Origin of the sequence: Micromonospora sonchi (genome assembly GCF_014646235.1) — a bacterium.
GTDB classification, from domain to species: Bacteria; Actinomycetota; Actinomycetes; order Mycobacteriales; family Micromonosporaceae; genus Micromonospora; species Micromonospora sonchi.
On sequence record NZ_BMNB01000005.1, the window covers coordinates 1 to 112863 of the forward strand.

General features: G+C 72.0%; 104 protein-coding genes, 1 tRNA gene, 6 pseudogenes and 1 riboswitch (1 of these 112 only partly in view). Of the genes and pseudogenes, 65 read left to right on the plus strand and 46 right to left on the minus strand.

Annotated features, from left to right (window positions below):
• A pseudogene (locus tag IEY61_RS06845) lies at positions 1-190 on the plus strand (AAA family ATPase); the annotation flags it as partial.
• A 346-nt stretch (positions 191-536) separates the two neighbouring features.
• A complete protein-coding gene (locus IEY61_RS06850) occupies positions 537-1187 on the plus strand; it encodes a C39 family peptidase (protein ID WP_189041679.1) in 651 nt (216 codons plus the stop codon).
• 137 nt (positions 1188-1324) lie between these two features.
• Here IEY61_RS06850 and IEY61_RS06855 read toward each other — a convergent pair whose 3' ends face one another.
• Positions 1325-2227: an iron-sulfur binding domain-containing protein gene (locus tag IEY61_RS06855; RefSeq protein WP_189041681.1), complete on the minus strand. Its 903-nt coding sequence runs from the start codon at positions 2225-2227 to the stop codon at positions 1325-1327.
• Between the two features lie 96 nt (positions 2228-2323).
• Between IEY61_RS06855 and IEY61_RS06860 the strand changes: the two genes are divergently transcribed.
• The 3 genes from IEY61_RS06860 to IEY61_RS06870 all read left to right on the plus strand — a co-directional run bounded on the left by IEY61_RS06860 (position 2324) and on the right by IEY61_RS06870 (position 4297).
• On the plus strand, positions 2324-2836 hold the full coding sequence (locus IEY61_RS06860) for a glycine cleavage system transcriptional repressor (protein ID WP_189041683.1): 513 nt from the start codon (positions 2324-2326) through the stop codon (positions 2834-2836).
• 23 nt (positions 2837-2859) lie between these two features.
• Positions 2860-3426: a peptide deformylase gene (locus IEY61_RS06865; RefSeq protein ID WP_229705739.1), complete on the plus strand. Its 567-nt coding sequence runs from the start codon at positions 2860-2862 to the stop codon at positions 3424-3426.
• Between the two features lie 139 nt (positions 3427-3565).
• The gene (locus IEY61_RS06870; protein WP_189041687.1) at positions 3566-4297 is read left to right on the plus strand and encodes a hypothetical protein; all 732 of its coding nucleotides are present in this window, start codon (positions 3566-3568) and stop codon (positions 4295-4297) included.
• A 24-nt stretch (positions 4298-4321) separates the two neighbouring features.
• Here IEY61_RS06870 and disA read toward each other — a convergent pair whose 3' ends face one another.
• The 4 genes from disA to IEY61_RS06890 all read right to left on the minus strand — a co-directional run bounded on the left by disA (position 4322) and on the right by IEY61_RS06890 (position 8842).
• Positions 4322-5497, minus strand: coding sequence for a DNA integrity scanning diadenylate cyclase DisA (gene disA, locus IEY61_RS06875; RefSeq protein ID WP_189041689.1), 1176 nt, complete (start codon positions 5495-5497; stop codon positions 4322-4324).
• A gap of 104 nt (positions 5498-5601) precedes the next feature.
• Positions 5602-7053, minus strand: coding sequence for a DNA repair protein RadA (gene radA, locus IEY61_RS06880; protein ID WP_189041691.1), 1452 nt, complete (start codon positions 7051-7053; stop codon positions 5602-5604).
• Between the two features lie 87 nt (positions 7054-7140).
• On the minus strand, positions 7141-7827 hold the full coding sequence (locus tag IEY61_RS06885) for a copper chaperone PCu(A)C (RefSeq protein ID WP_189041693.1): 687 nt from the start codon (positions 7825-7827) through the stop codon (positions 7141-7143).
• A 139-nt stretch (positions 7828-7966) separates the two neighbouring features.
• Positions 7967-8842 (minus strand): UbiA family prenyltransferase, encoded by an 876-nt coding sequence (locus IEY61_RS06890; protein WP_229705740.1) that lies wholly within the window; start codon positions 8840-8842, stop codon positions 7967-7969.
• Here IEY61_RS06890 and IEY61_RS06895 point away from each other — a divergent pair.
• The 4 genes from IEY61_RS06895 to IEY61_RS06910 all read left to right on the plus strand — a co-directional run bounded on the left by IEY61_RS06895 (position 8841) and on the right by IEY61_RS06910 (position 12553).
• A complete protein-coding gene (locus tag IEY61_RS06895; RefSeq protein ID WP_189041697.1) occupies positions 8841-9578 on the plus strand; it encodes a methyltransferase domain-containing protein in 738 nt (245 codons plus the stop codon). The genes IEY61_RS06890 and IEY61_RS06895 overlap by 2 nt on opposite strands.
• A gap of 45 nt (positions 9579-9623) precedes the next feature.
• The gene (locus tag IEY61_RS06900) at positions 9624-10814 is read left to right on the plus strand and encodes an acyl-CoA dehydrogenase family protein (protein ID WP_189041699.1); all 1191 of its coding nucleotides are present in this window, start codon (positions 9624-9626) and stop codon (positions 10812-10814) included.
• Positions 10815-10904: 90 nt separating this feature from the next.
• A complete protein-coding gene (locus IEY61_RS06905; protein ID WP_189041701.1) occupies positions 10905-11954 on the plus strand; it encodes a type III polyketide synthase in 1050 nt (349 codons plus the stop codon).
• A gap of 26 nt (positions 11955-11980) precedes the next feature.
• A complete protein-coding gene (locus IEY61_RS06910; protein WP_189041703.1) occupies positions 11981-12553 on the plus strand; it encodes a hypothetical protein in 573 nt (190 codons plus the stop codon).
• 70 nt (positions 12554-12623) lie between these two features.
• Here IEY61_RS06910 and IEY61_RS06915 read toward each other — a convergent pair whose 3' ends face one another.
• A complete protein-coding gene (locus tag IEY61_RS06915) occupies positions 12624-13301 on the minus strand; it encodes a hypothetical protein (RefSeq protein ID WP_189041705.1) in 678 nt (225 codons plus the stop codon).
• A 419-nt stretch (positions 13302-13720) separates the two neighbouring features.
• Here IEY61_RS06915 and IEY61_RS06920 point away from each other — a divergent pair, with 419 nt between their 5' ends.
• The 4 genes and pseudogenes from IEY61_RS06920 to IEY61_RS31935 all read left to right on the plus strand — a co-directional run.
• A complete protein-coding gene (locus IEY61_RS06920) occupies positions 13721-14206 on the plus strand; it encodes a CarD family transcriptional regulator (protein WP_007073334.1) in 486 nt (161 codons plus the stop codon).
• Positions 14207-14262: 56 nt separating this feature from the next.
• Complete coding sequence (gene ispD / locus IEY61_RS06925; protein ID WP_189041707.1) at positions 14263-14958, plus strand: 2-C-methyl-D-erythritol 4-phosphate cytidylyltransferase; 696 nt, start codon at positions 14263-14265, stop codon at positions 14956-14958.
• Positions 14959-14974: 16 nt separating this feature from the next.
• Positions 14975-15457 carry a 2-C-methyl-D-erythritol 2,4-cyclodiphosphate synthase gene (gene ispF, locus IEY61_RS06930; protein WP_189041709.1) on the plus strand — a complete coding sequence of 161 codons (483 nt, stop codon included), beginning with the start codon at positions 14975-14977 and terminating at the stop codon, positions 15455-15457.
• Positions 15458-15464: 7 nt separating this feature from the next.
• Positions 15465-16100 (plus strand): annotated as a pseudogene (locus IEY61_RS31935) (tetratricopeptide repeat protein); the annotation flags it as partial.
• Between the two features lie 776 nt (positions 16101-16876).
• On the opposite strand, the gene IEY61_RS06940 reads toward IEY61_RS31935, so the two are convergent.
• Entirely contained in the window at positions 16877-18067 is a 1191-nt protein-coding gene (locus tag IEY61_RS06940) for a homogentisate 1,2-dioxygenase (protein ID WP_189041712.1), read from the minus strand.
• Between the two features lie 84 nt (positions 18068-18151).
• Here IEY61_RS06940 and IEY61_RS06945 point away from each other — a divergent pair, with 84 nt between their 5' ends.
• From IEY61_RS06945 to IEY61_RS06965, 5 genes are all read left to right on the plus strand, one after another.
• The gene (locus tag IEY61_RS06945) at positions 18152-19039 is read left to right on the plus strand and encodes a hypothetical protein (protein ID WP_189041714.1); all 888 of its coding nucleotides are present in this window, start codon (positions 18152-18154) and stop codon (positions 19037-19039) included.
• Positions 19036-20232, plus strand: coding sequence for a fumarylacetoacetase (gene fahA / locus IEY61_RS06950; RefSeq protein WP_189041716.1), 1197 nt, complete (start codon positions 19036-19038; stop codon positions 20230-20232). Before IEY61_RS06945 ends, fahA begins: the two co-directional genes overlap by 4 nt.
• A 176-nt stretch (positions 20233-20408) precedes the next feature.
• On the plus strand, positions 20409-20618 hold the full coding sequence (locus IEY61_RS06955) for a DUF397 domain-containing protein (protein ID WP_189041718.1): 210 nt from the start codon (positions 20409-20411) through the stop codon (positions 20616-20618).
• Between the two features lie 87 nt (positions 20619-20705).
• Positions 20706-21170: an SRPBCC family protein gene (locus IEY61_RS06960; RefSeq protein WP_189041720.1), complete on the plus strand. Its 465-nt coding sequence runs from the start codon at positions 20706-20708 to the stop codon at positions 21168-21170.
• A 100-nt stretch (positions 21171-21270) separates the two neighbouring features.
• Positions 21271-22515: an outer membrane protein assembly factor BamB family protein gene (locus tag IEY61_RS06965; RefSeq protein ID WP_189041722.1), complete on the plus strand. Its 1245-nt coding sequence runs from the start codon at positions 21271-21273 to the stop codon at positions 22513-22515.
• 42 nt (positions 22516-22557) lie between these two features.
• Here the strand turns inward: IEY61_RS06965 and hisC are convergent, their stop codons facing one another.
• Genes hisC through hppD form a run of 4 tightly spaced genes read right to left on the minus strand, consistent with a single transcriptional unit; the run spans position 22558 to position 26573 of the window.
• Positions 22558-23661 (minus strand): histidinol-phosphate transaminase, encoded by a 1104-nt coding sequence (gene hisC, locus IEY61_RS06970; RefSeq protein ID WP_189041724.1) that lies wholly within the window; start codon positions 23659-23661, stop codon positions 22558-22560.
• Positions 23658-24554: an RDD family protein gene (locus IEY61_RS06975; RefSeq protein WP_189041726.1), complete on the minus strand. Its 897-nt coding sequence runs from the start codon at positions 24552-24554 to the stop codon at positions 23658-23660. The genes hisC and IEY61_RS06975 overlap by 4 nt, the downstream gene beginning before the upstream one ends.
• A 22-nt stretch (positions 24555-24576) precedes the next feature.
• Complete coding sequence (locus IEY61_RS06980) at positions 24577-25356, minus strand: RDD family protein (protein ID WP_189041728.1); 780 nt, start codon at positions 25354-25356, stop codon at positions 24577-24579.
• 11 nt (positions 25357-25367) lie between these two features.
• A complete protein-coding gene (hppD, locus tag IEY61_RS06985; protein WP_189041730.1) occupies positions 25368-26573 on the minus strand; it encodes a 4-hydroxyphenylpyruvate dioxygenase in 1206 nt (401 codons plus the stop codon).
• A 137-nt stretch (positions 26574-26710) separates the two neighbouring features.
• Between hppD and IEY61_RS06990 the strand changes: the two genes are divergently transcribed.
• On the plus strand, positions 26711-27196 hold the full coding sequence (locus tag IEY61_RS06990) for an Lrp/AsnC family transcriptional regulator (protein ID WP_189041732.1): 486 nt from the start codon (positions 26711-26713) through the stop codon (positions 27194-27196).
• Positions 27197-27313: 117 nt separating this feature from the next.
• On the opposite strand, the gene IEY61_RS06995 is transcribed toward IEY61_RS06990, so the two are convergent.
• A complete protein-coding gene (locus IEY61_RS06995; protein ID WP_189041734.1) occupies positions 27314-28303 on the minus strand; it encodes an ArsR/SmtB family transcription factor in 990 nt (329 codons plus the stop codon).
• Between the two features lie 66 nt (positions 28304-28369).
• On the opposite strand from IEY61_RS06995, the gene IEY61_RS07000 reads away from it, so the two are divergent.
• The 5 genes from IEY61_RS07000 to IEY61_RS07020 all read left to right on the plus strand — a co-directional run bounded on the left by IEY61_RS07000 (position 28370) and on the right by IEY61_RS07020 (position 35126).
• Positions 28370-29644, plus strand: coding sequence for an MFS transporter (locus IEY61_RS07000; protein ID WP_229705741.1), 1275 nt, complete (start codon positions 28370-28372; stop codon positions 29642-29644).
• Between the two features lie 189 nt (positions 29645-29833).
• Entirely contained in the window at positions 29834-31285 is a 1452-nt protein-coding gene (locus tag IEY61_RS07005) for an outer membrane protein assembly factor BamB family protein (RefSeq protein ID WP_189041738.1), read from the plus strand.
• A 167-nt stretch (positions 31286-31452) separates the two neighbouring features.
• Positions 31453-33117, plus strand: coding sequence for a fumarate hydratase (locus tag IEY61_RS07010; RefSeq protein ID WP_189041740.1), 1665 nt, complete (start codon positions 31453-31455; stop codon positions 33115-33117).
• 164 nt (positions 33118-33281) lie between these two features.
• Complete coding sequence (locus IEY61_RS07015) at positions 33282-33500, plus strand: helix-turn-helix domain-containing protein (protein ID WP_189041742.1); 219 nt, start codon at positions 33282-33284, stop codon at positions 33498-33500.
• 216 nt (positions 33501-33716) lie between these two features.
• The gene (locus IEY61_RS07020; RefSeq protein ID WP_189041744.1) at positions 33717-35126 is read left to right on the plus strand and encodes a class II fumarate hydratase; all 1410 of its coding nucleotides are present in this window, start codon (positions 33717-33719) and stop codon (positions 35124-35126) included.
• A gap of 102 nt (positions 35127-35228) precedes the next feature.
• Here the strand turns inward: IEY61_RS07020 and IEY61_RS07025 are convergent, their stop codons facing one another.
• A complete protein-coding gene (locus IEY61_RS07025) occupies positions 35229-35507 on the minus strand; it encodes a hypothetical protein (RefSeq protein ID WP_189041746.1) in 279 nt (92 codons plus the stop codon).
• Positions 35501-35701 carry a hypothetical protein gene (locus IEY61_RS07030; protein ID WP_189041748.1) on the minus strand — a complete coding sequence of 67 codons (201 nt, stop codon included), beginning with the start codon at positions 35699-35701 and terminating at the stop codon, positions 35501-35503. Before IEY61_RS07030 ends, IEY61_RS07025 begins: the two co-directional genes overlap by 7 nt.
• 255 nt (positions 35702-35956) lie before the next feature.
• Between IEY61_RS07030 and IEY61_RS07035 the strand changes: the two genes are divergently transcribed.
• Positions 35957-36769 (plus strand): helix-turn-helix domain-containing protein, encoded by an 813-nt coding sequence (locus IEY61_RS07035; RefSeq protein WP_189041751.1) that lies wholly within the window; start codon positions 35957-35959, stop codon positions 36767-36769.
• Complete coding sequence (locus tag IEY61_RS07040) at positions 36760-36942, plus strand: DUF397 domain-containing protein (protein WP_189041753.1); 183 nt, start codon at positions 36760-36762, stop codon at positions 36940-36942. The genes IEY61_RS07035 and IEY61_RS07040 overlap by 10 nt, the downstream gene beginning before the upstream one ends.
• Positions 36943-36996: 54 nt before the next feature.
• On the opposite strand, the gene IEY61_RS07045 is transcribed toward IEY61_RS07040, so the two are convergent.
• Positions 36997-37542: a CGNR zinc finger domain-containing protein gene (locus IEY61_RS07045; protein ID WP_189041755.1), complete on the minus strand. Its 546-nt coding sequence runs from the start codon at positions 37540-37542 to the stop codon at positions 36997-36999.
• An 85-nt stretch (positions 37543-37627) separates the two neighbouring features.
• Between IEY61_RS07045 and IEY61_RS07050 the strand changes: the two genes are divergently transcribed.
• Positions 37628-38587, plus strand: coding sequence for an EamA family transporter (locus IEY61_RS07050; RefSeq protein WP_189041757.1), 960 nt, complete (start codon positions 37628-37630; stop codon positions 38585-38587).
• Positions 38588-38751: 164 nt separating this feature from the next.
• Entirely contained in the window at positions 38752-40443 is a 1692-nt protein-coding gene (locus tag IEY61_RS07055; protein ID WP_189041759.1) for a S8 family serine peptidase, read from the plus strand.
• 74 nt (positions 40444-40517) lie between these two features.
• Here IEY61_RS07055 and IEY61_RS07060 read toward each other — a convergent pair whose 3' ends face one another.
• Both IEY61_RS07060 and IEY61_RS07065 read right to left on the minus strand, forming a co-directional pair.
• Positions 40518-41507 carry an endonuclease domain-containing protein gene (locus IEY61_RS07060; RefSeq protein WP_189041761.1) on the minus strand — a complete coding sequence of 330 codons (990 nt, stop codon included), beginning with the start codon at positions 41505-41507 and terminating at the stop codon, positions 40518-40520.
• A 258-nt stretch (positions 41508-41765) separates the two neighbouring features.
• Positions 41766-42443, minus strand: coding sequence for an IclR family transcriptional regulator (locus IEY61_RS07065; protein WP_189041764.1), 678 nt, complete (start codon positions 42441-42443; stop codon positions 41766-41768).
• Between the two features lie 63 nt (positions 42444-42506).
• Between IEY61_RS07065 and cysS the strand changes: the two genes are divergently transcribed.
• A complete protein-coding gene (gene cysS / locus IEY61_RS07070) occupies positions 42507-43922 on the plus strand; it encodes a cysteine--tRNA ligase (protein ID WP_189041766.1) in 1416 nt (471 codons plus the stop codon).
• Positions 43922-45043 (plus strand): 23S rRNA (guanosine(2251)-2'-O)-methyltransferase RlmB, encoded by a 1122-nt coding sequence (gene rlmB / locus IEY61_RS07075; RefSeq protein WP_189041768.1) that lies wholly within the window; start codon positions 43922-43924, stop codon positions 45041-45043. The genes cysS and rlmB overlap by 1 nt, the downstream gene beginning before the upstream one ends.
• 61 nt (positions 45044-45104) lie before the next feature.
• On the opposite strand, the gene IEY61_RS07080 is transcribed toward rlmB, so the two are convergent.
• Positions 45105-46196 (minus strand): ABC transporter ATP-binding protein, encoded by a 1092-nt coding sequence (locus tag IEY61_RS07080; protein ID WP_189041770.1) that lies wholly within the window; start codon positions 46194-46196, stop codon positions 45105-45107.
• A 323-nt stretch (positions 46197-46519) separates the two neighbouring features.
• On the opposite strand from IEY61_RS07080, the gene IEY61_RS07085 reads away from it, so the two are divergent.
• Positions 46520-46596, plus strand: a tRNA-Thr gene (locus tag IEY61_RS07085).
• 157 nt (positions 46597-46753) lie between these two features.
• Positions 46754-47524 (plus strand): enoyl-CoA hydratase/isomerase family protein, encoded by a 771-nt coding sequence (locus IEY61_RS07090; protein ID WP_189041771.1) that lies wholly within the window; start codon positions 46754-46756, stop codon positions 47522-47524.
• Positions 47525-47578: 54 nt separating this feature from the next.
• On the opposite strand, the gene IEY61_RS07095 is transcribed toward IEY61_RS07090, so the two are convergent.
• On the minus strand, positions 47579-48139 hold the full coding sequence (locus IEY61_RS07095) for a peroxiredoxin-like family protein (RefSeq protein WP_189041772.1): 561 nt from the start codon (positions 48137-48139) through the stop codon (positions 47579-47581).
• Positions 48140-48199: 60 nt separating this feature from the next.
• Here IEY61_RS07095 and IEY61_RS07100 point away from each other — a divergent pair, with 60 nt between their 5' ends.
• Positions 48200-48835 (plus strand): TetR/AcrR family transcriptional regulator, encoded by a 636-nt coding sequence (locus IEY61_RS07100; protein ID WP_189041773.1) that lies wholly within the window; start codon positions 48200-48202, stop codon positions 48833-48835.
• A 12-nt stretch (positions 48836-48847) separates the two neighbouring features.
• On the opposite strand, the gene IEY61_RS07105 is transcribed toward IEY61_RS07100, so the two are convergent.
• Both IEY61_RS07105 and IEY61_RS07110 read right to left on the minus strand, forming a co-directional pair.
• On the minus strand, positions 48848-50371 hold the full coding sequence (locus IEY61_RS07105) for an FAD-dependent oxidoreductase (protein WP_189041774.1): 1524 nt from the start codon (positions 50369-50371) through the stop codon (positions 48848-48850).
• Between the two features lie 108 nt (positions 50372-50479).
• Positions 50480-50947 (minus strand): MSMEG_6728 family protein, encoded by a 468-nt coding sequence (locus IEY61_RS07110; RefSeq protein ID WP_189041775.1) that lies wholly within the window; start codon positions 50945-50947, stop codon positions 50480-50482.
• A 101-nt stretch (positions 50948-51048) separates the two neighbouring features.
• Here IEY61_RS07110 and IEY61_RS07115 point away from each other — a divergent pair, with 101 nt between their 5' ends.
• Positions 51049-52830 carry a potassium channel protein gene (locus tag IEY61_RS07115; RefSeq protein WP_189041776.1) on the plus strand — a complete coding sequence of 594 codons (1782 nt, stop codon included), beginning with the start codon at positions 51049-51051 and terminating at the stop codon, positions 52828-52830.
• A gap of 142 nt (positions 52831-52972) precedes the next feature.
• On the opposite strand, the gene IEY61_RS07120 is transcribed toward IEY61_RS07115, so the two are convergent.
• Together IEY61_RS07120 and IEY61_RS07125 are read right to left on the minus strand one after the other, a co-directional pair.
• The gene (locus tag IEY61_RS07120; RefSeq protein ID WP_189041777.1) at positions 52973-54205 is read right to left on the minus strand and encodes an APC family permease; all 1233 of its coding nucleotides are present in this window, start codon (positions 54203-54205) and stop codon (positions 52973-52975) included.
• Between the two features lie 9 nt (positions 54206-54214).
• A complete protein-coding gene (locus IEY61_RS07125) occupies positions 54215-54991 on the minus strand; it encodes a phosphatase PAP2 family protein (protein ID WP_229705756.1) in 777 nt (258 codons plus the stop codon).
• A gap of 101 nt (positions 54992-55092) precedes the next feature.
• Between IEY61_RS07125 and IEY61_RS07130 the strand changes: the two genes are divergently transcribed.
• Entirely contained in the window at positions 55093-56301 is a 1209-nt protein-coding gene (locus IEY61_RS07130; RefSeq protein ID WP_189041781.1) for a DUF4032 domain-containing protein, read from the plus strand.
• A 9-nt stretch (positions 56302-56310) separates the two neighbouring features.
• On the opposite strand, the gene nagA is transcribed toward IEY61_RS07130, so the two are convergent.
• The 3 genes from nagA to IEY61_RS07145 are packed head-to-tail and all read right to left on the minus strand — an operon-like array spanning position 56311 to position 59379.
• A complete protein-coding gene (gene nagA, locus IEY61_RS07135) occupies positions 56311-57417 on the minus strand; it encodes an N-acetylglucosamine-6-phosphate deacetylase (RefSeq protein ID WP_189041783.1) in 1107 nt (368 codons plus the stop codon).
• Complete coding sequence (locus IEY61_RS07140; RefSeq protein ID WP_189041784.1) at positions 57414-58406, minus strand: ROK family protein; 993 nt, start codon at positions 58404-58406, stop codon at positions 57414-57416. The genes nagA and IEY61_RS07140 overlap by 4 nt, the downstream gene beginning before the upstream one ends.
• Before the next feature lie 43 nt (positions 58407-58449).
• Positions 58450-59379, minus strand: a complete 930-nt coding sequence (locus IEY61_RS07145; RefSeq protein ID WP_189041785.1) for an SIS domain-containing protein — start codon at positions 59377-59379, stop codon at positions 58450-58452.
• Between the two features lie 195 nt (positions 59380-59574).
• Between IEY61_RS07145 and IEY61_RS07150 the strand changes: the two genes are divergently transcribed.
• The 8 genes from IEY61_RS07150 (at position 59575) to IEY61_RS07185 (ending at position 65771) form a co-directional block, all read left to right on the plus strand.
• Positions 59575-60360, plus strand: coding sequence for a DeoR/GlpR family DNA-binding transcription regulator (locus IEY61_RS07150; RefSeq protein ID WP_189041786.1), 786 nt, complete (start codon positions 59575-59577; stop codon positions 60358-60360).
• A gap of 253 nt (positions 60361-60613) precedes the next feature.
• Entirely contained in the window at positions 60614-61537 is a 924-nt protein-coding gene (locus tag IEY61_RS07155) for an ATP-binding cassette domain-containing protein (protein ID WP_189042071.1), read from the plus strand.
• On the plus strand, positions 61534-62547 hold the full coding sequence (locus IEY61_RS07160; RefSeq protein ID WP_189041787.1) for an ABC transporter permease subunit: 1014 nt from the start codon (positions 61534-61536) through the stop codon (positions 62545-62547). The genes IEY61_RS07155 and IEY61_RS07160 overlap by 4 nt, the downstream gene beginning before the upstream one ends.
• A gap of 225 nt (positions 62548-62772) precedes the next feature.
• Positions 62773-63180 (plus strand): DUF3263 domain-containing protein, encoded by a 408-nt coding sequence (locus IEY61_RS07165; protein ID WP_189041788.1) that lies wholly within the window; start codon positions 62773-62775, stop codon positions 63178-63180.
• A gap of 148 nt (positions 63181-63328) precedes the next feature.
• Entirely contained in the window at positions 63329-64300 is a 972-nt protein-coding gene (locus IEY61_RS07170) for a hypothetical protein (protein WP_189041789.1), read from the plus strand.
• 104 nt (positions 64301-64404) lie between these two features.
• On the plus strand, positions 64405-64914 hold the full coding sequence (locus IEY61_RS07175; RefSeq protein WP_189041790.1) for a GNAT family N-acetyltransferase: 510 nt from the start codon (positions 64405-64407) through the stop codon (positions 64912-64914).
• 218 nt (positions 64915-65132) lie between these two features.
• A complete protein-coding gene (locus IEY61_RS07180) occupies positions 65133-65423 on the plus strand; it encodes a gas vesicle protein (RefSeq protein WP_229705742.1) in 291 nt (96 codons plus the stop codon).
• A gap of 63 nt (positions 65424-65486) precedes the next feature.
• The gene (locus tag IEY61_RS07185; protein WP_189041792.1) at positions 65487-65771 is read left to right on the plus strand and encodes a gas vesicle protein K; all 285 of its coding nucleotides are present in this window, start codon (positions 65487-65489) and stop codon (positions 65769-65771) included.
• A 28-nt stretch (positions 65772-65799) separates the two neighbouring features.
• Here IEY61_RS07185 and IEY61_RS07190 read toward each other — a convergent pair.
• Positions 65800-66012: pseudogene (locus IEY61_RS07190) on the minus strand (hypothetical protein); the annotation flags it as partial.
• Between the two features lie 264 nt (positions 66013-66276).
• On the opposite strand from IEY61_RS07190, the pseudogene IEY61_RS07195 reads away from it, so the two are divergent.
• Positions 66277-66426: pseudogene (locus tag IEY61_RS07195) on the plus strand (GntR family transcriptional regulator); the annotation flags it as partial.
• 567 nt (positions 66427-66993) lie between these two features.
• Here IEY61_RS07195 and IEY61_RS07200 read toward each other — a convergent pair.
• The 8 genes and pseudogenes from IEY61_RS07200 to IEY61_RS07230 form a co-directional block, all read right to left on the minus strand.
• Positions 66994-68553, minus strand: a pseudogene (locus tag IEY61_RS07200) (AAA family ATPase); the annotation flags it as partial.
• Between the two features lie 189 nt (positions 68554-68742).
• A pseudogene (locus IEY61_RS32095) lies at positions 68743-69339 on the minus strand (AAA family ATPase); the annotation flags it as partial.
• Positions 69340-69421: 82 nt separating this feature from the next.
• Entirely contained in the window at positions 69422-69946 is a 525-nt protein-coding gene (locus IEY61_RS07205; protein ID WP_189041798.1) for a hypothetical protein, read from the minus strand.
• A gap of 40 nt (positions 69947-69986) precedes the next feature.
• The gene (locus IEY61_RS07210) at positions 69987-70724 is read right to left on the minus strand and encodes a GTP-binding protein (RefSeq protein WP_189041800.1); all 738 of its coding nucleotides are present in this window, start codon (positions 70722-70724) and stop codon (positions 69987-69989) included.
• Positions 70702-71184, minus strand: a complete 483-nt coding sequence (locus IEY61_RS07215) for a DUF742 domain-containing protein (RefSeq protein ID WP_189041802.1) — start codon at positions 71182-71184, stop codon at positions 70702-70704. The genes IEY61_RS07210 and IEY61_RS07215 overlap by 23 nt, the downstream gene beginning before the upstream one ends.
• The gene (locus tag IEY61_RS07220; RefSeq protein ID WP_189041803.1) at positions 71181-71651 is read right to left on the minus strand and encodes a roadblock/LC7 domain-containing protein; all 471 of its coding nucleotides are present in this window, start codon (positions 71649-71651) and stop codon (positions 71181-71183) included. Before IEY61_RS07220 ends, IEY61_RS07215 begins: the two co-directional genes overlap by 4 nt.
• Positions 71648-74251, minus strand: a complete 2604-nt coding sequence (locus IEY61_RS07225; RefSeq protein WP_189041804.1) for a sensor histidine kinase — start codon at positions 74249-74251, stop codon at positions 71648-71650. Before IEY61_RS07225 ends, IEY61_RS07220 begins: the two co-directional genes overlap by 4 nt.
• Positions 74238-75428, minus strand: coding sequence for a hypothetical protein (locus IEY61_RS07230; protein ID WP_189041805.1), 1191 nt, complete (start codon positions 75426-75428; stop codon positions 74238-74240). The genes IEY61_RS07225 and IEY61_RS07230 overlap by 14 nt, the downstream gene beginning before the upstream one ends.
• A 371-nt stretch (positions 75429-75799) precedes the next feature.
• On the opposite strand from IEY61_RS07230, the gene IEY61_RS07235 reads away from it, so the two are divergent.
• From IEY61_RS07235 to paaN, 6 genes are all read left to right on the plus strand, one after another.
• Entirely contained in the window at positions 75800-78664 is a 2865-nt protein-coding gene (locus tag IEY61_RS07235; protein WP_189041807.1) for an alpha/beta fold hydrolase, read from the plus strand.
• A complete protein-coding gene (locus tag IEY61_RS07240) occupies positions 78661-79665 on the plus strand; it encodes an ABC transporter permease (protein WP_373293107.1) in 1005 nt (334 codons plus the stop codon). The genes IEY61_RS07235 and IEY61_RS07240 overlap by 4 nt, the downstream gene beginning before the upstream one ends.
• A gap of 490 nt (positions 79666-80155) precedes the next feature.
• Complete coding sequence (locus tag IEY61_RS07250) at positions 80156-80605, plus strand: DoxX family protein (RefSeq protein ID WP_189041811.1); 450 nt, start codon at positions 80156-80158, stop codon at positions 80603-80605.
• Positions 80606-80722: 117 nt separating this feature from the next.
• Positions 80723-80858: riboswitch (SAM riboswitch) on the plus strand.
• Positions 80859-80867: 9 nt separating this feature from the next.
• Positions 80868-82154: a threonine synthase gene (thrC, locus tag IEY61_RS07255; protein ID WP_189041813.1), complete on the plus strand. Its 1287-nt coding sequence runs from the start codon at positions 80868-80870 to the stop codon at positions 82152-82154.
• A 271-nt stretch (positions 82155-82425) separates the two neighbouring features.
• Positions 82426-83436 (plus strand): GNAT family N-acetyltransferase, encoded by a 1011-nt coding sequence (locus IEY61_RS07260; protein ID WP_189041815.1) that lies wholly within the window; start codon positions 82426-82428, stop codon positions 83434-83436.
• 52 nt (positions 83437-83488) lie between these two features.
• Positions 83489-85162 (plus strand): phenylacetic acid degradation protein PaaN, encoded by a 1674-nt coding sequence (paaN, locus tag IEY61_RS07265; protein WP_189041818.1) that lies wholly within the window; start codon positions 83489-83491, stop codon positions 85160-85162.
• 49 nt (positions 85163-85211) lie between these two features.
• Here the strand turns inward: paaN and IEY61_RS07270 are convergent, their stop codons facing one another.
• Positions 85212-85742, minus strand: coding sequence for a GNAT family N-acetyltransferase (locus IEY61_RS07270; protein WP_189041820.1), 531 nt, complete (start codon positions 85740-85742; stop codon positions 85212-85214).
• Positions 85743-85979: 237 nt separating this feature from the next.
• Between IEY61_RS07270 and IEY61_RS31085 the strand changes: the two genes are divergently transcribed.
• The 4 genes from IEY61_RS31085 to groL all read left to right on the plus strand — a co-directional run bounded on the left by IEY61_RS31085 (position 85980) and on the right by groL (position 89736).
• Entirely contained in the window at positions 85980-86198 is a 219-nt protein-coding gene (locus tag IEY61_RS31085; RefSeq protein WP_229705743.1) for a hypothetical protein, read from the plus strand.
• Positions 86199-86436: 238 nt separating this feature from the next.
• Positions 86437-86640 (plus strand): cold-shock protein, encoded by a 204-nt coding sequence (locus IEY61_RS07280; RefSeq protein ID WP_111217633.1) that lies wholly within the window; start codon positions 86437-86439, stop codon positions 86638-86640.
• A gap of 363 nt (positions 86641-87003) precedes the next feature.
• Positions 87004-87840, plus strand: a complete 837-nt coding sequence (locus IEY61_RS07285) for a hypothetical protein (RefSeq protein ID WP_189041822.1) — start codon at positions 87004-87006, stop codon at positions 87838-87840.
• Positions 87841-88113: 273 nt separating this feature from the next.
• A complete protein-coding gene (groL, locus tag IEY61_RS07290) occupies positions 88114-89736 on the plus strand; it encodes a chaperonin GroEL (protein WP_189041824.1) in 1623 nt (540 codons plus the stop codon).
• Between the two features lie 54 nt (positions 89737-89790).
• On the opposite strand, the gene IEY61_RS07295 is transcribed toward groL, so the two are convergent.
• Positions 89791-90033 carry a hypothetical protein gene (locus IEY61_RS07295; RefSeq protein ID WP_229705744.1) on the minus strand — a complete coding sequence of 81 codons (243 nt, stop codon included), beginning with the start codon at positions 90031-90033 and terminating at the stop codon, positions 89791-89793.
• A gap of 188 nt (positions 90034-90221) precedes the next feature.
• Positions 90222-92729 carry a S8 family serine peptidase gene (locus IEY61_RS07300; protein WP_189041826.1) on the minus strand — a complete coding sequence of 836 codons (2508 nt, stop codon included), beginning with the start codon at positions 92727-92729 and terminating at the stop codon, positions 90222-90224.
• Positions 92730-92891: 162 nt separating this feature from the next.
• On the opposite strand from IEY61_RS07300, the gene IEY61_RS07305 reads away from it, so the two are divergent.
• Together IEY61_RS07305 and IEY61_RS07310 are read left to right on the plus strand one after the other, a co-directional pair.
• On the plus strand, positions 92892-94709 hold the full coding sequence (locus IEY61_RS07305; protein ID WP_189041828.1) for a glycerol-3-phosphate dehydrogenase/oxidase: 1818 nt from the start codon (positions 92892-92894) through the stop codon (positions 94707-94709).
• An 83-nt stretch (positions 94710-94792) separates the two neighbouring features.
• Positions 94793-95320 carry a hypothetical protein gene (locus IEY61_RS07310; protein ID WP_189042074.1) on the plus strand — a complete coding sequence of 176 codons (528 nt, stop codon included), beginning with the start codon at positions 94793-94795 and terminating at the stop codon, positions 95318-95320.
• A gap of 137 nt (positions 95321-95457) precedes the next feature.
• On the opposite strand, the gene IEY61_RS07315 is transcribed toward IEY61_RS07310, so the two are convergent.
• Positions 95458-96882: an FAD-binding oxidoreductase gene (locus IEY61_RS07315; RefSeq protein WP_189042075.1), complete on the minus strand. Its 1425-nt coding sequence runs from the start codon at positions 96880-96882 to the stop codon at positions 95458-95460.
• Between the two features lie 244 nt (positions 96883-97126).
• Between IEY61_RS07315 and IEY61_RS07320 the strand changes: the two genes are divergently transcribed.
• Both IEY61_RS07320 and IEY61_RS07325 read left to right on the plus strand, forming a co-directional pair.
• Complete coding sequence (locus IEY61_RS07320; RefSeq protein WP_229705757.1) at positions 97127-98293, plus strand: FUSC family protein; 1167 nt, start codon at positions 97127-97129, stop codon at positions 98291-98293.
• Between the two features lie 26 nt (positions 98294-98319).
• Entirely contained in the window at positions 98320-99825 is a 1506-nt protein-coding gene (locus IEY61_RS07325; RefSeq protein WP_189041830.1) for a PrsW family intramembrane metalloprotease, read from the plus strand.
• A 55-nt stretch (positions 99826-99880) separates the two neighbouring features.
• Here IEY61_RS07325 and IEY61_RS07330 read toward each other — a convergent pair whose 3' ends face one another.
• Both IEY61_RS07330 and IEY61_RS07335 read right to left on the minus strand, forming a co-directional pair.
• Positions 99881-100048: a hypothetical protein gene (locus IEY61_RS07330; protein WP_189041832.1), complete on the minus strand. Its 168-nt coding sequence runs from the start codon at positions 100046-100048 to the stop codon at positions 99881-99883.
• Between the two features lie 111 nt (positions 100049-100159).
• Positions 100160-100498, minus strand: coding sequence for a GroES family chaperonin (locus IEY61_RS07335; protein ID WP_189041834.1), 339 nt, complete (start codon positions 100496-100498; stop codon positions 100160-100162).
• Between the two features lie 165 nt (positions 100499-100663).
• On the opposite strand from IEY61_RS07335, the gene IEY61_RS07340 reads away from it, so the two are divergent.
• The gene (locus tag IEY61_RS07340) at positions 100664-101962 is read left to right on the plus strand and encodes an AI-2E family transporter (protein WP_189041836.1); all 1299 of its coding nucleotides are present in this window, start codon (positions 100664-100666) and stop codon (positions 101960-101962) included.
• A 17-nt stretch (positions 101963-101979) separates the two neighbouring features.
• Here the strand turns inward: IEY61_RS07340 and IEY61_RS07345 are convergent, their stop codons facing one another.
• Entirely contained in the window at positions 101980-104163 is a 2184-nt protein-coding gene (locus tag IEY61_RS07345; protein WP_229705745.1) for an ATP-dependent DNA helicase, read from the minus strand.
• 138 nt (positions 104164-104301) lie between these two features.
• On the opposite strand from IEY61_RS07345, the gene IEY61_RS07350 reads away from it, so the two are divergent.
• The 3 genes from IEY61_RS07350 to IEY61_RS07360 all read left to right on the plus strand — a co-directional run bounded on the left by IEY61_RS07350 (position 104302) and on the right by IEY61_RS07360 (position 106651).
• Complete coding sequence (locus tag IEY61_RS07350; protein WP_189041838.1) at positions 104302-104808, plus strand: DUF402 domain-containing protein; 507 nt, start codon at positions 104302-104304, stop codon at positions 104806-104808.
• Positions 104809-105009: 201 nt separating this feature from the next.
• Positions 105010-105636, plus strand: a complete 627-nt coding sequence (locus IEY61_RS07355; RefSeq protein WP_189041840.1) for a DUF47 domain-containing protein — start codon at positions 105010-105012, stop codon at positions 105634-105636.
• 10 nt (positions 105637-105646) lie between these two features.
• Positions 105647-106651 carry an inorganic phosphate transporter gene (locus IEY61_RS07360; protein WP_189042078.1) on the plus strand — a complete coding sequence of 335 codons (1005 nt, stop codon included), beginning with the start codon at positions 105647-105649 and terminating at the stop codon, positions 106649-106651.
• Between the two features lie 63 nt (positions 106652-106714).
• Here IEY61_RS07360 and IEY61_RS07365 read toward each other — a convergent pair whose 3' ends face one another.
• A complete protein-coding gene (locus IEY61_RS07365; protein WP_189041842.1) occupies positions 106715-107683 on the minus strand; it encodes a Gfo/Idh/MocA family protein in 969 nt (322 codons plus the stop codon).
• Between the two features lie 71 nt (positions 107684-107754).
• Between IEY61_RS07365 and IEY61_RS07370 the strand changes: the two genes are divergently transcribed.
• Positions 107755-108579, plus strand: a complete 825-nt coding sequence (locus IEY61_RS07370; RefSeq protein ID WP_189041844.1) for an NUDIX hydrolase — start codon at positions 107755-107757, stop codon at positions 108577-108579.
• A gap of 2 nt (positions 108580-108581) precedes the next feature.
• Here the strand turns inward: IEY61_RS07370 and mshD are convergent, their stop codons facing one another.
• From mshD to IEY61_RS07385, 3 genes are all read right to left on the minus strand, one after another.
• Positions 108582-109559: a mycothiol synthase gene (mshD, locus tag IEY61_RS07375; protein WP_189041846.1), complete on the minus strand. Its 978-nt coding sequence runs from the start codon at positions 109557-109559 to the stop codon at positions 108582-108584.
• Positions 109560-109656: 97 nt separating this feature from the next.
• Complete coding sequence (locus IEY61_RS07380) at positions 109657-110538, minus strand: polysaccharide deacetylase family protein (RefSeq protein ID WP_229705746.1); 882 nt, start codon at positions 110536-110538, stop codon at positions 109657-109659.
• Between the two features lie 74 nt (positions 110539-110612).
• Entirely contained in the window at positions 110613-111407 is a 795-nt protein-coding gene (locus tag IEY61_RS07385) for a winged helix-turn-helix transcriptional regulator (RefSeq protein WP_229705747.1), read from the minus strand.
• Positions 111408-111658: 251 nt separating this feature from the next.
• Here IEY61_RS07385 and IEY61_RS07390 point away from each other — a divergent pair, with 251 nt between their 5' ends.
• Positions 111659-112690 (plus strand): hypothetical protein, encoded by a 1032-nt coding sequence (locus IEY61_RS07390; RefSeq protein ID WP_189041850.1) that lies wholly within the window; start codon positions 111659-111661, stop codon positions 112688-112690.
• Between the two features lie 101 nt (positions 112691-112791).
• Positions 112792-112863: the 5' portion of an LmeA family phospholipid-binding protein gene (locus IEY61_RS07395; RefSeq protein WP_189041852.1), read on the plus strand. Its footprint extends 714 nt past the window's final position; 72 of the gene's 786 nt are visible here — the first part of the coding sequence; it begins with the start codon at positions 112792-112794; its stop codon lies off the right edge, out of view.

A 112863-nucleotide genomic window follows, 5' to 3' on the forward strand; every position in this document is an offset into this window, starting at 1 on the left:
CCTCTCCGAGCGGATCCTGTTCAACGAGCTGACCCCGGGTCAGATCGTCGTGGTGGACTGCGAGGGCGACCCGAACGACATCGACAAGTCCAAGCTCGTCTTCCATGGCTCCGAGCGGCCGGTCGAGGTGCCGGACGCGGTCCCGGCCGATCTCGGTGGCAGCACGGCCACCGCGGGCGCGGACGAGTAGGTCAGCTGGTTCGACAGCCGGCGGCCCGGTGGCACCTGCCACCGGGCCGCCGCTGTCTCTGCTCAGAGCAGTGGATCCAAGCGAGCATGCCGCCTACCGCCCCGCCCCGCTGCCGAGGCCCGGTGGGATCGCTCTTCTGAAGAGGGGCGGGCCTACCGTTGCTGCTGCCGGCGTTGTTGGTGGCGGCGCGCGCGTGTGGCTGCCGTCACCTGCTGCCATGGCATGGTCCGGAACCGAGGGCCGTTGTAACCGGGAGTGACCGCAGCCGGCCGTCCCGCGCCGCTGCTTTTTCCTTCCGACGCGGTATCCATGTCGTGTCGTTTCCCCGAACTGGAAGGCGACGAGCATGACCACGCTGATTCGTAAGGTTGCCCTGACCGCCGCCGGTGCCGTCTTCGCCGGTGGGATGATCGCCGCCCCGACGGGCGCGACCGCCGCTGCACAGGGCGCCGGTCCGCTGGCCGCTCTGACCGAGCGCGGGCACGGCACGGGCGAGCGGCAGTTGAAGGTGCGTTACCAGGCGCAACCCAACTTCTACTACTGCGGCCCGGCCGCGGTCCGCAATGCCCTGACGACCATGGACAAGGACGTCTCGCAGGACGACCTGGCTCGTGAGTTGGGCACCACCGAGCGGGGCACCGATTCGGCGTACCTGACCACCAAGGCGCTGAACAAGAAGAGCGGCAAGAACGCTTACCGCACGGTGGAGATTCCCGGCCGCAGCGCCGACGACGCCGAGACCGACCGGCTGCGCGCCGACGTCGTACGCGCCGTCGATGAGGGCCGAGGCGTGGTGGCCAACGTGATCGGCACCGCCACGGACATGCACGGGGTGAGCCACTCCTTCGAGGGCGGCCACTACATCTCGGTCACCGGCTACCGGGACGAGGGCGACCAGGTGAAGATCGCCGACTCGGCCGACCCCAACCAGGCCGAGTACTGGATCAGCGCTGAGGCGCTGGCCGACTGGATCGCCAGCCGCGGTTACTCCGCCTGACCGACCGGAACGTGCACGGGCCGGCCCCTACCGGGGCCGGCCCGTTGGCCTGCCCGGGTCGGGAGCACCCGACCGAGGCCGCACAGCGGCCGCGAGCTTGCGCCGAGGGCGAGGCCAGGGCCAGCGCGCTGATCGGGTCAGCTGGCCAGCGGGGCCGGCGGGCCGTCGCCGGCCAGCCGGAACCAGGTCTCCCCGATTGGCTCGACCAGTCCGTCGGTGACCAGCCCGGCCAGCGCTCGGGCCCGTTGCACGTCGTCCGCCCAGACCTGGTCCAACCGCTGCTGTGGCACCGGTCCGGACGTCTCGCGCAGCAGCCCGAGCAGCAGCCCGCGTACCTGCCGGTCGGTACCCGCGTAGCGCTGGGGCCGGCGGGTGGGGCCGACCGGGGCGACCTGGCCCGAGGCCCGCCAGGCGCAGATCGTCTCGACCGGGCACGCGTCACAGCGGGGGGAGCGGGCGGTGCAGATCACCGCGCCCAGCTCCATGATGGCGGCGCTGGCGAGCGCGGCGGCGGACGGCTCGGCGGGGAGCAGTTCCTCGGTGGCGACCAGATCGGCGGGTCGGGTGGCGGGGCCCCCGTCCGGTTCACCGGCCACCGCCCGACAGACCACCCGACGTACGTTGGTGTCGACCACCGGATGTCGCTGGCCGTACGCGAAGGCCGCCACCGCCCGCGCCGTGTAGGTGCCGACACCGGGCAGGGCGAGCAACTGCTCCAACCGGTCCGGTACGGTCCCGCCGTGCCGCTGGACGACGGCCACGGCGCACTCCCGCAGCCGTACCGCGCGGCGGGGATAGCCGAGCCGCCCCCACATGCGGATCGCCTCGGCCGGGCTCTCCTCGGCCAGCGCGGCCGGTGTCGGCCAGCGGCCCAGCCACGCCTGCCAGACGGGCACCACCCGGGCCACCGGGGTCTGCTGAAGCATGACCTCGCTGACCAGGATCGCCCACGCGCTCACGTCGGGCCGGCGCCATGGCAGGTCCCGGGCGTTCTGCTCGTACCACCGGCTCACTCGTCCGGCGAAGGTGGGTTCGTTCATCGCGCCGACGATGATGACACGCGCGCTGTCCCGCTGACTGGAAGGGCCGGGTGGGTCGTTGGCCAGCGGCGGGCGTGGATCGGGCAGAATGCCCGGATGAATGAGCTCGCGATCACCGTCATCGGCCGGGACCGGCCCGGCATCGTGGCCGACGTCGCCGAGGTGCTCGCCCGGCTCGGGGCCAACCTCACCGACAGCACGATGACCCGACTGCGGGGGCATTTCGCGATGACCCTGATCTGCGTCGGCCCGGCCGTCGCCGAGGTCGAGGCCGCGTTGGCCCCGCTCGCCGTCGACAGCCAACTGGTGGCGACCGTACGCGCCGTGACGCACGACGGCGAGACGGCAACGGCCGGCGAGCCGTACGTGATGGCGGTGCACGGTGCGGACCGGATGGGCATCGTGGCGGCGATGACGCGGGTGCTGACGGACGCTGGCGGCAACGTCACCGACCTGAGCACCCGGCTGGCCGGATCGCTCTACGTGGTGGTCGCCGAGGTCGATCTGCCACCGGGCGCGGCCGCTCCGCTCGCCGACCGGCTGGCCGGCACCGCTGCCGAACTGGGCGTCGAGGTCACCCTCCGTCCCGCCGAACCGGATGTGTTGTGACGGGGCGCGGGGACGGGTCTGAGTTGGATCCGCAGACGGAGACGTACGTCGGCCTTGGTGACTGGACGCCGGAGGCGCTGGGGGCCGGCGGGGTGCTTCCGGTGGTCTCCGCCCCGGACGCGGTGCTCAGCGGTGCCGGTGCGGAGGTCGACCCGATCGCCGACGAGACCGTGCAACTGGCGGCCGACCTGATCGCCACGATGCGGGTGGCGCCCGGCTGCGTCGGCCTGGCCGCTCCGCAGGTGGGCGTCGGCGCGCAGGTGTTCGCGGTGAATGTCACCGGGCACGCCAAGGCGGTGACGGTGCACGGCACGTTCGCGCTCTGCAACGCCCGGGTGGTCGAGGCGTCCCGGTGGAAGATGGGCCGGGAAGGATGCATGTCGGTGCCCGATCTCACCGGTGACGTCAAGCGCGCGAGCCGGCTGGTGGTCGAGGGGGCGCTGCCCGGCAGCGGCAAGATCGTACGCCTGGTGACGGACGGTTTCGAGGCGCGTGCCCTGCAACACGAGATCGACCACTGCGCCGGCCTGCTCTTTCTGGACCGGGTGTCCGGCGCGCACGCGATCTATCAGCGCAAGGTCTATCTCTAGGTAACCGGCACCGTCAGTGACTGTCCGGGCCCGTGCCGGCGCGGATTGTCGAGAATGGAGGATCAACTCCGATGGGTCGTGGGCGCCCCGGCGCGTCGCTACCATCCGTCGCACCCGCCACGGCTACCGTGGGGGCATCATGCGTCTGACGGTCGGCCCCCTGCCTCCCGCCGTGTACTGGCGGCGTCGCGCCGTCGTGCTCGGCGCGGTCCTGCTCTTCCTGGTCGTTCTGCTCTACTCGTGCAACGGGCCGCGCGGCGGCAACGACGCGACCGGCAACGGCCAGGCCGACCCGGGTGTGTCGTCCGGCACGCCGGAGCCCACCGGGTCGGTGCTGGCTCCGCAGACCGGCTCGCCCCCTTCGGGCGACGCCGGGGCCGGCCCGGTCACGCCGACGGCGGATCCCTCCACCGAGACGTCGACCGAGCCGAACACCAGCACCGATGCGCCGGCCAGGAACCCGGTGGCCGACGGCGGCACCTGCACGGACGCCGAACTCGCGGTGACCGCGGTGGCCCTGCCCGCGCAGGTGGTCCGTGGTGCCGCCGTCGACCTGCACCTCAAGATCCGTAACCGGTCCGAGCGGACGTGCAGCCGGGATGTCGGCGCGACCGCCCAGGAGTTGTACATCAAGTCCGGCGCCGAGGTGGTCTGGTCGTCGGACACCTGCGGCACGGCCACCGGCTCGGAGGTGCTGTCGTTCACCTCCGGCTTCGAACGCTCCTACCGGGTGGACTGGAACGGCAAGGACAGCAGCCGGTGCGCCGACGGACTGGCGAACGGGCCCACCCCGCCAGCCGGCACCTACGAGGTCTTCGCCCGGGTGGGCACCAAGCGAAGCCAGCCGGTGAAGCTCGTCCTCACCGACTGACCGCCGTCGCGAAGCGGAGCGGAGTCAGACGTACCGCTCGAGAATGGACGCCTCGGCGAGCCGGGACAGACCCTCGCGTACGCCTCGCGCCCGCGCGTCGCCGACGCCCTCGACCGTCTGGAGGTCCTCCACGGTGGCACCCAGCAGGCGCTGGAGGCTGCCGAAGTGCATCACCAGCCGGTCCACCACGGCCACCGGCAGTCGGGGCACCTTGGCCAGCAGCCGGAACCCGCGCGGACTGACCGCCGCGTCCAGGGCGTCCGAGGCGGCCGAATAGCCGATCGCCTTGGCGACCGAGACCAGGTCGATCAGCTCGGTGGCACTGAGCAGGTCCAGCTCGACCAGGGCCTCGTCGAGGGTGCGCGACTTCCGCCCGGTGGGCAGGTAGTCCCGGATGACCAGGGTGCGGTCGGCGTCCACGCCGGCCATCAGCTCGTCCAGTTGCAGGGCGAGCAGTCGGCCGTCGGTGCCCAGCTCCACCACGTAGCCGGCGATCTCGTCGGCGATCCGGCGGACCATTTCGAGCCGCTGCACCACGGCCACCGCGTCACGTACGGTGACCAGATCCTCGATCTCCAGTGCGGAGAGCGTGCCGGAAACCTCGTCCAGCCGGAGCTTGTAGCGCTCCAGGGTGGCCAGTGCCTGGTTGGCCCGGGACAGGATGGCCGCCGAGTCGTCCAGCACGTGCCGCTGACCGTTGACGTAGAGACTGATGATCCGCATCGACTGGCTGACCGAGATCACCGGGTAGCCGGTCTGCCGGGCGACCCGCTCGGCGGTGCGGTGCCGAGTGCCCGACTCCTCGGTCGGGATGGTCGGGTCGGGCATGAGGTGCACCGCCGCCCGGACGATCCGGGTGCCATCGCTGGAGAGCACGACCGCGCCGTCCATCTTGCACAGCTCGCGGATCCGGGTCGAGGAGAACTCGACATCCAGCGGGAAGCCGCCGGTGCACAGCCCTTCGACGACCTTGTCGTAGCCGAGGACGATCAGGGCGCCCGTCCGGCCACGCAGGATGCGCTCCAGACCGTCGCGCAGCGCGGTGCCGGGTGCCATCAGGGCCAGGTTGGCGCGCAGCGGGTCACCAGCGCTGCCTGCGGTCACGCTCATGCTGATCGGGCGGGCGGGCGAGCCCACGGCGCCGGTGCGGGCGTGGGGTGTCGCGCCGGCAGGCTTGGTGGTATCGCGATCGACTGGCACGGGCACAGTCTACGGACTGCCCTGCGGTGGGTGCTGTCGCGGTTACTGTGACGTGTCATGGCCCCACCGCTCGGCCAGCTGTCGGTCACCCCGGGCACCACCCCTCACTCCGCCGACGCCCGGGCCGCGGCCTGCAGGGCCGAGCGAACGTCGCTGACCTCGATCACCCGAAGCTGCTCGGGACCGGCGCCGGTGTTCCCCGGGCCGCAGCCGGGCGGTACCAGGGCCAGCCGGAAACCGAGCCGGGCCGCCTCGGACAGCCGGCGCGGCACCGCACCCACCCGGCGTACCTCGCCGGTCAGACCGACCTCGCCGATCGCCACCAGGTGCGGCGCGATCGCCAGGTTCAGACCGCCGGAGGCGACGGCGAGGGCGACCGCGAGGTCTGCGGCGGGCTCCACCACCCGGATGCCGCCGACGGTGGCCGCGAAGACCTCCCGGTCGTGCAGGGTGAGTCGTTCGGTACGGCGTTGGAGCACCGCCAGCACCATTGCCAACCGGGCCGAGTCCAGCCCGGAGACCGTACGTCGGGGCGAACCGGCCACCGTGGCACCGATCAGCGCCTGCACCTCGGTCACCAGGGCCCGGCGCCCCTCCATCGCCACCGTCACGCAGGTGCCCGGCACCGGTTCCGAGTAGCGGGTCAAGAACAGCCCGGACGGGTCGGCGAGGCTGCTGATGCCTCCCTCGTGCATCTCGAAGCAGCCCACCTCGTCGGCGGCGCCGAACCGGTTCTTGACCCCCCGCACCATCCGCAGCGAGGAATGCTTGTCGCCCTCGAAGTGCAGCACCACGTCGACCAGGTGCTCCAGCACCCGTGGGCCGGCCACCTGGCCGTCCTTGGTGACGTGGCCCACCAGCACGGTGGCGATCCCGCGCTCCTTGGCGACCGCGACCAGCGCGGCGGTGACCGCCCGGACCTGGGTCACCCCGCCGGGCACCCCCTCGGTGCCGGTGGTGGAGATGGTCTGCACCGAGTCGAGCACCAGCAGGCCGGGCTTGACCGCGTCGAGGTGGCCGAGCACCGCCGCGAGGTCGCTCTCGGCGGCCAGGTAGAGCTGGTCGTGCAGGGTGCCCATGCGCTCGGCGCGCAGCCGCACCTGGCTGACCGACTCCTCACCACTGACCACCAGCGAGGAGCTGCCCGCGCCGGCGGCCCACTGCTGGGCGACGTCGAGCAACAGGGTGGACTTGCCGACCCCCGGCTCACCGGCGAGCAGGACCACTGCCCCGGGCACCAGCCCGCCGCCGAGCACCCGGTCGAGCTCGCTGACCCCGGTGGGTCGGGCCCGGGCCGGTGCCGCGCTGATGGTGGCGATGGGGCGGGCCGGCTCGGCGGGCATCCGGGAGCTGACCACGCGCCCGGAGACGGTCGGGCCGGTGACGGTGCATTCGATCACCGAACCCCACTCGCCGCACTCGGGGCAGCGCCCCACCCACTTCGGCGGCTGGTGGCCGCAGGCGTCGCACTCGTATGCGGGCCGGGGCTCCCGGGCGGCGGCCTTGCCACGCCCACCGGTCCCGCCCCGCGCCGAGGTCGATCGGGAGATGCTCACCCGAGGGACGTTAATCCCCGGGTACGACGACAGTGCCGTCGGCCTGGGTCACCACGCCGAACGGCACCGTCGAAGAGCTGGCCCGGCTCAGTGGCCGCCCTCGTACTCCGTGTGGCGCTCGATGATCGGCGAGGGCGGCGGCGCCGGGGAGAGCGGCACGGCGACCGGTGCCGGACTGGTGACGGTGTCGCCGTTGCCGAAGTCGAAGCTCAGGGTGATGGTCTCCCCCGCGAGCAGGGCCGAGTTCAGCCCGATGAGCTGGAGCACCCGCTCACCCGAGGTGTTCAGCTGCACGTAGCCCAGCGGCGGGATCTCGATCCGGGCCGGCCCGGCGGCCGGGGACTCGGACGGGCCGGGCGCCGCTGACTCGTCCGGGCCGGGGGAGCCCTCCGAGGACGGCGAAGCGGTCGGCGTGGGCGATCCGGTGGGCGACGGGCTGGTCGCGGCGCTGACCGTGGTGATCACCACCTCGCGGGCGTCCGGTGAGGTGACGGTGACCGTCACCGGCTCGTACGTGTCGTTGTAGAAGAGGGCGTTGAGCACTGCGTTGTCGCCGGCCCGGTAGCCCTCGACACCCGGGTAGGCGACCAGCACGCTCCGTACGCCGTACTTGCCGGCGGTGGCCTGGAGGTCGATGCCCTGGATCGACGGAACCTTGTTCGCCGTCTCTGAGACCTGGCCGGCGCCGCACCCGGACAGCAGCAACAGCCCTGCTGTCGCGATCCCGGACAGCAGCACGGCAGCCCGCCGGGCACCCTTGATCGAGCGCGTCACGTCGGTCCTCCTCGTCACGATCACACCCGGCTACGCCGCCGGACCCGCTGGCCATGCCCGCGCAGACCGCGCTCCAGGGTAGTTGGCGCTGATCGTGGCCCGCACGTCGACCCTGAGCGGCTACCTGACGGGGTGAGCCTCACACCAGCCGACCGCTCGCGACCAGCAGGACCACATCGATCAGCGCCACCAGCATCGCCGCCCGGAACGCGGCCACCGGGCGGGTCCCGGCCCGGTCGGCGTACCAGGCCAGCGCCGGGATCACGACGGCGGCTGCGATCGCCGCGAGGCCCACGCCCGACGGCGGTCCCGGTGGCCCCAGCACCAGTGTGACGGTCGCCGCGATCAGCAGCCCGGCCCCGGCGACCCGGCTGCCCGCCGAACCCAGCCGGTGGGGCAGCCCGTGCACCCCGGTCCGGGCGTCGTCGACGAAGTCGGGCAGTACGTTGGCGAAGTGCGCACCCGCGCCCAGCATGGCGGCGGCGGCGACCAGCCACGCCGGTGGGAGCGGCGCGCCGGGCAGCGCCGACACCACGAAGGCGGGCAGCGCGCCGAAGGAGACTGCGTACGGCAGCACCGAGATCGACGTCGACTTGAGCGGCCAGTCGTAGAGCAGTGCCGAGAGCAGGCCGAGGACGGCCCAGAGCGCCGCGACCGGATTCGTGGTCAGGGCCAGCGTGACCGTGGCACCGCCGGCCAGCACGGCTGCCACCGCCACCGTGCGCCGGCCGACCATGCCGGCGGCCACCGGCTTGTCGGTACGTCCCACCAGCGCGTCGCGATCGGCGTCGAGCAGATCGTTGGTCCACCCGACCGCGAACTGGCTGGCCGCCACGGTGAGCGACACCACGGCGATGCCGCCGGGCGAATGCCCGACACCGGCCGCGAGCAGGGCGGTCACCGCGGTGACCGCCGTGGTCGGCTCCGGATGGCTCGCCCTGACCAGCCCTAACACCGTCGACGACATAACGGAAGTCTGGTCGTTACCGGGGAGTCGTGCCACGCTCGGTGCCATGCGTGACGCCGGTCTCCGCCTGCCTCGCAATGATCCGCGCCAGTACGACGAACTGGCCGGCGAATGGTGGCAGCCGGACGGCGCCTTCGCCATGCTGCACTGGCTGGCCCAGGCCCGGGCGGCCCTGGTGCCTCCGGCGGCGCGGCCCGGTGCGCTGCTGGTCGATCTGGGCTGTGGTGCGGGACTGCTCGCCCCGCACCTGGCCGGCAAGGGCTACCGGCACGTGGGGGTGGACCTGACCCGGTCGGCGCTGGCCCAGGCGGTCGCGCACGGCGTGACCGCGGTCAACGGTGACGCCGTCGCGGTGCCGTTGATTGACGGCTGTGCCGACGTGGTGGCCGCCGGTGAGCTGCTGGAACACGTCCCGGACTGGCGTGCCGCGGTGGCCGAGGCGTGCCGGTTGCTGCGCCCCGGTGGTCTGCTGGTGGTGGACACCCTCAATGACACCGCACTGAGCCGGCTGGTTGCCGTCCGGATCGCCGAGCGGCTACCCACCGTGCCACGCGGCATCCATGATCCACGGTTGTTCGTGGACGACCGCGAGCTGGTTGTCGAATGCGCCCGACACGGGGTGGACCTGCGCGTCCGTGGCGTCCGACCCGGCGTACCCGGGCTGCTGCGCTGGCTGTTCCGCCAGACCCGTGCCGCGCGGGCACCCGTCGGCCGGGCACCGCGCATCGTGCCGACGCGATCGACCGCCGTGCTCTATCAGGGTCGGGGGGTACGCGGCGGATAGCGCCTACGGGTGGGGGTATGGGAGATGGGCGACGAGGGGATTCGGATGAGCGAGCACAACCGACGGATCGTGAGCCGGCCCGCGCCGGAGGCCGCCCGGAGGCTGGCACCCCGGCTGGCGGCCCGGGCCGCCGAGCACGACCGGGAGGGCTCGTTCCCGGCGGAGGACTTCACCGATCTGCGCGACGCCGGGCTGTTCGGGCTGATGGTCCCCGCCGAACTGGGCGGTGCCGGCGCCAGCTTCTCCGAGTACGCGACTGTCGCCACCGAGCTGGCCCGGGGCAACGGTGCGACCGCGCTGGTGTTCAACATGCACGCCTCGGTCACCGGCGCGCTCGGCGCGGTCACCGAGGAGTTGGCCGAGGCGCTCGGCGTACCGGACGAGGCCCTGGCCGCCCGCGACCGGCTGCTGCGGGCGGCGGCCGATGGCGCCTGGTACGCCGTCGCGATGAGTGAGCGCGCCGCCGGTGCTCGGTTGTCTCAGCTCGCCACGGTCTACCAGCCGGTCGAGGGCGGCTGGCGGATCAAGGGCAGCAAGACCTTCTGCTCCGGCGCCGGCCACGCCGACGGCTACCTGGTGGCCGCCCGCAGCGTCGACGACCCGTCGGTGGTCTCGCAGTTTCTGGTCCCGGCCGGCGACGGCCTCACCGTCGAACCGACCTGGGACTCGCTCGGCATGCGGGCCACCGCCTCGCACGACCTGCACCTGGACGTCACGGTGCCGGCCGACCGGCTGCTCGGCGGGGTGGAGGGTCTGGCCCTGGTGGTCGCCCAGCTCATGCCGCACTGGCTGGTGGCCAGTTACGCCGCCGTCTACGTCGGGGTCGCCCGGGCCTCGATCGACGCGGCGGCGGAGCACCTGAACGCGCGTAACCTCGCCGCGCTGCCGGCGGTGCGCGCCCGGCTCGGCCGGGCCGACGCCGCGGTGGCGGCGGCGCAGTTGGTGGTGGCGGAGGCGGCCCGCCGGGTGGACGAGGCTCCGGGCGACGCGGACACCAACCGGTGGGTGTGGCGGGCCAAGCTGTTGGCCGGCACCACCGCCGCGGACGTGGCCGCGTCCATGCTGGAGGCCGCGGGCACCTCCGCCACCCGGCGCGGTCATCCGCTCGAACGCCTCTACCGGGACGCCCGGTGCGGGTCGCTGCATCCGGCAACCTCCGACGTCTGCGCCGACTGGCTTGGGGTCGCCGCGCTCGGTGGCGACCCGGACCGCGACACATCGGCCCCTCGTTGGTGAGGGCGAGGAGTGAGCTTGCGAGCCCCGCAGTCGCGAACCGAAGGCGGGATCGGTGAGCGTTGGAAATCGGAGCGAGAGGAAGGTGGAACCGTGTCCGTACCGGTGATCGCGAGCGTGGGCACGGCTCATCCGCCCGGCACCGACCAGCAGGAGCTGTGGGAGAAGTTTTTCTCCCGGCACTACTCCGGCCCCACTCGGGCTCTCGCCCAGCGGATTTTCGCGAACTCGGGGGTGAGCCGGCGACAGGCGGCGGTGAACCCGTTGCTCGAGGACGTCTCCGACTGGCCGACCGAGCGGCGGATGCGCCGGTACCAGGTCGAGGCGTTGCCGTTGGGCAAGGAGGCCGTCGGCCGGGCGTTGACCGCGGCGGGCCTGGCCGCCGGTGACATCGGGCTCTTCGTCGTCTGCTCCTGTACCGGATACGCGACGCCCGGGCTGGACATTCTGCTCGCCCGGGATCTGGGCATGGCCGCGTCGACCCAGCGGATGTTCGTCGGCCACATGGGCTGCTATGCGGCCATGCCGGGGCTGGGCGCGGCGGGTGATTTCGTCACCGCGCGCGGGCGCCCGGCGCTGCTGCTCTGCGCCGAGCTGACCAGCCTGCATCTCCAGCCGTCCTCGGCCCGGGTGGACACTCAGCAGATCGTCTCCCATGCGCTCTTCTCGGACGCCGCGGTCGCCGCCGCGGTGGTTCCCGGCGGCCGGGGGTACGCGCTGCGCGAGGTCAGCGCGGTGACCGACACCTCCACCGCCGATCACATGACCTGGGACGTGACCGACACCGGATTCCGGATGGGCCTGTCGCCGAAGGTGCCGCAGGTGTTGTCGAACCACGTCCAGAGCCTGGTGCACGACCTGCTGGCCCGGCACGGCACCAGCGCGTCCGGGGTGGACGGCTGGGCGGTGCACCCCGGCGGCCCCCGCATCCTGAACGTGGTGGAACGTGAGCTGAGCCTGTCGCCGACGGCGCTGGCCACGTCGAGGCAGACCCTGGATCAGCACGGGAACTGCTCGTCGCCGACGGTGTTGCTGATCCTCGATCGGCTGATCCGGGCCGCGCCGTCGGCTCGTCGGGTGGTGATGCTGGCCTTCGGCCCGGGGCTGACCCTCTACGCCGCGCTGCTGGAACGCACCGCCTGACCGTCCGGACGGATATCCTGACTGTCATGGATGTCGATGCGGCGGATCGGCTCCGCGGTGTCCTGCTCGCTGGCGCCGGGGTGGTCGTGCTGCTCGTCGGCGGCTGGTGGTGGCGAGCCGAGGCGCCGACGTCGACCCGGGCCGCCGCCGGGATCGCGGAGGGCGAGTCCGCCGTCGTGCGGGAGCAACCCGACGCAGCCTCCACCGTCCTGGTCGATGCGCGTACCGGTGCGGTGATCCGGCTGCCCGTCGGGGGCCTTGCCGTCGAATCGGGTCAGGGCGACCCGGGCCGGTCGCAGGAGCGGGCTGGCGTGGCCGAGTGGACCGAGCGCGCGAGGCTGAGTCCGGGGGATGCGCTCATCCGGCAGGGTCAGCTCGCCGTCGGCGAGTCGCGGTTGCTGCTCTTCAGCTGCACGGGCCCCGGCGAGCTGCTGATCCAGGTCTTCGGCGGCCGGGCCGCCGATCCGATGACCGTTGGCTGTGCCGGTGCGGTGGCGATGATCGAGATCATCGGGACCGGTGGGTTGGTGCAGGTGTCGCTCTCGCCCGCGGGAGCGGCGCCGCTCGACGTGCGGGCGCAGCTGATGCCCAACGGGTGAACGCCGCCCGAGCAGGCTTGGCGGGACGGGCGGTGGGCGCGGGGGCTTGCGGCGCGTCTTCTTGCCGGTGCTACTCGGCCAGCCGGATCAGCTCGGCGTGGTAATCGGCGACCGAGGCGGCTTCGCGCACCACCAGGACGATCCGGCCGGTGCGGTCGGCGAGCAGGGCGGTGACGGTGTCCGGTCGAGCCGGCACACGCAGGAAGGCGCGCAGGCCGCCGGTCGGGTCGGCCAGGGTGCGTACCTCGGTGCCGGCCGGTGCGGCCCGTGGCCTGCCGGTGGCGACGGTGACCACGCTCACGCCGGCGGGCGCCGCCAGCGCGGTCGCGGCGATCAGGTCCGGGCAGGGGCAGCCGTCCACCAACAGCACCACCGCCGGCAGCAGCCCGCGCAGCGGCACCGGCGACTGCCTGGCGTCGACCAGGTCCAGTGCGGGCAGCGTCCGACTGGTCAGCTGTGCCGGGGTCGGCTCGGGACTGCTGCTGACCGGCCCCGGAGATCGGTTGGCCCGGGGCCAGGTGACTGTGAACAGGCCGGCGACGGTCGTCACCACCGCGATCAACAGCACGAGCACGGGTAGGCCGGGCGAACGCCAGCGGCGGGGCTGGGCCGAGAGCTGGCGGCGCAGTTCGCGACGAACCTGTTCGGCCTCGTCGGCCAGGGCGGAAGCATCGTCCGGTACGACCACCCGACCCCACTCGGGAGGCAGATCCGGCAGCCCGGGACCGTCGGCGTCAGCCTTACCCATCACGACCCCCTGGAACCTCGCGGGCGCGGAGAGTGCGCTGCCTCCAGCGTCCCGCACCGCGTCCGGTACCGCTACCGCTACCGCTACCGCTACCGGAGTGCGGACACCCCGTCGGCAAGGGGCAGGCGGAAGGCCCGCATCGGGCCGAGGACGGCAACGCCGCCCACATTCGGATGGGCGAGATACCATGGAATGGGTGCGTGGCCTCTGATCGCCTAGCTGATCTCGACTTCTCCGTCAACCGTGCCAGCGGGTCATTCTCGGGTTACGGAGTGTGTTCGAATCATCGGCTTGGCTGTCTGTCAAGGCGAAGAAATACCTCTCACAGGGCCCCTGAGCTGCGCCAACGGTCAGGACAGTGGTGAGACATCGGTGCCTGAGCGTGTTACCCTAGACACAGCGAAAGGGGTTTCGAACCTATGGTTTTCAGTGTCGGCGAGACCGTTGTTTACCCCCACCACGGGGCCGCACTCATCGAGGCAATCGAGACTCGGGTCATCAAGGGCGAGCCCAAGCAGTACCTCGTCCTGAGGGTTGCGCAGGGTGACCTGACGGTCCGGGTGCCGGCCGAGAACGCCGAGATCGTGGGTGTGCGCGAGGTGGTCGGTGAAGAGGGCCTGGGCAAGGTCTTCGACGTTCTCCGGGCTCCGCACACCGAGGAGCCGACCAACTGGTCACGGCGTTACAAGGCGAATCTGGAGAAGCTGGCCTCCGGCAACCCGCTGAAGGTGGCCGAGGTCGTCCGCGACCTGTGGCGCCGGGAGCGGGAGCGGGGGCTATCCGCGGGCGAGAAGCGCATGCTCGCCAAGGCCCGCGACATTCTCGTCGGCGAGGTCGCGCTGGCTGAGAAGAGCACCAAGGACGAGGCGGAGACGCTGCTCGACAAGGTGCTCACCGAGGCCTAGTCCGCACAGCATCGTCGTACCCACTTCGTAGCGAAGAAACCATCGAGGACCGTGACGTGACCGCGCAGCTCAATCCGCGCGGTGACGTCGCGGTCCTCGTGCCTGCGGCCGGTGCCGGGGTACGCCTCGGCCCAGGCCGACCGAAGGCGCTGCGGCTGCTGGCCGGGGAGCCGCTGCTGGTGCACACGGTCCGTCGGCTGGCCGCCGCCGACTCGGTGCACACCATCGTGGTGGCCGCACCGGTCGCGGAGGTTTCCGCCGTACGCGACCTGCTTGCCCCGATCGCCCCGGTGACCGTGGTGCCCGGCGGGGCGGAACGCCAGGCCTCGGTGGCGGCGGCGCTCGCCGCCGTGCCCCCGGGGCCCGACATCGTCCTCGTGCACGACGCGGCCCGCGCGCTGACCCCGCCAACGCTGGTGGAGTCGGTGGCCGCCGCGGTCCGGGCGGGCCACGACGCGGTGATCCCCGTGCTGCCGGTCGTCGACACGATCAAGGAGGTCGACGCGGGCGAGGTGGTGCTCGGCACCGTCGATCGCTCCGCGCTGCGTGCCGTGCAGACCCCGCAGGGTTTCCGCCGGGCGGTGCTCGTCGCCGCACACGTCGCCGCCGGTGACGCGCTCACCGACGACGCCGGGCTGGTGGAGAAACAGGGCGTACCAGTGTTCTGTGTGCCCGGCTCGGACCACGCCCTGAAGATCACCCGGCCCTTCGACCTGGCCCTGGCCGAGCAGTTGCTGGCGGGCGGTGGATGACGCGTACCCTCGATTCATGATCGTTCCTCGGGTGGCCATCGGCACGGACGTGCACGCCTTCGAGGCCGGGCGGCCGTGCTGGGTGGCCGGCCTGCACTGGCCTGGCCAGGACGGCCTGGCCGGGCACTCCGACGCCGACGTGGTCGCCCACGCCGCCTGCAACGCGCTGCTCTCCGCCGCCGGCCTGGGTGACCTCGGCGCCAACTTCGGGGTCGACCGACCCGAGTGGGCCGGGGCGAGCGGGCTGGCCCTGCTCACCGAGTCCGCGCGCCGGGTGCGCTCCGCCGGCTTCGCCATCGGCAACGTGTCGGTGCAGGTCGTCGGCGTGCGACCCAAGATCGGTCCGCGTCGCGAGGAGGCCCAGCGGGTGCTTTCGGAGGCGGCCGGCGCGCCGGTCACCGTCTCCGCCGCCACCACCGACGGCCTGGGCTTCACGGGCCGGGGCGAGGGGCTCGCCGGGGTCGCGGTGGCCCTGGTGTACGAGCGGCCGGGCGCCTAGGCGCGCGATGTCCGCCGACGTCCCCGCCGACCCGCCCGCCGCCGACGGCTACCTTCAGCGCGCCATCCTCCTCGCCGAGTTGGGGCGCTACGACGAGGCCGCGATCGAACTGGGTTTCGCGCTCGCCCTCGATCCGACAGCCGCCGAGGCGCTGATCATGCTCGCGCGCGTGCACCTGGCCGCTGGGCGGCCCACCGAGGCGCTGGCCACCGCCGAGTCCGCTGTCGCCGCCGCGCCGGGGCAGGTGCCTCCGCTCGTCGTTCGCGGCCTGGCCCTCGGCGACCTGGAACGGTACGCCGAGGCCGCCCGTACCGCGGACGAGATCCTGGCGCTGGGGCCGCAGGACGCGTACGCCCAGCGCAGCGCGGCGGCGATCCTGGCCGGCTCGCGCAACGGTCAGCCGGCGTTGAACGCGGCCTGGCGCGGGGTGGAGTTGGCTCCCGAGGAGCCGCAGGCGCACCTGGTGCTCGGCCTGGTCGCGGCCAACATGCAGATGTTTGACCTGGCCGAGCGGGCCTACCGGGAGGCGCTGCGGCTGGACCCGCGCCTGGCCGAGGCGGTTGACGACGTCGGGGTGCTGCGGTTGGAGCAGCGACGCTGGAGCGCGACGCTGGAGCGACTGGCGGAGGCCGCGGTGACGAGCCTGCCTCCGACCGACCCGAACGGTCGCGACGCGACGCGGAGCGGGCCGGCCCGCCCGGACGGCGTCCCGGACGACCCGGGTTGGCCGGCCGAGGGCCGCCGGGAGCCCTCGGGGTGGTCGGCCGAGGGCCATCAGGAGCCCTCGGGTTCGCCGGCCGAGGGGCGACCCGCCGACGAGCACCCTTCCGGTCCCGACCAGGTCCCGGGTCCCGACCAGGTCCCGGGTCCGGAGCCGTCGGGCGTGGCCGGCCCCGGGGCGGGCCACATCGGTGCCGGGCCGGCCGACGCCGGCCATCCCGCCGTGGGGCCGGCCACCCACCGCGCCGTGCCGGCCGCACTGCGACAGCTCGTGGTCTGGGGGACCGGCTGGTCGGTGGTCGCCGCCGTGGTGGTCGCCTGCTCGGCCGCCACCGGTTCCGGATTCTCCCGGTTCGTGGCGGTGCTGGCCGCGATCGGCGGCGGCATCCTGGTCTGGCGGCAGGCGTCCCGGCTGCCCGGCCTGACCCGGACGGTCCTGCCCGTGCTGCGGCGTACCGACCGCACGCTCGCCCTGGCCGTTTACGCCGCCTGTACGGCACCCGCGCTGATCCTGCTCTACGCCCTGCTCGGTACCCCGTGGCCGCTGATCCTGGCGATCGGTGTCGGCACCGCCGCCCAGCTCGCGATCATCGGCCGCCCGGTGGCCTGAGCCAGGACGCGGCCCCTGCCCCCGGAGCGCGGTTTGTGTTAATAAGGGGCCCCTTTACCTCACGAGGCGTTAATAAGGGGCCCTTCCTTTCACCGGGACCAGGTCCAGGCGTAGGCGGGGTCTTCGCAGTGGGAGGCGGCGTCGCAGAGGTCGAGCGGGCGGAACGTGTCGACCATGACCGCCAGTTCGTCGAAGAAGTCCACTCCGATGGAGCGTTCCGCCGCACCGGGCTGCGGGCCGTGGGTGAAGCCGGACGGGTGCAGCGAGATGGAGCCCTGCTCGATGCCGGAACCGCGCCGGGCCTCGTAGTTGCCCCCCGTGTAGAAGAGCATCTCGTCGGAGTCGACGTTGTGGTGGTGGTACGGCACCGGGATGGCGTCCGGGTGGTAGTCGACCTTGCGCGGGACGAACGAGCAGATCACGAAGTTCGGGCCCTGGAAGGTCTGGTGCACCGGCGGGGGCTGGTGGATCCGGCCGGTGATCGGCTCGAAGTCGTGGATGGAGAAGGCCCACGGGTAGAGGTGACCGTCCCAGCCGACCACGTCGAACGGGTGGTGGGCGAAAACGTGTCGCGTCCAGACCGTGCCGTCGCCACCCGGGCGTGCCGCCCGCGAGCGGTGGCGGACCAGCACCTCGACCTCGGTCCCGTCGACCAGTAGTGGCGTGTGCGGTCCCCGGAGGTCGCGCTCGCAGTACGGCGAGTGCTCCAGGAACTGGCCGCGTACGGACAGGTAGCGCTTGGGCGGTCCGATGTGCCCGGACGCCTCGATGGCGAGCAGCCGGGCCGGCGAGTCGCCGGTGGGCACCAGTCGGTGCACGGTAGAGGTAGGGATGATCACGTAGTCGCCAGCCACTGCGTCCAGCACGCCGAAGGTCGACTCGACCCGGAGCGCGCCGGCCTCGACGTAGAGACACTGGTCGCCGGTGGCGTCGCGGAACAGCGGGGACGGCCGGTCGGCCAGCACGTATGCGATCCGCACGTCGTCGTTGGCGAGCAGGTACCGCCGGCCGAGGACCGGGTCGGCGCCGGTGCCGTCGAGCTTGTGGGTGCGCAGGTGTCGGGGCTTGAGCGGCAGGTTGGGCAGCCGGGTCACGGCGGGTGGGGTGAATTCCTCGGCGGCGAGGATCGCCGTCGGGGCGTACCGGTGGTACAGCAGTGACGAATCGGAGGAGAAGCCCTCCTGGCCCATCAGCTCCTCGGTGTAGAGGCTGCCGTCGGGTTGCCGGAACTGGGTGTGGCGCTTGCGTGGCACCTCGCCGATCCTGCGGTAGTACGGCATGTCGCCCTCCGTCACCAGCCTGCCGGCGTCCGATAACCGGACGCTATTGTCCGCTTATTACAGCGTCCCGTACGATCTTGTGTCGTGTCAACGCAGCTGCCCGCACTCGTCGCCGGCCTGGTCGACGATGCCGCCGTCTTCCCGCCGGGCAGCGCGTCGTTGCCCGACGCCGTGGCCGCCCACCGACGACACCGGGCCGCCTGGTACGCCGACCTCGTCGGCCCGCTGCTGTTGCCCGCCTCCGCGGTCACCGCCGGCGAGCTGGACGGCCTGATCGACCCCGCCGAGGGTTTCGTCGTCGGGCTGATCGGCGACACCGGTCTCGACCGGCTGCCCCTCGCGCTGTCGCTTCTTCCGCCGCTCGGGGTGACCGTCCGGCAGGTCGAGGCGCCGGCCGCCAAGCGGGGCGAGGACCCGCTGCCGGGCCTGGCCGAGCTGGTGAAGCTCGCCGAGCGGCTGGACGGCGGGTCGGTCTACGCGGAGATCCCACTGACCTTCGGGCTGATGGGCGCGTTGGACGCCGTCGCCGAGGCGCGAGCCGGTGGGCTGCCGGTCGCCGCCAAGTTCCGCACCGGTGGCCTGGCCGCCGAGCTGTTTCCGACGCCGGCCGAGCTGGCCGCCGTGATCGGGGCCTGCCGGGATCGGGAGTTGCCGTTCAAGTTGACCGCCGGGCTGCACCACGCGGTGCGGCACGTCGACCCGGAGACCGGCTTCACCCACCATGGCTTTGCCAACGTGCTCGCCGCGACGCTGGCCGCCGCCGAGGGGGCCGGGGTGGACACCGTCGCCGAACTGCTCGCCGTGCGCGACGAACGACCGTTGGTGCGGTGGACCGGCGGCCGCCGGGACGCGGCGCGTCCGCTGTGGGTGGGCTTCGGCTCGTGCAGCATTGTGGAACCACTGACCGATCTCATCCGGCTGGGCCTGGTGAACGGCGGCGACGATCTGGTGAACGGGGGCGACAGAGCATGACCTGGGTGACGGGTGCGCAGGATTCGGGCTTCGGGGTGCAGCACCTGCCGTATGGGGTGTTCCGGATCGACGGCGGCGAGCCGCGCATCGGCGTACGCATCGGGAATCTCGTTCTCGACCTGGCCGGCGCGGAGGCCGCCGACCTGGTGCTGGCCGGTGGGGCGCTGTGCCAGCCGACGCTCAATGCGTTCCTGGCGCTGGGCCGGCCGCAGTGGACGGCGGTGCGGCAGCGGATCACCGAGCTGCTCACCGATCCGGCCCACCGGACGGCCGTGGAGCCGCTGCTGGTGCCGCTGGACGAGGTGCGGATGGAGTTGCCCTTCGAGGTCGCCGACTACGTCGACTTCTACTCCTCGGAGCAGCACGCCACCAACGTCGGTGAGATCTTCCGCCCCGGCCAGCCGCCGTTGCCGCCCAACTGGAAGCACCTGCCGATCGGCTACCACGGCCGGGCCGGCACGGTGGTGGTCTCCGGCACCCCGGTGATCCGCCCGCAGGGGCAGCGGCCCAGCCGTGAGGGGCCGGTCTTCGGCCCGTCGGCGCGGCTCGACGTCGAGGCCGAGGTCGGTTTCGTGGTCGGCGTACCCAGCCCGCTCGGCCGTCGGGTCGCCGCCGCCGACTTCGCCCACCACGTCTTCGGCGTGGTGCTGCTCAACGACTGGTCGGCCCGGGACATCCAGGCGTGGGAGTACCAGCCCCTGGGGCCCTTCCTGGGCAAGTCGTTCGCCACCTCGGTCGCCGCCTGGGTGACCCCGCTGGACGCGCTACGGCACGCCTTCGTGCCCGCGCCCGAGCAGGACCCGCCGGTGGCCGACTACCTGCGCGACGAGCCCCACCTCGGGCTCGACCTGCGGCTGACGGTGTACTGGAACGGCGAGCCGGTCAGCGAGCCGCCGTTCGCCGGGATGTACTGGACACCGGCCCAGCAACTGGCCCACCTGACCGTCAACGGCGCCGCGCTGCGCACCGGTGACCTGTACGCCTCCGGCACGGTCTCCGGCCCCCGGCGCGACCAGGTCGGCTCGTTCCTGGAACTCACCTGGGGCGGCGCCGAGCCGGTCACCGTGGCCGGGGCGGAACGCACCTTCCTCGCCGACGGTGACACGGTGACCATCACCGCCACCGCGCCGGGCCCGGACGGCAGCGTCATCGCGTTGAGCGCGGTGACAGGAACCGTGCTGCCCGCCCGCTGACCCTTTCCCGACAGGTGGCCGCAGTCGCACGGGCTGTGCGATAGCGACCCGTCACTGTCTTCGTTGATCGCCTCGGAATTCCGTTGCCACGCCGTGCCGGGCCGACCGGCGCCCCCCTGTTCCGGTCGGCCCGGCCCCGTTCGGCGACATGTCGAAAACCGAGGGAGATGACGACGATGCACGATTTGGTGGGCGCGATCTGGCGCACCAGCAGCCGCTCCAACGACCAGGGCCTCTGCGTGGAGGTGGCCGACAACCTGGCCCGCGCCCACGGTGTGGTGGGCATCCGCGACTCGAAGGACCAGACCGGGCCGGTGTTGATGGTCAGCCCGCCCGGCTGGAGCGCGTTCGTGGACGCGATCCGGACAGGGACCTTCACCCGCTGAGATCCAGGGGTCCCCGGTGGTGGAATCTCCGTCCCGGGGACCCGGACTGCGTGCACCGCGCGTACCGTCGACGCTACGGGAGGTGGCATGTCGACGGTGGCGGTCAACAGACTGGTGGCGGTGCCTGCGGCCGACCTGTGGCGCCTGCTCACCGACCTGTCTCGGCGCTTTCCGGTCGGGGCCCCGGTCGAGGTGCTGACCCCGGGCCGGTTCGGGCCGGGCACCGCGTGGCGTGAGACGCGCATCCGGCCGGACGGCAGTGAATTGGCCGAGGAGTTCGTCGTGCTGGCGGCCGAGCCGCCCCGACGGCTGGTGCTCGGCTCGCCCGGCGACGGCGTCGACTACCGGATCACCTGGTCGCTGCGCGACGTACGCCGTCGCGGCCGCCGGTGCGCGGCGGTCACCGTGACGGTGCAGGCCCGGCCCGCCGCTCCGGCCGGCCGGGCGGTCGCGTTGTTGCTCGGTGGCCTGGCCGCGCGGACGGTGGAGAAGGTGCTGCGGCAGGACATCGCGGCCCTGGCCGCCGCGGCCGGTCGCCACCCGGCCGTCTGAGTGGTGTCGCCGTGCCACGGTCCACCTCCATCCCGCCCTCGGGCCTCGCTCCCGGGCAGGCACCGACCGCTGGGTAGGGTGCCGGGCGGGGAGGTGCGGCATGGGGTTGGCGACGGGCCGGCGGATCGTGGCGACGGTGGCGGCGGTGGTCGTCGCGGCGGCGACCGGGATCATCGCGTACCGCGTGCTGGCCCCGGCCGAGGTCGTCACCGCCGCCCGAGCCGACTACCCGGCGCCGCGCGCGCCGGAGCCCGGCGTGGTGGGCCGGCTGCCGGTGGCACCGCTGATCGTCGACGGCCGGCTGCGGGTGTACGCCGCACAGCGCCAGGTCTACGCCGACCAGCCGGTCGACGGGGAGCATCGGCGCACACCGTACTGGTCGTACCGACGCTGGCCGGCGACGCTGGACGCGGTGGTGGCGAGCGGAACGACCGTGGTGAGCCGATGGTCCGACGGGAAGCTGGTGGCGCTCGACGCCCGCACCGGACAGGTCGCCTGGCGGGCGGACGGGCCGGAGTCCGACCGGGAGCAGGCGGCGCGGCGCACCGGCGTGACCACCGTCTGGCAACCGCGCGGCCTCTCGGTCACCCGGGCCGGCGACGGCCGCGCTGTCGTGGTGAGTTCCGGCGCGGGGCAGATCCGAGCGGTCGGCCTTCCCGACGGCGCGCAGCTGTGGCGGGTCGAGGTGGATGCCGGCTGCCGGGAACCACTGGGCGCCGACACGAGCGGCCAGCTGCTCACCCTGGACGACTGCGCCGGGCCGCCGACGGTCGAGTTCCGGGACGTGGCGACCGGGGCGGTCAGCACCCGATGGCGACCGCCCGACAGCGCTGACGACCTGACCGCGTCGCTGTTCGGCTGCGCGTCGGAGGGCGTCGGCTGCGCCGCGCTGCGGACCGCCGGGCCGGGGGACTCGTCGGCGCGGAGTTGGCTGCTCGACACCGGCGAACCGGTCCTGGCGCCGGCCCTGGACGGGCTCGATGCCGAACTGATCGACCGGACGGCCCTGGTCATGGCGGACGGGACGCTGGTCGGTCGCTCGCTCCGCAGCGGTGCCGAATGGCGGGTCGCCGTGGGACCGGGCCGGGTGATCGCCGTCCAGACCGGGCGGGTGCATGTGCTGACCGAGGAGAACGAGCTGGTCACGGTGGACGCGGCGAGCGGTGCGCAGCTGTCCCGGTTCGTGCTCGACGTCGGCTCCGACGGCACGGGCTGGGCGCCGGGCCCGGCGTACGCGGCCGACGGCTACGTGGTGGTGGAGCGGTTGCGTCGCCCGGTCGACCCCGAGGGGGACGATCAGCGCTACTACTTCACGGCCGAGCCGTTGATCATCGCCGCGGCGTGACCAGCGGGGACCGCCCGCCGACGTGGGCGGCCCCGTCAAGGATCAGGTCAGGGCGGCCTCGGCCGCCGCCAGGAAGGCGTCGTTCTCGGTCGGGGTGCCGATGGTGACCCGAACCCCGTCGCCGACGAACGGCCGGACGATCACCCCACGCGACTCGCACGCCTTGCCGAAGTCCACCGACCGGTCACCGAGGGGCAGCCAGACGAAGTTGGCCTGGCTGTCCGGCACGTCCGGCACCAGCTTGCGAAGCGCCTCGGTGACCCGGTCCCGCTCGGCCACCACCAGCGCGCAGCGCCGCCGCACCTCGTCCGCCTGCGCCAGCGCGGCCAGCGCACCGGCCTGCGCGGCCAGGCTGGTGGAGAACGGGGTGACGACCTTGCGTACCGCCGCGGCCACCTCCGGCTGGGCGACCAGGAACCCGATCCGCAGGCCGGCCAGGCCCCACGCCTTGGACAGGGTGCGCAGCACGGCCACGTTGGGCCGGTCAGCGTAGCCGAGCCCGTCCGGTACCTCGGGGTCGGTGACGAACTCCCGGTACGCCTCGTCGATCACCACGAGCACGTCGTCCGGCACCGCGTCGAGGAAACGGTCCAGCTCGGCCCGGCGGACGGCGGTGCCGGTCGGATTGTTGGGGTTGCAGACCAGGATCATCCGGGTCTGGTCGGTCACCGCCGCCGCCATCGCCGCCAGGTCGTGCCCGTGCCCGGCCTCGTTGGGCACCCGCACGCTGCTCGCGCCGCTGGTCGCCACGATGATCGGGTACGCCTCGAACGAGCGCCACGAGTAGAGCACCTCGTCGCCGGGCAGGCAGGTCGCCCGCACCAGGTGCTCGGCCAGCGCCACCGAGCCGCAACCGGTGGCGATCCGGTCGGAGTCCACCCCGTACATCTCGGCCAGTGCCTGGCGGAGCGCCACCACGCCCATGTCCGGGTAGCGGTGCACCCCGGTGACGGCCTCGGCGACCGCCTCCACCACGCCGGGCAGCGGGCCGTACGGCACCTCGTTGCTGGCCAGCTTGATCGCCTCCGGCAGGCCGAGCTCGCGGGCCAGGTCGGCCGGGCTGCGACCGGGCACGTAGTTGGGCAGCGCGTCCAGGTCGGTGCGGGTCAGGCGCGGGGTGGACCGGTGACGTCCGGTGTTTGTCATGGGGTGTCTCCCGGGGTGTTGGCGCGGTCGGTGGGGGTGCGGGGAACCTTCACCACCACGGTCTGGGCGCGCTTGTCGTGCAGCGCCTGCCGCAGCGGGTGGTCGAAGAGCGGGGAGAGCGCGTCGATCAACTGGAGCAGCAGGCCGAGGCCGCAGCAGTACCAGAGCAGGGTGGGCAGGCCGAGGGTGTTCCACCGGCGTAGTGCCCGGCTGAAGCCGAGCGGCGCGTCCGCCTCGACGGGCAGCACCTTGATGCCCACCAGCCGCTTGCCGAAGGTCTGCCCGTTGGCCGCCATCGCCGGCACCTCGTACGCCAACCAGAGCAGGGTGGCGATCAGCAGGATCACCACGATCAGCGATCCGGTCTGCTCGCCCGCCGGCGGCAGTGGCTCGGTGTTGCGTTCCGGGTTCTGCATGCGGCGACTGAACTCGTTCAGCGGCGCCGAGATCTCGTCCAGCAGGCGTGCGACGAACCAGCCGTTGACCAGCACGTTGAGGACGAACACGATGCCGAAGTCGATCAGCCGGGCGCCGAGTCGGGCGCCGAACGAGGACAGCGGCAGACCGTGCGGACGAGGCTCCGGCGGACGTCCCGGCCAGGTCGGGTACGGCCAGCCGGGCGGTGGCCCGTACCGCGGATCGCCGGGCGGCGGGCCCGGCGGCCAGCCACCGGGTGGGAGGTGACCCGGGGGCGGGCCGGAAACCGGTGGTGTGGTGGTGGGCGTGGTGGCCGGCGGCACGGGTTCGGGTGCCGGCTCGGGCTCGGGCGGGGGCGGGCCCTCGGGTGGGGTGGCGTCGACCGGGATGGGCGCGCCGATCCAGCCCTCGCCGTCCCAGTACCGGCGAGTCTGCGGGTCGGCGGGGTCGACGTACCAGCCGGGAGCCACACTCACGTCGTGGCCTTACTGCGCTCGTTCACCTCGCCACCTTAACGACGACCGTTCCGGCGAACTTGTCGTGGAGGCACTGCTGCCAGGGCTTGTCCCACAGTTGCCAGAGGCCGTCGACATAGCCGCCACCGGGCACCAGCGACCCGCCGACGAACTGCACAAGGTACCGCTTGCCGGCCATCCGTCGATCAAGAGTGCCGGTCGGATCGAGCGGGACCACCCGCAGGCTCATCACCCGCTTGCCGAGGGTCTGCCCGGTCCGCTTCAGGTACTCGACGTGGTACAGCCAGTACAGCCCGAGCACCAGCACGAACAGCGCGGCCTGTAGCAGGAGCAGCGGCACCATGACCTGCGTGAGGAACGCGCCGAGGTCCGGCTCGACGAGTGTGCCGTCCGGGCTGGTCTGGGTCCTGCTGGCCAGCCAGAACGGAAAGAACAAGAACACCGGCACGAACAGCACCATCATCACGACGGTCGCGATCGCCGTGTCGATCAGGTACGCCAGCAGCCGGTCGGCGAAGCTGGCCAGGGGGTGCCCGCCCGGCCCCAGCACCGACAGCGGGGGCGGCGGCACAGACCCCCAGCCCGGCGCAGGCCCGGCCACCCACCCCGGCGGCGGTGACCCGGGCGGCCATCCCGGCGGGGGGACCGCCCCGGGCGGGCCAGGCCAGTTCGGTGGCGCCTGGCCGGGCGGGGTGAACTGCGGCGGTATCGGAGGCGGAGGGCCGGTGGGCGGCGCGACGCCGCCGGTGGCGGGCGGCGGCCCACCGACCGGCGGTGCCGGGTACGAGGGAGGCTGGGTCACGCTCGCCAGTGTTACAGGTTGCCGCGCTGCTCCTGCTCCCGTTCGATCGCCTCGAAGAGAGCCTTGAAGTTGCCCTTGCCGAAACCGAGTGAGCCGTGCCGCTCGATCAGCTCGAAGAAGACGGTCGGGCGGTCCTGCACCGGCTTGGTGAAGATCTGCAACAGGTAGCCGTCCTCGTCCCGGTCGACCAGGATCTTGCGGGCCTTCAGCTCCTCGATCGGTACGCGTACCTCGCCGATGCGGGCGCGCAGCTCGGGGTCGTCGTAGTACGAGTCCGGGGTGTCCAGGAACTCGACGCCGGCCGCCCGCATCGCGTCGACGCTGGCCAGGATGTCGTTGGTGGCCACGGCGATGTGCTGGGCCCCCGGGCCCTGGTAGAACTCGAGGTATTCGTCGATCTGCGACTTCTTGCGGGCGATCGCCGGCTCGTTGAGCGGGAACTTCACCTTGCGGGTGCCGTTCGCGACGACCTTGCTCATCAGCGCCGAATAGTCGGTGGCGATGTCGTCGCCGATGAACTCCGCCATGTTGGTGAAGCCCATGACCCGCTTGTAGAACTCGACCCACTCGTCCATCCGGCCCAGCTCCACGTTGCCGACGACGTGGTCGACCGCCTGGAAGAAGCGCTTGGGCTGGATGCCCGCGTCGATCATCGGCTGCCGATCCACGATCGGTCCGCGGACGACGAAGCCGGGCAGGAACGGCCCGGTGTAGCGGGACCGGTCGACCAGGGTGTGCCGGGTGTCGCCGTACGCGGCGATCGCCGCGATCCGGACCGTGCCGTGCTCGTCGCTGACGTCGTGCGGCTCTACCAGGCCGGTCGCGCCCTGCGCGGTGGCGTGCGCGTACGCGGCGTCCACGTCCGGCACCTCCAGCGCGATGTCGCAGACGCCGTCGCTGTGCTTCGCCACGTGCTCGGCGCCATCGGCGTCCGGGCGGACCGTGCCGGTCAGCACGAACCGGGCCGCACCGCTGGTCAGAACGTACTGGGCGTGGTCGCGGTAGCCCTGCTCCGGTCCCCGGTACGCCACACAGGTCATGCCGAACGCGGTGGAGTAGTAGTGCGCCGCCTGCTTGGCGTTGCCCACCAGGAAGTGCACGTGGTCGAGGCCCCGGACCGGAAACGGGTCGTGGGTGATGTCGTGGTCGACGGCGCCGACGAGGGTGTCGACATCGACCTCCTCGGTCGACTGGGGTCGGTCGATCGCCTGGGTCATGGTGGCCTCCCTTGCGTACCGGCCGGCCTCGTGGGCCGACGCTGTGCTCTTCCACGGACTATCACCGTGAGCGGGGTCACTGGGCAACTGTCGGCAATCCGGCTGGTCAGGTTGCGCAGGAAGTAGAGTGGTTGCCCATGAGCGCTGGTCAGGATGTACAGCTCGATGGCCTGGACGCCTCCCTGATCGAGCTGCTCGCCGAGGAGCCGCGGATCGGCGTGCTGGAGTGCTCGCGCCGGCTCGGCGTGGCCCGCGGCACCGTCCAGGCCCGGCTCGACAAGCTGGTCGACCGGAAGGTGATCGGCGGGTTCGGGCCGGACGTCTCACCCGCCGCGATCGGCTTCTCGGTGACCAGCTTCGTCACCCTGGAGATCAGCCAGCGGCACGGGCACGATCCGGTCACCAGCCACCTGGCGGCGATCCCCGAGGTGCTGGAGGCACACACGATCACCGGCTCCAGCGACCTGCTCTGCCGGATCGTGGCCCGCTCCAACGCCGACCTCCAGCGCGTGATCGACCAGATCGTGGCGTACGAGGGGATCCGCCGCGCCTCCACCATCATCGCCCTCGCCGAGCAGATCCCCTACCGGGTCATCCCCCTGGTGCGCTCCGCCGTGCGGTAAGGAAGGGCCCCTTCTTAACGCCTCCGGTAGAGGAAGGGCCCCCTTTTAACAGCCGCGGATCAATCGCCGGTGGGAGCGCCCTCAACGCGCGGATCAACGCCCGGATCAGCGCGCGGATCAGTCGGCGGTGAGGGCGTCGCCGAGCGGGGTGCGCCGATAGCGCACGGACCGGCCGGCGCGGACCCGGCTGACCAGCCCTGCCTCGCGGAGCACCGCGAGGTGATCGCCGACACCGCCGAGACTCAGCCCGAGCTGAGCGACGAGCTGACTGGTGGTGGCGGGCAGGGCGAGCGCCCGCAGCACCGCCGCCCGGGACCGCCCGACCAGCCGGTCCAGCGCGTCGTCGGGGCGGCCGGGGTCGGGCGGACCGAGCAACTCGGCTACCCCGGAGGCCCGGTAGACGATCGCGTACGGCCAGGGCGGCTCGACGTACGTGATCAAGGTGCCGAACACGGTGGGCACGAAAAGCAGGCCCTTACCGGCCAACGAATGCGTCTCGGGATCGTTGTCGGCCACCTCGATGATGCCGACATCGCCGCCGGGGAGCCAGCGTAGCCGCGGGTCCAGGTCCGCGACCGCGGCGCCCCAGCCGTACGCGAGCAGACGGCCGGCCCGGTGCACCAGATCCCGTTCCAGGATCGCCCGCAGGCGGGGCCAGTCGGGTTCGACCAGCGCCGTCCAGGCCGCCTCGATGGCGTCCGCGAGCAGATCCACCACGTCCGGTGCGGCGTAGATCCGGCGGGCGTACGCCGGTGGTGTGGCCCGGGGTGCGGTGAGGTTGCGGGCCAGTTCGTCACGGGCCTGCGCCAGCGGGGTCGCCCGGACCACCGCCAACTCGCCGGCGAAGTCCCGCGCGGTGCCGTCCGGAGGCGGCTGGATGAAGTCGGCGTTGTAGCCGCCGCGGCGCAGCAGCGCCAACAACGCGCCGACCGCCGGCAGTTCGCGTCGAAGCCGCTCGTACGCGGGTCTGGTCCGGGCCACCCAGGGGCCCAGGCCGTCGTAGGAACGTTGGCCGGCGTGCAACCGGAGCGCGGACACCGCCTCGCCCAGCGGGGAGATCGCGTACCGGCTGTCCGCCACGTCGGCCGGGGTGACCTCGATCCGCATTCCATGACCTTTCGTTCGATGGCGAAAGGATAGAGCTGACCGGGGTGGGTCGCCATGCTGGCCGGCGTGAACGACACCAGCACGGTCGACCGACCGGCCACCTTCCGGGACGTCTTCGCCGTTGTCGAATTCCGGGTGCTCTTCGCCAGCTTCGGGATCTTCATGATCGGCGAGACGGTGAAGATGCTCGCTCTCTCCGTACTGGTCTACGAGCGCACCGGGTCTGGCCTGCTGGCCGCGCTGGCGTACGTGACCGGCTTCCTGCCGCACGCCCTGGGCGGGATGTTCCTGCTCGCTCTCGCGGACCGGTGGCCGGCCCGCGCGTTGTTGATCGGGTACGACCTGTTGCGGCTCGTCATGGTGGCGGTGCTCGCCACCGGGGTGCTGTCGCCGTCGGCGATGCTCGGCCTGGTCGCCGTGGTGGCCCTGTTCGGCCCGGTGAGCAGCGCCGCACGCACCGCGCTGCTGCCGGACGTGCTGCACGGCGACGCGTACGTGCTGGGGCGGTCGCTGCTCTCGGTGGCCGCCGGCGGAACCCAGGTGGCCGGGTTCGCGGTCGGCGGCCTGCTGCTGGGGCTGGTCGGCCCGTACGGCGCGCTCTGGTTGACCGCGCTGACCTGTGGTCTCTCCGCGCTGCTGGTACGCCTCGGCCTCGCCCGCCGCCCGGCTCGGGTCGGGCCGACGCCGGCGGGCCCGATGGCGGCGGACCCGGTGGGGGACGGACCGAAGCTGGCGGATCGCGCGAGGGCCGGAGCGGTGCGCGAGACCCTGCGGGTCAACCGGGAACTGCTCGCCGACCGCCGGATCCGAGGACTGCTGCTCGCCCAGTGGCTGCCCGGGTCGCTCCTGGTCGGCGCGGAGGGGGTGGCCGTGCCGTACGCGGCCGACCTGGGGCTGGGTGCCAGCGCCGGCGTACTGCTGATGGCCGGTGCGGGGGGGATGCTGGTCGGTGACCTGCTGGTGGGGCGGTTCGTGGCGCCGGCCCGCCGGGAACGCTGGACGCCGTGGCTCGCGCTGCTGCTCGGCGTACCCATGCTGGTGTTCCTGGCCCGACCGGCGCTGGTGCCCGCCGCGGCCCTCTTCGCGGTGGCCACCGCGGGCTTCGCCTACCAGCTCGGGCTGGCCCGGCGATTCCTCGACGCGGTTCCGCAGGCGCGTCGCGGGCAGGCGTTCGGGCTGGTCACCACCGGCATGATGGCGGCGCAGGGGCTGGCCGCGGCGGGCGCGGGCGCGTTGAGCGAGGTGCTCGCGCCGGGAGTCGTGATGGCGATCGCCGGTGCCGCGTCGGCGGTCACGACGCTGGTTCTGTGGCCGGTGCTCACGCCCGCCGGGGCCCGCTGACGCGCGTTGCCGCCCGCTGACGCGCGTTGCCGCCCGCCGGCGCGCGCCGCCAGGCTGGCTCCGGTGCCGTTGGAGTCGGGCGTTAATAGGGGGCCCTTTTACTACCGCAGGCGTTAATAGGGGGCCCTTCCTTGCGCGACACGCGGTGGGGTGCGGGCGGTGGGAAGGACGGGTGGCTACCGTGTTCCGGTGGCGAAGGGGAGCGGCCTCGGTGTACGCAGCTTCCTGCTGCTCGGGCTGATCGTCGTGGTCGTGCTCGCCGCGACCGGAGTATGGAACCCGTTTCCTGGAATGTGGGATTGGGTGAATCGGCGTCAGCCGATCTCGCAGCCGGACGTGGTCTGGCAGCAGCGGATCGGGGGCACCCCGCGCAGCGTCACGATCGCCGGCGAGACGGTGGTGGTCGAGCAACGCACCCGGGTCGAGGCGCGCAGCCTGGCCGCCGGTGCGCAGCTGTGGGAGCGCAAGGCCGACTGGACCGCGGTGGCCGGCGCCGACGCCGACGCGGTGGTCGTCGTGGGCCGGCTGCTGGTCAAGGGGTACGAGGTGCTCGACCCGACCACCGGGGTGACCCGGCGGCGGGACGACGACGCGGTGGCGGTCTGGACCTACCGGAACCTGTTGCTCGACGCGCGTTGCGTCGAGGCGACCGACTGCACCCTCAGCGCCTGGGAGCCACGTGGGGCCGCTCCGCTGTGGACCGCCTTCCTGCCGGGGGTCAGCAGCGGTCTGCTCGCCGACAACCCGAACCTGCTCGGCACCCGTCGGCTCACCGCCGCCCGCATCCACGACGAGGTGGCCAGCCCGGAAAACGTGGCACCGCTGCTCGGCTTCCCGGTCGACGGTCGGGTGCACGTGGTGGACACCGCCACCGGTCGGGTGCTGCAGAACGTCGAGCCCGATCGGGACGAGCGCCTCACGGTGGTCGGTGGACGCCTGCTGCGCATCGCCGCCCGATCCCAGGACGGCAACTGCTACTTCGCCATCTCGGGGCGGGACCCGATCAGCGGGCAGGAGACGTGGCAGCGCGCCGGGCTCAATCTGCGCACCGCCGACAGCGCCGGGTGCGTGCAGCGGGAGAACCCGTACGGCGCCCGGAACGTGCTGGTCGGGGTCTCGCCCGACGGTCGGGAGGCGGTTCTCGACGGGTACGACGGGCGGCTGCTGCTGGTCACCGAGAACTCCGAACGGGTGCTCGCCGTCGACGACCGGTACGCGGTGGTGCGTACCGCCGATCGTGGCACGGTCTCGACACGCGAACTCGGCTCCGGCCGGGCTCGGTGGAACCGGCCGACGGGTGAGAAGGCGGGTGCCGCCCTGACCCCGTACGCGACCATTGTCGCCGACGAGAAGCCCAACCGGCTGGTGGCGCTCGACCCACGCACCGGGCGTGAGCTGGCGATGTTGCGGACCTCGGCGAATGCGCTCGCGGTCGGGCCGGCCGGCATGGTGATCGGGGAGGGGCGCGAGATCGGGTACGTCCGGTTCGGCGCGGCGGCCGGCGACGCGCCCCGCGGCGGTGACCCACCGCGCGACGGCGGCGGACCGGCGCCCGGGCCCGCCCGCGGCGGCGCCCCACAGCCGCAGGACAGCTGCGGCCCGAAGAACGAGGTGTGCCCGGCCCCCGAGTACGGCAAGTGACCGGTTACCAGGGCGGATGAGAGCGTGCTCCCAGCACCCACCCGGCGGGTGGGACCGGCCGACCCATCTGCCCTAGGCTTTGCCGTCATGAGCGAGCGTCAGCGAGCGAATCATCGGCGCAGTGCGGTGGTGCCTCATGGCGGCACGGAGCGAAGCGGAGTGACGTCATGAGTGGTGCCGACTTCTCGTACGCCCCGCTGCTGCCGACCGGTCCCGATCAGACGGATTACCGCCTGGTCACCGACGAGGGCGTCGACGTCGTCAACGGTCCCGGTGGCCGACGGTTCCTCACCGTGGAGCCGGCGGCGTTGACCGCGTTGACCGCCGAGGCGATGCACGACATCGCGCACTTCCTGCGCCCCGCGCACCTGGCCCAGCTGCGCTCGATCATCGACGATCCGGCAGCCTCGCCGAACGACCGGTTCGTCGCGCTCGACCTGCTGCGCAACGCCAACATCGCCGCCGGCGGGGTGCTGCCGATGTGCCAGGACACCGGCACCGCGATCGTGATGGGCAAGCGCGGCCGGCACGTGCTCACCGACGGCAGCGACGCCGAGGCGATCTCGCGCGGCGTGTGGCAGGCGTACACCCGGCTGAACCTGCGCTACTCGCAGCTCGCCCCGCTGACCATGTGGGAGGAACGGAACACCGGCAGCAACCTGCCCGCCCAGGTGGAGCTGTACGCGGAGGACCCGGACGGGCACCCGGACGCGTACAAGTTCCTCTTCATGGCCAAGGGCGGCGGGTCGGCCAACAAGTCGTACCTCTACCAGGAGACCAAGGCGCTGTTGAATCCGACGCGGATGATGCAGTTCCTGGAGGAGAAGCTGCGACTGATCGGCACCTCGGCCTGCCCGCCGTACCACCTGGCTGTGGTCATCGGCGGCACCAGCGCCGAGCACGCCCTGAAGACCGCCAAGTACGCCTCCGCGAAGTATCTGGACGCGTTGCCCACCTCCGGCTCGGTGACCGGTCACGGCTTCCGTGACCTGGAGTTGGAGGCCGAGGTGCTGGAGCTGACCCGCAACTTCGGCATCGGGGCGCAGTTCGGCGGGCGTTACTTCTGCCACGACGTACGCGTGGTCCGGCTGCCCCGACACGGCGCGTCCTGCCCGGTGGCGATCGCGGTGTCGTGTTCGGCGGATCGGCAGGCGGTTGCCAAGATCACCCCGTCGGGCGTGTGGCTGGAGCGACTCGAAACCGACCCGGCCCGCTACCTGCCCGAGGTCACCGAGGCGCAGCTCGACACCACCGAGACGGTACGCGTCGACCTGAACCGGCCGATGGACGAGATCCGCGCTGAGCTGTCGAAGTACCCGGTGAAGACCCGACTGTCCCTGACCGGCCCGCTGGTGGTCGCCCGGGACATCGCGCACGCCAAGATCGCCGAGCGGCTGGACGCGGGCGAGCCGATGCCGCAGTACCTGCGCGACCACGCCGTCTACTACGCCGGCCCGGCGAAGACCCCGGAGGGCTACGCCTCCGGCTCGTTCGGTCCGACCACGGCGGGGCGGATGGACGCGTACGTGGAGAGGTTCCAGGCCGCGGGCGGGTCGCTGGTGATGCTTGCCAAGGGCAACCGGTCGACCCAGGTGACCCGCTCCTGCGAGCAGCACGGTGGCTTCTACCTCGGCTCGATCGGCGGCCCCGCCGCCCGGCTCGCTCAGGACTGCATCAAGCACGTGGAGGTTCTGGAATACGCGGAGCTGGGCATGGAGGCGGTCTGGAAGATCGAGGTGGAGGACTTCCCAGCGTTTGTCGTCGTCGACGACAAGGGCAACGACTTCTTCGCCGAGGTCACCAAGCCCGTCCTCACCATCGGCCGCCGCTGACCGCGCCGGCCATCTGATCGGCAGCAGTGCGACGACGAGCCCTCGGCGTGTTGCCCGAGGGCCCGCCGCCGGGTTCAGTAGTGCGTCTCGTATTCGTACAGCGCCGTTACGCCCTCTCCCCGGTCGAGATCGGAGAGGGTGAGGCAGCCTCGGAGGAGTACCGAGTGGCACTTCAGCGGGTACAGGACGGGCTCGCTGAGGTCGTCTCTGCCCGTGCCGACGTACCGAAGGTGCGCGAGCGGCTGGCCGCCGCGATCGTGACGGCGTACCGCGACGGTCGGCGCGTGGGCGAGATCGCCCGGGTCAGCGGCTACGGCCGCGAACAGGTCCGGCGGATCTTGCGGGCCAACGGTGTGGAACCCGAGGGCACCCGGGAATCCTGACGCTTGACTGAAGAAAACGGCCCCCTGAGGGGCCGTTCCTGCCGTATTTCTCGGCGTCGTATGCAATGCCCCGGGGCGCTTGCAAGCAGAGGCAACTTCCGGGGCTTACACATGGAATCTATCTCAGGGCGACGAGCAAGGCACTCGTGAGGCCGCCTCTCAGCGTGTCGCGTTGGCTGCCGCGATCATCTGCACGTCACGTCCTGGCGCGGCAGGATGGTATGCGTGACGACTCCAGAGGCGACGGGCTACCGGATCGAACGCGACTCGATGGGCGAGGTGGAGGTGCCCGCCGAGGCGCTGTGGCGGGCGCAGACACAACGGGCGGTGCAGAACTTCCCGATCTCGGGCCGGGGGATCGAGCCGGCCCAGATCCGGGCGCTGGCGCAGATCAAGGGCGCGGCGGCCGAGGTCAACGGCGACCTGGGGGTGATCGATCCGAACGTGGCCGCGGCGATCGCCGCCGCTGCGGCACATGTGGCCGCCGGCGGGTACGACGACCAGTTTCCCGTCGACGTGTTCCAGACCGGCTCCGGCACCTCGTCCAACATGAACACCAATGAGGTGATCGCCACTCTGGCCGGCCGGGAGTTGGGCCGGGGCGTACACCCCAACGACGAGGTCAACGCCTCGCAGTCCAGCAACGACGTCTTTCCCTCCTCGATCCACCTGGCGGCCACCGAGGCGGTCGCCCGCGACCTGCTGCCCGCGCTGGATCACCTGGCGGGTGCGCTGGAGGCGAAGGCCGGAGAGTTCGAGACGGTGGTCAAGGCCGGGCGTACCCACCTGATGGACGCCACGCCGGTGACCCTCGGGCAGGAGTTCGGCGGCTACGCGGCCCAGGTCCGGTACGGCATCGAACGGGTGCAGGGGGTGCTGCCCCGGTTGGCCGAGTTGCCGCTTGGCGGCACGGCGGTCGGCACGGGGATCAACACCCCGCTCGGGTTCGCCGCTCGCGTGATCGAGAAACTGCGTGACTCCACCGGGCTGCCGCTGACCGAGGCGCGTAACCACTTCGAGGCGCAGGGCGCGCGCGACGCGTTGGTGGAGGCCTCGGGGCAGCTGCGGACTTTCGCGGTCGGGCTCTACAAGATCGCCAATGACATCCGCTGGATGGGTTCGGGCCCTCGCGCCGGCTTGCGTGAGCTGCACATCCCCGACCTCCAGCCCGGGTCGTCGATCATGCCCGGCAAGGTCAACCCGGTGGTCTGCGAGGCTGTCCGGCAGGTCTGTGCGCAGGTCATCGGCAACGATGCGACCCTGGCCTTCGCCGGCTCGCAGGGCGACTTCGAGCTCAACGTGATGCTGCCGGTGATGGCCCGCAACCTCCTGGAGTCGATCCGGCTGCTCGCCGCGTCCAGCCGCCTGCTGGCCGACCGCTGCGTGGTCGGCCTGGTCGCGGACGTCGAGGTCTGTCTGGCGTACGCCGAGGGCTCGCCCTCGATCGTCACCCCGCTGAACCGCTACCTCGGGTACGACGAGGCCGCCTCGATCGCCAAGGAGGCGCTGGACAGGCAGATCTCCATCAAGGAGGTGGTGATCGCCCGCGGGCACGTGACCTCCGGCGCACTCACCGAGACCCAGCTCGAAGAGGCCCTCGACCTGCTCCGGATGACCCACCCCTGACCGTCCTCTCGACTGCGTCGCTCTAGCTCGATCCGCTCCAGTTCGCCGATGTGGCGGTATCACCATGCCGCCGATACCGCCACCTCGCCGAAACGGAGTGGATCAAGGGCCGAGTTGCCGGTGCGGTACCCAGCCGAGGAAGCGGGCGAAGAGCGTGGCCGGATCCGGGCCGTCGTCCGGGTGCAGGCGGTACAGGTCGGCGACGGCTTCGTGCAGCACCGCGCAGAGGTAGACGCGGAGCGCGATCCGGTCGTGGTCGTACTCGGCAACGAGTGCGAGTCGCGCGGTGGCGCAGGGCCAGGGGGCCGCGCAGACCCGGCACAGCCAGAGCGGACGCAGCGGCAGGTGCGGCCGGGCCTGCGTAGCTGATCCGGTCACCACCGTCCGCCGTTGGCCCGCTCGGTGGGTGTTGCCGCGTGCCGGTCCGGGCAGGCGCGCCAGCGCAGGCCGCAGGAGCAGTACGCCCGCAGCCGACGCCAGACCCGGCGGTGCCGGGGCGCCAGGGGTATCGGACGCTGGTTGCGGGCGGCGGGAAAAGGTCGGGGGAACCAGGTCCGCCAGGCGGATCGGGACATGGCGCAGCCTCCTGTCGAGCTGAGTCGTTTGCGTCATCACCCCGGCGGCGGGACCGCCCTGCCGGGGGAGCGGGCGGTCCCACCTCGACGTCGTGCCCGGGGGATTGGGCGGCGAGCGTCGCGCTTCACAGTCTGCTGATGTCACCGTTACTGTCGGAAGGGTTTGTTCGCGCTGTCCGAGGCCCGCTGCGGCGGTACGAGTTACCGGTGGCGTGGCGTTGGAGTCGATCGACCGGTTCCTGGAGGGCTGCTGGCATGGCGAGTGGGCAGATGACCGCGGCGGCGTTCCTGGTCGCGGAGCTACGCCGGGCGCGGATCCGGCACGGGTGGAGTCAGGAGGAGCTGGCCAAGGCCGTCAACTACTCACCGTCGATGGTCAGCGCAGTGGAACTCGGCCAGCAACCACCCACCCCGAAGTACCTGGAACTGTGCGACAAGGCCCTCGACACCGGCGGACTCTACGGCCGCATGCTCACCGACCTGGTCGCCCTCGACAAGGCCCAGGTCTGGCTACGCGGCTGGCGCGCGATCCTCGAAGAGGCACAGGCGTTGCGGTGGTTCGAACCGCTGCGCGTGCCGGGTCTGCTCCAGACCGAGCCCTATGCTCGCGCGGTCTTTGCGGCTGATGATTCGCTGACCCGTGCCGAGCGCGAGGACCGCCTCGCCGACCGGATGGCGAGCCAGGGCGTGCTCTGCCAGGAAGATCCGCCGCGAGTGGTGAGCGTGCTCGACGAGTCCGCGCTCAGGAGGCGGGTCGGCGGCCGCAAGGTGATGTTCGACCAGACGCAACACCTGATTCGGCACGCCAGCGACCATCCGTCGGCTCGGCTGCATGTGGTACCGCTGTCCGCTGAGGAGTACCCGGGCCTCAACGGCCCGTTCATCCTCGCCACGCTTCGAGACGGGGCTGATGTGGCATATCTCGGTGGGCAGATTGGTGGCCGGGAGTTGGACCAGCAGTCGGATCTGTCGACCCTGCAACGAATTTGGGAAGCTACCCTCGGCGCAGCGCTGCCGACGCAGGAGTCGATGGAACTGCTGAAGGAGATCGCGGAGTCATGGAGCTGACCGGTGCACGGTGGCGTAAGAGCAGCCGCAGTGGTTCCAGCGATCAGTGTGTCGAGGTGGCGACGAACCTTTCCGGGGTGGTCGGGGTGCGGGACAGCAAGAACCCGGCGGGGGCGGTGCTGACCTTCGAGCCGTACGCCTGGCGGGTCTTTGTCGCGGCGTTGCCGCGGTGATGTGATCACCTTGCCCGGCGCGGAGGTCCTGGCCCGGCGGGAACGGGAGCGGGTTCAGGTGCGGGCGGCGGCTTTGCGGGCGCGGTAGGCGCTGACCGCGGCCCGGTTGCCGCAGCCGGCGTCGCAGAAGCGACGTGATCTGTTCTTCGACAGGTCGACCAGGACGTTGTCGCAGTCGGGGAGGTCGCAAATGCGCAGCCGACGCAGCTCGCCGCCGCGCACCACGTCGGCGATCGCCATCGCCGTCTCCACCGCGATCCGGGTGGCCAGCGGGGCGTCCCGAGGGACGGCGTGCAGGTGGTACGGCTCGTCGTCGTGGGTGATCAGCTGAGGTAGGGCGCGGTGCTCGCGGAGCAGTCCGTTGACGATCGAGACGATCTCGTCGATGTCGGCGTGCCAGATCCGGCGTAGTCGGGGGCGGAGTGCGCGTACCGCCCGGAGTTCATTCTCGGTGTGTTCGTGTCGTCCGGTGTAGGAGTGGGCGGCGAAGAAGGCGTCCAGTGCGGCCACGTCGGCCAGGCCCTCACCGCCCACGCCGCCTGTGTTGACCAGCGCGGCGGCGGCGAGCAGCGCACACTCGGTGTCATGAGCGAAAAGCAACTTGATTCCTGTCGTGACCCCGCTCTAACGTCATTGGCGTAACCCTAGTTTGCCCATGGCGGCGAGTCGTGCCAAGGAGAGCTTCATGCGCCATCCGTCCGTCGCAGGTGGCGGTCTCGCGCTCGCCCTGCTCTCCGCCGTGACCTTCGCCACCTCGGGTACGTTCGCCCGTTCGCTGATCAACGACGGCTGGTCGGCCGAGGCGGTCGTCATCGCCCGGGTCGGCATCGCGGCCCTGGTGCTGGCCTTGCCCGCGTTGCTCGTCATGCGGGGCCGGTGGCTGGTGCTGCGCCGCAACCTCGCCTCGATCGGGGTCTTCGGGCTGCTCGGGGTGGCGCTCGCCCAGGCCTGCTTCTTCAACGCGGTGCGCTACCTGCCGGTCGGCGTGGCATTGCTGCTGGAGTATCTCGGCATCATCCTCGTCGTCGGCTGGACCTGGCTGGTCCAGGGGCAGCGCCCCCGTCGGCTCACCGTGGCCGGTTCGGTGGCGGCCCTGGCCGGCCTGGTCTTCGTGCTCGACCTGACCGGTGCGGGTCGACTCGACCCCGTCGGCGTGCTCTGGGGGTTGGGCGCCGGGGTCGGCCTGGCCGGGTACTTCGTGCTCGCGGGCCGGGTCGACGCCGCACTGCCGTCGGTCGTCATGGCCAGCGGTGGGATGGCCGTCGGCGCGGGTGCGCTGCTGGTGCTCGGCCTGGCCGGCGCGCTGCCGCTTCGGGCCACCTTCGGCGCGGTGGAGTTCGCCGGGCAGGAGACGAGTTGGCTGGTGCCGATCGTCGGCCTGGCGCTGGTGGCGGCGGTGGTCGCCTATCTGACCGGGGTCGCCGCGACGCGCATTCTGGGTGCCCGGCTGGCCTCCTTCGTCGGGTTGACCGAGGTGATGTTCGCGGTGCTGATCGCCTGGCTGGTGCTGGGTGAGCTGCCGACGGTGGTGCAACTGCTCGGTGGGGCGTTGATCGTCGCCGGGGTGGCCCTGGTCCGCTTCGACGAGCTCCGCGCGCCCGTCGAGCCCGCGCAGGAGAAAGCTGCTGATCCGGCGCTGACCTGAGAGACCTGGGCGCCCGGCTGAGCCCGGCGGGACGTGCTGCCCGCCGTTCTGGTCGACCTTTCCGGCGAAGCGGATCTTCCGTCGCGTAACAGACGCCGGTCTGGCGAAACGTCATGCGTTGATGTCTGATGACGCCACGTCCCTCAACGAGAGGATTCGATGTGGTGAGCAAGCGCTTCACCGCCGGTGTGGTCGCGACCGCGGCGACACTGGCACTCACGGTCGCCGCTCTGGGCGTGCCCGCCAGCGCCGAGCCGGCGAGCGTCCGGACCTTCACCGTCGTCGCCGAGGACGGCGTCGCAGCCGTTGCCGCCATTGCCGCGATCCGGTCGGCCGGCGGAACCGTGGTGTCCCGGACCGACGAGGTCGGTGTGTACCAGGTGACCAGCGACCGGGCCGACTTCCAGGCGAAGGCGGCGGCTGCCGCGGCCCTGATCGGGGCCGCCGAGCAGCAGGCGATCGGCCGCAAGCCCAAGCTGGACCGGGTCGAGCAGGAACACCTGCTGGCCGTGGCCGCAGCCAAGGGCGCCGGGAAGCAGCGGGGCAAGAAGCCGGCCAAGCTGGACCCGCTGGACGACAAGCTCTGGGGGCTGGAGATGATCCGCGCCGATCGGGCGCGCAAGGTCGAGCCCGGCCATCGCCGGGTGACCGTCGGCGTCCTCGACACGGGCATCGACGCCAGCCACCCCGACATCGCGCCGAACTTCAACTGGGCGCTGTCGCGGAACTTCGCACCGGACATTCCCGAAATCGACGGGCCGTGCGAGGTGGCGAGCTGCCTCGACCCCGCCGGTACCGACGACGGCGGACACGGTACGCACGTGGCCGGCACCATCGGTGCCGCCGCCAACGGCTACGGACTCTCCGGGGTCGCCCCGAAGGTGTCGCTGGTCAACCTCAAGGGTGGGCAGGACTCCGGCTACTTCTTCCTGAACCCGGTGGTCAATGCCCTGCTGCACGCCGGCAGGTCCGGCCTGGACGTGGTCAACATGTCCTTCTACGTCGACCCGTGGCTGTACAACTGCACCGCGAACCCGGCCGACTCGCCGGAGGCGCAGGCGGCGCAGCGCGCCACCATCCGGGCCATGAAGCGGGCGTTGACCTTCGCCCACAACCGGGGCGTCACCCTGGTCGGCGCGCTCGGCAACAACCACGAGGACCTGGGCGACCCGCGTACCGACATCTCCAGCCCGAACTACGGTGACGTCGCGCCGTACCCCCGGGAGATCGACAACAACAGCTGCTGGAACCTGCCCACGGAGGGGCCGCACGTCATCAGCGTCGCCGCCGTCGGCCCGTCCGGCAAAAAGGCCGACTACTCCAACTACGGTCCCGAGCAGGCCGCCGTCGCCGCACCGGGTGGCTGGTTCCGGGACGGCTTCGGCACCGACACGTTCCGCACCGACGCCAACATGATCCTGTCCACGTACCCGAAAAAGGTCCTCCAGGAGGAGGGCGCGGTCGACGAGGACGGCAACGTCGTGCCGGGCGCCGAGACCTTCGTGTTCAAGGAGTGCAAGGCCAACCGGGAGTGCGGGTACTTCACGTACCTCCAGGGCACCTCGATGGCGGCCCCGCACGCCTCGGGGGTGGCCGCGCTGATCGTGAGCCGGTACGGCAAGGCCCAGCGTGGGGGCGGCTTCGGTCTGGCACCGGACCTGGTCGAGCAGCACCTCTACCGGACGGCGGCCGAGCACGCCTGCCCGCAGCCGCGGCTGGTGAGCTACACCAACGAGGGCCGGTCGGCCGAGTTCGACGCCTACTGCGCCGGCCCGGTCAGCTTCAACGGCTTCTACGGGCACGGCATCGTCGACGCGTACGCCGCGGTGACCACCCCCCTGAAGTCCCGCCGGTAAAATCGAGCACAGTTTCGCCGGAATGGCGGTTACCGGGCCTCTGGGTAACCGCCATTCCGGCGGTACGGAGAGGATCACCGGCGCCATCCCGCGTTGGTGAGGGCGGTATGGACCTCCCGCAGGAGGCCGGGGAAGTCGCGGTACAGTCGCCGGCCGGTCACGTGCAGCACCCGCCAGCCGGCCCCGACAAGCTGGTTCAGCCGTTGCCGGTCGAGGTGGATCTGGTCGGGGTCGCTGTGCCAGAGCCCGTCGTATTCGACGGCAACCCGGTATTCGGGCCAGGACAGGTCGGGGCGAAGGATTCGTCCATTGGGCAGCCGTACCGGATGCTGAGTGACCGGCCGGGGCAGCCCGGCCAGGACGAGCCGGACCCGTAGCTGTGACTCCGGCGGCGACTGCGCCCCCGGGTCGGCCAGACCGAACACCCAATTCGCCCGCCGGCCGCCAGGTCGGGTGGCGTTCGCCCTGCCGATGGCGTCAAGCCCGGCGCAGTTGACCAGTCCCTGCCGAAGCAGGGCGTCGATGATGCCAACGGCACGGACCGGCTCCAGCCACACCGCACATTCCCAGGCGGTGTGCACCGTGCTCGATCTGGGTAGGGCTGCGGGCGGACCGGCCGCCGTGGTCGCCGGGGCTGATCGAAGTGCGACCTGGTCGGCCGAGCCATGGGACGACGCGGAATACCCCTGGCTACCGGCGTCGGCGGCCAGCGACCGACGTGGACCCAGAGTGTGCACGCGGATGCCACGCTGCGATCCGAGCCGGAGTTGCACCGGCGCGAGAACGTGGACATCGTCGGTGAACGTCGCGGCATGCACGACGCCGTGCAGATAGGCCGCTGAGGGCCCCGCCATCACCACGTTGGGTGGCAACCGTAGCGAGGCCGCCCGACAGAGTAGTTCGTGATCGCGCTCGAGGCGGGCGTCGGCGTACACGTCGTGCATCAGGCGTACCCATGTCGCACCGCGAAGTTGGTGCCGGGTCAGGAGGCGGTCTCGGATCGCCTCGGAGCCGCGGAACACCTGCCCGGCGAGTACGGCGGGCCGATAGGGAGAAGGAGGCATGTCTCCACCGTGCGGCCTGTCGTCGGCGCAATGAGACCCCTGTGGACAACCAGCGCATCCAAGATCAGTTCAGCCTGTGGATAACTACCAGGGTGCGTGCCTGTTGTGGTATGCGGCGATGGTGATCGAGTCCGTTTCGGCGGAATGGCGCAATCAAGCACCGGCGGATACCCCCATTCCGCCGTAACCGAGCGGCGAGTCAGCTCAAAGCTGGCCGGGTCAGCGCGAAGCGGGCCGGGTCAGTGGGAAGCCGGCCGGTCAGCGCAGGGCAGCCGCGATGGCGGTGGCGGCGGCCAGGACCTGGGCGCCGACCGTCTCGACGTCCAACTCGGCCAATGCGACCACTCCGACGCTCGCCTCCAGGCCGGGCACTCCGAGCACCGGTGCCGCCACTCCGTACGCGCCGGGTTGCAGCTCACCGACGGTGCTGACCGGGCCGGCGGCGCCGGTCCGGCCGGCGAGGATGGCCCGGCCGGCCGCGCCGCGTTCCAGCGGATGCCGGGCACCGGTCCGGTACGCCACGTGGAACGACGTCCAACTCGGCTCGACCACCGCCAGCGCGACTCCCTCGCCCCCCTCGACCACGGTGAGGTGGGCGGTGGCCCCGGCCTGTTCGGCGAGGCGCCGCAGCGCGGGTAGCGCTCCCTCGGCGAGCAGTGGCTGCGCTCGCCGCGCCAACTGGAGCACGCCGGCGCCGAGGCGGAGTCGGCCGGCGGCGTCGCGCCGCAGCATGCCGTGGCCGGTCAGCGGCCCCACCAGTCGGTAGATCGCGGCCCGCCCGATGCCCAACCGGTTGGCCGCCTCGGTGACGGTCAGCCCACCGGGCGCGTCCGCGACCAGATGCAGCAGCCGCAGACCGCGCTCCAGAGTCTGCGCCGTCTCACCACCGGGAACGGTCGGCTGTTCCGGGCTGCTGGGTGGCGGTGGGGGATTCACGACCAGCAGCGTACGACCCGGCTCCGGCGGACCGGGCGAACGACGGACGGCTACCCTTGTACGGTGACGCTACGCCTGTATGACACCGCCACCCGATCGGTGCGGGACTTCGTCCCGCGTGAAGCCGGCAAGGTGGGGGTCTACCTGTGTGGTCTCACCCTCCAGGCGCCGCCGCACATCGGGCATCTTCGTTCCGGTGTCAACTATGACGTGTTGCGCCGCTGGTTGCTCTCCGCCGGCTACCAGGTCACGTTCATCCGCAACCTGACCGACATCGACGACAAGATCCTGGTCAAGGCCCAGGAGCAGGGGCGGCCGTTCTGGTCGATCGCGTACGGCAACGAGCTGAAGCTCGCCGAGGCGTACCGGGCGTTGAACGTGCTGCCGCCGACCTACGAACCGCGGGCCACCGGGCACATCCCCGAGATGCACGAACTGATCGCGCAGTTGATCGACCGGGGGCATGCGTACCCGGCCACCGACGGCTCCGGTGACGTGTACTTCGACGTGCGGTCGTGGCCGGCGTACGGTGCGCTGTCCAACCAGTCCCCGGACGACATGCAGTCCGCCGGTGACGCGCCGGAACGCGCCAAGCGGGACCCGCGCGACTTCGCGCTCTGGAAGGGCGCCAAGCCGGACGAGCCGGCGGACGCGTACTGGCCGTCGCCGTGGGGGCGGGGTCGCCCCGGCTGGCACATCGAGTGCTCGGCGATGTGCTGGCGTTATCTGGGCGCCGAGTTCGACATCCACGGTGGCGGGCTCGATCTGATCTTCCCGCACCACGAGAACGAGCTGGCCCAGTCCCAGGCCGCCGACCTGCCCTTCGCCCGGTACTGGGTGCACCACGGCCTGCTCGGCATCGGCGGGACCAAGATGGGCAAGTCGCTGGGGAACACCCTCGACCTGGACTACGTCGCCGCGCTCGGGGTGCGCCCGGTCGAGCTGCGCTACTACTACGTGGCCGCGCACTACCGCTCGCGCATCGACTACTCGGAGGAGGCGCTGCGCGAGGCGGCCGTCGCGTACCGGCGGATCGAGGGTTTCGTGCAACGGGCCACCGAGTTGGTGGGTGTCGGCCAACTCGGCGAACTGCCGGTCGGGTTCGCCGCGGCGATGGACGACGACCTGAACACCTCGGCCGCGCTGGCCGTACTGCACGAGGTGTTGCGCGACGGCAACAACGCGCTGGCCGGCAGGGACGAAGTGACCGTACGCACGGCGCTCGGTGGCGTGCGCGCGATGCTGGATATCCTCGGGGTCGACCCCCTCGACCCGGCGTGGACCGGTGGAGTCCGGGCGAGTGACCTCCGTGGCGTGGTGGACTCCCTGGTCGCCCTGGCCCTCGAACAGCGTGCGCAGGCCCGGCTCCGCAAGGACTGGGCCGCCGCCGACACGCTGCGGGATCAACTCAAGCGGGCCGGTGTGGTGGTCGAGGACACCCCGCAGGGCCCGCGTTGGACAATTGGAGAGCATGACTGATGGCCGGCAATTCGCAACGCCGTGGCCGGCGAAGCACGTCGAAAGCGGGCGCCCCGAAGGGCTCCGGCGGCAAGAACCGGGATTCCCTCGCCGGGCGTGGCCGGACCCTGCCGGCCGAGGAACGGCCCTGGCACAAGGGGTACTCCGGCACGGAGAAGCTGCCCCAGCGCACCGCCTGGAAGCAGGAGAAGGAGCGCCGGGCGGCGGCCGAGGAGGGACGGGTCCCGAAGATCGGCAAGCCCGGCACCAAGGACACCACCTGGGGCAAGGGCGGTGGCCGGGGTACGAACGTGGCCAGACCCGCTCGCGGCAGGCAGCCCGCCGGGCGGGGCGGCCCCCGGGTCGCCCCGGGGCGCAAGTCCCACCCCGCGAAGGACTCACCGGAGCTGCTGGTCGGGCGTAATCCGGTGCTGGAGGCGCTGCGTGCCCAGGTGCCGACCACCGCGCTCTACGTCGCGCAGGGCATCGACATCGACGACCGGGTGAACGAAACCATCCGCACCGCGGCCGACCGGGGCATCGCCATCCTGGAAATCAGCCGGGCCGAGCTGGACCGGATGACCGGGGGCGTGCTGCACCAGGGGATCGGCCTGCAGGTGCCGCCGTTCGCGTACGAGCAGTTCGAGGACCTGGTCGCCGCCGCGATGGAGCAGCCGGCGCCGCTGCTGGTGGCGTTGGACGGGGTCACCGACCCACGTAACCTCGGCGCGGTGCTCCGTTCCGCTGCCGCCTTCGGCGCGCAGGGGGTCTTCGTACCGGAGCGTCGGGCGGCCGGGATCACCGCGACCGCCTGGCGGACCAGCGCCGGCGCGGCGGCCCGGGTGCCGGTGGCTCAGGTCACCAACCTGACCCGGTCGTTGAAGGCATGCCAGAACGCCGGCTTCGTGGTGGTCGGCCTGGACGCCGACGGCGAGACCGACCTGTACGACCTGGAGGCTGCGGTCGGCCCGCTGGTCGTGGTGGTCGGCTCGGAGGGGCGGGGCCTGTCCCGGCTGGTCGGGCAGACCTGCGACCTGACCGTCAGCATCCCGATGGTCTCCGAGGTGGAGTCGCTCAACGCGAGCGTGGCCGCCGCGGTCACCCTCGCCGAGGTGGCCCGTCGCCGGGCCGTCGAGGGCTGACCACCGCTGACCGAACGACGAAGGGGCGGTCCGGCCGGACCGCCCCTTCGCTGTCGCTACGTCAGATCCGCTGCCCGGTGGCAGCGTGGAAGACGTGGTTCTGGCCGGTACGCGGCTTCACGAAGATCGTGTCGCCCATGTTCGGCATGTGCCGCCGGTCGGTACGCACGACGAACCGCTCGGAGGCGCCGTCCAGCGCGGCGTGGCCGTACACGTTGGCGTCCGAGCCGAGGTCCTCGACCAGTTCGACGACGACCGGCATGCCGCCCTCGGTCGGGCTGACGATGTCGCAGTCCTCCGGACGGAAGCCCACGGTCACCTTGCCGTCGCCACCCTCGGCGCGGGCCGCCTCGGTCTGCTCGCGGGTCAGCGGGATGAACAGCTCGGCGAACGCCGCACCCTGGTCGGTGAGCTGCACGGTCTTGATGTTCATGGCGGGCGAGCCGATGAAGCCGGCGACGAAGACGTTCGCCGGGGTGTCGTAGAGCGCCCGGGGGGTGTCCACCTGCTGGAGCACGCCGTCGAGCATGACCGCCACCCGGTGGCCCATGGTCATGGCCTCGACCTGGTCGTGGGTCACGTAGACGGTGGTGATGCCGAGCTTCGCCTGGAGCGAGGCGATCTGGGTACGGGTCTGCACCCGGAGCTTGGCGTCGAGGTTCGACAGCGGCTCGTCCATCAGGAAGACCTGGGGCTCCCGGACGATGGCGCGGCCCATCGCGACCCGCTGGCGCTGACCGCCGGAGAGCGCCTTGGGCTTGCGGCTGAGGTACTCCTCCAACTGGAGCAGCGCCGCCGCCTCCTTGACCCGCCGGTCGATCTCCGACTTGGAGGTCTTGCGCAGTTTGAGCGCGAACGCCATGTTCTCGTACACCGTCATGTGCGGGTAGAGGGCGTAGTTCTGGAAGACCATCGCGATGTCGCGGGACTTCGGCGGGAGGTGGGTGACGTCGCGGTCGTCGATGTAGATCGCGCCGTCGTCGACGTCCTCCAGGCCGGCGAGCATGCGCAGGCTGGTGGACTTACCACAACCGGAGGGGCCGACCAGGACGAGGAACTCCCCGTCGCCGATCTGGAGGTCGAGCTGGTTGACCGCGGGGCGTTCGGTGCCCGGGTAGATCCGGGACGCCTTCGCGTAGGTGACCGTAGCCATGAGGGGGGACGCTTCCTTTCACCGGCAGGAACGTGCCGGACGATCCGAGTGAAGGAGCGACCGGCACGAAGGGGCCGTGCCGGCGCCACGACCGCCAGGGGACTCGCCCATGTCGTCCGTGTCACTGCACCGTAAACGGCTTTTGCCGTGCTGCCAAGATGCGGGATCGTTGACGGGATCGGAAAGCAATCACATTCCGGTCACTCGGGCACGCTCGAACACGAATCGACGCCTGCAGGTCGGGATGTTGACGTTTCCCGTGCTCGGGACCCCTGCCGAGCGGGAAAAGCGGACGTCGGTCGCTATGCTGACCACGGCACAGCGCCCCTGTAGCTCAGCTGGCCAGAGCACCCGCCTTGTAAGCGGGATGTCGCCGGTTCGATCCCGGCCGGGGGCTCCATCCGTATCACGCACGGCACACCGGGCGGGCCGCGGCGCAGACGCCCACACCGGTTACGACCCGCAGCGGTCTGACCTGCCCGCGTCGGTGCCGCCGACGGCGGCTAGCCTCGCGGCCAATGCCGGTGCGGGTCGTACGCCGGCCGGGCGGAGGGACGATGACGGTGACGGACGCCGAGCTGGTCGTCGAGGTGACAGGGCCGGTGGCCACGGTGGTGATCCGCAACCCGGACCGGCGCAACGCGATGACGCCGGCAATGTGGCGACAACTGCCGGTGCTGCTCGACGGCCTGGAAGCCGATCCGGCGGTACGCGCGCTGGTGCTCACCGGCGCCGACGGCACCTTCTGCGCCGGCGCCGACCTGGGTGGGCTGGAGGAGTTGCTGACCGGTGACCTTGCGATCGCGGTCGCGGCCGAGGAACGGCTGGCCGCCTTCGCCAAGCCGACCGTGGCCGCGATCCGGGGCGCCTGTGTCGGCGGGGGCTGCCAACTCGCCGTCGCCTGCGACCTGCGGATCGCCGCCGAGGACGCGCGGTTCGGCGTACCACCGGCCCGGCTCGGCCTGGTCTACCCGCCGCCCACCACGCGCCGACTGGCCCGACTGATCGGCCCGGCGGCGGCCAAGCATCTGCTCTTCACCGGCGATCTGGTCGACGCCGGGCGGGCGCTGCGCGTCGGCCTGGTCGACGAGGTGCTGCCCGGCGTCGAGCTGGCCGCCCGGATCGACGGGCTCACCGGCACGATCGCGGAGCGTTCGCAGCTCAGCGTCGCCGCCGCGAAGGAGATCGTCGACGACCGGGCCGACGACGACCGGATCGCCTGGTGGCACCGGCAGATGCGGGACAGCGGCGAGGCCCGGGAAGGCCTGGCCGCGTTCCACGAGCGTCGCCCACCCCGTTTCACCTGGGCTCCTCCCAACAACCCCTGACCTGCCAACTCGCCCTCCCGGGGCACATCCGCACCAGGGCCCCGGCTCGGGCCGTCAACGGTGGGCTGCGGCCAGGGCCAGCAGGGTGTCCACCGACCACTGGTCGTAGGCGTGCCGACCGTAGTTGAAGGCAACGATCCGGCCGTCGGGAGCGACCAGGAAGTCGGCTGGTAGGCCGAGCCGACCGCCGTGCGGTGTGCTGGCGGGCAGCCGCTCCCGGCCGCGCAGCACGTGCCACACGCCGGTCAGCACCGCGCGGACGATCGGGAGCCAGGCTCGGGGATTCAGCAGCGCACGCCGTCCCGCCTCGACCCCGAACTCCCGGTAGAGCCGCTTGTCCGGGTCGGCGACCACGGCGACCGGCAGGTCCGCGACGTGCTCGCGCAACTCGTCGGCCGGAGAGTGGAACAGCACCACCTCACGTACGCCGGCCGCCTCGATCTCGGCGTGCCGGCGTACCACCGAGCGCAGGTGCAGGTTGCACACCGGGCATCCGGCGAACCGGCGGAACTGGAGATGGACCAGCCGTTGCGGGTCGGGCAGCTCGACCGGTCCGGCGTTGACCGGCGTGAGCGTCCGGGTGCTCACGGCCGGCCGGGGAAGAGGGGTGCGCATCGGGGCCTCCTGTAGGCGTACGACGTATACCTACGAGGGTGCAGTAGGGTGTCAAGTGCCATGCCTCGGCCCCGCTCCCTGACTCCCGACCGGATCGCCTCGGCGGCGTTGACCGTGATCGACCGCGACGGGCTCGCCGGGTTCACCATGCGGGCGGTCGCCACCGAGCTGTCGATGAGCGCGATGGCCCTCTATCGCTACGTCGACGATCGGGGCGAGCTGGAACGGCTGGTCGTGGAGGGAGTGCTCGACCGGATCGACACCGACCCGCCCGACCCCGAACTGCCGTGGGCCGACCGGGTCACGATCATGGTGGGCCGGATGCGCGCGGCCGTTGCCGCCCATCCGGCGATCGCGTCCCTGGTGCCCGTGCACCGGCACCGCTCCCGTGCCGTGCTGCGCTGGACGGAAACCGTGCTCGGTCTGCTGACCGAGGCCGGGCTGACCGGACAGCGGCGGGTGGTCGCCCTGCGTGGCCTGCTCAGCTACCTCCTCGGCGCGATCCAGCTGGAACATCTGGGCCCGCTCGCCGGGCCCGGCACCGCGGTGCTGGCCGAGCTTGCACCGGAGGCGTTCCCGTACCTCGCCGACACGGCCCGCACCGCGCGCCACATCAGCCCAGACGCCGAGTTCGACGGTGGCCTGGCCCTGTTCCTGCGAGGTTTGGCCGATCCGCCCCGGCCGCGCCCAGGCTGACGCCGCGTGGGGTCAACGGCGGGCGAGCAGGCCCCGAGGACGGACCGAGAACAGTGGCTCGGCGGCGGCGCCCGCCGACCGCAGGATGTGGTTCGCCGCGAGGATGCCGGTGGCCGCCGCCCGTTCCATCAGCGCGCTCGGAAAGTCGGTGCGGATGCCGTCGCCGGCCAGGTAGAGCCCATCGGCGTCGGTGCGTACGCCGGGCCGCCGGGCGTGGCTGCCGACCGCGAAGGCGGGTGCCTTCGCCTCCACCCGGGCGTGCAGCTCACGCACGCGCAGCCGGCCTGCCTCCGGCCAGAGTTCGGTCAGCTCGGCGCGCATCCGTTCGGCCAGCTCCGTCGCGGGCACGCCCGGCTCGCAGGCGTACGCGTGCAGCTCGATGACCGAGCCGCCGGTGCGCTCCGCCCAGCGCCGGGACTCGTGCTCCAAACGGTGGTACAGCGTCACCGAATCCAGCGTGGGCTGACGGGACACCCCGCTGAAGATCGCTCGATCGGGGCGTACGTCTCCGTCGCACCAGTAGCGCGCCACCGCGTACGGCGGGCCGGGCCGCCCGTACGCGGGCATCGCCGCCACCAGCTGCGGGGCGGCGTCGGCCAGCGTGGGGGAGGCCGCGACCAGCGCGGCGAGCGCCGGCGGGTCGACGGCCAGCACGACGTGCCCGGCCCGGTACGCCCGCTCGGCGGTCGCCACCCGCCAGCCGGCCGGATCACGACCCAGCCCGGTCGCCGCGACGCCGGTGAGCACCCGTCCGCCGTGGCGCTCGACGTGCCGGGCCAGCGGTGCCCAGATCGCCGTGGCGTAGTCCTCGTCGGGGCAGTCGAAGGCCAGCCCTTCGGGGTTGCCGAGCAGGTAGAAGTGGAACTGGGCGATCAGCTCGGCGGCCGACATCTCCGCCTCGTGGTTGAAGAACGAGTGGGAGAAGACCTCGAAGAGCATCGCCCGCGCCCGGTCCGGCAACCGTAGCGAGGTGAGCAGCTCCTCGGCGGTGACGCGGTCGAACTCGGCGTAGGTGCGTACCGGATGGTAGGCCAGCAGCGGCAGGGCGGCGTCCCGGTCCATTCCGCGCAGGTCGCGCAGCCGCACGCTGGGGCTGCGGGCCAGCAGGGTGAGCAGGTTCGCCGGTGGGGCGGGCGGCAGCCGCCCGAACTCCTCGGTCGGCCAGCGTGCGCTGAGCACCGGGTAACCCGGCACGGGCCGCAGGAAGCGCAGCGCCGGGTCGATCCGGCGCAGGATGTTGCGCCAGTTGTAGTACTGCCGGAAGAACGCGTGGAAACCGTGCTCGTTGACCTGGCTGCTGCCGTCGGCGAGCGTTTCCGGCCAGGCGCCCAACCGGCCGCCCAGGGTGGGCGCGGCCTCCAGCACGGTCACCTGGACGCCCCGTTCGGCGAGGACCACGGCCGCGGACATGCCGGCGATCCCGCCGCCGACGACCACTGCGGTGGCCGGTCGCGGCACGCGGTCAGGGCCGCCGCCCGGGTCCATCCGGTGCGGGCGTACGCCGATGAGCCGGCCGACCACCTGCGACAGCGTCATCCGCACCTCCCGGCTCGACCTCCTCAGTCTGCCCGAGATGTACGGAAAACGGCTGGTTGTTAATAGGGGGCCCCGGTACCTCACGAGGCGTTAACAAGGGGCCCCTCCCTACATCCGGTCGGAGGGGGGCCAGACGTAGTCGAGGTTGTCGGGGACGTCGGGGCCGAAGATCGGGCGGTAGTGGGCCGGGTCCTTGCGTAGCAGCGCCGAGCGGTGGCTCAGGTGCAGGTCCGTGCGGCCGAGCCAGGGCGGCAGTTCACCGGCGACCGCCAGCTCCTGCTGGGACCGGACGTGCTCGATGCCGCGGGCGGCGGCGAGGTCGGCGGTCAGGGTCGCGGCGCAGGTGTCGGCCCGGCCGGCAGCGCACCAGACCTCGCAGACGTCCAGTCCGTAGCGGGTCACGGCCTCCTCGTACCCGGTCCACATCTTCACCGCCGGGTGGTTGCGCCAGCCGTACCCGGGCCAGGTCAGCGCGCGCAGCACCTGGATCGCCTCGACCCGCTGTTTGCCGAGCCGTCGCTGGTCGAGCGTTCGAGCGCTGGCCAGGAAGTCCGGATACGGCAGGAACGTCTGCATGCCGCTGCCGTACCCCTCAGCGGCGCGGACATGCCGGACCAGTGCAGTCCAAGATCATCAGCGGGCTGCGCGGGGGGCGACCCGGTGGCTACCATGCGGGCATGCCGGAGCCGCTGCTCGATCGGGCCCTGCGAGCCGGCCGCCGGTTACGGGCCAACGGTGAGCCTCGGGCGCACTACGTGATCTGCGGCCAGGATCCGCTCGCCTACTGGGTGGTGCGGGCGTTGCGCGGCGGCGAGACACAGGCCGGGCGGTTGCGGATCACGCTGATCGTGCCCGAGCGTCGGCGCTCTCCCGGGCCGGACGGCCGTGACCTGGCCGGGGTCGAGGTGATCCGGGCCGACCGGCTGGACGAGATCGCCTTCCGCCGGGCCGGTCTGGCCGGGGCGGAAGGGCTGGCCCTGCTGCATCAGGACGACGTGGGCAACATGCACGCCGCCCTGTGCGCTCAGGAGGTCGAGCCCCGGCTGCGCCTGGTGGTGCGGATGTTCAACACCGGCCTGGCCAACGGGGTCCGGCAGATCTTCCCCGACTCGGCGGTGCTCTCGGACACCTCGATGGCGGCCCCGGCGTTCGTGGCCGCCGCGCTCGGCGAGGTCGCGCCCACCCACTTCCGGCACGGCGGACGCACCCTCTACGTGGCGCGCCGGGACGACGTACGGCCGAACGAGATCGTCTGCGGGGTGGCCGACACCCGCGATCCGCAGCAGGTGCTGCTGCTGCCGACGCATGGCCGGGACGCCGACGTGGTGCTCGCCGAGGCGGCCGGCCGACCGGCGGGCGCCGAGCTGGCCGCACGCCGGATGGCCCGGGCCCGGCGGCGTCGCCGCCCGGTGGCGATGGTGCTGCGGGCGGTCCGCAGCTTCGCCACCCGCAAGATCGGCGTCGCGGTGATCCTGCTGCTCGCGGTGGTGGGCCTGCTCGGTGGGCTGTACGCCAACGCGGCGCACGTCAGCCTGGCCGACGCGGTGTACCTGGCCCTGGTCACCACCCTCACCGGGCAGGACCCGGACACTGCCAAGGGCGCCGCCGAACAGATCATGCAGGTGGTGCTCAACCTCGCCGGGCTGGCGCTGATTCCGCTGATCACCGCGGTGGTGGTCGACGGGGTGGTCAACGCCCGGCTGGCCCTGCACACCGGGCGGATCCTGCCGGAGCGTTCCGGGCACGTCGTGGTGGTGGGGCTGGGCAACATCGGCACCCGGGTGATGGCCCAGCTCAACGACTTCGGCCTCGAGGTGGTGGCGATCGACAAGAACCCGGACGCGCGCGGCGCCGGACTCGCCCGGCGGCTGGGCGTACCGCTGGTGGTGGGGGACGCGGCGCAGGAGGAGACGTTGCGCGCCGCCTCGGTGGCCACCTGCCAGGCCCTGGTCGTGGTCTCCACCGACGACGGGGCCAACCTGCGGGCGGCGCTGAATGGCCGGACCATCAACGACCAGCTCCGGGTGGTGCTGCGGCTGTTCGACGGCGACTTCGCCGAGCGGGTGCAGCGCGCCTTCGGCATCGGCACCTCGCGCAGCGTCTCCTACCTGGCCGCCCCGTCGTTCGCCGCCGCGCTGCTGGACCGGGCGGTGATCGCCACCATCCCGGTCGGCCGGCACGCCCTGCTGGTCACCGAGGTCCCGGTGGCGGCCGGCTCGGCCCTGGACGGGCAGCCGCTCGCCGCAGTGAACAAGACCGGGAGCGTACGCCTGCTCGCGCACGCCCGCGCCGGCCAGCGGTACGACTGGACGCCCGAGCGACGCCGGGTGATCGTCGCCGGGGACCGGCTGACCGTGATGGCCCGTCGGGCCGGCCTGAACGCCCTGCTCCGCAAGGCCGCCCCACCCGAGCCGGAGACCCCGCGCGGCGCTCCCGAGCCGCGTGAAACAGCGGAATAGACCAGAAGCACATAGTCGAGTGACCGTCATGTCACACAGACATAAATATGTCTCTGTGACATGACGGCTTCAACGAGTAGTGCCTCCCCCCGGCCGGGTAAGGGCCAGGAGCCGGGTAAGGGCCAGGAGCTGACCCGGACGGTCAGTGGCGGGCGGGGCGGAGGGCGTACCAGGCGGCGCCGAGGGCGAGCACGCCGAAGCCGGCGAGCACGCTGGCCAGTGGCAGGTTGACCGCGAGCAGTACGCAGCCGACGAGCCCGATCACGGCCAGCGCCTGCACCGGCAGCTTTCGGGCCGGTTCGCGGCCGAGCGTCAGTGCGGCGGCGTTGGTGATGGCGTAGTAGACCAGCACGGTGACGCTGGAGAAGCCGATCGCTCCCCGCACGTCGGCCAGCACGACCACCAGGATCACCACGGCGGCCACCGCCAACTCGGCCCGGTGCGGCACCTGGTGCACAGGGTGCACGGCGGCCAGCGCGGTAGGCAGGTCGCGGCGGCGGGCCATCGCCAGGGTGGTTCGGCCGACCCCTGCGACCAGGGAGAGCAGCACCCCGGTGACCGCGACGGCCGCCCCGGCGCGGACCACCCAGGCAAGGCCGGGCAGCCCGGCGGCGGTCACCACGTCGGCCAGGGGCGCGGCGGAACTGGCCAGTTGGGCCGGCCCGAGCACGCCGAGCGTGATCACGGCCAGCAGCAGGTAGATCACCAGCACCATGCCGAGTGCCAGCGGCACCGCCCGGGGGATGGTCCGCTCCGGCTCGAGTACCTCCTCGCCGAGGGTGGCGATCCGCGCGTACCCGGCGAAGGCGAAGAAGAGCAGGCCCGCTGCGGTGAGCACGCCCCGGGCCGAGCCGCCGGGCTGATCGAACCGGGCGGCCGACACGTCGGTCGCACCGGCCACCGCGACCAGGGTCAGCACCGCCAGCACGACCAGCACCAGGACCCGGGTGGCGGTCGCGGTCTTCGTCACGCCCCGGAGGTTCACCCCGGTCACCGCGACGACGGCGGCGACCGCGACGAGTCGGGCCTGCCCCGGCCAGAGGTACGCCCCGATGGTCAGCGCCATCGCCGCGCAACTGGCCGTCTTGCCGATCACGAAGCCCCAACCGGCGAGGAACCCGGCGAACGGGTTGAGCCGTTCCCGGCCGTACACGTAGGTGCCGCCGGACTCGGGGTAGCGGGCGGCGAGCCGCGCTGAGCTGGTCGCGTTGCAGTAGGCGATGAAACCGGCGAGCAGGAGCGCCACCAGCAGGCCGACGCCACCAGCCGCCGCGGCGGCGGGGGCGAAGACCACGAAGATGCCCGCGCCGAGCATCGACCCCAGACCGATGACCACGGCATCCGGTACGCCCAACCGGCGGGCAAGCTGATCCACGGCCGCAGCCTAGGGCCGCGTGGTGAACGGGCCACTCCAGTTGCGTAACGGATCGGGCAGCGGCAGGTCGTCCCAGGGCACCCGGTGCAGCAGCCGGTCCAGCAGCAGCCCCAGCAGCAGCCCGGCCACCGAGTCGGTCAACCAGTGCCAGCCCAGGTAGGTCGTGGTGCAGAGGACCACTGCCGGCGGCACGATCCGGACCACGAGCACCAGCCGGCGGGGCATCGCGCGGCCGAGGCCGGCCAGCAGCGGAGCGAGCAGCACTGCGATCACGCCGTACCAGACGATCGCGTTGGCGACGTGCCCGGACGGGTACGACTGGGCGAACCGGACCGGCAGGTCGTCCTGGAAGAGCGGGAGGGTCTGCTCCGCCGGCAGGAACGGTTCCTTGCTGCTGGCGCTCGGCGCGGGCCGGGCCGTCCACACCTTCAGTGGGCCGATGGTCAGGAGGGTGAGCACGAAGGCGGCCACCGGTACGAGCAGGGGGCGCACCGAGCGCAGCCGGACGGCCAGCAACGCCGCCAGACCGGTCGCGATCAACGTCAGCGGGGTGCCCTGACCGAGGTAGTTGAGGACGATCGCGATCCACCGGGCGGCGGTGGGCCGGTGTGCGTCGGCCCAGTCGGCCACCGCGCGGTCGATGCCGAAGAACATGCCGGCGGCGAGCGCGGCGGTCAGCGCGACCAGGGCGGCCAGCAGCACGGCGTCGAACCACCAGCCGGCCGGGCGTACCGGTGCCGGGCGTAACCTGCCGCGTACCGGTGTCGTCTCCCGCACCCGGATCACGCTACCGGCCCGACGTGGTGGCCGACCCGAGCGGTGCGGGGTGGCTGTGGGCCGAACCACGTGGGGAAGCGTTCCGGCCGGGTACGCGTCAGACTGGACGCGTGCGGATCACTTCGGCTCTCGTCGACCCGGCGCTGCTCGACCTCCCCTGGTCGACGCCGCTGGAGCAGTGGCCGGCTGAACATCTGGTCGCGCTGCCGCAGGGCATCTCCCGGCACGTGGTGCGCTTCGTGCGACTGGGCGGGTACGTCTACGCGGTCAAGGAGACCGGCGAGCGGGTGGCCGAGCGGGAGTACGACCTGCTGCGCGCCCTGGAGCGGATCGACTTTCCGTCGGTGCGGGCGGTGGCGATCGTCGCCGACCGGGAGTCCGACGCCGGTGAGCCGCTCGACCCGGTGCTGATCACCCGGCATCTTCAGTTCTCCCTGCCCTACCGGGCGCTGTTCTCCCACACGCTGCGGCCGGAGACGATGGGCCGGCTGCTCGACGCGCTCGCCGCGCTGCTGGTCCGGATGCATCTGACCGGCTTCTTCTGGGGCGACTGCTCGCTGTCCAACACGCTGTTCCGGCGCGACGCCGGTGCCTTCGCCGCGTATCTGGTGGACGCGGAGACCGGGGCGCTGCGCACCGTGCTCTCCAACGGTCAGCGTGGTGAGGATCTGGAGATCGCCCGGGTCAACATCTTCGGCGAGGCGCTGGATCTACAGGCCGCCGGCCTGCTGCACGACTCGATCGACCCCGAGATGGTCTCCGAGGAGGTCGTGCAGCGCTACGAGCGGCTCTGGCACGAGATCACCTACGAGCAGCAGGTCGAGCGGGAAGCCCGGCACGACATCGAGGGGCGCATCCGCCGGCTCAACGAGATGGGCTTCGACGTGGCCGAGGTGGCCATGTCGACCATGGGCAACGGGCGGTACCTGGTCCGGCCGAAGGTCGTCGACGCCGGCTACCACCACCGCCGGCTGCTCCGGCTCACCGGCCTGGACGCCGAGGAGAACCAGGCCCGCAAGCTGCTCAACGACCTCGACGCGTACCGGGCGGAGAGCGACCTGACCGACGAGCAGCAGGCCGCCCACCGCTGGCTGACCGAGGTGTTCGAGCCGGTGGTCCGGGCGGTCCCCGCTGACCTGCGGCGCAAGCTGGAGCCGCAGGAGCTGTTCGCCCAGATCATCGAGCACAAGTGGCTGCTCTCCGAGCGGGCCGGGCGGGACGTGGGGATGCGGCACGCGGTGCAGTCGTACCTGACCGACGTGTTGGTGCACCGCCCCGACGAGCAGGCCGTCCTCGGCGTCGAGATGTCGAAGGCCTGAGGGCTCCCGTCACCGCACCCATTCGCCGGCGCGCATCACCTGCACCACGTTCAGCTCCTCGTCGAGCACGACCAGGTCGGCGCGCAGACCGGCGGTGAGGGCGCCGACCCGGTTGCCGAGGCCGACGGCCAGGGCCGGGGTGGTGGACACCATGCGTACCGCGTCGGGCACCGGCATGCCGACGGCCACCGCGTGGCGCAGCGCCGCGTCCATGGTGAGCGTGCTGCCGGCGATCGTGCCGTCGGCGAGGCGGGCCTGGCCGTCGACGACGGTCACCGCCTGGCCGCCCAGCTCGTACTCGCCGTCGGGCATGCCGGCGGCGGCCATCGCGTCGGTCACCAGCGCGCACCGTTCCGGACCGGCGGTCGCGACGGCGAAGGTGAGGGTCCCCTTGTGCAGGTGCACCCCGTCGGCGACCAGCTCGCAGAACACGTTCGGCGCGGTGAGCAGCGCCACCGCCGGCCCCGGGTCCCGGTGGTGCACCGGGCGCATCCCGTTGAACAGGTGGGTGCCGACGCTCGCGCCGGCCGCCACGGCGGCGCAGGTCTGTTCGTAGGTGGCGTCGGTGTGGCCCACCGCGGCGACCACACCCTGCCCGGTGAGCAGACCGATGGCCTCGAGCGCGCCGGTGCGCTCGGGGGCGAGGGTGACCATCCGCACTGCCCCCTCGCCGAGCTTGAGCAGCTCGGTCAGCTCGTCGGTGGACGGGTCACGGAGGAACTCCGGGTTCTGCGCGCCGCACCGGACGGCGGACAGGTACGGCCCCTCGAAGTGGATGCCGGCCAGCACCTCCTCCCGGACCAGCGGCGCGAAGGCCGTGGTGGCCGAGCGCATCAGCTCGAAGGGCGCGCTGACCAGGCTGGCCAGCAGGCTGGTGGTGCCGTGGTTCAGGTGGAACGCGGCGGCGGCCCGGGCGGAGTCGGCGTCACCGGTGGTGAAGGTGTGCCCGCCGCCGCCGTGGGTGTGGATGTCCACGAAACCGGGCACGATCCAGTGGCCGTCGCGGACCGACGGATACTCGGCGACCGCGCTGATCCGGTCGCCTCTGACCTCGACGCAGCCCTGCCGGATCACCCCCGTCGGGGTCACCACCTTGCCGTTCACCCGAAGGGTCATCTCGTCTCCAGTTGGTCGAGGGCGAGCAGGGCGGCGCCGAGGCATCCGGCCTCGTCGCCGAGAGCGGCCGGGACCAGTTGTGGCTCCCGGTGAAAGGTCAGACGGTCCCGCAGCGCGGTACGCAGCGGGTCGAACAACCCGGTGCCGGCCTGGGCGAGGCCGCCGCCCAGGACGATCGTCTCCACGTCGAAGAGCGCCTGGGCGGTGGCCAGACCGTCGGCCAGCGCCTCGACGGCCTCCCGCCAGACCCGGCTGGCGAGTTCCTCGCCCGCCGCCGCCCGGGTGGCCACCTGGGCGGCGGTCACCATGGTCCGTCCCGACGTCGGTCCGGCGGCGGACCCATCGTCCGATGTGGTGTCGGCGAACCGGGCCGCCGCAGTGCCGGTGAGGTCGCCGTAGCGGCGGGCGACGGCCGAGGCGGAGGCGATCGCCTCCAGGCAGCCCGGACGCCCGCAGCCGCAGACCGGCCCGTCCGGGCGGACCAGGATGTGGCCGAGTTCTCCGGCGGCGCCGTGCACGCCGGTGGTGGCCGAGCCGGCGACCACGTGCGCGGCGGCGATGCCGGTACCGATCGCCACGAAGAGCACGTGCCCGGCGTCGCGGCCGGCGCCCATCCGCGCCTCGGCGAGGCCGCCCGCGCGCACGTCGTGGCCGAGCGCCGTGGGCAGGCCGAGTCGCGCGGACGCCAGCTCACGCAGGGGTACGTCCCGGAAGCCGACGTTCGCCGACCAGACCGCGACGCCGCGTGCCTCGTCGACGACGCCCGGCACCACGATGCCGAGCGCGGCCGGGGTGAGCCCGTCCGCGCGCGCCCTGCCGGCCAGTCCCTGCGCCACGGCCAGGATCGTGTCGACCACGGCGTCGGGACCGCGCCCGGCGTCGGTCGGGTGTCGCTCGGTGTGGACCACGGCACCGTCGACGCCGATGAGCGCGCACTTCATCCCGGTGCCGCCCACATCCAGTGCGACGGCGACGTCGCCGACGCTCATGCCGACATGTCACCACGCCGGGTCCCGGCGCGAGCGCGCTGCCTCACGTGAGGACCACGGAGCGGCTCAGGTGCCGGGGCGCGTCCGGGTCGAGCCCGCGACTGGCCGCCAGGGCGATGGCGAATCGCTGCGCCAGGATCAGGTCGGCCATCGGGTCGACCGGGGTACGACCGGCGGCCCAGCGGCCCAGCACGGTGCGCACCCCGTGGGTGCGGCTGTGCGCGAACGCCGCGCCGGTGGCGGCGACGTCCTCGGGCAGTCCGTCGGGCAGTTCACCGAAGGCCCAGACCAGCCGGCCGGGGGCGGCCACGGCGATCGGGCCGTGCCGGTAGTCCATCGCCGGGTACGCCTCGGCCCAGAACGTGGCGGCCTCGCGGCACTTCAGCGCCGCCTCCTGGGCCAGTCCGATCGTCCAGCCCCGGCCGAGGAAGGTGACCTGTTCGATCAGGGCCGGGTCGATCGGTAGCGGGGCGCGCACGGCGACCTCCGCGTCGGCGACCAGGGCCGTGATGTTGTCGCCGAGGTGGGCGCGGAGCAGGGCCAGCACGGTGGTGGCGAAACGGGTCTGCACCACCGAGCGTTCGTCGGCGAAGGGCATGGTGACGGCGGCGTCCGCGAGACTCGCGGCGGGAGAGCCGGGGTCGCCGACCAGCACCGTGGTCGGGGTCCGCCCGCGCAGCGCGGCGAGCAGGTCCAGCACCTCGGTCGTGGTGCCGGAGCGGGTGATCGCCAGCAGCCGGTCGTAGCGGCGGTCGGCGGGGTACTCGCTGGCCTGGAAGGCGTCCGTTTCGCCCTGGCCGGCGGCCTCCCGGCGGGCCGCGTACGCCATTCCCATGAACCACGACGTGCCGCAGCCGACGACGGCGACCCGCTCGCCGGGGCGGGGCAGTCGGTCGAGCACGCTGGGGGCGAGTTCGCCGGCCTGGCGCCAGCAGCCCGGCTGACTCGCGATCTCTGTGTGAACGTAAGCCATGAGAACTCCTTGCCCGGCGGACCGTTGCGCAATACGGCTCGTTTATCCCACCTTTCGAGCGTTCATTGTGCGTGAAATCTGGTGGGAATAGCAACTGGGCGCGCGATCGAGCAGCCCAGGGTTTTGCCTCATCGTAGTTTCGAGCACTAGTGTGCACGCAACCAATCACCGTTCGTGCAGACACGGAGGCTCGGGGTGGACCGTTACGCGAGATGGAACGCCCTGCTCGAGATGCTGACCGAGTCCGGTCGGATCACCGTCGAGAAGGCCGCCGAACGACTGGACGTCTCCCAGGCGACCATTCGCCGGGACTTCGACCAGCTCGCCCAACAGCAGATGATCACGCGCACCCGGGGTGGTGCGGTCGCCAACGGGGTCTCGTACGACCTGCCGCTGCGGTACAAGACGGCCAAGCACTCGGCCGAGAAGCAGCGCATCGGCGCGGCCGCCGCGGCGCTGGTCTCGCCGGGCACGGTGGTCGGCCTCAACGGCGGCACCACCAGCACCGAGGTGGCCCGGGCGCTGGCTGTCCGCCCGGATCTCAACACCAACGCCGAAGGTGCCCAGTTGACCGTGGTCACCAACGCGCTGAACATCGCCAACGAGCTGCTGGTCCGCTCCCGGATGAAGGTCGTGGTGGCCGGCGGGGTGGTGCGGCCGAAGTCCTTCGAGCTGGTCGGGCCGTTGGGCGGGGCGCTGCTGCGCGAGGTCACCCTGGACGTGGCGCTGCTCGGCGTGGACGCGATCGACCCGCAGCTCGGCGCCGCCGCCCACCACGAGGGCGAGGCGGCGATGAACAACCTGATGGTCGCGCGGGCCAAGCGGGTGGTCATCATCGCCGACTCGTCCAAGCTGGGCGGTCACGCCTTCGCCCGGATCTGCCCCGTCGAGCGGGTGGAAACGCTGGTCACCGACTCGGGTTCCGCACCCGAGCTGATCGACGCCTTCCGCACCGCCGGCGTCCACGTCATCTGCGCCTGAGGTGCAAGGAAGGGCCCCCTTTTAACGCCTCCGGTATAGCAGGGGCCCCCTTTTAACAGCCGCGACAGTCGCCCTCCGGCGCGCCGCTGCATACCAGGTATCGCCTCCGTCTGCATACCGCGTATGGTGTCGATCGTTGCCCACACACCAACGGGGGAGGTGCAGCTTGCCAGCTGTCCTGGAAATCGAAGGTCTACGAAAGACGTACCGCAGTCGACGACGCGGCACCCGCAACGCCCTGGACGGCTTCGACATGCGGGTCGAGGCGGGCCAGGTCCACGGCTTTCTCGGCCCCAACGGGTCGGGGAAGACCACCACATTGCGTACGCTGCTCGGCCTCATCCGGCCGGACGGCGGCCGGATGACCATCCTCGGCCACGAGGTGCCGGCGGCGCTGCCCCAGATCGCCGGCCATGTCGGTGCGATCGTGGAGAGTCCACAGTTCTTCCCGCACTTCACCGCCCGGGACACCCTCACCCTGCTGGCCAGCGCCGGCGAGGTGCCGGTGCAGCGGGTCGACGAGGTGCTGGAGTTGGTCGGACTACGCGACCGGGCCGGCGAGCGGGTCAAGACGTACTCGCTCGGCATGAAACAGCGGCTCGCGGTCGCCTCGGCCCTGCTGAAGAACCCGAAGCTGCTGATCCTCGACGAGCCGGCCAACGGCCTCGACCCGGGCGGCATCCGGGAGATGCGTACGCTCGTGCGCAACCTCGCCGAATCGGGGATGACCGTGGTGCTCTCCAGCCACATTCTCGGCGAGATCCAGCTGATCTGTGACTCGGTCACCATCATCTCGCTGGGCCGGCGGGTCGCCTTCGGCCCGGTCGACGAGGTGTTGGCGCAGCACTCCTCCGGCTCGGTCCGGGTCCGCCTGGAGGCCGTCACGGACCTGCCGGTCGCCGCCGCCGTGCTGCAGAAGTCCGGTCACCGCGTGTCCGCCAACCCGGACCACCTGATGCTGACCGGAGTGGACAAGCCGGCCACGGTCACCCGGCTCCTGGCCGAGCAGGGCCTCTACGTCAGCGAACTCGCTCCGGTCGCGGTCGACCTGGAGAGCGTCTTCCTCGAACTGACCAACACCGCGCCAGTACCCGGCCAGCACCGACAGGTCGACCAGTCCGTACGAGTCGATGGGGCGGACTCCTCCGCCCCCACCGGGGGAGGTTGGGGCGCGTGAGTCTCTTCCGTACCGAGTTGCGCCGGCTGGCCAAGCGGCGTTTCACCCGCTGGATGACGGCGGGCGGCCTGCTGGTGCTGGCCCTCATCGTGGTGGGCCTGTTCTTCACCAACCAGAAGATCGGCCCCGACCAGTGGGCCGAGGCCAAGCGTTCCGCCGACCAGCAGCACCAGGAGCAGATGCAGTGGGCCGAGCAGGAGCGGGCCAACTGCGAGCGGGCCAAGGCAGCGGGCGAGAACGTCGACTACTACCCGCCCGACTGCGCGGAGATCACCGGACCGCCGCGGGAGGCCATCGAGGAGAAGTGGTTCCTGCCGTCGACCTTCGTCTTCCGGGAATCCTTCGAGGAGATGCTGATCCCGCTCGCGGGAATCCTGGCCATGGTCGGCTTCGTGGTGGGTGCATCCTTCGTCGGTGCCGAATGGAACACCGGCGGGATGATGAACTTGCTGCTCTGGCGCCCGAAGCGGCTGACCGTCCTGCTGACCAAGCTGGGCGCGCTGCTGGCCGGGCTGCTCGCCCTGGCCGTGCCCGCCACGGCGGCCTGGTTCGGTAGCCTCTGGCTGGTCGCCAACTGGCGCGGGACCACCGAGGGGGTGACCTCCGGAGCATGGCAGTCGTTCCTGCTCACCGGGCTGCGCGGCGTGGTGCTGGTGCTGGTGGCGGCGACGGTGGGCTTCGCCCTGGCCTCGCTCGGCCGGCACACCGCGATGGCGCTCGGCGGGGCGGTCGCGGTTCTGATCGTCGGCCAGGTCGGGCTCGCCATCCTGCTGTCCATGGCCCAGGTCCGGTTCGCGCAGGCCTGGCTGTTGCCCACGTACGCGTACTCCTGGATGAGGAAGACAGTCACGCTCGAGGACTGGCGGTCCTGCGAGGCCACCTACACCGGTGAGTGCAAGCCGGCCATCCTGGAACTCACCTGGCAGCATTCGTCGGTGCTGTTCACCGTCGGGGTGGTGTTGTTCCTCGGCGCGGCGCTCTGGACGATGCGCCGGCGGGACGTCGCCTGAGAGGCCGTGGGCGCGATTCCTCCCTCCCCGGATCGCGCCCACGGCGGGTGTTCCGCACGGACCGCCACCGGGTGTTCCGCACGGACCGCCACCGGGCGTTCCGCACGGACCGCCACCGGGTTTTCCGGCGGCCGGCCACGCTCCCGATGCGCCCGGGCTGACCTGTGGTTAGGCTGGGAAGCCCGGTTGGCGTCGCCCGTGCCGGCCGCCCCCGTGAGGAGCCGCATGCAGCCCGCCGACGCCACCCCGGCAGCGGAGCACCCCGACCCCCGGGTGCCGGCCGATGCCGGTCCGGGCACCGTCGCGGTGCCTCCGCCGAGGTCGGCGCCCGAGGCGGAGTCGGGCGTGCCGGACGATGCGGCCGTGCCCGTCGCCGCCGACGCCGCACCAACCGACGCGGTTGACGTGCTCGGCGAGCGGGAGCGGGAGATCCTCGCGTTCGAGCGGCAGTGGTGGCGCCACGCCGGTGCCAAGGAGCAGGCGATCCGGGATCGCTTCGGGTTCTCCGCCACCCGTTACTACCAGTTGCTCAACGCGCTGCTGGACAATCCGGCGGCGCTCGCCGCCGATCCGGTGCTGGTCGGTCGGCTGCTGCGTCTACGCGCCTCCCGAACGCGTAACCGCCGCCGCTGAGGTCGGGTGCAACCGTCCCCGCCGGGCCGGCTACGTGAGCCGCCGCCGAGCGGCTCCAGCGGCCGGTGCCGCTTGAGGCCGGGGGCCGGCTGGTGCCGGGCGCATGTCGGGTCGCCCGGCGGGTAGCCGGGGCGCGGAGGTGGCGGCGATGACCGGTGGCGGCCCTGCGGGACCGAGGTGGGCGGCGCAGCAGATGTATCGGGCGGGCGGCTCAGGGCCGCCCGAGGCGGCCTCCGCCGAGCGTCGGCGGGGCGCGGCGGTCGGAGCGGCGCCGACCATGCGGGTACGCTCCGCCTCCGCCCCGCCGCCCGGACGTACGGTCAACGAGGACCTGGTGTTCCAGAGCGGTCCGCTGGTCGGGGTGTTGGACGGGGCGACCGTACCGGAGGGTTTCGACACCGGCTGCCTGCACGGACCGCAGTGGTACGTCCGGCACCTCGCCGCGCGGCTGGGCCTGGCCGAGGCGGCACGCCCGGCGGCGACGCTGGTGAGCAACCTGGCCGCGGCGATCCTCGCGGTCCGGGCCGACCACGGCGGGCAGTGTGACCTCGACCATCCCGGCACCCCGTCGAGCACCGTCTGTCTGCTGCGCGATGGTGGAGACCAGGTCGACTACCTGGTGCTCTGTGACAGTCCGCTGGTGCTCGACACCGGCGGCAGGGTCGACGTGGTCGCCGACGACCGGTTGGCGGCCTCGGCGGAGAGCCTGGGTGACACCGCCGCCGAGTTGCCGGAATCGACCGACCGGGCCACCCGGTTCCGGTACGCCGTCGGCGTGCAGCGGGGGTGGATGAACCGTACGCACGGCTACTGGGTCGCCGCCGCCGACCCGGACGCGGCCTACCACGCGGTGGTAGGCACCCTTCCCCGGCGCGGGCCGGACGCGCTGCGCCGCGCGGTGCTGCTCACCGACGGAGCCTCCGCCGCCGTCGAGGAGTTCGGACTGTTCGACTGGGCCGCCCTGCTCGACGTGGTGACCGCCGAGGGCCCGGGTGGGCTGATCGACCGCGTGCGAGCCGCCGAGCGGGACCACCCCGAGCGGCTCCGGCGCCACAAGCGAGCCGACGACGCCTCTGCCGTCTACTGCGAGTTCATCGGGCCGGACGACAGCGGAGCGTGAGGAAAAGCACCGGGTGGTCCGACCGGTCGGTCGGCGTTGACCAGAGGTTCCGGTGGTCGCGAATCGGGTGGACGCCCGCTGCCTAGCGCGGAAGACTGCGGCATGTGACAGGCACGGTCCGGTTGGAGCCGGTGGACGAGCAGAATCTCGAACCGTTGCTCTCCGTAGCGGTAGCCGAGGCGGAGCCGGCGGACGTGATGCCGCCGGTGGCGGCACCGGCCGGATGGTCGCACGCCCGGCGGGAGGCGTTCCGGCAGTTCCACCGGGCGAGCTTCGGCGGCCTCGACGGCCCGGAGCGGACCCAGATGTACGCCATCGTGGCCGCCGGCGAGGTGGTCGGAATGGTCCGGATGACCCGTAGCGGGGAACCGGGCACGGTGGAGACCGGCCTGTGGCTCGGCCGGTCCGCTCGGGGGCAGGGACTCGGCCCGGCCGCGCTGCGGGAGTTGCTCGACCGTGCGGCGGCCGCCGGAATGCGGCGCGTCGTGGCCGAGACGACTCCGGGTAATCGCGGCGCCATGTCCGTACTCCTGAAGTGTGGCGCCAAATTGCGCGAGGCGGACGGTAGGGTGTGCGCCGAAATTTGTCTGGACACCCCACCGCCAGCGCTCTGAAATCCGTTTTCTGCCATCTGTCGATCCCATCGTTCCCCCTGCTCCTGGCGACCTGATGCCCGCATTGTCCCGCTTGCTGCCGCGCTGTTCGATCTTCGGGTTGATCACACCCGGGACGCTGCCGAAAACGTTTTGGCAATGGGGGGCCGGGTACCGCCCGCCGGGTCCGCGAACATGGGACACCTGACGATCCGCTGACCTACCGCCCGATCGCCCTGGTGGACCTGCTCGACCGGGTGCTCGCCACCGGCGTGGTGATCAGCGGGGACATCACCATCTCCATCGCCGAGGTCGACCTGGTCCGGATCTCGCTGCGCGCACTGGTCGCCTCGGTCGGCGCGTTGGCCCCACCCGTGCCGGACGCGGTCGGCGGTCCGGCCCTTTCCACGTCGGAGGCTGCCGGCGGATCGGCCGTTCCGACGGCGGAGGCTGCCGGTGGGTCGGCTGTTCCGATCTTGGACGTTCCCTGGGACGACCCCGGGGTCGATCCGGGGCAGGGGCCCGGATGACCGAGCGGGACGAGGGCGCCGACCTGGCCGCCGCGCTCGGTCACCCCGGCTGAGCCTCCCCGGGTGATCCCACTGGACCGGCGGCTCGCAGTCGACCGGGACTCGGTCGAACGCGGGCTGGCCAGCCTGGTGCTCACCGTGATCGAGCTGCTGCGCCAACTGATGGAGCGGCAGGCGCTGCGGCGGGTCGACCTCGGCGACCTGACCGACGAGCAGGTCGACCGGATCGGCATCACCCTGATGGCGCTGGAGGAGCAGATGACCGAACTCCGCGAGTACTTCGGACTGGCCCCCGAGGATCTCGACCTCGACCTCGGGCCCCTGGGTCCCCTGCTCCCGCGCGACTGACCCGCGACCGGCCGAGCCTCGCCGACGGCTCCGGCTCGGGCCGTAGCCCAGCCTGCTGGACGAAGATCGATCGACGGGCCACCGCGTCACCCTTGTCGTTGATCTGGTACCCGTCGAGCCAGAGCCACCCGTGGTAGGTGCTCCGGTCGAGCACGCGGATCACCCGGAACAGGATCGGCTTGGAGAACTGCACGCTGGCTTGCCGGCCCACCTGCAGCAGGTCACCGGCGCGAGGCGTGATCACGTAGCCCCGCACCAGCGTGAGTGCCACGCCGAGCAGGTACTGGTCGTACGTCACGTGCCGAGAGATGTCTGTTTCCTCGCGTTTGGGTGGCAACTCGTTGTCACCTCCTGGACTGCTGCGCGGGGTGCCGGGGCAGCCGCCGAACAGCCCGAAGGGGGATCACGGGTCGTGCCAGCGTCTGCCCCAGCAATCCGGGATGTACCCGGAGGGTGAACCACCTCTGGTGCCAACCCGGGCGGTTCGTTCTCGGGCTAATCCACCTTGCCCTCCTACTCGGAGCTGGCCGATCTGTACTCGGTGTCGGTCTCCACGGCTGCGCGTTCGGTGGCGCTGCTGCGCGATCGAGGCGTGGTCGTCGGTGCGCCCGGAAGAGGTGTCTTCGTCAAGGAGCCGGCTCCCGGCCGAGGCTAGAGGTCGTGCAATAGGTGATTGCCATGGTTCACTGGCGCTGAGGCAGCAACTTCGGGGAACTTGCTGCCTCCCGCCTGCGCCGTGCCAGCAAGTTCGGGGAAGATGCTGCCTCAGGCCAGGGCCGAACGTTCGTGGCGACCGGGTGGCCCGCAAGGGGGAGTGCTGGGCGAGCCGCCGCCTGTTGGCGCGGTTAGAGAGACCGGCAATAGGTGGTGCCGGCGAGATGAGGTCCAGGGGATGGTGGGTCCGGGCCTGGTGGCCGAGGTGGCTGGGATGAGGATGCTGCGTGTTGCGGCAGGTCGGGGTGTTGGGATGTCCAGGGCGGGCACGGGTTGCGGCATGCTGACGTTTCCGGCTCGCTGGGTGGCGCGAGTTGCGGCGTGTCGGGGTTTCCGGGCCGGTTGAGACCGCGAGTTGCGGTCTGCTGTGAGCAGGGCCGCGAGATGCGGTGTCTTGTGTGACGGTGCCGGGGTTGCGGACGTGGTCGCATCGCCTGGCCGCCTGACGCGCCAGGATTCCGCCGTCGCACCGGCCTCCCGCTACCTGGGGACGCCCGACAACTGGGGATCAGCTGCGTTGTTCGGCGTAGGCGGCCAGCCAGGCGACCTGGGCCGGGTCCAGGGAGGGGCGGACGCGGGCGCGGGCCGCCTCGACGTGCGCGGCGGTGACCGTGGTGGCGGTCAGCGACTCGCGCATCGCGGCCAGCGCCGCCTCCCGGATCAGGGCCGCGCAGTCGGCGGCGGAGAAGCCGTCCAGCTCCGCGCCGAGGGCGGCGAGATCGACCTCCTCGGCGAGCGGCACGTTCCGCGCCGAGGCGCGCAGGATCTCCGCCCGCGCGGCGGCGTCCGGCGGCGGCACGTAGACCAGCCGCTCCAGCCGCCCGGGCCGCAGCAGCGCCGGGTCGATCAGGTCGGGGCGGTTTGTCGCGCCGATCACCACGACGTTGCGCAGTGCCTCGACCCCGTCCAGTTCGGTGAGCAGGGCGGCGACCACCCGGTCGGTGGTGCCGCCGTCGGTGGCCTGGCCACGTACCGGGGCGAGGGCGTCCACCTCGTCCAGGAAGATCAGCGTCGGGGCGGCCTCCCGGGCTCGGCGGAAGAGTTCGCGTACCGCGCGTTCGCTCTCACCGACCCACTTCGACAGCAACTCCGCGCCCTTGACCGAGAGCACGTTCGCCCGGCCGGTGCCGGCCAGCGCAGTCACCAGGTAGGTCTTGCCGCAGCCCGGCGGGCCGTAGAGCAGCACCCCGCGCGGCGGTTGCACACCGAGCCGGGCGAAGGTGTCCGGGTAGGTCAACGGCCAGAGCACCGACTCGGTCAGCGTCTGCTTCACCTCCACCAGGTCACCCACGTCGTCGAGGGTCACCCGGGCCAGTTCGAGGGTGGCGGCGGCCATGGTGGTCGGCCGGACCACCTCCAGGGCGGCGGTGAAGTCGTCCATCCGTACCGTCGGGTTCTCCGCCGACTTCTGCCGCAGCGCCGCGCGGACCCCGGCCTCGCGGACCAGCGCGGCCAGGTCGGCGGCGACGAACCCGGGGGTACGTCCGGCCACCTCGTCCAGGCGGACGTCCTCGGCGAGCGGCACCGGGCGGGTCAGTACGGCCAACTGCTCCCGGCGCAGGGCCGCGTCCGGCAGCGGCACGTCGATCCGCAAGGAGAGCAGGTCCGGGGCGCGCAAGGCCGGGTCGACGGCCTCCGGCCGACTGGTGGTGCAGACCACCGCCGCTCCGGCCTGGACCACCTGGGCCAGGCACTGACGGAACACCGTCGCCACCGGGCCGGGGGCGTCCGCCGGGGCCAACGCCTCCACGTCGGTGACCAGCAGCACGGCCGGGCCACCGGCGATCACCTCGGCGGTGACCTCGCGCAGCCGCCCGACGGCCGAGGAGTTGCTCAGTGCCGCGATCTCGGGCGCCCAGAGCGGCTGGACCCGGGCGCCGACCTGAGCGGCCACCGCGCGGACCAGCGCCGACTTGCCCGAGCCGGCCGGTCCGGCGACGAGGACCCCCAGCGCGACCGTGGTGCCCAGCCGGCCCAGCACCTCCCGATGGTGGAAGCCGAGGTCGAGCAGCTCGATCAACTCTTCGGCCTGGGAGCGCAGGCCGGGCAGCTCGTCCACGGACGGGACGTCCGCCACATCGCCGGCCGACCGGTCCGATTCGCCCCGGTCGATGCGGCTGGTGCCGGCGCCACCCTCGAAGCCGGTCAGCGAGCCGCCGGCGCCACCCCCGACGCCAGCCAGCGGTCCGCCGGCGCCACCCCCGAGGCCGGCCAGCGATCCGCCGAGGCCGGCCAGGGCCGCGGACCGGGCGGACACCGGGCCGGCGGTGCCGTGGGTGGCGGCGCCGTGTTCCCAGCCGACGACCGTCTCCATGGTGACCAGCGCTCCGGGGTCGGGATCGGCGGCGACCACCCGCAGCAGTGTGCTGGTCCAGGCGTAGCCGACCCGGGTGGAGAGACTGCGCCGCGCCGCCTCGACCAGGCTGCGCGTCGAGGCGTCCGGCAGGACGTCCTGGGGCAGCAGCGAGACGTCGTCGCCGGCGGTGACCACCTTGCCGAGCAGCGCCAGCCGGAGCATCTCCGGGGAGACCACCGCGACGATCTCCGCCGGTCCGGCGAGCAGCACCTGGGCGGCGGCGGTGACCGGGGCGGGGCTCACCCGCACCTGCCCGCCGTCGCGTACGCCCAGGTTGCCCAGGATCAGGTCGTCGGCGTGCAGCAGGGCGGCGCTCGCGGTCTGCTCGGCCGAGGCGACGATACCGGCGGTCACCCGTCGACCGGTCAGCCGGACGGGATCACCCGGCCGCAGCGCGAGCGCGGTGAGTGCCTCCGGGTGCATCCGGACGATGCCGCGTCGGGCATCGAGCGCGGCGGGACGCAGGGTCGCGGTCAGGGTCAGCTCGGGTTCGCCCACCGCCCGACCCTAACGGCCCGGTCACCGTGGCCGACGGCATCCCCGGCGCCGCCACCGGCAACGCCGGCAGCGGTTCGTCCGGTCAGCTCGTCGGCTCCTCGCCGGTGAGCAGGGACGGGTCGCGCCGGATCAGCTCGGCCAGCCGGACTGCCGGGTCCGCTTCCAGGCCGTCCTGGCTGGCCGGCCAACCGGGCACGGTGTTCGCCGACATCGGCCAGGACGGTGGCGGCGCGGCGGGCTGTCCGGTGACCGTGACCTCCGTGCCGGACCAGGCCACCCGCAGGTCGTACGCCTGACCATCGTGGTCGATCCGGGCGGTGATGATCATCCCCGGGTGCGCCGCGACGACCGCCCGTAGCGCTTCGGCGGCGTCGTCCAGCACGTGGCGCTGCGGTGCCTCGTGGGCCCGCTCACGGGCGGTGGCCCAACCGGGCCCCGCGTTGCGGCTCTCGATCCGGCTCGGATCGTCCCCCACCTGGTTCCCCACCTGGTCCGCCGGCGATCCGAGCGGGCCGTCGGTCGCTTCGGTCGGCTCCGTGGCTCGCCGGCGCAGCGCCTCCTCGCGCCGGCGCATCCGGGCCAGGACCTCGTCCAGTTCGCCTCTCATCCGCCTCACCCCTTCTCACGAGGGCCGTGAGCCGGTCGGCTCAGGCCCGCTTGTCCCGGGTGGCCCGGTCCAGCGCGCGGTCCAGGACGACCAGCAGGGCGTCCCGTACCGAGAGCCGGTCCCGGGCGTCGAACTGCACCAGTGGTACATGATCGCCGATTGCCAGGGCCCACCGGATCGCACCCAGGTCGTGCGCCAGTCGCCCGTCGAAGGCGTTCACGCCGACCACGAAGGGCAGTTCCGCACGCTCGAAGAAGTCGATCGCCGGGTAGGAGTCATCCAACCGGGCGCTGTCGACCACCACCAGCGCACCGAGGGCACCCCGGGCCAGGTCGTCCCACATGAAACCGAAACGTGACTGGCCCGGCGTGCCGAACAGGTACAGCTTCAGGCTGCGGTCGATGGTGACGCAACCGAAGTCCATCGCGACCGTGGTGGTGGTCTTCTCCGAGCGCTGTCCCGGATCGTCGACGCCAATTCCGGCCATCGTCATCTCCGCCTCGGTGGTCAGCGGAACGATCTCCGAGATCGCGGCGACGCTGGTCGTCTTGCCGACCCCGAAGCCGCCGGCGATCAGGATCTTGACCGGGATCGGCGGCTTGGCGCGTGCCGTACCGGTCGCCGTGGGCGCCGTGGCGGGCGGGCGGTAGGGCGGCGGGGGCGCCGGGTGCTGGGGCGGCGGCGCCGGTACCGGGCCGCCGTAGCGGGTCGCGGCGCTGTTGCCGGCGAGCGCGCCAGGCGGGGCGACCGGCCAGTCAGGAGATTGCACGGAGTCCATCAATCACTCGCAGGATGATGTCGGGATCGAGGGCGTCGTCGCTGTCCGTGACGTGCACGTCCAGATGGCCGGCGGCGCGCAGGTCGCCCACCAGGACCCGGGTCACGCCGAACTGCAACCGGGTCTTGGCGGAGATCTCGGCGACCGAGATCGGCTCACCGCAGAGCGCCACGATCGCCTGGAGTTCCGGGGTCAGCCGGGCGGCCGTGACGTGCCACGGTTCGGTCGTCGGCCGGGCGGTCACCTGGGTTTCCAGGCCGATCGTCGGGTCGGCGCCGGCCACCCGGCCGGCGGTGAGCACGAACGGGCGCGGGCCGGTCGGCCCGGCCGCGTCGGATTCCGATTCGACCGCCGCCGGTGCGCCTTCCCGACCGGCGTCACCGGCCGGGGAGGACTCGCGCAGGTAGGGCCGGATCCGGACCACCGGCTCCTGTTCCGCACCGGCGGGGTCGGTACTCATTGCTGCACTGAATTCTTCAGTTCGGCGATCAGGCGCGGGGTGAGTGCACTACCGGCCCGGCCGGCGAAGAGCGTCATCTCGTAGGCCACGGTGCCCAGGTTGGCCGACCGGTCGGCGACCACGCCGAGCACCGAGCCACTGCTGATTGCGCTGATCAGCAGATATCCCTCGGCCATGTCCACCACGACCCGGTTCAGCCCGCCGAGGGCGTACCAACTGGCGGCCCCGCCGGCCAGGCTGGTCATGCCGGAGACGACCGCGGCGAGCCGTTCCGCGTTGGATCGGTCCTTGATCGCGGACATGGCCATCAGCAGGCCGTCCGACGATACGGCGATCGCCTCCAGGACGCCCGCCGTGCTGGACGTGAAGGAGTCCAGCAACCAGTTGAAGGTGCGCGCCTCGGGGCTGAGGTCGCCGGCCGGGTGGCTCTGGTGGTCGAGGTTCTCGTGAACGTGCGGGCTGGTCAACGTGGCGTTCCTTCTTCGTCGCTGCGGTGGGTACGGACATCGCGCAGAGCCCGGGCGACGCCCGTCTCGAACGCGTTGATGAGATCGCGGACCTCGCCCGGGTCGCCGGGGTCGTGCGCGAGTGGTGGCCGAGGTGGCGCGGTGACCAGGTTCGCACCGGGGACCCGCCGGCTCAGCTGTGCCGGCGCGCCGGACGGCGCCGGTTCGACCGGCTGCGCAACGGCTTCGCCCTGGCTCTGCTCGGCCCGGCGTACTCCGGACTCGAACTGCTCCACGAGAGCACGGGCGGCGACCGGGTCGGCGACTGTGGCATCGACCGCACCTACCGGCGGGGCGTTCCGGGGCAGGTTGGCCCCGGGGATCCGTTGCCGGACCCCCGGCGCCGGGACCGGCGGGTCGGTCGGTGCCGGCGGGGATTGCGGGACCCGGGCGCGGGCCGAGTGAGTCGCGGCGGCCGGCTGCGCGTCGGTGGTCGGGGCGGCCTCCGCAGTGGTGGCGAAGGCGTCCCAGGACTCGGCCAACTCCATGCTCTCGGTGGCCCTGGCCAACAGCGTCTGGTCGAAGCCGGGCGGCCCGGATGGATCGGCGACCGGCCCGGCGGGGCCGCCGACCACCGCCGGCGCGTGGGCCGGCGGCGGGGCGTCGGGCTCCGGCTGCTGGGCCTGGATCGCCGGCGCGGGCGGGATTCGGTGCGGCAGGGCGGGCTGGGGAACGGGTGGGGCGGCCGGGACGCTGCCCCGACCGGACGCCGAGACCAGCAGGGACGATCGGGAAAGCAACAGGGTGGCGGTGACGCCGCCACCGGGGGTCGCCTGAAGGGACACCGTCCAGCCGTGCCGGCGGGCCAGCCGGCCCACCACGAAGAGCCCGAGCACCTCGGTCGGGGCGAGGTCCAGCCGCTCCCGTCGGGTGAGTCGGGCGTTCTCGTCGGCCAGCCGCGCCTCGGTCATGCCGATCCCGTGGTCCACCACGGTCAACCGGGCGCTCTCGTCGGTGAGTTCGCCGCCGACCACGACGCGGGTGTGGGGCGGGGAGAAGACGGTGGCGTTCTCCATCAGCTCGGCCAGCGCCAGCACCAGGTCACCGATGATCGCCGGGGTGGCGGCCACCCCGGTCGGGACCCGTACGTCGACCCGGGTGTAGTCCTCGATCTCACCGAGGGCGAGCCGGACCACGTCGGTCAGCGAGACCGGCGCGACGTGGGCGACCTCGTCGGCCGCACCGGAGAGCACCACCAGGTTGCCGGCGTTGCGCCGCAGCCGGCTGGAGATGTGGTCGAGTCGGTACAGGCTCTCCAACCGTCCCGGATCGGTCTCCTGCTGCTCCAACCGGTCGATCAGGGCGATCTGCCGGCCGACCAGGTTCTGGGTACGTCGACCGACGTGGCCGAACATCTGTGCCACGTTGCGCCGGCTGGCCACCTGCCGCTCGACCAGCCGGGCGGCCGTGTTCTGCACCCGTTCGAAGGCCCGAGCCAGGTCGCCGATCTCGTCCCCGGCGCGGATGTCGACCCGGTCGAGGCGGATCGGTTGGGCGGTCTCCGCCTCGTCGTCGGCAACCCGGACCAGCTCGGACTCGGCCACCCTGGCGACCCGGTCGGCGGAGCGGGTGAGCCGACTCAGCGGCCGGGCCACGGTCTGGCCGATCGCCAGGGTGAGCAGGATGACGGCGGCCAGGATGAGCAGGACCAGGGCGGCCACCCAGTACGCCGCGACGAGGGCCCGCTGGCGTTCGTCGCGTACCTCGGCGGTGACGTCGGCGACCAGTTTCTTCTCCACGAACTGCCCAAGGGTGGTCAGTGAGGAGATGGTCGGGAAGAGCGCCTCCAGGGGCGTGCCGGCGAGCGCGGTGACCGGGTCCAGGGCGGATTGTTCGAGGAACTGCGGACCGGTCCGGGCGTCCAGCGCGATCTGTTCGATGTCCATCAGAGCCAGTTGATCCGGGGTGATCAGGCCGAGGACCTGGTCGCTCTCGGAGAGGAGGGTGGCCATGTTGGCCACGAAGGCGCTGGCCAGCTGCGGGTCCGGCTTCGCCGCGAGCAGTACGAGCAGAGCGGCGCCGCCGGACAACCCCTCGCTCTTGCGCAGGATCCGGTCCAGCGCCAGCACCTGGCGACCGGCCGAGGTACGGGTGTCCACGTCGTAGGGCAGGCGCAACGAATTGATCAGGGCGAGGTGCAGCGGCCCGTAGGTGCCGATGATCCGTCCCGGGTCGGCCCGGCCGGCCAGGGCCGCCGTCCGGAGCGCGGCCAGTTGCTTGACCCCGTCGAGGGCCGCGCTCACCTCGGTCGGCAGGTCGGCGCCGAACTCGGCGCGCAGGTCGACGATCCGGTCGTCCACCTCCGCGATTTCCTGCGTCAGCTCGCTGCGCTCGACCTGACCGAGGAGCAGACCGACGGTGAGCATCCGTTCCCGCTGGAGGTGTTGCAGTAGGGTGCCGACCCGGCTGGCGACCTGGACGGTGTCGGCGGTGTCGGCGGCCCGCTGCGCCACGCCGATGCGCTCGACCACCACCGGGAGCGTCAGTCCGAGCATGCAGAGCAGGGGGATGAGTACCAGCAGGGCGAGTTTGCCCCGGATCCGGAGCCTACCGAGCAGCATCGAAGGGCCTCCACCGGTCCGGTTCGCGGCCCGGCCCGGCCGGTTGGAGCGCCGGTGTCTGGTCGCTGGCCGGTCGGAGGGTCGCCGGTTCCCACCGGTCGCCGGTCGGCCGGTCCGACCCCACGGGTTCGGCTTCGACGCTCGACTGATCGGCCACTGTCGAGTCATCTTGCGGGCGAGGCAGCCAGCCGCTCACGGCCAGGACGATCAGCAACAGCGCTGCGAGGCCGCCTGCGCCCAGAACCAGCAGGGCGTCCCGGTCCAACCGGTCGATCCGGTCCGCCAGCAGCCGGTCGATTTCGTCGAGGAGGACCGGTTGGAGCTGCTTGGCCGCCTGCTGCGCCTGGTTCCGCGCGCCGGTGAGCCGGGCGGTGTCCACCCTGCCGCTCTGGTTCGGCAGGGCGAGCAGCGCCATCGTCTCGACCGCCCGCTGGTAGGCGTCGAAGGGATTGAGCACGCTCGCGCCCAGCTGCGCGTTCGCCGAACTCTCCACCACGGCGCGAAGGTTGTTGACCAGGTCCCGGGCTGGTTGCAGCGCGGCGAACCGGAGGGTGGCCAGTTCCATGAGGGAACGCCCCTGGTCGGCGGCGGATCGCCGCTCGATCAGGATGGCCAGGTCGGTGAGTCGCCCGGCCGCGATCAACGCTTCCGGCATTTCCTCACCAACGCCGTCCTGCAGGAAGTACGAGTCGACGTCGGGGTCCCGGATCAGGCCCGAGGTCTGGCGCACCTTGCTGTAGAGGGCCAGCAACAGGTCGGTGACCTCGCCGTACGCTGCGAACGCGGCCTCCGGGTCGGTCAGCGACCGCTCGGGCAGCGCTTCCAGCTTCGCGCGTATCCCGGCCCACCGTTCGCTGGTGCGCAGCTCATCGCCGATCCGGGCATCGACCGCCGCGGCCTGCTCCACCGCCCGGTCCAGGGTCTCCCGGGGCAGCGGGCGGCGGGTGACCGCAGCGCTCTGCGCGTTCACCAGCGCCTCGGTGACCGGACCGAGAGCCCGGAGATATTCGACGCCGAGCTGTTCCCGTTCAAGGGCGTCACGGTCGGCGTCGACGAACCGGTGACCCTGTATGACAAGGAACGCCACCGGCAAGAGCAGCACGGTGGCGAGTAGCAGCGGCAACAGCCGGCCCGGTGTCCGGGGCCGGCGACGGACCCGCGACGCGGGAACGGTCATGGTTGTCTCCTCCGGCGGTGACGCAGGTACTGCGGGCGGCGTCGACGAGCCGGTCCCGTGCGCCGGACCGGAAAACTAACCGAACTGGCAGGCCGGGGCGTCGACCGGCCGGGGTCAGATTTGCGTCACTTCGAGCGATGTGACCTAGACGCGTTGCCGTGGCTACCGAGGGTGGCTTCCCGGAGGGGATTCGACATACTTCAACGTCTAATCCGACGAAAGGCAGGAATTTCCACGATACGAAGTCTGCTCAAAGGTTTGCCCAATGGACGTTGTGCGGATGACCTCTTCCGGATGACGATCGGCCGAGCAGGACGGACGTACGGCGGATCTCAGCTAACACTCAGACTCCGGGCCGTAGCGTATGCCAGATGAGATCGCCGTTCTCGGCCGCCTGGATCCGCCGCGCCCTGCCCACCGGGCGTCGGGCCGTGGCCGCCTCGGTGGTTCTCGCCCTGCTGGTGGCGGCCGTGGTCTGGGCCCTCTGGCCGGACCGACCCGGTTTCCGCACCGAGTCCGCGATGCTCACCGTCCGATCCGGCCCGGCCGGCGACGAGCCGGTCGACCTGGACACCACGCTCTACCTGCCGCGGGCCGCCGCCGGCCGCCAGGTTCCGGCGGTGCTGCTCGCCCACGGCTTCGGCGGCAACAAGGACTCGGTCCGCGCCGATGCCGAGGACCTGGCCGACCGCGGCTACGCGGTGCTGACCTGGACCGCGCGGGGCTTCGGCCGCAGTGGCGGTCAGATCCACCTGGACCATCCCGACTACGAGGTACGCGACGCCCAGCGCCTGCTCGACTGGCTGGCGGAACGCCCGGAGATCCGTACCGACGCGGCGGGCGACCCGCGCGTGGGCGTGGTCGGCGGTTCCTACGGCGGCGCCCTGGCGCTCCTGCTCGCCGCCCAGGACCAACGGGTGGACGCCATCATCCCGATGATCACCTGGAACGACCTGGCCCGGTCCTTCCTGCCGGAGAGCACCGGCGCGGCGCCGACCGACGGGGTTTTCAAGTCCGGCTGGGCCGGCATCTTCTTCGGCGGCGGCGGCAACGCCGGTTCCGGTCCGACCGGGATCTCCGGCAACGCCACCGAGGCACCGGAGGGAGAACCCGCCCCCGGCCCGCCCAGCCCTGCACCGGGCACCGGCCCGGGAACGGCACCTGGCGCGCCGAGCAACGGGGGCGGCCCCAACCCGTCGTGCGGTCGGTTCGCCGCCGACATCTGCGCCGCGTACCTGCGTATCGCCGCCACCGGTCGGGGCGATCAGGCCGCCGTCGACCTGCTGCGCCGCTCCAGCCCGGCCGGGGTGCTGGACCGGATCACCGCACCGACCCTGCTGGTGCAGGGTGGCGCGGACACCCTCTTCCCGCTCGGCGAGGCCGACGCCAATGCCCGGGGCATCGCCGCGAACGGCACCCCGGTCCGGGTCGCCTGGTTCACCGGTGGCCATGACGGCGGCGCCGGCCCGCGCAGCGACTCCGACCGGGTGAAGTTCCTGACCGCGCAGTGGCTCGACCACTACGTCGCGGGGACCGGGGAAGCCCCGAGGAACACCTTCACCTTCTCCCGGATCGCCGGCTTCGACCCGATGGGCCGTGGGCTGGTCGCGACCGGCTACCGCACCACCGAGTACCCGGGCGTGGACGGGGAGTCGCGGCGGGAGGTCACGGTGACCGGGCCGGCCCAACCGGTGGCCAACCCGCCCGGCCGGAACCCCGCCGCCATCTCGTCTGTGCCCTTCGCCGGCTCGCTCAGCTCCTTCCTCAGCGGGGTGGCCGGCGACCTCCCCGGGCAGCATGCCCGGTTCACCTCCGAACCGTTGGCCGAGGCCGTCGACATCGTCGGTTCACCGACCGTGCAGATCCGTGCCGCCTCGGCCAGCGGCGAGGCGGTCCTCTTCGTCAAGCTCTACGACGTCGACCAGGAGGGTGGGGCCACCCTGCCCAGTGGGCTGATCGCCCCGGTCCGGCTGACCGGCCTGCCGGAGAACATCGACGCCGCCCAGCCGGTCACCGTCACCCTCCCGGCGATCGTCCATCGGGTCGAGGCCGGGCACCGGCTCCGGCTGGTCGTCGCCACCTCGGACCAGGCGTACGCCACGCCGATCGAGCCGACCGTGCACACCGTGGCCCTCGAGGCGGCACCGGTGAGCCTGCCGACGGTTGCCGGTGAACAGATCCCGACCGACGCCCTGCTCTGGCGCTGGGTGCTGGTCGGGCTGCTCGCCGCGATCGTGGTCGGGCTCGTCGTGGTCGTCGCCGTCGTCCGCTGGCGGCACCGCCGCCAGGACACCTCCGTGCACCCGGCGTACGCGGACACCCCGCTGGCCGTGCGCCATCTGCGCAAGGAGTACGCCGACGGCTTCGTGGCGGTCTCCGAGGTGGACTTCGAGGTGCACCCCGGCCAGGTGGTCGGCCTGCTCGGGCCCAACGGCGCCGGCAAGACCACCACCCTGCGGGTGTTGATGGGGCTGACCCAGCCGACCGCCGGGGAGATCTACGTCTTCGGGCACCGGCTGGTCCCCGGTTCGCCCGTGCTGTCGCGGATCGGTGCGCTGGTCGAGGGCCCTGGCTTCCTGCCGCACCTCTCCGGCCTGGAGAACCTGAAGGCGTACTGGCGGGCGACCGGCCGGACGGTCGCCGACGCCCACTTCGAGCAGGCGCTGGAGATTGCCGGGCTGGGCTCCTCGGTGCACCGGAAGGTACGTAAGTACAGCCACGGCATGAAACAGCGCCTGGCGATCGCCCAGGCCATGCTCGGCCTGCCGGACCTGCTGGTGCTCGACGAACCGACCGACGGGCTGGACCCGCCGCAGATCGCCGAGATGCGCCGGGTGCTCCAGCGTTACGCCACCGACGGCCGGGCCGTGCTGGTCTCCAGCCACCTGCTCGCTGAGGTGGAGCAGACCTGTACCCACGCCGTGGTGGTCAACAAGGGGCAGATCGTGGCCTCCGGGCCGGTCGAGGAGATCGTCGGCGACTCGCCCAGCGTGCTGTTCGAGGTGAGCGACCCGGCGGCGGCCCGGACTGTGCTCGACGGTCTCGACGGCGTACGGGTGCTGGAGGACGCCGACGGGCAGCTCGTGGTCGACACCGACGGCACCGCTCGCAGCGAGGTGGTGGCCGAGCTGGTCCGGGCCGGTGTCGGGGTGAACCGGGTGGTGCCCCGGCGCCGCCTGGAGGACGCCTTCCTCGCCCTGGTGGGCGAGAACTCTCGGGGAAGCGGGGACCGATGATGGCCGGATCGACTGTCGGACCGACGCGGGACGGGGACGAGCCAGGGCGCTCGGAGGCGTCGTCCGGCTCGGCGTCGTCTGGGACGTCCTCAGGCTCGGTGCCGTCGGCGTCGTTCGGGACGTCGTCGCGTTCGGCGGCCGGGGTGGCGCCGTCCGGAGCGGCGGCCGGCTACCGGCCGTCGCGGACTCTGCCGTTCGGTGCGGAGTTCCGTCGGCAGGCGTCGCGCCGGCGTACCCAGTTGGCGCTCGGCTTCATGGCGCTGCTGCCGCTGATCATTCTGATCGCCTTCCAGTTCGGCTCCGGCGAGGAGGAGCCCGGCCGGGGCGAGTTCGGCAGCCTCGTCTCGTTCGCCACCTCGGGCGGGCTGAATTTCACCCTGTTCAGCCTCTTCGTCTCGGCCTCGTTCCTGCTGGTCGTGGTGGTGGCGCTGTTCTGCGGGGACACCGTGGCCAGCGAGGCGAGCTGGGGCAGCCTGCGCTACCTGCTGGCGATACCGGTGCCCCGGGCCCGGCTGCTGGCGATCAAACTGCTGGTCGCGCTCACCTACTCGGCGTTGGCGTTGCTGCTGCTCGCCGGCACCGCCCTGCTGATCGGCACCCTCCGGTACGGCTGGTCACCGCTGCGCAGCACCGTCGCCGCGCAACTCGAACCGGGTGAGGGGCTGCTGCGGCTGCTCGCCGTGCTCGGCTACCTGGCGGTTGTGCTGCTGGTGGTCGCCGGCCTGGCCTTCCTGCTCTCGGTGATCACGGATGCGGCGTTGGGCGCGGTGGGCGGCGCCGTGCTGCTGTGGATCCTGTCCAGCATCCTGGACCAGATCACCGCCCTCGGGGCGATCCGTTCTTTCCTGCCGACCCACTACAGCACCGCCTGGCTCGGACTGCTCTCCACGCCCGTGCAGACCGACAACATCGTCCGCGGCACCATCTCCGCGATCTCCTACGCCACCATCTTCTGGGGGCTCGCTTTCTGGCGATTCACCCGCAAAGACGTCGTCTCCTGACCACCCCTCGCCGAGCGGCTCGAGCAGTGGATCTTGGACCGCGAGCGCCTCTGTTGTAGGGGCGCTTACGCGAGGGCGCTTTTTCCAGGCGCTGACGCCGATGCGGTCGGTGTTGCCCAGGTCGATCGATCCCTGCATGCCGATGTCCTGCGTGGGCTGGCCCGTCGCCGGGGCGACCTCCACCCGCTCCGCGTTGGTCGCGACCACGGTCGGGTCGTCGACCAGGTTGCGCCAGAGCACGGCCGCGCCCGCCGCCTCGCCCGGAGCCAGCACCAGCGGCCGGGGCGGATCGTCGAAGCCCGAGGTGATCTCCTTCGCCCCGCCTCTGATCGGCCATGGTGACGGCTGTTGCCCTGGTAGAGCGGATTTCGGAACTTCCAGGCGGTACCATGGGCGTGGGAGCGTTCCCAAAGAAAGAGATTGCATCGACAACTATCGATGAGTGTCGCATTCTGGGTACCCACCACCCATCTCCACTGGAGGTATCGGAATGCGTACTGACCGGTTCGGCGGGCCGGCACTTTCCCTGTTCCGCATGGTCATCGGCCTGCTCTTCCTCTGCCACGGCCTGGCATCCCTGTTCGGCGTCTTCGGCGGCAACCGCGGTAGCGGCGAGCCGGTCCCGCTCGGGCAGTGGCCCGGCTGGTGGGCCGCCCTGATCCAGGCGCTCTGCGGCGCACTGGTGCTCGTCGGGCTGTTCACCCGACCCGCCGCGCTACTGGCCTCGGGTTCGATGGCGTACGCGTACTTCGTGATCCACCAGCCCGAGGCGCTCCTGCCGCTCAGTAACCACGGCGAGCTGTCCGTGTTGTTCTGCTGGTCGTTCTTCCTGGTTGCGATGCTCGGCCCGGGGCGCTGGGCGCTGGACTCCCTGCTCTGGCAGGGAACCGCTGACGCGGTGGAACTCGGCACGGACGATCGGCGATCCGTGCCGGCCTGACGGCGGCTCTCAGCGGCACCGGGGCACGTGACGGTGCCGCTGAGGAATCGCTCACAGGCTGGGATTGACAGGCGACGAGCGCCGCCGGATTGCCTAGACTCGGCGACACAACTGCATACCTCATCCAGAGGGGCTGAGGGATACGGCCCGACGACGCCCCGGCAACCACCCCGCGCGCTCACCGTTGAGCGTACGGCGGGGCAGGTGCCAATTCCGTCCCCGCCGCACGGTGCGATGCGGGGAAAGATGAGAGGACCTCGACATGACGTCGACGCTCGCCGCTCCCGGTATCGGCACCACCGCCAGCCCCGCCCGTGCCCTGGTCTGCCGCGCCTGTTCGGCCCGCTACCCGCTTGTTGCCCAGCACGCCTGTTACGAGTGTTTCGGTCCGCTCGAGGTCGACTACGACCTCTCCGCGCTCGCCACCGTCACCCGTGAGCAGATCGAGGCCGGCCCCCGCAACATCTGGCGGTACGCCGCCCTGCTGCCCGCCGGTCAGGACCCGGCCACCCGGGTCACCCTGGACCCCGGCTTCACTCCGCTGGTAGCCGCCGACCGGCTCGCGGCCGAGCTGGGCCTCACCGCTCCGCTCTGGGTCAAGGACGACAGCGCCAACCCGACCCACTCGTTCAAGGACCGGGTGGTGTCGGTGGCGCTGACCGCCGCTCGTACGCTCGGCTTCTCCCGGTTTGCCTGCGCCTCCACCGGCAACCTGGCCAACTCGGTCGCCGCACACGCCGCCCGGGTGGGTGCTCCGTCGGTGGTTTTCATCCCCAGCGACCTGGAGCAGGGCAAGGTGGTGACCACCGCGGTCTACGGCGGCGACCTGGTGACGATCGACGGTTCGTACGACGACGTGAACCGGCTCTGTGGCGAGCTGGTGGAGACCGACGAGTTCGAGGACACCGCTTTCGTCAACGTCAACGTCCGGCCGTACTACGCGGAGGGCTCGAAGACGCTCGGCTACGAGGTGGCCGAGCAGCTCGGCTGGCGCATCCCGGCCCAGGTTGTCATCCCGATGGCCTCGGGTGAGCTGCTCACCAAGATCGACAAGGCGTTCAGCGAACTGGTCGAGATCGGGCTGGTCGAGGCGCCGGCCGGCGGCTGGAGGGTCTTCGGGGCGCAGTCGGCCGGCTGCAACCCGATCGCCACCGCCCTGCATGCGGGCAGCGACATCATCACCCCGGTCAAGCCCACCGGGATCGCGAAGTCGCTCAACATCGGGGACCCGGCCGCCGGGGTGTACGCCCTGGAGGCGGTCCGCCGCACCGACGGTTGGATGGAGTACGCCGACGACGACGAGATCCGCGCCGGGGTGCGGCTGCTGTCGCGTACCACCGGGATCTTCGCGGAGACGGCGGGTGGGGTGACCGTGGCGGTCCTGCGCAAGCTGGTCGAGTCCGGCAAGCTGGACCCGACCGCCGAGACCGTGGTGTTCAACACCGGCGAAGGCCTCAAGACCCTCGACGCGGTCGCCGGCCAGGTCGGCCCGACCCATCGGATCAAGCCCTCTCTGCGCGCGGCGCGCGACGCCGGCCTGCTCGGCTGACCCGCCCCCCTGTTAATAAGGGGCCCTTCCTCTACATGAGGCGTTAATAAGGGGCCCTTCCTTACCTTTCTGTGAAACACGGCGACCGGGACTTGACGGCAGGAAGCGGACGGCGCAAAATGCTCCGTGCGGGAGGGCGTTTCGCCGGAGACTTTTAGTCTGTACGACCCAACGCCGGAGGCGTTGTGCGATCGACCCTCCCGACCAACCTCCGAACGGGCCAGCGGAAATTCGCTGGCCCGTTCGTCTGTCGTCGCGCGACGCTGGCGGCATGACCATCACCATCACCCCTTTCGAGGCCGCCGACGAGTCGGCCATCGAGCAGGCATACCAGATCGGTGTGGCGCAGGTGGCCGCCGATCTGCCGGACTTTCCGCCCTTCTGCCGTCGGCGGTTCATCGCCCGGGTCCGCCATCCGATGCCGGGCAGTGAATCGATCTACCTGCTGGCTCAGATCGACGGCGAGCCCGCCGGCTTCCTCGTGCTCGACCTGCCGCAGCTGGACAACACCGAGAACGCCGCTGCCGAGCCGGTGGTGCATCCGGCGTACCGGCGCCGGGGCGTGGGCCGGGCGCTGTACGAACACGGCGTCGGCGTGCTGCGCGAGCGCGGACGCAAAAGGGTGAGCGGGATGAGCCAGGCGCACGCACCCGACCGTCCGTCGCCGGGCAGCGCGTTCGCAACCGGCCTCGGTGCGGTCGACGCCCTGCCCGACGTGCGGCGGCGCCTCGACACCGCCGACCTCGACCAGGCGGAGCTGGACTCACTGCTGGCCGCCGCCCGAGCCCGATCGGCCGGTTACGAGGTGCTGTTCTGGCGCGGGCGCACGCCGGACGAGTTGATCGCCGACGTGGCGTACCTCGAGGGCCGGCTCCTCATTGACGCACCAATGGGTGACCTGGCGTGGGAGCCCGAGCAGATCGACGCCGAGCGGCTGCGCGGCATGGAGTTGGCGCTGGACGCCCGTGGCCGACGGCGCTACCACGTCGGTGTCCGGCACGAGGCGTCCGGCCGGCTGGTCGCGTGGACCCTGCTGGACGTCTCTGCGTCCGCGGACTGGCACGCGTACCAGCAGATCACCATCGTGGATCCCGATCACCGGGGGCACCGGCTCGGGCTGCTCGCCAAGATCGAGAATCTGCGGCACCTGCTCGCCCACGAGCCGGCCGTCCGGGCGATCGACACCTTCAACGCGGCGAGCAACGACCACATGATCGCGATCAACGAGCAGCTCGGATTCCGGGTGCTCGACCGGTGGAGCAACTGGCAGCTGACGATCTGAGTTGTGACACGCCTCTACTGATTGCGAGGGTTTCTGTTGCATGATGGCGGGCATGACGGACACCCCGCACCCCCTGTACGACAGGCACGCCGAGACCCTCAACCGAGCGCTGACCGCGATCACGGAACGGGGATACTGGTCCGCCTACCCGGAATCACCCAGCCCCCGGGTGTACGGCGAGACCGCCGCCGCCGACGGTAAGGCCGCCTTCGAGGCGTACCTGGGCGGAGACTTCCCGCTCGACCAACCGGCCGACGGCGAGCGGGTCGCCACCGAGGCCAGCCCGTTCGGCGTCGCGCTGAACGTCCGCTACCCGCACGCCACCGCCGACCAGCTCGTCGCCGCCGCGTCCGCGGCGCTGCCGGCCTGGCGCGACGCCGGCCCGCAGACCCGGGTGGGGGTCTGCCTGGAGATCCTCGCCCGGCTGCACAAGAACGTGTTCGAGCTGGCGAACGCGGTGCAGTTCACCAGCGGCCAGGCGTTCGTGATGGCCTTCCAGGCCGGCGGCGCGCACGCGCTCGATCGCGCCCTGGAGGCGCTGGCCTACTCCTACGCGGAGATGACCCGGCACCCGGAGACGGCGAGCTGGGAGAAGGCCGCCGGCAAGGGCGACCCGCTGCGGATGACCAAGACCTTCCACGTGGTGCCCCGAGGCGTCGCCCTGGTCGTCGCCTGCAACACCTTCCCGACCTGGAACTCGTACCCGGGCCTGTTCGCCTCGCTGGTCACCGGCAACCCGGTGGTGGTCAAGCCGCACCCGCGGGCCGTGCTCCCGCTGGCGATCACCGTGCGCTACGCCCGGGAGGTGCTGGCCGAGGCCGGCTTCGACCCGAACCTGGTGCTGCTCGCCCCCGAGGCCCCCGGCGAGAGGCTGGCCTCGGCCCTGGCCCTGCACCCGGCTGTGAAGATCGTCGATTTCACCGGTTCCACCGAGTACGGCGACTGGCTGGAGGCCAACGCCCGGCAGGCAACGGTCTACACCGAGAAGGCCGGGCTGAACACGGTGGTCGTCGACTCCACCGACGACTTCGCCGGAATGTGCCGCAACCTGGGCTTCACGCTCGCGCTCTACAGCGGGCAGATGTGCACCACCTCGCAGAACATCCTCATCCCCCGCGACGGGATCGACACCGACCAGGGGCGCAAGAGCTTCGACGAGGTGGCCGCCGGGATCGCCGGGGTGGTCGGCAAGCTCACCGCCGACCCGGCCCGCGGCGTCGAGCTGACCGGCGCGATCGTCAACGACGGGGTGCTGGAGCGCCTGGACGAGGTCAGCAAGGTCGGCGAGCCGGTCCTGGAGTCGCGTACCGTCGAGCACCCGGTCTTCCCCGACGCCGTGGTGCGTACGCCGACCATCGTCAAGCTGGACGCCGACGACACCGCGACCTACGCGCGGGAGTGGTTCGGTCCGATCTCCTTCGCCATCGCCACCGACTTTACCGCGCACAGCCTGGAGATCCTGCGCGCGACGGTGGGGGAGAAGGGTGCGCTGACGGCGGCGGTCTACTCCACCGACGCAGCGGTGCTGGACGCCGCCGAGAATGTCGCGATCGAGGTCGGGGTGCACCTGTCGGCCAATCTCACCGGCGGGGTCTTCGTGAACCAGTCGGCGGCCTTCTCCGACTTCCACGGCAGCGGAGCGAACGCGGCGGCGAACGCGGCGCTGACCGACGGGGCGTATGTGGCCAACCGGTTCCGGATCGTGCAGAGCCGCCGGCACGTGTAGCGGTTGCGCGGTGGGGGTTCCGGGGCAGCCCGACCCCCACCGGGCCGTGTCACGCGCGGCGGCGCATCTGGAGTTCGCGGAGGGTGGGGACGGTGGGGTGCGGGACGCGTACCCCGGTGTCGGTGAAGCCCAACCGCCGGTAGGCCCGGTAGGCGCGGTCGTTGCCCACCACCACTTCGAGCATCAGCTCGTCCCGCCGGCACTCCCGCGACCAGGCGGCTGCCGCCGCGACCAGGTCCGCGAGCAGACCGCCGCCCCGCCAGGCCGGAGTGACGTAGACCGCGTAGAGCACCGTCACCCCGGGCTCGGTGGGGTGGGCCATCCCACCGACCTGGCCGACCAGTCGGTCACCCGGGTCCGCGATGAACTGCGCGTTGACCGCGCCGGTCGAGACCTGGGCGATCCGGGCGGCGTACTCGGCGTGCGGGCGGGCCGCCGCCTCGGCGAGCGTTTCCAGGAAGGCCAGGGGAGCGTCGGCGAGCATCTCCAGCCGCAGCGCGCGCATCCGGCCGGCGTCGGTGGGCCGGACCCGCCGGATCTCCGCGAGTCGCCGGCCCGTTGTGTCCGCCACGGTGGTCATGCCGGCATTCCTACCACAATGACGTACGACGAAGTCTCGGAATTGCCGTGGCAGGGTGATCCTCCGCAGGGTGAATCAGCCAGCCGCAACCAGGGAGTCCGTGTTGATGAGGCCCAGTGACCGGTGGAAGCAACTGCTCGACCAACGACTCGCCGAGGCGGTCACCGTGCTCGGTCGAACGCCGGGCGTCCACGGATTCATCGTCGGTGGCAGCGTGGGCCGTGGTGAGCCCTGGCCATGTCCGACGTGGTCGCGGCCGGCCCCGAGTACGCCGTCACCCGGATGGCCGACCGGCGCTGGTTCCACGGCCTGGACAAAGCGTACGGCGGACACGCCGCCAGCCCCGATGGCGAACTGGGCGAGGCGTTCGCCGCTTGGACGGCCGAAGTCCGGTGCCACCCCGCCGTCGTCGCTCATCTTGCCGAGTTGCGCGCTCTGATCAGGCAGTTTGGATGATCAATATCGGGTCACGGAAGAAGGTATTCCGGCAGCCGCGATTTCCGAATCCGGAAGCGGACGCCATCGGTCGAACTATGCCCGATTTGTGGTCGTGCACGGTCGTGACTCCTCGTGTACCGTGCGATTTCGGTCACCGTTTCAGTGGTCGCCTCAGATCGCCGGGACGGTGAATTCGGGTTGCCGGCGCGCCGGTGGCCAGAGTTGGTGGAACGCCGTGCAGAGTGAGGAAAACACCGTGGCACAGGGCACCGTGAAGTGGTTCAACGCCGAGAAGGGCTACGGCTTCATCGCCGTCGACGGCGGGCAGGACGTCTTCGTTCACTTCTCCGCGATCGAAATGGACGGCTACAAGGCGCTGGACGACGGCCAGCGGGTGGAGTTCGAGATCGCCCAGGGCCAGAAGGGCCCCCAGGCCGAGCAGGTGCGCGTCATCGCCTGAGACACCCCCACCCCGGTGCCGGCCGACCGTCGGTAGGGGTGGCGTGATCGTGGCCGGAGGGGGCTGCGGTGCGGTTACCCCACAAGGGAAGATCATGGGTCGATCCAGCCGTCGCTGAGGAGCCCCATGTCCGACCAGTCACCCCCGGCAGGTCCGCCGCCGTCGTCGTCACCCGGCGAGCCGGACCCCGTCACCGGTCGACCCGATCCCCTGCCGACTGACCCGACCGCTCCCGGCCCGGTGGGCTCTCCGGGTGGCCATCCCGGTCAGGCGGGTGTGCCGGGTGGCTATCCCGGTCAGACGCCCTACGGTTGGTATCACCCGGCCGCGTACGGCTTTGGCCCGGCGCAGGGTTTTGATCCCATGGACCCGCTGGTCACCCCGCCTGGTTTCGGCTTCGGCGGTTGGTTCGCGCGTTGTTCCGGTGCGGTCCGCCGGGGCTGGCGACTGCTGCTACCGATCCTGCTGCTCACCCAGGTGCTGCCGGCGGTGGTGCTGTCGGTGTTCGGGCTGGCCGTGGATCCCTCGGCGCGGTGGAATACCCAGCTCACCAGTGACGCCGAGGCGCTGCCCCCCGGCTTCCTGGTCGACCTGACCGCGTTCGTGGTCGTGCTGATCGGGGGGAGCCTGCTCCTCGGCCTGGTGCAGTGCCTCGGCTGGGCCGCCGGCACCTGGGTGATCGCCCGGCAGGCGGCCGGCGAGCCGGTTGATCTCGGTGCCTCCCTGCGCTACGGCCTGCGCCGCGCGCTGGGGCTCTGGGGTTGGTTGATCATTTTTACCGTGATCATGACCATCGGGTTCTGCCTCTGCTTGCTGCCCGGGGTGTACGCGGCGTTCGCGCTGGCCATGGCCGGTCCGATCTACCTGTTCGAGCGGCGCGATCCGATCGGCCGGTCGCACCGGATGCTGCGCGACCGGCTCGGCCTGCTGCTCGGCCGGGTGGCGTTGGTGATCGCGGTGGTGATCGCGGTGTCCATGCTCGGCGGCATGGTCGAGTCGATCGGGCTCGTGCCGTTCGGCGTGGCGCCATTCGCCTCCCCGGGGGCGACCGTCGGTGCCGTGCTGGCGATCGGTGTGTCGGCCCTGCTGGCGTTGCCGGCCCACCTCGCCCAGCTGGTCGGACTGGTCGTCACGTATGCCGAACAGCGCGCCCACGAGGGGCCGGTGAACAGCGCGCAACTGGCGGCCGAACTCGGCTGATCCGGCCGATCGTGCTTGCACTCGACAGGGCAGAGTGCTAAACAAGTCATTGGCACTCGCATGGCGTGAGTGCCAATGGTCGGGGCGGTGGGGCCGCGGTCGCGCTCGTGGCATGAGCACGAGTGGGGCACGTGGCCGGTCGTCGCGGGCTATCCGGCCCGGCCGAGGAGACGTCGCCGTCAGCAGATGGCGACGCCCCAAGGTGCGTACACCAGACGGCCCATCCGGGGGCACACTCGGGTGGCCCGTGAGTGTCCAGGAGGACAACGCCGTATGGCCAAGATGATCGCGTTCGACGAAGAGGCGCGCCGCGGCCTCGAGCGGGGCATGAACCAGCTCGCCGACGCCGTGAAGGTGACGCTCGGCCCCAAGGGCCGCAACGTCGTGCTCGAGAAGAAGTGGGGTGCCCCCACCATCACCAACGATGGTGTGAGCATCGCCAAGGAGATCGAGCTCGAGGACCCGTACGAGAAGATCGGCGCTGAGCTGGTCAAGGAGGTCGCCAAGAAGACCGACGACGTGGCCGGTGACGGCACGACGACGGCGACCGTCCTGGCCCAGGCTCTCGTTCGCGAGGGCCTGCGCAACGTGGCCGCCGGCGCCAACCCGATCGCCCTGAAGCGGGGCATCGAGGCCGCGGTCGCGAACGTCTCGGAGGAGCTGCTGAAGCTCGCCAAGGACGTCGAGACCAAGGAGCAGATCGCCTCCACCGCCTCCATCTCCGCTGGTGACAGCAGCGTCGGCGAGATCATCGCCGAGGCGATGGACAAGGTCGGCAAGGAAGGCGTCATCACCGTCGAGGAGAGCAACACTTTCGGCCTGGAGCTGGAGCTCACCGAGGGTATGCGCTTCGACAAGGGCTACATCTCGGCCTACTTCATGACCGACCCGGAGCGTATGGAGGCCGTCTTCGACGACCCGTACATCCTGATCGCCAACAGCAAGATCTCGTCGGTGAAGGACCTGCTCCCGATCCTGGAGAAGGTCATGCAGTCGGGCAAGCCGCTGCTGATCATCGCCGAGGACCTGGAGGGCGAGGCCCTGGCCACCCTGGTGGTCAACAAGGTGCGGGGCACCTTCAAGTCGGTCGCCGTCAAGGCGCCGGGCTTCGGTGACCGCCGCAAGGCCATGCTGACCGACATCGCCATCCTCACCGGTGGCCAGGTCATCAGCGAGGAGGTCGGCCTCAAGCTGGACGCCGTCGGCCTCGAGATGCTGGGCCGCGCCCGCAAGGTCGTGGTGACCAAGGACGAGACCACCATCGTCGACGGTGCCGGCGACGCCGAGCAGATCCAGGGCCGGGTCAACCAGATCCGGGCCGAGATCGACAAGAGCGACTCCGACTACGACCGGGAGAAGCTGCAGGAGCGCCTCGCCAAGCTGGCCGGCGGTGTTGCGGTGATCAAGGTCGGCGCGGCCACCGAGGTCGAGCTCAAGGAGCGCAAGCACCGCATCGAGGACGCGGTCCGCAACGCCAAGGCCGCCGTCGAGGAGGGCATCGTCCCGGGTGGTGGCGTCGCGCTGGTGCAGGCCGGCAAGAGCGCCTTCGACAAGCTCGACCTGGCCGGCGACGAGGCGACCGGTGCGCAGATCGTCAAGATCGCGCTGGACGCCCCGCTGCGGCAGATCGCGGTCAACGCCGGCCTCGAGGGTGGCGTCGTCGTCGAGCACGTCCGCAACCTCGACCCGGGGCACGGCCTGAACGCCGCGACCGGTGAGTACGTGGACCTGCTGGCCGCAGGCATCATCGACCCGGCCAAGGTGACCCGCTCGGCGCTGCAGAACGCCGCGTCGATCGCCGCGCTCTTCCTCACCACCGAGGCCGTGGTGGCGGACAAGCCGGAGAAGACCCCGGCCGCCCCGGCTGGCCCGGGTGGCGGGGACATGGACTTCTGAGTCCAGCTTCGACGCCGAAAGAGGGCGGACCGCGTCAGCGGTCCGCCCTTTTTCCTATGTCGGTAGCGGGCGCTGGTTGCGCCGCTTCTGCGCTCGACCGTACGGCGGGCGGTGGGGGACGGGCTCGTCCACCAGGATGAGCGGCTCCTCGGGCGGTTCGGCGGCTCCGGTCATCTCCGCCAACTGTTCGGCGTCGCCGTAGTCGAGCCGGTTGATCGGCAGTTGGCCCGGGAGTTCGTGGACCGGGGCCCAGGTGACGGGCGGTGCATCCGGGATCTGATCATCGTCCGTGGTCATGGCTGCCTCCTTAACCAAACGGTAGGGGGCATCGATGAACGGGGCGGGCGAACGGCACTATTGAGGTCAATGCGCTAATTCGCCCGCTTTGGGCTATCCGGCATCCCCGGTTGATCATGAGGTTAGCGGCACTCCAAGAGATCGACTTCGCCGCTAACCTCATGATCAACAGAACGGGAGGTGGCGGGTCAGTCGAGGGTGGCCTTGACGGCGGCGTACGCGTCGACCAGGCCGGCGCCGACCACGTTCCGCTCGCCGCCGCAGTTGTCGCCACGCTGGTCGGCCTGGACCGGGGTGGCCGTGGAGCGCAGGATCTGCCGGGTCTGGTCGAGGTCGCCGACGAGGTCCGGGTTGGCCGACCACATCAGCGCCACCACCCCCGCGACCTGCGGGGTGGCCATCGATGTGCCGTCGAGCGCGGCGTACCCGCCTCCCGGCATCGCGGACAGGACGTCCGCTCCCGGCGCCATCAGATCCGGCTTGGCCACCCCCGCCGTCGCCGGGCCTCGCGAGGAGAACGCGGTCACCCGGCGTCGCTGGTCCACCGCCCCGACGGTCAGCACGTCCGGATACGGCGCGGGCGGGTCCTGCACCGAGCCGCAGAAGGGGCCCGTGTTGCCAGCCGCCGCGACGACGAGGATCCCCGCGGCCTCCAGCGCGTCGACGGCCGGCCGCAGCGCCCGAGGGTCGCAGCCCTCGATGGGCGGACAGCCCCACGAGTTGGTCAGGATCTCCGGAGCCCGAGCCGGTCGCCCGTCGGTGAACGGATCGCCACCCGGTGGGAAGGGCGCCAGCATGAACTGGAGGCAGTCGAGGTAGGCCGCCGGGTTGCCCAGGTTCCGGTCGAGGTTGACGCAGCCCACCCAGTCCGCGGCTGGCGCCACGCCGATGCCGCCCCGGCCGACCGCGCTGCCCGCCGTGTGGGTGCCGTGCCCGCTGCGGTCCGTCGGCGTTCGGGTGCCGTTCCACGGGTCGAACCACGAGTCGTCGCCGCCCCGGAAGCCCTCGGCCAGCGCCGGATGCCCTCCATCCACACCGGAATCCGAACTTCCCACGGTCACCCCGGCGCCGGTGACCGCGAGCTCGGACCAGACCCGGTCCGCGCCGATCAGGCTGATGTTCCACGGTGGTCCGGTCGGGGCGGGCGCACTGCCGCCGGCCGTTCCCGGAGGCGCCGGCAGGGGACGTAGCCGCTGGTTGACCAGCACCCGGTCCACCTCGGGCCGACTGCTCAGCCAGGCCCGTACCGCCGGCCCGCCGTCCACCTCGATCGCGTTCACCAGGTAGTACGGGGTGTGGCCCAGCCGCAGCCGGCGCAACTCCCGCCGCAGGTCGACCTGGGTCCGCTCCGCGGTCGCCACCAACCGCTGGTAGACCTGACCGGCGCGGGCGTCCCGACCGGCCTTCCCGGGCCCGTCGGGCAGGCCGCCGAGGTCCGCCTGTTCCCGCAGCACCACGAAGAGCCGCTCGCCGTGCAGACCCGGCTGGCCGGCGGTGACGGCGACCGTGCCGACCGAGACCAGCAGGGCCACGCTGGTCGCCACGGCCACCGCCCGCCGGGGCGGACGGGCCGAGGGGCGGGCCAGCCACAGGCCGTACGCGATCGCCACCAGGACCGCGACGACGAGCCCGGCGCCGGCGGCGACCGCCACCCAGAACGGTACGTCCCGGGAGGTGACCAGCAGCAGGCTGATCTCCTCCGGGTCGGTGAAGGCCAGCGGGCCGAACACCCCGAGCCCGACCAGCCAGGCCGCAGGCGCGCGGCCGCCGCCCGGAGTGCGGCGGCGGTTCTGGACCGGGTGGTCCTGGGTGTGCGGGCGGTGCGGGGCTTGGTGGGTGTCCTGGGCGTGCGGGCGGTCCGGTGCGTGGCGGCGGGTGAGGGCGTGCAGCGCGGCCAGCGCGAAGCCGGCCGGAGGCAGCGTCGCCAGCAGCGGCAGTTGGGCGCCGGACTGGCCCACGCCGGCGCCGATCAGCAGTAGCACCACCCCGGCGACCAGGCCACCCAGCAGCACCAGCCGGGCCGGCCGGGGTGGCTCGCCAGCTTCGAAGTGACTCCAGAAACGGGCGTCCAGCAGGGCCCCGGCCAGCACCCCGACGGCCGCCGCGGCCAGCCCGGCGAGGACGGTCTCCAGCAATCCGCCCAGGGCGCCGATCCAGACCCAGGGCAGCAGCAGGGCCAACCCGGCAGCCATGGCGAGCAGCGTCACCACCCCCGGACGAGGTTCCCCCGCGGCGGCCACGCCGCGGGGTTCGCCGCCGGGTGGCTCGGGCGGCCGGGACCAGCGGGCCGCGTGGGTCAGCCGGGTTGCGATCAGCGCCAGCAGGGCGGCCGTGGCGGCCAGCGCCGCGAGGTACACCTCGTGGTGCACCGGTGGGAACGCGCGCAGCATCTCGAGTACGCCCAGGGCGAGCGTCCCGGCCAGCCAGGCCCGGCCGGCCTCCCGGATCATCGGCGAACGGGGGACCAGGGCCAGCGGCAGCGCGACGGTGCCGATCAGGAGCACGGTGAGCAGGCCGAGCCCCGGCCAGAGCGGCACCAGTCGATCCAGCCCACCGAGCAGCAGCACCTGGTCGACCGCCCACCCGCCGCCCTGCAGCAGCACGGTGGCCGCGACCGCCCAGCAGCCGACCAGCACGGCCGCGAAGATCGCCCATGGGCTGCCGCCACCACCGGATGTCGAGTAGTCCGCCCGCATCCGCACACCCTACGAAAACCCGAGGACCACGCCGCGCCCCCGGCACTCGTCGATCATGCACTTTCGGTCGGGGAATATGGTGTGAAAAAGAACAAATCGGGGACCAGAAGTGCAAGATCGACGAGTTTTTCGGGCGCGGGGCGGTGGGGCTACCGTGGACGAGTGCGCGATCCACATGTTCTGCGGTCCGTTGCCGGGCAGCTATCGCCCTCCCGCCGCGCCGCCGACCTACGTCGGCTGCGGGCTGAACGCTTCGACGTACTGGTCATCGGTGGTGGCGTGACCGGTGCCGGTGCGGCCGTCGACGCGGCCTCGCGTGGGCTGAAGGTGGCCCTGGTGGAGGCGCGCGACTTCGCGGCCGGCACCTCCAGCCGGTCCAGCAAACTGATCCACGGCGGCCTGCGCTACCTGGAGCAACTCGAGTTCGGCCTGGTGCACGAGGCGCTGACCGAGCGGGGCCTGCTGGCCACCCGGCTGGCGCCGCACCTGGTGCGTCCGGTGCCGTTCCTGGTGCCGTTGCCCGCTGGGCGGGGCCTCCGGGACCTGCCCGCCCGGCTGGCTCGTCGCGCCTACTACGGCGCCGGGGTGGCCGCGTACGACGCCTTCGCCGGCCTTGTCGGCGGCGGCCGGGGGATGCCGCTGCACCGGCACCTGAGCCGGGAGGGCGCCCGGCGGGTCTTCCCGAGCCTGCGGGCCGACGCGCTGGCCGGCGCCATCCGCTACTACGACGGGCAGGTGGACGACGCCCGGCTGGTGGTGACGCTGGCGCGTACCGCCGCCAGCCTGGGCGCGGCCGTGGTGAGCAGCACCCGCGCGGTCGGGCTGATCCGGCAGGCCCGGGAGGTCACCGGGGTCCGGGTCCGCGACCTGGAGGCACCCGCCGGTTCCCCGGAGGCCGAGTTCGAGGTACGCGCCCGCACCGTGATCGCCGCCACCGGCGTCTGGACCGACGACATGTCCCGGATGCTCAACGACGTCGGGCTGCGCCCCGGGATCCGGGTCCGGGCCTCCAAGGGGGTGCACCTGGTGGTGCCCCGCTCGGCGATCACGGGCGAGACCGGGCTGATCCTGCGTACGGCCACCAGCGTCCTCTTCGTCATCCCGTGGGGCGGGCACTGGATCATCGGCACCACGGACACCGACTGGCGGCTGGACCGCTCGCACCCGGCGGCCTCCGCCAGCGACATCGACTACCTGCTCGGGCAGGTCAACACGGTGCTGGAGCGGCCGCTGTCCACCGCCGACATCGAGGGCGTCTACGCCGGGCTGCGCCCGCTGCTGGCCGGCGAGGCGGATTCCACCTCCAAGCTCTCCCGGGAGCACGCCGTCATCGAGCCGATGCTCGGGCTGCTGCTGGTGGCCGGCGGCAAGTACACGACGTACCGGGTGATGGCCGCCGACGTGGTCGACCGGGCCGCCCACCGGCTCGGCGGGCAGCGGCCGTCGCGTACGGCCGACCTGCCCTTGCTCGGCGCGGACGGTTACCCGTCGATGTGGCGGGACCGGGCCGACCTGGCCCGCCGGCACGGGGTGCCGGTCGGAGTGGTCGAGCACCTGCTGGAGCGCTACGGCAGCCTGACGCTCGACCTGTTGGCCCTGATCGACGCCGATCCGCTGCAGGCGTCCCCGCTGGCCGGCGCGCCGGAGTACCTTGCCGCCGAGGTGACGTACGCGGCCCGGGCCGAGGGGGCGTTGCACCTGGAGGATGTGCTCACCCGGCGTACCCGGATCTCCTTCGAGACGACCCACCGGGGCCTGGAGTCGGCCGAGCACACGGCCGAGCTGATGGGCGCGGTGCTGGGGTGGGACGCCGCGCGGCGGGCCCGCGAGGTGACGCACTACCAGGCCCGGGTGGAGGCCGAACGGCAGTCCCAGCTGATGCCGGACGACGCGACCGCCGACGCGGCTCGGCTGGGCGCGCCCGACGTGCGCGGCTACCCCTCCGATCGGGGCGTCGACGACGCCGGGCTACCCCGCTGAGCGATCCGCTGGAGACCACCACCAACGGATGCCCGACCGGCGGGTTACGCTCGCTACCTACGGTAGGGTAAGTTCCGCGCGTGATGGCACTTCCCTGGTCACGGCTTGCTTCCCTGTCCGCTGCCACACTGCTGGCGGTCGTCCTGAGCGGGTGCGCCCCGTTCGGCGGCGAGGGCGAGGCGGGGGCGCAACCAGGCACACCGGACGCTGCGGTGCCCGGCGCCGGCAGCGCCGCGAAGACCGGAAAGAACCGGGTCAGCCTGTTGCAGAACGAGGGCACGGACGGGCCGCTGCGCACCCTGAACGTGGAGCCGGACGGCCGGTGGGAGTGCATCGACTGCGCGGGTGACGGGGTCACCTCGACCGGTGTGCTCAGCGAGGAGCATCGGGAGCGGTTGCAGAAGCTGCTCGCCAACCCGTCGCTGGCCAACGAGACCGATGAGGCGCGCGGATACAAGGTCGCCTGCATCGGTGCCCTGACCTCCAGCCTGCTGACCTGGGCCGGCCTGATCACCTCGCAGGACTGCCCCGGCGAGGAACGCCCGCCGGCAGCCGAGGAGATCCTGTTCCTGCTCACCCAGAACACCCCCGCCGAGCTGACCTCACGGTAAGGAAGGGCCCCTTCTTAACGCCTCGTGTATAGGAAGGGCCCCTTCTTAACAGACGGCAGGCTTGACGGACGGCAGGCTTGACGGACGGCAGGCTTGACGGACGGCAGGCTTGACGGACGGCAGGTGGGCGGAGCCGCTCAGAGCACCTTGCCCGGGTTGAGCAGGCCGGCCGGGTCGAGCGCCGCCTTGATCGCCTGGTGCACGCGTACGCCCACCGGGCCGATCTCGCGGGCGAGCCAGTCCCGCTTGAGCAGCCCGACGCCGTGCTCGCCGGTGCAGGTACCGCCGAGGTCCAGACCGAGGCGCATGATCTCGTCGAAGGCCCGGCGACCGCGTTCCAGGCTGGCCGGGTCGGCCCGGTCGACCACGATGTTGGGGTGCATGTTGCCGTCACCGGCGTGACCGACCACACCGATCGGCACCTCGCACTCGGCGGCGATCCGGGCCACCCCGTCGAGCAGCGCGGCCAGCGCGCCCCGAGGCACCGCCAGATCGTCGATGATCAGGCCGCCGTTACCGCCCGGGTACGTCTCGGCGGCGTACCTCTCCATCGCCGGATGCGCCAGCCGGCGGGCCTGCAACAGGGCTGCAGCCTCCACCGCGTCGGTGGCCGCGTACACCTCCTCGGCGCCGGCGGCTTCGCAGACGGCGGCCAGGTCGGCGAGGTCGGCGGCGGCCCGGAGGCCGGTGTCCACGGCGGCGAGCAGCAGCGCCTCGGCGTCGGTGCGCAACCCCATCGGTCGGTACGCCTCGATGGCCACCAGGTGGGTGCGGTCGAGCAGTTCGAGCAGGCTCGGGGAGAGGCCCTGGGCGGCGATCCGGGCCACCGCCTCGCCCGCCGTGGCGGTGGAGCCGAAGACGGCCACCAGGGTCAGCGACTCCGCCGGGGCGGGACGCAGCGCCACGGTCACCTCGGTGATCACGCCGAGGGTGCCCTCGGAGCCGACGAAGAGCCGGGTGAGGTCGTACCCGGCCACCCCCTTGGCCGTACGCCGGCCGGTGCGCAGCACCTCGCCGGAGGCGAGCACCACCTCCAGGCCGAGCACGTACTCGCTGGTGACGCCGTACTTGACGCAGCACATGCCGCCCGCGTTGGTGGCGACGTTGCCGCCGATGGTGGACGACTCCCAGGAACCCGGATCCGGCGGGTACCACAGACCCTGCTGGGTCACTGCCGCGCTGAGCGTCGCGTTGATCACCCCGGGCTGGACCCGTGCGATCCGGCTCACCGGGTCGATCTCCAGGATGGCGTCCATCGCCGTGGTGCTGAGCACCAGCGCGCCGTCGATGGCGTTCGCCGCGCCGGCCAGCCCGGTCCGCGCCCCTTGCGGCACCACGGGTACGCCGTACCGCCCGGCTGCCCGTACCACGGCGGCCACCTCATCGGTGCTGCGTGGCCGGGTGACGGCCAGCGGCGTACCGGCGGCGCACAGGTCGGCCTCGTCCCGTTCGTATGCCCTGAGCAGGTCCGGATCGGTGAGCACCGCGTCCGGTCCGAGGGCGTCGCGCAGGTCGTCGAGCAGGTCGTCGAGCAGGTCGTCGGGGAGTGAGGAGGCGGCCATGCCGCCGAGGCTACGACCGGTCACTGGTGATCACCAAGCGGCTGTGCCGGTTGTTAAAAGGGGGCCCTTCCTCTACCGGAGGCGTTAATAAGGGGCCCTTCCTTACTTCCGGGAGGAATGTCCGGGCGTGGGCGGGGTAGTTGGGTACATGGCGGTGGTTTGGGACCGAGCGCGCTCGCTGCTGCGCCGTGACCGGGTGCGGGAAAACGTGGCTGACGTCGACACGGCGCGGATCGCCGAGACGATGACGCAGTTGCGCCATCGGGGCAAGGCGACCCTGCACGACCGTCTGCACCGGGTGCGCCTGTCGCTCGGCCTGGCCGGGCAGGCGGGCCTGGCGGCCGGGCTGTCCTGGGTGGCCGCGCACGATCTGCTGGGCAATCCGGAACCGGTCTTCGCCCCGATCTCCGCCGTCGGCACCCTCGCCGTCTCGGTGGGCCAGCGGTTCCGCCGCACCGTGGAGTTGATCGTCGGAGTCGCGGTCGGGGTGGCCGTCGGTGACCTGCTGATCTACTTCCTCGGCACCGGTCCCTGGCAGCTCGGGCTGGTCGTCACCGCGGCCATCGTGCTGACCGTCTTCGCCGGCGGCAGCGTCGCGATCGTCATCCAGGCCGCCGCGACCGCGGTGCTGGTCGTGACGCTCAGCCCGTCGGTCGAGCACCTGGAGATACCCCGGTTCGTCGACGCGATCGTCGGCGGCGGCGTGGCCCTGCTGGTCACCGCGATCCTGCTCCCGCTCAACCCGTTGCGGGTGCTCAACCGGGCCGCCCGGCCGGCCCTGGACCTGCTCGCCGAGCAGCTCGACACCGCTGCCGACGGCTTGCGCGAGGGCGACGGGGAGAAGATCCAGCGGGCGCTGGACCGGTTGCGCGACAACAAGGACGAGCTGGCCACCTTCACCGAGGCGATCGAGGGCGCCAAGGAGACCGCGGTGCTCTCCCCGGCACGCTGGCACCGGCGCAGCGAACTCACCCACTACGCGGCGGCGGCCGATCCGATCGAGCGGGCGATGCGCAACAGTGGCACGCTGATCCGGCGATCGGTGACCCTGATCGAGGACGCCGAGCCGATCCCGGGGGCGATGCCGACGGCGGTCGGACACCTCGCCGAGGCGGTACGCCTGATGAAGCAGGAGTTCGCCCAGGGCAAGGAGCCCGAGCAGGCCCGGGAGCGGGCGATGCGCGCGGTCAGTGAGGCGGGCCGGGCGTACGCCGAGGGGGTCGGGTTCTCCGGCAGCGTCGTGGTCGCCCAGGTGCGTACCACGGCCAGCGATCTGATGGTGGCCTCGGGGATCGGCCAGGAGGAGGCGAACCGGCTGGTGCGGCAGCACTTCGGCGAGTTGGAGCGGCCCGGTTCGCCGGCCGGGCCGGAACCGGCCGCGAAGGCACCTACCGCGCCGCCCGTGGGCTGAGTCGCTGGTCACGGTGGGTGCCCTCGATGCGCAGGGCCCGGCGGGCCGGAGATGACTACGCTGACCGCATGGCCGACACCCCGTCCGGCGGAGCGCTGCCGCCGTCGCCGTCCGTGCCCGTCGCCCCGCCGGGCAGCGGCGTGCCCGGTATGCCACGTCGCCGGCTCGGCTGGCGACGGGGCCTGGTGTTGGCCGGGGTCATCCTGCTGATCGCCGCCTGTGCGATCTTCATGCTGGTCACCCTCGGCACCAACCTCGGCGGCGAGGCGCTGCTGATCGGAACGGCCGCCGCGATTCTTCCGGTTCCGGTCCTGGTGGCCTGTTTTCTCTGGTTGGACCGGTACGAACCCGAGCCACTCAAGTACCTGATCTTCTGCTTCGCCTGGGGGGCCTTCGTCTCCACCGCGGCGTCGTTGCTGGTCAACGAGGCATCCGCCAACTGGTTCAAGGACCGCGGACTGCCCATCGCGTTCACCGCGGTGCTGGTCGCACCGTTCATCGAGGAGTTGACCAAGGCCCTCGGCCCGATCCTGCTGTTGCTGTTCCGACGCCGGGAGTGGTCGGGCATCACCGACGGGCTGGTCTACTGCGGGCTCTCCGCGATCGGCTTCGCGATGGTGGAGAACATCCTGTACCTGGGCGGGCACGGGTACGCCGCGGGCGTCGAGCAGTACGGTCCGGCCACCGGCGCCCAACAGGTGATCGCCATCTTCATCGGCCGGATCCTGCTGTTCGGGTTCGCCCACCCGTTGTTCACCTCGATGACCGGTGTCGGCCTCGGCATCGCCGCGCGTACGGCGGACCGCCGGGTCCGGGTGCTCGCCCCGCTCGCCGGCCTGCTGCTGGCGATGATGCTGCACGGGGCGTGGAACCTGCTGCCGACCCTGACCGAGGCCACCGGCGAGGTGTTGATCACACTTGTCGGTCTGGTCGGTGTGATGGTGCCGATCTTCTTCGGGATGGTCGGCCTGGCGGTGTGGCTGCGGGCCTGGGAGGGGCGGCTGACCGAGCGGATCCTGCCGGACTACGTCCGGGCCGGCTGGCTGACCCCGCCCGAGGTCGCGGCGTTGAGCAGCCTCGGCCGCCGGCACGCGGCCCGGGCCTGGGCCCGGCGGGTGGCTGGCGACGCCGGCCTGCGGGCGATGCGCGGTTACCAGTTCGCGGCGACCCGGCTGGCACTGCTGCGCGACGGCGCACTGCGGGGCCTGGATCGCCGGCCCGTCGACCGCGAGCGCACGGCGCGGGAGGAACAGGAGTTGTTGAACCTGATCAGCAGCTACCGGTCGTTCTTCGTCGGTCGGGATCCGCAGTCGCCGGTGGGTGTCTGGGACGGGCGTCAGTACCACCTGCGGTTCCCGGACGGTTCACAGCGCTCGGTCCAGGCCCCCGAGGAGCCGGTGGTCCCGATCCCGGTGGTGCTCGCCGCCCCACCGCCGCCACCGTCCTTCGCTGCCGGCTACGGCCCGCCCGGCTGGTACGGCCCCCGGCCCACCACCCCCCGGCACACCACCCCCTGGCCGCCGCGGCACTGACACCACCCCAGGTGCCGCCGTCCGGCCGGCCCGCGCACCGCGACCGGCCGAGGATTCAGGCCATCAGCCTGGTGAGGAAGTCGCCGAACCCTTGAGCCATCATCATCAGCGCGCCGCCGATCGCCCGGAACATCTCTGCCGCGCCCTCGGGCCGGAACGCCATGAAGTAGATCAGGAATGCGAGGCTTCCCCAGGCCAGCACCTTCTTCACGAATACCGGCATCGTCCCTCCCCAGGGCCGGTGGTGCGGCTGGCTTCCCGCCGGGGAGCGCGGCAAACGACGCAGACGCGTCCGCGTGGTACGCGGGCCGGACCCGCTACGGTGCCGATGGGCTCACAGGTAGAGCCCGGTGCCGTCCTCCTCGACCCGTTCGGCGGCCACCGCGTGCACGTCGCGCTCGCGGAGCAGCACGTAGCCGCTGCCGTGCAGTTCGACCTCGGAACGGTCGTCGGGGTCGAACAGCACCCGGTCGCCGGAGACGATGGAGCGGACGTGGGGCCCGACGCCCACCGCGGTGGCCCACGCCAGGCGCTTGCCCACGGCAGCGGTGGCCGGGATCACGATGCCGGCGGTGGAGCGCCGCTCGCCGTCGCTCCCCTCCATGCGCACCAGCACGCGGTCGTGCAGCAGCCGGATGGGCAGGCCGGAGTCGAGGTTCTGGTCGGCTGTCACGTGGCAGACGCTACCGTGTCCTCCCCGGCCCACCGCCGGTGGTCACCTGGTTCGACAGCGCCCGCTGCGAGCAGGTATGGCGGAACTGCCCTACCGTGGAGCGCTCGGGCGTATCCTGTCCGACCTGACGCTGTGCGCCGGGCCCAACCATGCCGGGAGGTTCGCTTGAGCCGATTCGAGCGGGTACGCGAGCGTCTACGCCGCGCGTACGAGTCGGGACGGCAATCGGTTCGCGCCGGGCGGCGCACGGCGGCCGACGTACCCGAGCCGGCCAGGGTGGCCTCGCCGTCGAGCCCGGGGCCGGCGGCACCACCGACCGCCACCGTGGTCGGCGCGGAGCCCCCGGCTGCTCTGCACGGCTCCACGGCCAGCCGGGACGACGCGGACGTGCCACACGCGCTGCGGATCGCCGCCGCGTGGTCGTGGCGGCTGATCGTGGTCGGCGTCGTGTTCTGGGCGCTGCTCAAACTGGTCAGCACGATCAGCATCGTGATCATCCCGCTGGCCGTGGCGATGCTGTTGTCGGCGCTGCTCGCTCCCGCGGTCGGCTGGCTCCTGCGGGCGCGACTGCCGAGGTCGCTGGCGACCGCCGTGGTGCTGGTCGCCGGCCTGGCCGCGGTGATCGCCACCCTCACCCTGGTGGTGAACGAGTTCATCAAGGGCGTGCCGGAACTGGCCGCGAAGTCGACCCAGGGCCTCCAGCAGATCCAGGACTGGCTCAAGACCGGGCCGTTGCACCTGTCGGACAATGACCTGGACCGGTACCTCACCGAACTCCAGCAGTGGGTCAACAACAACACCGAGCGGTTCACCAGCGGTGCCCTCTCCACCGCCACGACCCTGGCCGAGGTGCTGACCGGCACGGTGCTGGTGCTCTTCGCCACCTTCTTCTTCCTGCGCGACGGCAACCTGATCTGGCGCTTCCTGGTGCGGCTGCTGCCGGTGGCGGCGCGGTGGAAGGTCGACGACGCCGGCCGCGCCTCCTGGGCGACCCTGGTCGCCTACGTCCGGGCGACCGTGCTGGTCGCCTTCATCGACGCCGTCGGCATCGGCATCTTCCTGGTCATCTTCGACGTTCCGTTCGCCTTCCCGCTGGCCGCCCTGGTCTTCCTCGGCGCGTTCATCCCGATCGTCGGTGCCACCCTCTCCGGCGGCGTGGCGGTGCTGGTGGCGCTGGTCGACAGCGGGCCGGTGACCGCGTTGATCATCCTCGGCGTGGTGATCGGGGTGCAGCAGGTGGAAGGGCACATCCTCCAGCCGTTGATCATGGGAAGGGCGGTCGCCATCCATCCGCTCGCGGTGATCATCGGTCTGGCCGCCGGCGTGGTGCTCGCCGGGATCACCGGCGCGGTGGTCGCGGTACCGGTGATCGCGGTGCTCAACACCGCGGTGCGTCGGCTGGCCGCGCGTACCGTCCCCGACACCCCTCCCGACGCGGTCGTCGTCGCCTCCCGCGCTCCCTGACCGGCCGCGGCCGCAGGTCAACCGGCGAGCCGGTCCAGGGCGCCGCGGACCACCTCTGGCCGGGTGGTGTACCAGAACGGCGGTAGCGAGCGGCGCAGGAACGCCCCGTAGCCCCGGGCGGTCTCCAGCCGGGAGTCGAGCACGGCCACCACGCCCCGGTCGCCGGTGGCCCGGATCAACCGACCCACGCCCTGAGCCAGCCGGACCGCCGCGATCGGGACGCTGACCGCGGCGAAGCCGGAGCCGCCCTGGGCGTCCACCGACGCCGCCCGCGCGGCGGCCAACGGCTCGTCGGGCCGGGGGAAGGGCAGCCGGTCGATCACGACCAGTTGGCACGAGTCGCCCGGCACGTCCACCCCCTGCCAGAGCGACATCACCCCGAACAGGCAGCTGGACCGCTCCTCGCGGAACCGGCGGACCAGCAGCGGCAGCGCCTCCTCACCCTGCAACAGCACGGTCAGGTCGGTCCGCGCCCGCAACAGCTCCGCCGCCTGCTGCGCGGCCCGTCGCGACGAGAACAGCCCGAGCGTACGACCACCCAGCGCGGTGACCAGCGCGAGCAGTTCCTCTCCGGCCGCGTCGGGCAACCCGGAGACACCGGGACGGGGCAGGTGCGCCGCCACGTAGAGGATCCCCTGGCGGGCGTAGTCGAATGGCGAGCCGACGTCCAGCGACCGCCACCCGGGCCCGGCGTCGGCGGCTCCGCCACCGGCGTCGGCCCGATCGCCACCCGTTGCTGTCCCGGCGCCCGTGCGGCCCGCCGTGGCCGGCCTGCCGGCGGGAACTGCCCCGGCCGGACGGCGGGAGGCCTCGGCCAGGGCGGCGGCGGCCGGTGACGGTGGATCGGGTGGGGGCGCTTCGAGGCCCAGGGCCCGGGCCACCGTGTCGAACCGGCCGCCCAGCGCCAGGGTGGCCGAGGTGGCCACCACGGTCCGCTCGTCGTAGAGGTGCGTGGCGAGGGTGCCGGCGACCGAGAGGGGTGCCACCATCAGCGCCCGCCGGCCGGTGGCATCGTTGCGTTCCACCCAGGCCACGTCGTCCTCCGCCTCCTCCAGCAGGCGCTGGGCGGTGCTGGAGAGCTCGTCGAGGGCGGCCCTGGCCTGCTGCTTGCGCACCGGGTCGGGATCGTCGGCCTTGATGTCGCCGATGCTGTCCAGGGCCGCGCGGGTCGCGGCGTCCAGCAGCGTGCATGCCTCGCGCAGCGGGTCCGGCAGACCGCTGGTGATCCGCCCACCCGGCGCCTCGGCGAGTCCGACCGCGAGGGCGTCGCCGGACGCGGTCAGCGCCTCGGCGGCCTCCGGCCGTAGCAACGGGCGGGCCCGACGGGCGGACCGGTCGATCAGCTCCGGGGTCAGCTCCGCCTGGGCCGCCGAGGAGACCCGGTCCGCCAGCTCGTGGGCCTCGTCGACGACGAGCAGTTTGTGCGGCGGGACGATGTGCCGGCCGGCGAGCATGTCCACCGCGAGCAGGCTGTGGTTGGTGACCACGATGTCGGCCTCCCGAGCCCGGGCTCGGGACGCCTCCGCGAAGCACTCCGCGCCGTACGGGCAGCGGGCCGCGCCGACGCACTCCCGGGCGGGCATGGAGACCAGCCGCCACGCCTGGTCGTCGACGCCGGGATCGAGCTCGTCGCGGTCGCCGGTGTCGGTCTCCAGGGCCCAGTCCCGCAGTCGCTGGATCTGCTTGCCGAGCCGGCCCGCCTCGCCGAGCCAGCGGGCGCCGCCCCCCGGCCGCTCGGCCGGGTCGTCGAAGAGGGTGTCCGCCGGTTCGTCCTCCGACGAGTTCTCCAACCGGGCCAGGCAGAGGTAGTGATGCCGGCCCTTGAGCACCGCGAAGGTAGGGCGCTGCCCGAGCAGTGGTTCGACGGCGTCGGCCAGGCGGGGCAGGTCGTGCTCGACGAGCTGGGACTGCAACGCCAGGGTGGCGGTGGAGACCACCACCGGCCCGTCGACCGTGAGCGCCGGCGCGAGGTAGGCCAGGGACTTGCCGGTGCCGGTGCCGGCCTGCACCAGCAGATGCTCGCCGGTGGCCACGCATTCCTCGATCGCCGTCGCCATCTGCTGCTGCCCGGGGCGGGCCGCGCCGCCGGGCACCGCGCCGACCGCGGCGGCCAGCAGCTCCGCACCGTCCGGCCGCTCACCTCGACGGCGGGCCTTGTTGCGAATCGAGCCGGTTCCGGAGGCGGTGCGGGGCAGGGTCACCGTGGCAAGGTACCCGGCGGGGCCGACGGGGCGACGTACCGATCGTTGTGTTGCGGCGGCACGGAACCGGCTTACTTGCTCGTTGTCCGATAACTTCCCGACGGCGATATCTGGGCGGAATCGGCTAGGGTGCGAATCATGCCGAGCGATGTGGTCCGTGTGATCTACCGCAAGTACGACGGCAGCGTCCACCGCGACTACCCGGCCCGTCGCCTGGCCGAGGACGACCTCGGCATCTGGCTCGGGGTGCCCGCCGGCACCACCTCGGTCTACCACGGCCGGCCCTCCGTCGAGCAGATCCCGTTCGTGCTGCTGGTGCCGCATCAGGCCTGGTGGACCTGCATGTTCAACCCGCCGCCGCGGACCAGCGAGGTTTACTGCGACATCGCCACCCCGGCCCGCTGGGACGGCGAGGACACCGTGCACCTGATCGACCTCGATCTCGACGTGGTTCGCCGGCGGGAGACGGGCCTGGTCGAGCTGCGCGACGAGGACGAGTTCGCCGAGCACCGGTCCCGCTTCGGCTACCCCGACGATCTCGTGGTGGCAGCCGAGGGGGCGGCGGGCTGGCTGCTCACTGCGCTCGGCGACGGCACGGAGCCGTTCGCCACCTCGTACCGGAAATGGTTGGCCCTGGTGCTCTGAGACCCGCCACCACCACCCGAACCGGTCGGCCCGGTGGTGTCCGCCTTCGGTGAAGGTGAACAGCAGTTGAACGCGCGATGAATGGCGTTTGGCCAGGGGTGGGCCGCCGAATTGCCGCTCGGAGAGTTCCCTAGCATTCCCTCAGCAGGGCGCCGGCCGGCGGCTGCCACCCCTACCACCGACACCGACGAGGTCCGTGCTGTGAGGTTTTCATTTCGTCCCAACGAGGGCGCCTTCTACGAGCTCTTCACCAGGGCCGCGCAAAACCTGGTCCGGGGTACCGAACTGCTGAACGAGATCGGCCTGCCCGATGTCCAGGTGCAGTCGGTCAGCGAGCGGCTCACCGAGGTCGAGCACGACAGTGACCAGATCACCCATGAGCTGTTCAAGAAGATCAACTCGACCTTCGTCACCCCCTTCGACCGCGAGGACATCTACCGCCTCGGTTCGCTGCTGGACGACGTGATGGATCACCTGGAGGCGGCGGGCAACCTGCTCTACCTCTACGGGCTGACCAAGCTGCCGTCGCTGCCCCGGGAGATGCACGAGCTGGTGCACGTGCTGGACCAGCAGGCGAGGCTGACCGCCGACGCGATGCCCCGGCTGAAGTCGATGAAGGACCTCGAGGACTACTGGATCGAGATCAATCGGCTGGAGAACGACGGCGACCAGGCGTACCGGATGCTGCTGGTCCGCCTCTTCTCCGGCGAGTACGACGCGTTGACCGTGCTCAAGATGAAGGAGGTCGCCGACGAGCTGGAGGCCGCCTGCGACTCCTTCGAGCACGTGGCCAACACCGTCGAGACCATCGCGGTCAAGGAGTCCTGACCCCGTGACTCTGAGTCCCGAGCTCATCGCGGTGCTGGCGGTGATCGGGGTGGCCCTGGTGTTCGACTACACCAACGGCTTCCACGATGCCGCCAACGCGATCGCGACCAGCATCTCCACCCGTGCACTCACCCCTCGGGTGGCCCTGGGCATGGCGGCGGTCGGCAACTTCATCGGCGCCCACTTCGGTGCCGAGGTGGCCAAGACCGTCGGCAGCGGCCTGGTCGAGTTGCCCACCGGCGTGTCCAGCCTCGGCATCGTCTTCGCCGGGGTGATCGGCGCGATCACCTGGAACCTCGTCACCTGGTACTTCGGGTTGCCCTCGTCGTCCTCGCACGCCCTGATCGGCGGTCTGGTCGGCTCGACCGTCGCCGCCTCCGGCACCGTGCTCTGGACGGGCATCGGCGAGAGCGTCGTGATCCCGATGATCCTGTCGCCGCTGGTCGGCTTCATCCTCGGCTACATCGTGATGATCGCCGTGCAGTGGCTCTTCCGGAACGGGCACCCGGGCAAGCTGAACCGGGGCTTCCGGTGGGCCCAGACCGCCTCGGCAGCGGCCATGTCGGTCGGCCACGGCATGCAGGACGCGGCCAAGACCATCGGCATCGTGGTGCTCGCCCTCTTCGTCGGCGGCTACCAGAGCGACCCGACCCACATCCCGGAGTGGGCGTTCTGGACCTCGGCCGCCGTGTTGGCCGCCGGCACGTACGCGGGTGGTTGGCGGATCATCCGCACCCTCGGTCGGAAGATCATCGACCTGCGTCCACCGGAGGGCTTCGCAGCCGAGACCGTGGCCAGCGGCGTGCTCTACTTCAACGCGCTGGTCCTCGGCGCCCCGATTTCGACCACCCACACGATCACTTCGGCGATCATGGGGGTCGGCGCGACCAAGCGGCTCTCCGCCGTGCGCTGGGGCGTGGCCGGCAACATCATCGGCGCCTGGATCCTGACCTTCCCGGCCGCCGGCTCGATCGGTGCCCTGATGTACTTCCTGGTCCGCCCCCTCTTCAGCTGAGCTGGTAAGGAAGGGCCCCTTGTTAACGCCTGGCGTGGTAAAAGGGGCCCTTCTTAACACTTCTCAGAGGTACGAGACGCCGATCTGCGCGCGGATCTCGTCGAGCAGGGCCATGACCTCCAGGGTCACGGAGTGCGGCACGAGCGGGCTCTCGGTCAGCCCCTCGGCCAGGCAGCGTTGCACCTCGATGGCCTCGTGCTGATAGCCCGAGCCGGCCAACTCGGCCGTGATCGTCTCCGGCTGGCCGCCGGCCCGGTGCAGGGTGAACCCGCCGGGCCGAAAGAACGGCTCGGGCAGGTCGATCCGCCCGGTCGTGCCGGTGATCGACGCGGTGACCGCCGTCGCACCCACCATTCCGCAGCTCAGCGTGGCCACAGCTCCCGAGTCGTACCCGAAGACCAGACCGGTGTTCTCGTCCGTGCCCTCCGGACCCAGCTTCGCCCACGATCGCACGTGCTGTGGCACGCCGAGCAGCAGGTGAGCCAGGCTTACCGGGTAGATGCCGAGGTCCAGCAACGCGCCGCCGCCCAGCGCGCGGGCCCGCATCCGATGCTCGGGCGGGAACGGCCCGGCGATGCCGAAGTCGGCCCGTACGCTGGTCACCGTGCCGATCGCGCCGTCGGCGATCAGCTCGCAGGCCCGCAGGACGAGCGGGTTGCAGCGCATCCACATGGCCTCCATGAGGAAGACCCCGGCGGCGCGGGCGGTGTCGATCAGCTCGGTGCTGGTGGCCAGGTCGAGGGTGAACGGCTTCTCCAACAGCACCGGCTTACCGGCGGTCAGACAGGTCCGGGCCGCCTCGTGGTGCGCGGCGTGCGGGGTGGCGACGTAGATGACCTCCACGTCGGCGTCCGCGGCCAGTTCCGACCACGAGGCGTACGCCCGGGGTACGCCGTGCCGCTCGGCGAAGCGCTGCGCGCTCTCGGCCGTTCGTGAGCCGACCGCGACCAGTTCGGCCCCCGGCACCAGCCGGAGGTCCTCGGCGAAGCGGGCGGCGATCTGGCCGGTGGCGAGGATGCCCCATCGAGTCATGGCGGCGACGCTACCGAAGATCACTTGAGGGCTGTACCGGCGATCCACGGGTCGGGAACTAGGCTGCGCGCATGACCATCGACCCCCGCGGCTATCCCGCCCCGCCCGCGCTGGTCGAGCACGCCCGCCGGTTCCACGCCTCCGGTGCCGCGCCGGCAGTGCCCCGGGTGGCGGCCACCGTGCTGCTTCTGCGCCCGGCCGGCGATGGCTTCGAGGTGTATCTGATCCGCCGGGTCGCGGCGATGGCCTTCGGCGGCGTGTACGCCTTCCCCGGCGGCGGGGTCGATCCCTCGGACTCGACCGCTCACCTGGACTGGTCCGGGCCGGAACCGGCGGGCTGGGGCGCCCGATTCCGGCTGCCGCCGGAGGCCGCGCAGGCGGTCGTCTGCGCGGCGGCCCGCGAGGTGTTCGAGGAAGCGGGGGTGCTGCTCGCCGGCCCCGATCCGGACCGGGTCGTCGGCGACGTGAGCGACGACGGCTGGGAGGCCGCCCGGGTGGAGTTGGAGCAGCGCCGCAGCGGCTTCGCCGAGTTGCTCGCCGGGCGCGGGCTCACCCTCCGGTCGGACCTGCTGCTGCCGTGGAGCCGCTGGGTCACCCCGGAGTTCGAGCCGCGCCGGTTCGACACGTACTTCTTCGTGGCGCTGTTGCCGGAGGGACAGCGCACCCGCGATGTCTCCGGCGAGGCCGACCACACCCTCTGGGTCCGTCCCGCCGACGCCTGCGACCGGGCCGCGGCCGGCGAACTGACCATGCTGCCGCCCACCTTGATCACCCTCGGCGAGGTCGCCGCCTGCGACGACCTCGCCGAGGTGGTACGGGCGGCGACGACCCGGGACGCGGCCACCCCGATCACTCCGCACCTGGACCTGACCGGCGAACGGTTCTACCTGCCCTGACCCTACGGCCGCTCGTAGTTCACGTGCGCGGACCAGCGGGCGAAGCCGATTCGCTCGTAGAGCGCCACCGCGCCGGTGTTCGACTCGTCCACGTAGAGCATCACCCGGTCCAGCCCGCGTTGCTCGCGCAGGTACGCCAACCCCGCCGTGGTCAGTGCCCGGCCGAGGCCGCCGCCGTGCGCGGAGGGGTCCACCCCGAGCACGTACACCTCGCCGATGCGCGCCGAGCCGGGCCGCTCGTGCACCTTGGTCCAGTGGAAGCCGACCAGCCGACCGGTCGCCGACTCCACGGCGAGCAGGAAGCCGGCCGGGTCGAACCACGGCTCGGCGAGGCGTACCCGCAGGTCCTCGGCGGTCCACCGGCCCTGCTCGGGATGGTCGGCGAAGGCACGTGCGTTCAGCGCCAGCCACGCCTCGTCGTCGGCGCCGGGGCGAAAGGCGCGCAGGGTCACCCCGTCGGGCAGCCGCGGCGCGGTCAGCGGCGCGGTGAGCGGCCGCCGCAGTTGCCAGAGCACGCGTGCACGGCGGAAGCCGAGGTCCACGGCGAGCGCGGCGGCCGAGGGGTGATCGCCGTGCGCCCAGGCCCGCAGCGGCCCGGCGGCGGAGACGTCCACCTCCGGGGCCGGCGCTCCTCGGGGCTGCTCGTCCCGGGTCGGCACCTGCCGGGCCAACACTTCCCGGGCCAACGCCCGGCCGGTGCCGCGCCGCCGGTACGCCGGGTGCACCACCAGCCCGACCTCGACACCGGCTGCCGGATCGCCGGTGTCGAGATGGGCGTACCCGGTGAGTGTCCCATCGTCTGCGCGGGCGGTCAGGTGGACCGCCGGGGCCCGGTCGTCGCGCAGTCGGAGCAGGACCTGCTCGTCCAGTGGGTCCGCGCCGTCCACGTCGCCTGCCGCCCGGGCCAGCTCCAGCACCTCGGTGATTTCGGCCGGATCGAGCCGGTCCGAGCCGCTGAGCCTGATGATTCGCTCACTCATTCCGGCCACGGTATCGGGCCGCGGGGGCCATCGGTGCTGCAGGCCGGTGGCGATGACGTGCCCGCCCGCTGATGGGGCCCGGCCGGTGGCGAGGACATCACGTTCCCCGCCTCGGCAGCGCGTGGACGTCGAACCGGGCGGTCAGCGCCGGCAGGATGCGGTACAGCGCGTTCACCGTGCCCTGCCGATCGCCGCCCGCGTCGTGCAGCAGGACGATCGACCCGGGTTGCGCCCCGGCGACCACGAACGCGGCGATCCTGGTCTCGCCGGGAGCGCGCCAGTCGGACGGGTCCACCGTCCAGTGCAGCGGCATCATGCCCAGGTCACGAACGACCGAGATGAGCGAGTAGGTCCACGCGCCGCCGGGCTGCCGGTACCAGGCGATCGGCGCGTCCGGGACCGCCGCCTGGATCGCGGCACTGGTCCGCAGGAGATCGGAGCGGATCCGTTCCGGCGAGCGTGAGCCCAGCGTCACGTCGTGGTTCCAGCTGTGGTTGCACAGCGTGTGGCCCTCGGCGACGATCTGCTGGATCAGCCACGGGTACGCGGCGGCGTTCTCGCCGACCACGCAGAAGGTGGCCGTGACGTGGTACTCCCGCAGGATCGCGAGGACCTGCGGGGTGTACTCCGGATGCGGCCCGTCGTCGAAGGTGAGGGCCACCGCGTCGGTGCCGGTGCTCATCCGGGTGCCCAGCGGGCCGAAGTTCGGGTCGTCGTGCGCCGGTGCGGCGGAGTGCTCCGGCGGGTTCGGTCCGTTACCGGGCGCACCGGTGGGGCCGGCACCGGACTCGGTCGGGGAGGGGGCGGACTGGTCGGCGTACCCGGAATGGTCGGCACCGGTCGCGGCGACCGTGGAGTCGTTCTGCGTTGGGCCGAGCGACAGGCTCCGACCGAGCAGGTACACCGAGCCGAGTACCGCCGACACCACGAGCGTGATGATCCCGATCGCGCGTCCCGCGCCAGGGTGGTAACCGCCCACCGCCGCCCCTCCCGCTGGCCAACTTGAGAGTCACGATAAAACGTGCAAGTCGACCAAAAGGGGCATCTCGAATTTTAGCCCTCGACAGTGAGGGGTCGCGCCGACCGTGGCGCGTGCTCTGCGGCCTCGGGCCACCGCGCGTGCTCGGTGGCCTCGGGCCGCCGCGCGTGCTCTGCGGCCTCCGGCCGCGCCGTGCGCGAGGACGGTACGACGAACTTGTAGCCCACCTGGCGCACCGTACCGATCATCGACTCGTACTCCGAGCCGAGCTTGGCCCGCAGCCGACGCACGTGCACGTCGACCGTCCGGGTGCCGCCGAAGTAGTCGTAACCCCAGACCTCGCGGAGCAACTGGTCGCGGGTGAACACCCGGCCCGGGTGCTGGGCGAGGAACTTCAGCAGCTCGAACTCCTTGTAGGTCAGGTCGAGCGGGCGCCCCTTGAGCTTCGCGGCGTAGGTGTCCGGATCGATCGTCAGCTCGCCGGCCCGGATGGACCCGCAGGCGCCGGCCGTCGCGTTGTTCAGTCGGCCGACGGCGAGCCGTAGTCGCGCCTCCACCTCGGCCGGACCGGCGGAGGCGAGGATGACGTCGTCGACGCCCCAGTCGGCGTTCAGGGCGATCAGGCCGGCCTCGGTGACCACCGCCACCAGCGGTACGCCGAGCCCGGTGGCGTGCAGCATCCGGCAGGTGGCTCGCGCCTCGCTCAGCTCGGAGCGGGCGTCGACCAGCACGGCGTCCGGGCTCGGGCCGGCGACCAGGGTGCGTACGTCGCGAGGTGCGGTGCGGACGGAGTGTGGCAGCAGGTCCAGTGCCGGCAGCACTGCGGATGGTTCGCCGGCCCGTGCGGTCACCAACAACAGGATCTCCACGATCACCTCCGTCCCGGCGGCCCGTGCGGCCGCGCGCGACCAGCGGCACTCAGCCGAGTGCGGCGCTGGGAACTTGCGTGGGTCCCGGCGTCGCTGACGGGCGGGTTTTCGCCCTGAGCGTAACCGATCGCCCACGTCGATCCCGGACGTAATTTTCGGTTTGCCCCTTTTGCCGGCGATGGCGGCGCAGGTTTTAACGTCGCGGAAACCGTGACCCTCGCGAATCGCGGTGGGTCTGGCACGATCGGTGGGTGCTTCCCTCGAGTTCGCCCGAGACCGGCCGCGATCCCTGGGCCGACGCCCCACCGCCGGCCGGCGGCTCGGAGTCACGGACCGGTCCGACCGTGGAGTCGGACGAGCGGCGACGCTCCGGTCCGCGGCGCCTGCGCCGGGGCGGCTCGCCCCGCCGGGCCGACGATGCGCTCGACGTCGGCGAGGACGAGGAGGAGGAGCCACCGGTCGAGGTACGCCGGCAGCTCGCGCTCGCCGTCGGCGGGTTCGCCGCGCTGCTCGGCATCGGCCTGGTCCTCGGGGCGCACAGTTCCGGCCCCGGCCACCGGGTGCCCTTCACCGTCGTGGTGCTCACCGTGCAACTGCTGTTCGTGCTGGCCTGGACGATGGTCACCCGTCCGCCGGCGCTGGTGGTGGTCCTCGGGGTGAACGTGGTGGTCGCGGTGGCGGCTGACATCGTGGCCGTACGCAGCACCGAGGCTCGGCTGGGCCCGCTCTGGTACGTCGCGATCGGCGGGTTCCTCGTCGCGGTGCTCGGTCAGTTGGTCCGCCGGGTGGACCGGGCCCGGGTGACCGACTCGCTCCGGACCACCGCCACCATCACGCTCGGGGTGGTGGCCCTCACCACGCTCATCGTGCTCAGTCGGATCCCCGCCGGCACCCAGGCGATCACCGTCTGCCTCACCGCCGCCACGGTGGCGATCGCCGTCGCCCGGATGACGGACGCCGTCGCAGCCTGGCCGCGACTCGCCCCCCAGGTGCCCAGGGGAGCGGCGGGCGTGGTCGGCGGCGCCATGGTCGGCACCCTGGTCAGCGCCGTCTTCGGCAGCTACCTGGTCACCCCGTTCACGCCACCCAGGGCCGCGATCCTCGGCCTGGTCGCGGCGGTCGTCGCCGTCCTGGCCGATCTCGCCGCGGGGTACGCCGAGGCGGGCCGGCGGATGGCGGGCGAATTGCAGACCGGGTGGGCGGCCCGACACGTGCAGGGTCCGCTCGGCGCCGTCGCGATGGTGGCGCCGGTCGCGTACCTGATGTGCCGGTTGCTGCTGTAAGCGGCGCGGCGGTTGAGGAATCGGGGCGGCGGGTACCACCGGTGCGCCGCAGCGCGGTATCGATCCGGAACGAAGAGACGTACGACAGAAGGGGAGGCGGCGTGGAGCACGAGCAGACGTACGGACGGCGACCGCGGCGGCGGGGACGCAAGATTCTGATCGGGTTCGGCGTC

Bases quoted from the DNA above. Each gene is read 5' to 3' on its own strand.
- IEY61_RS07370 (WP_189041844.1), top strand. From the start codon at position 107,755: ATGACCATCGACCCCCGCGGCTATCCCGCCCCGCCCGCGCTGGTCGAG.
- IEY61_RS06855 (WP_189041681.1), bottom strand. From the start codon at position 2,227: ATGAACGAACCCACCTTCGCCGGACGAGTGAGCCGGTGGTACGAGCAG.
- hppD (WP_189041730.1), bottom strand. From the start codon at position 26,573: ATGACCCAGGCGATCGACCGACCCCAGTCGACCGAGGAGGTCGATGTC.
- IEY61_RS07090 (WP_189041771.1), top strand. From the start codon at position 46,754: ATGACGGTGACGGACGCCGAGCTGGTCGTCGAGGTGACAGGGCCGGTG.
- IEY61_RS07050 (WP_189041757.1), top strand. From the start codon at position 37,628: ATGCGCCATCCGTCCGTCGCAGGTGGCGGTCTCGCGCTCGCCCTGCTC.
- mshD (WP_189041846.1), bottom strand. From the start codon at position 109,559: ATGAGTGAGCGAATCATCAGGCTCAGCGGCTCGGACCGGCTCGATCCG.
- IEY61_RS07230 (WP_189041805.1), bottom strand. From the start codon at position 75,428: ATGACCGTTCCCGCGTCGCGGGTCCGTCGCCGGCCCCGGACACCGGGC.
- IEY61_RS07260 (WP_189041815.1), top strand. From the start codon at position 82,426: ATGACCATCACCATCACCCCTTTCGAGGCCGCCGACGAGTCGGCCATC.
- IEY61_RS06910 (WP_189041703.1), top strand. From the start codon at position 11,981: ATGGATGTCGATGCGGCGGATCGGCTCCGCGGTGTCCTGCTCGCTGGC.
- IEY61_RS07300 (WP_189041826.1), bottom strand. From the start codon at position 92,729: ATGCGGGCGGACTACTCGACATCCGGTGGTGGCGGCAGCCCATGGGCG.
- IEY61_RS07170 (WP_189041789.1), top strand. From the start codon at position 63,329: ATGACCGGTGGCGGCCCTGCGGGACCGAGGTGGGCGGCGCAGCAGATG.
- IEY61_RS07080 (WP_189041770.1), bottom strand. From the start codon at position 46,196: ATGGCTACGGTCACCTACGCGAAGGCGTCCCGGATCTACCCGGGCACC.
- fahA (WP_189041716.1), top strand. From the start codon at position 19,036: ATGACCTGGGTGACGGGTGCGCAGGATTCGGGCTTCGGGGTGCAGCAC.
- IEY61_RS07210 (WP_189041800.1), bottom strand. From the start codon at position 70,724: ATGGACTCCGTGCAATCTCCTGACTGGCCGGTCGCCCCGCCTGGCGCG.
- IEY61_RS07110 (WP_189041775.1), bottom strand. From the start codon at position 50,947: ATGCAGACGTTCCTGCCGTATCCGGACTTCCTGGCCAGCGCTCGAACG.
- IEY61_RS07105 (WP_189041774.1), bottom strand. From the start codon at position 50,371: ATGACGCTGTCGCAGGTGGTCGGCCGGCTCATCGGCGTACGCCCGCAC.
- IEY61_RS07095 (WP_189041772.1), bottom strand. From the start codon at position 48,139: ATGCGCACCCCTCTTCCCCGGCCGGCCGTGAGCACCCGGACGCTCACG.
- thrC (WP_189041813.1), top strand. From the start codon at position 80,868: ATGACGTCGACGCTCGCCGCTCCCGGTATCGGCACCACCGCCAGCCCC.
- IEY61_RS07325 (WP_189041830.1), top strand. From the start codon at position 98,320: ATGCGCAGGGCCCGGCGGGCCGGAGATGACTACGCTGACCGCATGGCC.
- IEY61_RS07035 (WP_189041751.1), top strand. From the start codon at position 35,957: ATGGCGAGTGGGCAGATGACCGCGGCGGCGTTCCTGGTCGCGGAGCTA.
- IEY61_RS06860 (WP_189041683.1), top strand. From the start codon at position 2,324: ATGAATGAGCTCGCGATCACCGTCATCGGCCGGGACCGGCCCGGCATC.
- IEY61_RS07145 (WP_189041785.1), bottom strand. From the start codon at position 59,379: ATGGCTTACGTTCACACAGAGATCGCGAGTCAGCCGGGCTGCTGGCGC.
- IEY61_RS07310 (WP_189042074.1), top strand. From the start codon at position 94,793: ATGGCACTTCCCTGGTCACGGCTTGCTTCCCTGTCCGCTGCCACACTG.
- IEY61_RS07330 (WP_189041832.1), bottom strand. From the start codon at position 100,048: ATGCCGGTATTCGTGAAGAAGGTGCTGGCCTGGGGAAGCCTCGCATTC.
- IEY61_RS07155 (WP_189042071.1), top strand. From the start codon at position 60,614: ATGCGGGTCGAGGCGGGCCAGGTCCACGGCTTTCTCGGCCCCAACGGG.
- IEY61_RS07140 (WP_189041784.1), bottom strand. From the start codon at position 58,406: ATGAGCGTCGGCGACGTCGCCGTCGCACTGGATGTGGGCGGCACCGGG.
- IEY61_RS07030 (WP_189041748.1), bottom strand. From the start codon at position 35,701: ATGTCCCGATCCGCCTGGCGGACCTGGTTCCCCCGACCTTTTCCCGCC.
- rlmB (WP_189041768.1), top strand. From the start codon at position 43,922: ATGGCCGGCAATTCGCAACGCCGTGGCCGGCGAAGCACGTCGAAAGCG.
- IEY61_RS06920 (WP_007073334.1), top strand. From the start codon at position 13,721: ATGGTTTTCAGTGTCGGCGAGACCGTTGTTTACCCCCACCACGGGGCC.
- IEY61_RS07250 (WP_189041811.1), top strand. From the start codon at position 80,156: ATGCGTACTGACCGGTTCGGCGGGCCGGCACTTTCCCTGTTCCGCATG.
- IEY61_RS31085 (WP_229705743.1), top strand. From the start codon at position 85,980: ATGTCCGACGTGGTCGCGGCCGGCCCCGAGTACGCCGTCACCCGGATG.
- IEY61_RS07100 (WP_189041773.1), top strand. From the start codon at position 48,200: ATGCCTCGGCCCCGCTCCCTGACTCCCGACCGGATCGCCTCGGCGGCG.
- IEY61_RS06995 (WP_189041734.1), bottom strand. From the start codon at position 28,303: ATGCGGATCGAGGTCACCCCGGCCGACGTGGCGGACAGCCGGTACGCG.
- IEY61_RS06955 (WP_189041718.1), top strand. From the start codon at position 20,409: ATGCACGATTTGGTGGGCGCGATCTGGCGCACCAGCAGCCGCTCCAAC.
- IEY61_RS07295 (WP_229705744.1), bottom strand. From the start codon at position 90,033: ATGACCACGGACGATGATCAGATCCCGGATGCACCGCCCGTCACCTGG.
- hisC (WP_189041724.1), bottom strand. From the start codon at position 23,661: ATGACAAACACCGGACGTCACCGGTCCACCCCGCGCCTGACCCGCACC.
- IEY61_RS06940 (WP_189041712.1), bottom strand. From the start codon at position 18,067: ATGCCGTACTACCGCAGGATCGGCGAGGTGCCACGCAAGCGCCACACC.
- IEY61_RS07225 (WP_189041804.1), bottom strand. From the start codon at position 74,251: ATGCTGCTCGGTAGGCTCCGGATCCGGGGCAAACTCGCCCTGCTGGTA.
- groL (WP_189041824.1), top strand. From the start codon at position 88,114: ATGGCCAAGATGATCGCGTTCGACGAAGAGGCGCGCCGCGGCCTCGAG.
- IEY61_RS06890 (WP_229705740.1), bottom strand. From the start codon at position 8,842: ATGGCACCGAGCGTGGCACGACTCCCCGGTAACGACCAGACTTCCGTT.
- IEY61_RS06960 (WP_189041720.1), top strand. From the start codon at position 20,706: ATGTCGACGGTGGCGGTCAACAGACTGGTGGCGGTGCCTGCGGCCGAC.
- IEY61_RS06965 (WP_189041722.1), top strand. From the start codon at position 21,271: ATGGGGTTGGCGACGGGCCGGCGGATCGTGGCGACGGTGGCGGCGGTG.
- IEY61_RS06915 (WP_189041705.1), bottom strand. From the start codon at position 13,301: ATGGGTAAGGCTGACGCCGACGGTCCCGGGCTGCCGGATCTGCCTCCC.
- IEY61_RS07320 (WP_229705757.1), top strand. From the start codon at position 97,127: ATGACGCAGTTGCGCCATCGGGGCAAGGCGACCCTGCACGACCGTCTG.
- IEY61_RS07285 (WP_189041822.1), top strand. From the start codon at position 87,004: ATGGACCCGCTGGTCACCCCGCCTGGTTTCGGCTTCGGCGGTTGGTTC.
- nagA (WP_189041783.1), bottom strand. From the start codon at position 57,417: ATGACCCTTCGGGTGAACGGCAAGGTGGTGACCCCGACGGGGGTGATC.
- IEY61_RS07060 (WP_189041761.1), bottom strand. From the start codon at position 41,507: ATGCCTCCTTCTCCCTATCGGCCCGCCGTACTCGCCGGGCAGGTGTTC.
- IEY61_RS07315 (WP_189042075.1), bottom strand. From the start codon at position 96,882: ATGGCCGCCTCCTCACTCCCCGACGACCTGCTCGACGACCTGCTCGAC.
- IEY61_RS07020 (WP_189041744.1), top strand. From the start codon at position 33,717: ATGGTATGCGTGACGACTCCAGAGGCGACGGGCTACCGGATCGAACGC.
- IEY61_RS07205 (WP_189041798.1), bottom strand. From the start codon at position 69,946: ATGAGAGGCGAACTGGACGAGGTCCTGGCCCGGATGCGCCGGCGCGAG.
- IEY61_RS07365 (WP_189041842.1), bottom strand. From the start codon at position 107,683: ATGACTCGATGGGGCATCCTCGCCACCGGCCAGATCGCCGCCCGCTTC.
- IEY61_RS07165 (WP_189041788.1), top strand. From the start codon at position 62,773: ATGCAGCCCGCCGACGCCACCCCGGCAGCGGAGCACCCCGACCCCCGG.
- ispF (WP_189041709.1), top strand. From the start codon at position 14,975: ATGATCGTTCCTCGGGTGGCCATCGGCACGGACGTGCACGCCTTCGAG.
- IEY61_RS07040 (WP_189041753.1), top strand. From the start codon at position 36,760: ATGGAGCTGACCGGTGCACGGTGGCGTAAGAGCAGCCGCAGTGGTTCC.
- IEY61_RS07270 (WP_189041820.1), bottom strand. From the start codon at position 85,742: ATGACCACCGTGGCGGACACAACGGGCCGGCGACTCGCGGAGATCCGG.
- paaN (WP_189041818.1), top strand. From the start codon at position 83,489: ATGACGGACACCCCGCACCCCCTGTACGACAGGCACGCCGAGACCCTC.
- IEY61_RS06895 (WP_189041697.1), top strand. From the start codon at position 8,841: ATGCGTGACGCCGGTCTCCGCCTGCCTCGCAATGATCCGCGCCAGTAC.
- IEY61_RS07235 (WP_189041807.1), top strand. From the start codon at position 75,800: ATGAGATCGCCGTTCTCGGCCGCCTGGATCCGCCGCGCCCTGCCCACC.
- IEY61_RS07350 (WP_189041838.1), top strand. From the start codon at position 104,302: ATGCCGAGCGATGTGGTCCGTGTGATCTACCGCAAGTACGACGGCAGC.
- IEY61_RS07240 (WP_373293107.1), top strand. From the start codon at position 78,661: ATGATGGCCGGATCGACTGTCGGACCGACGCGGGACGGGGACGAGCCA.
- IEY61_RS07115 (WP_189041776.1), top strand. From the start codon at position 51,049: ATGCCGGAGCCGCTGCTCGATCGGGCCCTGCGAGCCGGCCGCCGGTTA.
- IEY61_RS06900 (WP_189041699.1), top strand. From the start codon at position 9,624: ATGAGCGAGCACAACCGACGGATCGTGAGCCGGCCCGCGCCGGAGGCC.
- IEY61_RS07215 (WP_189041802.1), bottom strand. From the start codon at position 71,184: ATGAGTACCGACCCCGCCGGTGCGGAACAGGAGCCGGTGGTCCGGATC.
- IEY61_RS06850 (WP_189041679.1), top strand. From the start codon at position 537: ATGACCACGCTGATTCGTAAGGTTGCCCTGACCGCCGCCGGTGCCGTC.
- IEY61_RS06990 (WP_189041732.1), top strand. From the start codon at position 26,711: ATGAGCGCTGGTCAGGATGTACAGCTCGATGGCCTGGACGCCTCCCTG.
- IEY61_RS06870 (WP_189041687.1), top strand. From the start codon at position 3,566: ATGCGTCTGACGGTCGGCCCCCTGCCTCCCGCCGTGTACTGGCGGCGT.
- IEY61_RS07010 (WP_189041740.1), top strand. From the start codon at position 31,453: ATGAGTGGTGCCGACTTCTCGTACGCCCCGCTGCTGCCGACCGGTCCC.